The sequence below is a fragment of the Bartonella sp. MM73XJBT genome (assembly GCF_028618465.1).
GTDB lineage: Bacteria > Pseudomonadota > Alphaproteobacteria > Rhizobiales > Rhizobiaceae > Bartonella.
Map to the genome: position 1 here is coordinate 1 of NZ_JAQISY010000009.1, position 82715 is coordinate 82715.

Annotated in this window: 76 protein-coding genes and 3 pseudogenes; 60 read left to right on the top strand and 19 right to left on the bottom strand. The window is 38.8% G+C overall.

The window, feature by feature from the left end; genetic code table 11:
• The 4 genes from PVV69_RS04475 to PVV69_RS04490 form a co-directional block, all read left to right on the top strand.
• Positions 1-278 (top strand): autotransporter outer membrane beta-barrel domain-containing protein (locus PVV69_RS04475; protein ID WP_273756615.1); only part of this gene is annotated, 278 nt, incomplete at its 5' end.
• Between the two features lie 136 nt (positions 279-414).
• Positions 415-2694, top strand: coding sequence for an autotransporter outer membrane beta-barrel domain-containing protein (locus tag PVV69_RS04480; protein ID WP_273756616.1), 2280 nt, complete (start codon positions 415-417; stop codon positions 2692-2694).
• Positions 2695-2830: 136 nt separating this feature from the next.
• Positions 2831-5839: an autotransporter outer membrane beta-barrel domain-containing protein gene (locus PVV69_RS04485; RefSeq protein WP_273756617.1), complete on the top strand. Its 3009-nt coding sequence runs from the start codon at positions 2831-2833 to the stop codon at positions 5837-5839.
• Between the two features lie 305 nt (positions 5840-6144).
• Positions 6145-6336: a hypothetical protein gene (locus tag PVV69_RS04490; protein WP_273721484.1), complete on the top strand. Its 192-nt coding sequence runs from the start codon at positions 6145-6147 to the stop codon at positions 6334-6336.
• A gap of 82 nt (positions 6337-6418) precedes the next feature.
• Here the strand turns inward: PVV69_RS04490 and PVV69_RS04495 are convergent, their stop codons facing one another.
• Complete coding sequence (locus tag PVV69_RS04495; protein ID WP_273721482.1) at positions 6419-6862, bottom strand: flagellar protein FlgN; 444 nt, start codon at positions 6860-6862, stop codon at positions 6419-6421.
• Positions 6863-8412: 1550 nt separating this feature from the next.
• Between PVV69_RS04495 and PVV69_RS04500 the strand changes: the two are divergent.
• Positions 8413-8591 (top strand): annotated as a pseudogene (locus tag PVV69_RS04500) (integrase); the annotation flags it as partial.
• A 1386-nt stretch (positions 8592-9977) separates the two neighbouring features.
• On the opposite strand, the gene PVV69_RS04505 reads toward PVV69_RS04500, so the two are convergent.
• From PVV69_RS04505 to PVV69_RS04530, 6 genes are all read right to left on the bottom strand, one after another.
• The gene (locus PVV69_RS04505; protein WP_273756618.1) at positions 9978-10190 is read right to left on the bottom strand and encodes an EexN family lipoprotein; all 213 of its coding nucleotides are present in this window, start codon (positions 10188-10190) and stop codon (positions 9978-9980) included.
• A gap of 3 nt (positions 10191-10193) precedes the next feature.
• A complete protein-coding gene (locus PVV69_RS04510; protein ID WP_273756619.1) occupies positions 10194-10460 on the bottom strand; it encodes an EexN family lipoprotein in 267 nt (88 codons plus the stop codon).
• A 183-nt stretch (positions 10461-10643) separates the two neighbouring features.
• Positions 10644-10931 (bottom strand): EexN family lipoprotein, encoded by a 288-nt coding sequence (locus tag PVV69_RS04515; protein ID WP_273721473.1) that lies wholly within the window; start codon positions 10929-10931, stop codon positions 10644-10646.
• 1480 nt (positions 10932-12411) lie between these two features.
• Positions 12412-12642, bottom strand: coding sequence for a hypothetical protein (locus PVV69_RS04520; RefSeq protein WP_273756620.1), 231 nt, complete (start codon positions 12640-12642; stop codon positions 12412-12414).
• Positions 12639-13268 (bottom strand): ParA family partition ATPase, encoded by a 630-nt coding sequence (parA, locus tag PVV69_RS04525; RefSeq protein WP_273721470.1) that lies wholly within the window; start codon positions 13266-13268, stop codon positions 12639-12641. Before parA ends, PVV69_RS04520 begins: the two co-directional genes overlap by 4 nt.
• 278 nt (positions 13269-13546) lie before the next feature.
• The gene (locus PVV69_RS04530; RefSeq protein ID WP_273756621.1) at positions 13547-13711 is read right to left on the bottom strand and encodes a hypothetical protein; all 165 of its coding nucleotides are present in this window, start codon (positions 13709-13711) and stop codon (positions 13547-13549) included.
• A 610-nt stretch (positions 13712-14321) separates the two neighbouring features.
• On the opposite strand from PVV69_RS04530, the gene PVV69_RS04535 reads away from it, so the two are divergent.
• Positions 14322-14651: a TIGR01244 family sulfur transferase gene (locus tag PVV69_RS04535; RefSeq protein WP_273756622.1), complete on the top strand. Its 330-nt coding sequence runs from the start codon at positions 14322-14324 to the stop codon at positions 14649-14651.
• A 404-nt stretch (positions 14652-15055) separates the two neighbouring features.
• On the opposite strand, the gene PVV69_RS04540 is transcribed toward PVV69_RS04535, so the two are convergent.
• Both PVV69_RS04540 and PVV69_RS04545 read right to left on the bottom strand, forming a co-directional pair.
• Complete coding sequence (locus PVV69_RS04540; RefSeq protein ID WP_273756623.1) at positions 15056-16057, bottom strand: bifunctional riboflavin kinase/FAD synthetase; 1002 nt, start codon at positions 16055-16057, stop codon at positions 15056-15058.
• Positions 16057-16902, bottom strand: a complete 846-nt coding sequence (locus tag PVV69_RS04545; protein ID WP_273756624.1) for a TIGR01459 family HAD-type hydrolase — start codon at positions 16900-16902, stop codon at positions 16057-16059. The genes PVV69_RS04540 and PVV69_RS04545 overlap by 1 nt, the downstream gene beginning before the upstream one ends.
• 1267 nt (positions 16903-18169) lie before the next feature.
• Between PVV69_RS04545 and PVV69_RS04550 the strand changes: the two genes are divergently transcribed.
• On the top strand, positions 18170-18559 hold the full coding sequence (locus PVV69_RS04550) for a hypothetical protein (protein WP_273756625.1): 390 nt from the start codon (positions 18170-18172) through the stop codon (positions 18557-18559).
• 105 nt (positions 18560-18664) lie between these two features.
• Here PVV69_RS04550 and PVV69_RS04555 read toward each other — a convergent pair whose 3' ends face one another.
• A complete protein-coding gene (locus PVV69_RS04555) occupies positions 18665-19393 on the bottom strand; it encodes a nuclease (protein ID WP_273756626.1) in 729 nt (242 codons plus the stop codon).
• Positions 19394-19543: 150 nt separating this feature from the next.
• Between PVV69_RS04555 and PVV69_RS04560 the strand changes: the two genes are divergently transcribed.
• The 18 genes and pseudogenes from PVV69_RS04560 to PVV69_RS04645 form a co-directional block, all read left to right on the top strand.
• Entirely contained in the window at positions 19544-19891 is a 348-nt protein-coding gene (locus PVV69_RS04560; RefSeq protein WP_273756627.1) for a TrbC/VirB2 family protein, read from the top strand.
• Between the two features lie 28 nt (positions 19892-19919).
• Entirely contained in the window at positions 19920-20246 is a 327-nt protein-coding gene (locus PVV69_RS04565; protein ID WP_208441784.1) for a type IV secretion system protein VirB3, read from the top strand.
• The gene (locus PVV69_RS04570) at positions 20243-22603 is read left to right on the top strand and encodes a VirB4 family type IV secretion/conjugal transfer ATPase (protein ID WP_273756628.1); all 2361 of its coding nucleotides are present in this window, start codon (positions 20243-20245) and stop codon (positions 22601-22603) included. Before PVV69_RS04565 ends, PVV69_RS04570 begins: the two co-directional genes overlap by 4 nt.
• A complete protein-coding gene (locus tag PVV69_RS04575; RefSeq protein WP_273756629.1) occupies positions 22600-23316 on the top strand; it encodes a type IV secretion system protein in 717 nt (238 codons plus the stop codon). The genes PVV69_RS04570 and PVV69_RS04575 overlap by 4 nt, the downstream gene beginning before the upstream one ends.
• Positions 23317-23339: 23 nt before the next feature.
• Entirely contained in the window at positions 23340-23606 is a 267-nt protein-coding gene (locus tag PVV69_RS04580; protein WP_273756630.1) for an EexN family lipoprotein, read from the top strand.
• Positions 23607-23608: 2 nt separating this feature from the next.
• Positions 23609-23980, top strand: coding sequence for an EexN family lipoprotein (locus PVV69_RS04585; RefSeq protein WP_273756631.1), 372 nt, complete (start codon positions 23609-23611; stop codon positions 23978-23980).
• Positions 23981-24119: 139 nt separating this feature from the next.
• Positions 24120-24521 (top strand): EexN family lipoprotein, encoded by a 402-nt coding sequence (locus PVV69_RS04590; protein WP_273756632.1) that lies wholly within the window; start codon positions 24120-24122, stop codon positions 24519-24521.
• 26 nt (positions 24522-24547) lie between these two features.
• The gene (locus PVV69_RS04595) at positions 24548-25492 is read left to right on the top strand and encodes a type IV secretion system protein (RefSeq protein WP_273756633.1); all 945 of its coding nucleotides are present in this window, start codon (positions 24548-24550) and stop codon (positions 25490-25492) included.
• A 55-nt stretch (positions 25493-25547) separates the two neighbouring features.
• Positions 25548-25784: a type IV secretion protein VblB7 gene (locus tag PVV69_RS04600; RefSeq protein WP_273756679.1), complete on the top strand. Its 237-nt coding sequence runs from the start codon at positions 25548-25550 to the stop codon at positions 25782-25784.
• Positions 25781-26452: a virB8 family protein gene (locus PVV69_RS04605; RefSeq protein WP_273756634.1), complete on the top strand. Its 672-nt coding sequence runs from the start codon at positions 25781-25783 to the stop codon at positions 26450-26452. Before PVV69_RS04600 ends, PVV69_RS04605 begins: the two co-directional genes overlap by 4 nt.
• A 3-nt stretch (positions 26453-26455) precedes the next feature.
• Complete coding sequence (gene virB9 / locus PVV69_RS04610; RefSeq protein WP_273756635.1) at positions 26456-27307, top strand: P-type conjugative transfer protein VirB9; 852 nt, start codon at positions 26456-26458, stop codon at positions 27305-27307.
• 28 nt (positions 27308-27335) lie between these two features.
• On the top strand, positions 27336-28559 hold the full coding sequence (gene virB10, locus PVV69_RS04615; protein ID WP_273756636.1) for a type IV secretion system protein VirB10: 1224 nt from the start codon (positions 27336-27338) through the stop codon (positions 28557-28559).
• Between the two features lie 12 nt (positions 28560-28571).
• Positions 28572-29624, top strand: a complete 1053-nt coding sequence (gene virB11 / locus PVV69_RS04620) for a P-type DNA transfer ATPase VirB11 (protein WP_273756637.1) — start codon at positions 28572-28574, stop codon at positions 29622-29624.
• Positions 29614-29982: an EexN family lipoprotein gene (locus PVV69_RS04625; RefSeq protein WP_404978369.1), complete on the top strand. Its 369-nt coding sequence runs from the start codon at positions 29614-29616 to the stop codon at positions 29980-29982. The genes virB11 (PVV69_RS04620) and PVV69_RS04625 overlap by 11 nt, the downstream gene beginning before the upstream one ends.
• Positions 29983-30114: 132 nt before the next feature.
• Positions 30115-30489, top strand: coding sequence for an EexN family lipoprotein (locus tag PVV69_RS04630; protein WP_273756638.1), 375 nt, complete (start codon positions 30115-30117; stop codon positions 30487-30489).
• Between the two features lie 46 nt (positions 30490-30535).
• The gene (locus PVV69_RS04635; RefSeq protein ID WP_273756639.1) at positions 30536-30769 is read left to right on the top strand and encodes a hypothetical protein; all 234 of its coding nucleotides are present in this window, start codon (positions 30536-30538) and stop codon (positions 30767-30769) included.
• A gap of 4 nt (positions 30770-30773) precedes the next feature.
• Positions 30774-31013: a hypothetical protein gene (locus tag PVV69_RS04640; protein ID WP_404978370.1), complete on the top strand. Its 240-nt coding sequence runs from the start codon at positions 30774-30776 to the stop codon at positions 31011-31013.
• A gap of 26 nt (positions 31014-31039) precedes the next feature.
• Positions 31040-31240 (top strand): annotated as a pseudogene (locus PVV69_RS04645) (type IV secretion protein VblB6); the annotation flags it as partial.
• Positions 31241-32162: 922 nt separating this feature from the next.
• Here PVV69_RS04645 and PVV69_RS04650 read toward each other — a convergent pair.
• From PVV69_RS04650 to PVV69_RS04660, 3 genes are read right to left on the bottom strand one after another with little or no spacing between them, the layout of a single operon-like run.
• Positions 32163-32765, bottom strand: coding sequence for a Fic family protein (locus PVV69_RS04650; RefSeq protein ID WP_273756640.1), 603 nt, complete (start codon positions 32763-32765; stop codon positions 32163-32165).
• Positions 32752-32940, bottom strand: a complete 189-nt coding sequence (locus PVV69_RS04655; protein WP_273756641.1) for an antitoxin VbhA family protein — start codon at positions 32938-32940, stop codon at positions 32752-32754. Before PVV69_RS04655 ends, PVV69_RS04650 begins: the two co-directional genes overlap by 14 nt.
• Positions 32941-32990: 50 nt before the next feature.
• The gene (locus PVV69_RS04660) at positions 32991-33179 is read right to left on the bottom strand and encodes an antitoxin VbhA family protein (RefSeq protein ID WP_273756642.1); all 189 of its coding nucleotides are present in this window, start codon (positions 33177-33179) and stop codon (positions 32991-32993) included.
• Positions 33180-33779: 600 nt separating this feature from the next.
• Between PVV69_RS04660 and PVV69_RS04665 the strand changes: the two genes are divergently transcribed.
• From PVV69_RS04665 to PVV69_RS04680, 4 genes are all read left to right on the top strand, one after another.
• Complete coding sequence (locus PVV69_RS04665; RefSeq protein WP_273756643.1) at positions 33780-34799, top strand: ATP-binding cassette domain-containing protein; 1020 nt, start codon at positions 33780-33782, stop codon at positions 34797-34799.
• Positions 34774-35598: an ABC-2 family transporter protein gene (locus tag PVV69_RS04670; RefSeq protein WP_273756644.1), complete on the top strand. Its 825-nt coding sequence runs from the start codon at positions 34774-34776 to the stop codon at positions 35596-35598. Before PVV69_RS04665 ends, PVV69_RS04670 begins: the two co-directional genes overlap by 26 nt.
• Entirely contained in the window at positions 35582-36370 is a 789-nt protein-coding gene (locus PVV69_RS04675; RefSeq protein ID WP_273756681.1) for an ABC-2 family transporter protein, read from the top strand. The genes PVV69_RS04670 and PVV69_RS04675 overlap by 17 nt, the downstream gene beginning before the upstream one ends.
• 327 nt (positions 36371-36697) lie before the next feature.
• The gene (locus PVV69_RS04680; protein ID WP_273756645.1) at positions 36698-37216 is read left to right on the top strand and encodes a hypothetical protein; all 519 of its coding nucleotides are present in this window, start codon (positions 36698-36700) and stop codon (positions 37214-37216) included.
• Positions 37217-37548: 332 nt separating this feature from the next.
• Here PVV69_RS04680 and PVV69_RS04685 read toward each other — a convergent pair whose 3' ends face one another.
• Entirely contained in the window at positions 37549-38292 is a 744-nt protein-coding gene (locus PVV69_RS04685) for a hypothetical protein (protein WP_273756646.1), read from the bottom strand.
• Between the two features lie 366 nt (positions 38293-38658).
• Here PVV69_RS04685 and PVV69_RS04690 point away from each other — a divergent pair, with 366 nt between their 5' ends.
• The 21 genes from PVV69_RS04690 to trpS all read left to right on the top strand — a co-directional run bounded on the left by PVV69_RS04690 (position 38659) and on the right by trpS (position 64103).
• Entirely contained in the window at positions 38659-38967 is a 309-nt protein-coding gene (locus PVV69_RS04690; protein ID WP_273756647.1) for a TrbC/VirB2 family protein, read from the top strand.
• A 22-nt stretch (positions 38968-38989) separates the two neighbouring features.
• Positions 38990-39301, top strand: coding sequence for a type IV secretion system protein VirB3 (locus PVV69_RS04695; RefSeq protein WP_273721029.1), 312 nt, complete (start codon positions 38990-38992; stop codon positions 39299-39301).
• Positions 39298-41661, top strand: coding sequence for a VirB4 family type IV secretion/conjugal transfer ATPase (locus PVV69_RS04700; protein WP_273756648.1), 2364 nt, complete (start codon positions 39298-39300; stop codon positions 41659-41661). Before PVV69_RS04695 ends, PVV69_RS04700 begins: the two co-directional genes overlap by 4 nt.
• Complete coding sequence (locus tag PVV69_RS04705) at positions 41658-42134, top strand: type IV secretion system protein VirB5 (RefSeq protein ID WP_273756649.1); 477 nt, start codon at positions 41658-41660, stop codon at positions 42132-42134. Before PVV69_RS04700 ends, PVV69_RS04705 begins: the two co-directional genes overlap by 4 nt.
• Position 42135: 1 nt before the next feature.
• Positions 42136-43104: a type IV secretion system protein gene (locus tag PVV69_RS04710; protein ID WP_273756650.1), complete on the top strand. Its 969-nt coding sequence runs from the start codon at positions 42136-42138 to the stop codon at positions 43102-43104.
• Positions 43105-43114: 10 nt separating this feature from the next.
• The gene (locus PVV69_RS04715) at positions 43115-43249 is read left to right on the top strand and encodes a hypothetical protein (protein ID WP_273756651.1); all 135 of its coding nucleotides are present in this window, start codon (positions 43115-43117) and stop codon (positions 43247-43249) included.
• Positions 43250-43308: 59 nt separating this feature from the next.
• Positions 43309-43623 carry a type IV secretion system protein VirB7 gene (locus tag PVV69_RS04720; protein WP_273756652.1) on the top strand — a complete coding sequence of 105 codons (315 nt, stop codon included), beginning with the start codon at positions 43309-43311 and terminating at the stop codon, positions 43621-43623.
• Positions 43613-44281 carry a VirB8/TrbF family protein gene (locus PVV69_RS04725; RefSeq protein ID WP_273756653.1) on the top strand — a complete coding sequence of 223 codons (669 nt, stop codon included), beginning with the start codon at positions 43613-43615 and terminating at the stop codon, positions 44279-44281. Before PVV69_RS04720 ends, PVV69_RS04725 begins: the two co-directional genes overlap by 11 nt.
• The gene (gene virB9, locus PVV69_RS04730) at positions 44278-45141 is read left to right on the top strand and encodes a P-type conjugative transfer protein VirB9 (RefSeq protein WP_273721023.1); all 864 of its coding nucleotides are present in this window, start codon (positions 44278-44280) and stop codon (positions 45139-45141) included. Before PVV69_RS04725 ends, virB9 (PVV69_RS04730) begins: the two co-directional genes overlap by 4 nt.
• On the top strand, positions 45134-46339 hold the full coding sequence (gene virB10, locus PVV69_RS04735) for a type IV secretion system protein VirB10 (RefSeq protein WP_273756654.1): 1206 nt from the start codon (positions 45134-45136) through the stop codon (positions 46337-46339). The genes virB9 (PVV69_RS04730) and virB10 (PVV69_RS04735) overlap by 8 nt, the downstream gene beginning before the upstream one ends.
• Before the next feature lie 7 nt (positions 46340-46346).
• Positions 46347-47417, top strand: a complete 1071-nt coding sequence (virB11, locus tag PVV69_RS04740) for a P-type DNA transfer ATPase VirB11 (protein ID WP_273756655.1) — start codon at positions 46347-46349, stop codon at positions 47415-47417.
• Between the two features lie 86 nt (positions 47418-47503).
• Positions 47504-47650, top strand: a complete 147-nt coding sequence (locus PVV69_RS04745; protein ID WP_273756656.1) for an antitoxin VbhA family protein — start codon at positions 47504-47506, stop codon at positions 47648-47650.
• Between the two features lie 49 nt (positions 47651-47699).
• Positions 47700-49334, top strand: coding sequence for a BID domain-containing T4SS effector (locus PVV69_RS04750; protein WP_273756657.1), 1635 nt, complete (start codon positions 47700-47702; stop codon positions 49332-49334).
• Positions 49335-49485: 151 nt separating this feature from the next.
• Positions 49486-51402, top strand: coding sequence for a Ti-type conjugative transfer system protein TraG (gene traG, locus PVV69_RS04755; protein ID WP_273756658.1), 1917 nt, complete (start codon positions 49486-49488; stop codon positions 51400-51402).
• Positions 51403-51507: 105 nt separating this feature from the next.
• Entirely contained in the window at positions 51508-51930 is a 423-nt protein-coding gene (locus tag PVV69_RS04760) for a hypothetical protein (protein WP_273756659.1), read from the top strand.
• Positions 51931-51981: 51 nt separating this feature from the next.
• Positions 51982-53580 carry a BID domain-containing T4SS effector gene (locus PVV69_RS04765; protein ID WP_273756660.1) on the top strand — a complete coding sequence of 533 codons (1599 nt, stop codon included), beginning with the start codon at positions 51982-51984 and terminating at the stop codon, positions 53578-53580.
• 313 nt (positions 53581-53893) lie between these two features.
• Positions 53894-55135 (top strand): BID domain-containing T4SS effector, encoded by a 1242-nt coding sequence (locus PVV69_RS04770; RefSeq protein WP_273756661.1) that lies wholly within the window; start codon positions 53894-53896, stop codon positions 55133-55135.
• A 322-nt stretch (positions 55136-55457) separates the two neighbouring features.
• Positions 55458-56864, top strand: a complete 1407-nt coding sequence (locus PVV69_RS04775) for a BID domain-containing T4SS effector (RefSeq protein WP_273756662.1) — start codon at positions 55458-55460, stop codon at positions 56862-56864.
• Positions 56865-57114: 250 nt separating this feature from the next.
• Positions 57115-59781: a BID domain-containing T4SS effector gene (locus PVV69_RS04780; protein ID WP_273756663.1), complete on the top strand. Its 2667-nt coding sequence runs from the start codon at positions 57115-57117 to the stop codon at positions 59779-59781.
• A 1600-nt stretch (positions 59782-61381) separates the two neighbouring features.
• Complete coding sequence (gene murJ / locus PVV69_RS04785; RefSeq protein ID WP_273756664.1) at positions 61382-62953, top strand: murein biosynthesis integral membrane protein MurJ; 1572 nt, start codon at positions 61382-61384, stop codon at positions 62951-62953.
• A gap of 79 nt (positions 62954-63032) precedes the next feature.
• Positions 63033-64103, top strand: a complete 1071-nt coding sequence (gene trpS / locus PVV69_RS04790) for a tryptophan--tRNA ligase (RefSeq protein ID WP_273756665.1) — start codon at positions 63033-63035, stop codon at positions 64101-64103.
• 173 nt (positions 64104-64276) lie between these two features.
• Here trpS and PVV69_RS04795 read toward each other — a convergent pair whose 3' ends face one another.
• Positions 64277-65263, bottom strand: a complete 987-nt coding sequence (locus PVV69_RS04795; protein ID WP_273756666.1) for a phage DNA encapsidation protein — start codon at positions 65261-65263, stop codon at positions 64277-64279.
• A gap of 194 nt (positions 65264-65457) precedes the next feature.
• Between PVV69_RS04795 and PVV69_RS04800 the strand changes: the two genes are divergently transcribed.
• A complete protein-coding gene (locus tag PVV69_RS04800) occupies positions 65458-65949 on the top strand; it encodes a universal stress protein (protein ID WP_273756667.1) in 492 nt (163 codons plus the stop codon).
• Positions 65950-66000: 51 nt separating this feature from the next.
• The gene (locus PVV69_RS04805; protein WP_273721007.1) at positions 66001-66579 is read left to right on the top strand and encodes a NifU family protein; all 579 of its coding nucleotides are present in this window, start codon (positions 66001-66003) and stop codon (positions 66577-66579) included.
• A 618-nt stretch (positions 66580-67197) separates the two neighbouring features.
• On the opposite strand, the gene PVV69_RS04810 is transcribed toward PVV69_RS04805, so the two are convergent.
• The 3 genes from PVV69_RS04810 to PVV69_RS04820 all read right to left on the bottom strand — a co-directional run bounded on the left by PVV69_RS04810 (position 67198) and on the right by PVV69_RS04820 (position 69585).
• On the bottom strand, positions 67198-67530 hold the full coding sequence (locus tag PVV69_RS04810; RefSeq protein WP_273721006.1) for a zinc ribbon domain-containing protein YjdM: 333 nt from the start codon (positions 67528-67530) through the stop codon (positions 67198-67200).
• Positions 67531-68185: 655 nt separating this feature from the next.
• The gene (locus PVV69_RS04815) at positions 68186-68377 is read right to left on the bottom strand and encodes a hypothetical protein (protein ID WP_273756668.1); all 192 of its coding nucleotides are present in this window, start codon (positions 68375-68377) and stop codon (positions 68186-68188) included.
• 1052 nt (positions 68378-69429) lie between these two features.
• Entirely contained in the window at positions 69430-69585 is a 156-nt protein-coding gene (locus tag PVV69_RS04820; protein ID WP_273756669.1) for a hypothetical protein, read from the bottom strand.
• Between the two features lie 379 nt (positions 69586-69964).
• Here PVV69_RS04820 and PVV69_RS04825 point away from each other — a divergent pair.
• The 8 genes and pseudogenes from PVV69_RS04825 to PVV69_RS04865 form a co-directional block, all read left to right on the top strand.
• A pseudogene (locus PVV69_RS04825) lies at positions 69965-71111 on the top strand (MFS transporter); the annotation flags it as partial.
• Positions 71112-71558: 447 nt separating this feature from the next.
• Positions 71559-73406, top strand: a complete 1848-nt coding sequence (locus PVV69_RS04835) for a site-specific DNA-methyltransferase (RefSeq protein ID WP_273756672.1) — start codon at positions 71559-71561, stop codon at positions 73404-73406.
• 11 nt (positions 73407-73417) lie between these two features.
• Positions 73418-76381, top strand: a complete 2964-nt coding sequence (locus tag PVV69_RS04840; protein ID WP_273756673.1) for a type III restriction-modification system endonuclease — start codon at positions 73418-73420, stop codon at positions 76379-76381.
• 252 nt (positions 76382-76633) lie between these two features.
• The gene (locus PVV69_RS04845) at positions 76634-77098 is read left to right on the top strand and encodes a hypothetical protein (RefSeq protein WP_273756674.1); all 465 of its coding nucleotides are present in this window, start codon (positions 76634-76636) and stop codon (positions 77096-77098) included.
• A complete protein-coding gene (locus tag PVV69_RS04850) occupies positions 77077-77715 on the top strand; it encodes an aminotransferase class I/II-fold pyridoxal phosphate-dependent enzyme (protein WP_273756675.1) in 639 nt (212 codons plus the stop codon). Before PVV69_RS04845 ends, PVV69_RS04850 begins: the two co-directional genes overlap by 22 nt.
• A 273-nt stretch (positions 77716-77988) precedes the next feature.
• Positions 77989-78954 (top strand): RimK family alpha-L-glutamate ligase, encoded by a 966-nt coding sequence (locus tag PVV69_RS04855; RefSeq protein ID WP_273756676.1) that lies wholly within the window; start codon positions 77989-77991, stop codon positions 78952-78954.
• Positions 78941-80119 carry an MFS transporter gene (locus PVV69_RS04860; protein WP_273756677.1) on the top strand — a complete coding sequence of 393 codons (1179 nt, stop codon included), beginning with the start codon at positions 78941-78943 and terminating at the stop codon, positions 80117-80119. Before PVV69_RS04855 ends, PVV69_RS04860 begins: the two co-directional genes overlap by 14 nt.
• Entirely contained in the window at positions 80107-81174 is a 1068-nt protein-coding gene (locus PVV69_RS04865) for a hypothetical protein (RefSeq protein ID WP_273756678.1), read from the top strand. The genes PVV69_RS04860 and PVV69_RS04865 overlap by 13 nt, the downstream gene beginning before the upstream one ends.
• 107 nt (positions 81175-81281) lie before the next feature.
• Here the strand turns inward: PVV69_RS04865 and PVV69_RS04870 are convergent, their stop codons facing one another.
• The gene (locus tag PVV69_RS04870; RefSeq protein WP_273755452.1) at positions 81282-81416 is read right to left on the bottom strand and encodes a hypothetical protein; all 135 of its coding nucleotides are present in this window, start codon (positions 81414-81416) and stop codon (positions 81282-81284) included.
• Positions 81417-82715: the final 1299 nt, after the last annotated feature.

Sequence of the window (82715 nt, forward strand, 5' to 3'; positions counted from 1 at the left end):
GTTTAACACAAACCACAATTCCTGCTGAAAACGATTGTGCCGTTTCTTTCTATGGTAAAGTAAATGTTATTAAAACTTTTGCTGACAATAGTACAATACAGATTGGTGATACGTTCCATCTTGATCCTATGGAAGCGTCCCTTGAAGGTGGGCTTGGCGTGAATGCACAACTTTCACAGAACATCGCACTTCATGCTGATGTGAATTACCAACATAAACTGCAAAAAGCCGGTATATCAGGAATAAATCTTTCTGCTGGAATGCGGTACCGCTTTTAAAATCTTTGATCTTTATTTTTAAAATATAAGCAGCGCTGCAATGTCAACAGTGCTGCTTAATTTTGTGCATTACAAAAAATAATCAAACCTTGAATTTTTTAAGTCTTTAATCAAAAAATATATCAGGAGCATTTCTATGCATAAAAAGCATTTATTATTATGTACAGCCGCTTGTACTTTATTTTTTACTGATTTTAATGCAACTTATATAAGTAATGCCTCTGGTTTAAGCTCACAAACACGCCATGCACTTGAAGAAATTACCAAATTACCTGAACAACATCTCCATCTTACTTCTTTAATCAACACGCCAACGCAGGCAGAAAAAAATCTTGAGATGATAGCTTCTGGTGGCATGATGAGAGAAAACTCCCATCTTGGTCAAGCAGTTCAAAGTTCTATGGATCGTGTGAGAGATACCATTAACAGCTCTTTTTCTGCTGCTGGTCGCTATGGATCTGGAATGCATAACGAGATATTGGAGCGTGAACTTAGTGCTTTATCTGCAAATGCCATGGCTAACCAATACAATAAAGATTTACAGCATATGATAAATGCCCATGCAATAATTAACCAATCTAATCAAAACAAGCGATACAAAATGCTTCAAGAGAGATTGGATGAGGTAGAAAATAGAATTAACAGATATTTTTCAGGTATTGGTCGTTATGGAACTCCAGATCACAAAGATGAGCTGCAAAAGGCAAGAGATTCTGTTTATGCGCGCGCAATGGCTGATCAGTATAATAAGGATTGGCAATACATAATACAAACCAATGCCATACTTAGTGATCTCAACAAATCCCGCTTAAACATGACAGAAAACTTATTAAAAGGCTACGAGAAAGCCCTTTCTGATGCGTCACAGACAGCAGCAATACTTGATGCTGATAACCAACAGCGTGTTAATGCCGCGCACAAACAATGGATAAGAGAAGACAATCAAGAGTGGTATGAATTGCAAAATAAAGCGGAACTACTGCATAAAGCGGTAGCGATAGATAACGCTTTACAAGGACAAAACAAAAAACTTTCCGATACCATACGCACAGCAGTCATAGATGCTTGGAATGCCGATGCGATAAAAAATGTAAAGAGAAAAGGAGAACCTCCAGTATCCCCTCTTCCATCCAGAGAAAATAAATCCTCTCTTATCGAGCAAAATGCAAATAAAGGAAATTCTATCAGTAAGCTCTCTCCTGTTCATGCTACTCTAAAAGGTAAAGACAATACATCAGCAATAACAGATCCTCAAATTATCCCACAGCCTAAAACCAATAAAGATTTGCAAAAGGATGTGAATTCCAAAACAAACAGCTCATCATCAAAAACAACTCTTCCCCCATCACCAGATCATGTGAATTTGCCCACAAAAACTGAAGCTGCCACTCAAACTCCCGCTGATACTGAGAGAGCATCTAAAGAAGGGAAAGAAACCACAGCTTTATCTCATGACTTGTCTCATCCTGAAGAACAAAGCGAAATTCTCACCCCGCAAATAGCAAGCTATTTGGTCATGCCTCATGCACTGTTTTCCGTTGGATCTGCTGATGTAAAAAATCAAAATACATTATTAGACAATATACGAATAACAATGTTTGAAGCAAAAGATCATGAAGAAAAGGGATTTTTCTTTTCTACTTATGGGAAGAGGAGCATCTTCTCTTCCAGCTCTCATACACCACAAAATAGTGCTGATACCGATATCCGCTATGCGGCATTACAAGCAGGTCTGACATTAATAGTCTTAGAAGAACAAAATACCAGCACAGATTTTGGTTTTTTGGGGACATATGGAAAACTCGCTTTCACCCCAAAGAAGAAAGAAAGCGCGCAAAAGAATATGCTGAATAAATGGTCCCTTACCGCATATGGCAATATTCAACATGATAGTGGCGTCTATGCAAGTGTATTTCTTTCCTATGGACTCTTCAAGGGAGAGAGCCCAACTGCTCTCATGAAAAACACAAAAACATTGGCGGCTTCTGCTACCATTGGTCAAAAATTGCCAACCATTGTGGAGGAAATAATACTTGAACCACAAGCACAATTTGTTTACCAGCGTCTTATGCTTGGCATTCTTTCAAATGCAGAGAACTTTAAAATAAACATGGGCAATCCTGATCAGTGGTTACTGCGTATTGGTGGACGTTTAACACAAAACAAAGGCGATGCCGTTTCCTTTTATGGTAAAGTAAATATTATCAACACTTTCGGTAACAATAATACTATACAGATTGATAAAAAGAGTTTTCAGACTTCTCCTATAGGAACAAGCCTTGAAGGCGGTTTAGGTATTAATGCCCATTTATCACAAAATGTAGCGCTTCATGGTGATGTCAGTTATCAACATAAACTCAAAAAAGCTGGTGAATCTGCTATAAATGTATCTGCTGGAATGCGCTATCGCTTTTAAAAATACTTTTCTTCATATCTTGAAATATAAAGACCGTCCCATATGTTTTATTTTGTATTTTATAAAAAAACATAATGGGAGGAATCCCATTTTTTTCTGAGAGAGGGGGAGAGAAAATATTTAGGGATATATTTATATGAAGAAAAGCTTCTTATTATACACAGTTTCTGGAGTTCTCTTTTGCTCCTCTTCCAGCCTATCGTATGCCTACAATGAAATACTTACTCGACAACCCGCTATAAATTCTTTCTCTGTACAAACTACAGGCGACAGGACAAAAGCTACGAAGCAGAAGAGGAGTACATCTACAAGCTCCACAACTCCAGAAACGGTATCTACAACAAGACAAAGCATACCAGCGGGCGTCTCTTCATCTGGAAATACAATTCCTACAACTGCACACTCCAGCTCTAAAGCATTTGAAAAGCCTGCAGAAAATACTCCACCGCAAAATCCTTACCCCACAGAAGATAATGTTACGAGATCTATAACAACAGAAGGTGCTAAATCTAGAAGACGTCCATCCCCCTCCCATTCTTCTACAAGTCCAACTACAGAAGAGGCGTTATCGAGTTCCTCTGCTCCTACACAATCAATGCCTCCAAAACCAACATCAGAAGCACCACCAATGCCTACAAAATCTGAGGATTCAGAAACAGCAGCATCACCAGCTCTTGCAAACCTTAAAGCTGTAAGACCAACAGTGGGAGCACCTACAGACCCTAAGGGCACCAAACCAGAAATAAAAGAATTATCAGCCCATGCAAACCCTGAAGCTGTAAGACCAGCAGTGGGAGCACCACCAGCACCTGTGAAACCAATGCCTAAACAGCCAGTGCCCGAACAGCCTGTACAGCCTAAACAAGGTGAGAATAAACAAGCTAAAGTTGAAGCAAAGGAGGGGAAAACTTTAGAACTGCATGATACTGAAATTCAAGACAAATATTTTGCTGTATCCGCAGAGGGTGAAAATTCACTTGTCAAAATACACAGGGGAACAGTTGATGCAAATTTTGTTGCACTCAGTGCATCAGATGGGGGAGCAATTGAAGCTACAGGAATTACTGTAACAGCAGGATTAACTGGTTTGTTCAACATCAATGGTACAATTAATCTTAAAGATTCAACCATAACTGTTACAAGTGATTATGGGGCAAATGGTATTGTTTTCCGAAATGATCCATATTTTTCTTCCAGACAACGCCATGCACACAGTGCTGAAACAAAATCAGATATCAACAAAGAACAAAATCTTACCAATCAAGTAACCTTGGAAAACACAAAGCTTTTCGTTGAAAAAGGCGTTGCTATAAACATCTATGGATTAGATACGGATGCTCAAGTTTTCCTCAAAAATTCAGAAATCCATGCCGATCTTTTAGTAAAAAATACAAAACAGCTGGGAGGCGATATATATAGCCTCATCTTAATGGCAGATCATTCTGATTTAGAAGGGCGCGTAAGAACATTGGGTGAAAACCAAACCATTTTTGATCTTAAAAATGGTACGAAATGGCTTTTAAAAGCAAATAAAAATAGAGAACATAATGATAAAGATTCATCTGACTATGAACCGTTTGGTGCTCATGAAAGGACCTATTCTAACCTTTCTGCACTCAAGCTTACAGACAGCACGATTATGTTTGAAACGCCAATGGACGGACAGTACCAAACTTTGTTTGTAGGCCCTACCCCACGACAAGAGGAAAAAGAATCCGAAGATGGCAACGGATCTAATGCAGCAGTAGTTTATAGTGCAAAAGGGAGAGCAGAAGTTCATCTGAACTCTCGGTGGAGAAGCCATTCTCCAGTGACCGAACAAGCAACTGACCGCCTTGTAATTCATGGTGATGTATCGGGAGTTACTACAATTCACGTCAATCTCTTGGAAAGCAATCAAAAAATGACCGATAGCCGATTGGTTTGGGGAGAGCAGATGCTGTCACATCCCGTCGAGTCCCATGGAATTTCACTCATTCAGGTTTCTGGTAAAGCCAATGAAAATTCCTTCAAATTAGCAGGAGATTATCTGACAATCGCTGGACTGCCTTATAAATATGTCCTAACCGGCTATGCACCAGGGGCATCCCATGAGAGCCAAAATCTCTTTGGTCAAAATAATCGTGATTTCTGGGATTTCCGCTTGCAAAATGATTACCTTGATAGGGACAAGAAAATCAGGGCTGTTTTACCACAGGTAGCAAATTATGTGGTAATGCCTAGTACTTTATTTTCCGCTGGATATGTTGATGTAAATAACCAAAACACATTGCTAGACAATATATATACAACAATATTTGCAGAAAAGCATAAGAAGAAGAATGCCATCTTTTTATCCTCCTATGGTGAAAAAGTTACCTTATCTTCTAACCGTGACCCACTCCATTATGGCTATGGCGCTGATATAAACTATAATGCCCTACAAGGTGGTGTCATATTAGCTGCGTTGGAAGGCAAAGATATCAGTACACATTTTGGTCTTTTAGGAACATACGGAAAGCTTTCCTTTACACCAAAGAGTATGGAAGATTCTGAAAAGACGACTCTTGATAAATGGTCTCTCACAGCCTATAGCGGCGTCAAACATAGCAATGGTTTATACGTAAACGCACTTCTTTCCTACGGAGCCTTGAGGGGGAATATTACCACACCTCTCATTGGAAATGCTGCAAAATTAGATGGTACTGAAATATTAAATGTATCTACGACAGTTGGTCAAAAATTAGCAACCGGTATGCAAGGGCTGATGTTTGAACCACAAGCACAATTTATTTATCAAAGTCTCATGTTTGATGTACTCTCCGATGCCAATAATTTTGAAGTTGATATGAATAATCCACATCAATGGTTGGTACGAATTGGTGGACGTTTAACGCAAACTCTCACCACCCTAGAAGAAGACAACACTGTTTCCTTCTATAGTAAATTGAATGTCATCAAAACCTTTGGTGATGGTGGAACAATAAAAATTGCTGATACATTTTATCTGGATCCCATGGGTTCCTCAATTGAAGGAGGTATTGGTTTTAATGCTTTCCTCTCTCAAAATATTGCTCTTCATGGTGATGTTAGTTACCGGCAGAAACTGCAAAAAGCCGGTGTATCTGGAACCAATTTCTCGGGCGGAATACGGTATAAATTCTAAAATAACATGAGTATCAATTTTCATAAAAGGCAGCATAAAATGCTGTCTTTTATGTATAAATCTCTGTTTTGCAAAAAAATATAAGAAAGTGCTAAAAAACTCTCCAATACCCAGGAAAAAACTTTTTTACGCAAAAGAATTTCTTACCTAAAACATATCGATTTATCATAATCATCTAGCGTTGTTCATATTCAAGAAAAGTCTCGAGTATCCTAGAATTCTCTTACGGAAAATCTCTCCCATGTTAAATCAAGTGGAACTATTCGTTTATACATTACAAGCGGAATAAGCATGGAGATAAAAACATGAAAGAAAGAACTAAAAATACTTCTCATGAACCGTTTTTAATTCAAGGGTTGCAGCAACTCTTGGAGGCTCGCAAATCTCTTGGCTCATACAATGTACAACGGCTTATTACAACTTCATCCTCTTACGAGCTAAAGAGCATTATAGCTTTAAGAAACAGCTCTTCTCCTGTAAGCATCAAAACCGCATAAATTATGATGCGCATATAAAATCTCCGCAAGAGATTAAATGATACACAACCGCGAGAGGGTGCCACAAGTTATATCATTCTCTTTATCCTTGAGAGCGTCCTGTATTAACGGAAGGTTCCCCAACACCCTCTATTTCTTTTGTACGAGCAGCAATTTGCATATCTTGTGAAAGATCGTTGATCGCATCTAAGTGTGTTTGCAACAATTTGCTATTACGATGTAATTTTTCCTGTAAATCTGATAATAAACTTTCGACCTCATTCTCAATATCTTCATTCATATAGCGTTTCACATCGCTTATAGATTTATTAAGGTCACGTAAGCCACGTATTTTACAGAGATTGATTTCTTCATAATCTGGAATACCACTGCTCTCTAGCATATTGCTTTCATAATCAACCACTTGTGCTAACCCTTTAACAGCAGCAACAAATTTTGTCATAGCCCAATCACGATCAATAAGATTGTTATCAAGGACTTTTGCTTTTGCTGCAAAACTCTCATCACCATATTGCACAACAGACATTTTTATTTCCCCTTCAACAGTATTGTTCAATCTTACTCTCAAATATCTAATAAGGGAGATTAAACAGCTTTCTTTTCAATGCTGATACACTCAATTGCGTTCATTGTGCGAATATTGCCCCGACAACAGCACGATAATCCTAAAAGCGTATACCTACTCGACTTTCAACACATTACTTTTACGACATGATATAAATTTCTTTGCTTTCAAATCATCCCTGACGCAATATCAATTCAATAAAACGCCATAAATCATTACACCAACAGGTGAGAGATATCGGAAAGTTCAAAATTTATTTTGCCTCTTTTATTCCGCCTATCTGAGACAAGAAACAATAATGCGTTACTCCCTATGCCAACAAAAATTTGTTGCATATAAAGGCTTAAACCTTTTAAGGTTTTAATATTTTAAAGATTGCAGCATTTTACCCTCCATAGCCTTTGGCATTCTATGCACCACTGTCCTCTGCCTTTTAGCATTCAGAAAACCAGTAAGCACACATTCAGAAAGATTCACTCTCCCATGCTGTTTTTTGTACACATACCATTTTATATGAGATACAAAAACAGCATTCCTTTTTGAACAAATCAATCACATACCAATATCAAAAGAGGCATTTTAAAATAGCTAAACAGCTATAAATCCCCCTTTTTCAATGATCATTCGCTTTTCTTTGCAATGATCGACTATATAAGATTTTTAAACTTCTTTCAAGAGTTCATGAAAAACACAGTCTGATAATCTTTCCATACTATAAGCTCTTAAAATGATTCTTCACGAACATTTTCAGTATTTTTATTGACAACCAAGCTCCTCGCAAACCACTCTACTCTAAACAGAGAGTTGGTTATTCATGCTGCCATCTCGTTACACTCACGCATACATAAAGAAAAAAATCATAAATTTCCTAACAAACAAAGCCCCTACTGCGAAGTGTTATTCCCAACACTCAAGATAAAGCTATACTGTTGCTCTTTTCCTTCACTGATCATCTTTGCTCTTTCTTCATAAAACAGCTTGAACGGATCTTGTTTTCTGTAAAATAAAACAGAAAACGTGTTTAAAAAGACTTTTTATCAGACGAGGCTTACACATAAAAAATAAAGCAACACCATCAGTTTTAACTGTTTCTATGTTCCACAGTGCTCAGTTCCTCACATCGTCACATGAAAAAAGAACAATTTTAAACCTGCCGCAAATATTGTATCACCATATATTACAGACTGTAATAGACTGTTATTCATAAAGCCCTGTACTCCCAAGAACAGAAAGAGGTTCTTATGGCTGATATCATAAAAACTGCTATGCTTTATTCAACATTGATTGTCACCAGCAATGCTTTTGTTGTGTTCGTCCTTATAATAACAATGCATTGATTTATAATCATAAATTGTCATTTTTAAACTTGAACACAATTCCGAATATCGTAAGATTTTCTCATCACAGCCCCTCTCATATTGAATCAATGAAGATCACTTGCTTGCACATCAAAACGGGGTTGGTGTGTGGGTAAAAACTGTACAAGAAAGAAGTAAAAACGTCTCTTATGAATGCTCTCAAATGCAAGGGCTGTCGCAACATTGGAAGCTGCCAAAGTGAATACTGATGCCAGTTTGCTGCTTCATAAGCGTAAAGATGGTGGTATCAATGGCTTTATTGTTATACCATTCACAGACGCTATCGTGAAATGGGACGAGGAGCGTTGAAAAATGTTTCTTTAAAACAAGCCGTGAATTGCAAACCAATAGAAACACTATAGGCATATTCTGTTAAGTCTTTGTTATAACCTGCGCAATTTAGCGCTTTAACCTTAATATCAAAGAGAAGTTTGAAAGCAGCAAGATTATTCATAGACCAAACTATCACTTTTCAGTCTTTTCACGTTACTATGTGCTTTTAGAGGCATTTTGCACAGTTACAACCAATATTTATTCTTCCTGAATGATCCTATGAAATTGATAACCTCCTAAAAACAAGACTCTTATCCTTCCACTCATCTGCACAAAATTGATTTTTTTAAAAAGAGTTCTAATGGATATAATATATTGATTTATAATGATAATTTACGGTTATTCATCTGAAAAAACAACACCAAATATCGGAGGTTTCTCTCATTTCATCCCCCTATATCAAGCAACATCTTTCGCTTGCGCATGGTACACAGAATGAACCTATGGATAAAAACATCAAAAAATAGCTAAAAATGCCTGTCATAAACGCTCTCAGATACCAAAAACTGCACACATTGGCAGCGAACAAAGAGTACGATAGTGCTTGGGGCTATTACTGACCTATCTGGCTGTTACTGACCACACCTTCATAAACGTACCAGCCATCTCCTGAATATTCTTACCTTAGGCTGATATTTTTTATGAAGGAAAAAGAAAACTGAAATCAGAGAGAGATAACATGATCAATATGCATAAATATACTTACCGTACTAAAACAAATCTTTTACAACACGACGAATAATTTTCGCATTCTCCTATAATGAGAAGAGAAGATTCTAAAACCTCATTGGTTATAAAGCACATGAAGGGAGTACTCATTGTGCTGATATGATTTGAGATGCAAATTTGTTTTTCTCACAAAAGCTACTAAAGCTTGCTTTCTAAAAAGAAAAAAACTCGACAATAGAGAAGAGGTTTTTCATTTATTGAAAGTTTTCTCTTTGCAGTTCAAAGCAAAACGATCTCTCACTTACAGCAAAGAAAACAACATTGTCATAATTATTTTTAAGAGCTTCACAGCTGTCCTTTTGTGCTCGGATTAACAAAGTCTGAACACAATATTTAATCTCCCAAAAGACGTTATTTTTCCTCTTGTTCTAAATTCTTACAATTTTGAAATAATTAAAATGATAAGCTTAATCAAATTCACGACTTGCTCGCAAAACATTTTTACAATCTCAGATGCCTGAAAAGCTGGACCTGCAGACTCACATTTCTTATACCATTTGTCGAGTAGTTCTCCATCTTTCTTAAATTCTTAGACGCTGTAAGTTCTTTCTTTACAACCAACAATGGCAAATCCAGTGCAAAGCAGCAATGCTACAATAATGGCTTTATTCATCAGTAAATTCCCCTTTTTCAAATTTACAAAATTTGGGCACAATTTAGTGTCCCATAAAAAGCTCCATATACGCTTGGCGAAGGTTTTTACAATTTTGAGATGACTTTAGCGGTGAATCGTCCTTCTCACATTTTTTTGCCCATTCCTCATACAATTTTTCATTTGTTTTAAACTCTTCGACGCTGTAGGTTTTTTCACAACCAACAACGGCAATCCCAGTACAAAGCAGCAATGCTATTATAATGACTTTATTCATGATTTAATTGCTCTCCTTTTTCTCTTTCATTTTTTTCTCGTCGTCCTTTCCAGAGCCAAAGCTCCCCCATTTTTTACGAGTTTCAAATTCAGCCTGTTCTGCGTTTTTACAATTTTTTGAATCGAAATTCCCCTCAATAAAACATTTCTCTAACCATTGATTGAGTAATTTGGGATCTTTTTTAAATTCCTCCACACTGTAGGTTTTCTCGCAACCAGCAACGGCAAACCCAGTACAAAGCAGCAATGCTGTGATAATGATTTTATTCATCAGTAAATTCCCCTTTTTTCAAATTTACAAAATTTAGGCATAACCCAGCGGCCTATAAAAAGTTGCAAATTCATCCCATCGTGTGTTTTCATCATTTAAACCCGTCTATGCACGCAATTTTTATAACCAATAAAAGCTGGTCCAGTGCCAAAAAGCATGCTCCCATCCAAGATTTCTTATCATTTAATGATTATCTTGTTGTTTCTCAGTTTCATTTTTCTTGAGACCTTCACGAAGCTCCTTGGCAAGATTTTTATAATGTTCTTGAAAAAGCTCCATATCGGCTTGGATAACATTTTGACAATTTTTGGATGTCATGGCAGAAGAGAAGCCCATCTTTTCACATTTCTTTCCCCATTCTTCCATCAATTTTTTATCTTTTTTAAAATCTGCTACGCTATAGTCTTTTTCGCAACCAGCAACAGAAAATCCAGTGCAAAGCAGCAATGCTGCAATAACGACTTTATTCATCAGTAAATTCCCCTTTTTCCTTCTCACTTAACAAAATAATGTGTTTCACATACTCTCTGTATCGCCCTTAAAACAGATTTCTTTTATGAATGCGCAAAACGGCAAGGTAAATATATTGAACCATCATAGCCGCTTGTCTTTTAAACTTGCATTTTAAAGATGTGTATTTGTTATATGCCCTGCACAGCACTCTATTGTGAAGTTCTTGAACTTTCATACAATTTTAAAACCTTCGCACTGTTCAAGAAGCTTTACACTTCTTTTCTGTCGTACCACGTCATTATGAGACATAAAATAATATGAATATCTTCATTGACCACTTGGTGTGCTTATAATCATGACGATAAATCAGCCAACAAAAACAACATCTTCTCCAATTCACTGATTGCACTCTCATCATTCTGAAATCACCGGAAAAGTAAAGCAAGCTTTGATACAATTCCCCCCTGCATTGACAACAATACCAATAGAAATACTCAACAAGCAACCTGATATGTTCAAAAAGAACAGAGAAATTGGACTCTATCCCTCAAAAAGCATAACAACTCATAATATCACTCCCTTAAACAGTACAGATGTAAAAAACAATATCAAGAAAACGATAAATAAGTTCTTTTATGTATTGAGAAAGAATAGATCTTACCAAGCACCAATATCAGTGAACGAATGAATTCTTTTTCTCCCCTCTAAAGTCTAATAAAATAAGTGCTGAAAAAATAATCAGCACTCCCACTTAGATTACGGTCTTAGCTTTTTTATCATAAAATAAACAAGAAATAACTTCGCATTTAAAAACATTATCAACACAATTCTCTAGAAAGTTGTCCTCAGTTATAGATGATAACAAGCAATATGACTTTACAAATGATCACCATCACAGATGAAAGACAAAAAGAGTTGTTCGCCATATTTGATCATATAATATTGAAATCTGTGAAATACAGCCCTTTACCTCGCTTGGTGGAATGACGTGGCAGAGTGGAAAAAAATCTTTTTTGTTATCAGATTGTGCCTTTGTCATCAGAGCGTTTTGTTTGAACAAGCCAAGAAGGCTTTTAGAAAAATACCATCATTCGCAAAAATCACGATGCGCAAGTGTTTTATTCATGAAGCTGAATTTGCAGGACCCAAAAAAACATCACGCTCAAATTTCACAGATAGATGATATGCTTTCCTTTCTCCATTTGCATATCGCCCTATCTTTTATGACTGCGAGAATAAATCTCACATCAAAAGTGCTCACTTTCATTCGCACCACCCAACATCTATTCTCTTAAATATCATTTATGTTCCATACATACAAAATAACGCGCCAAGTGCAGATTTATTCAACCCAGCTCTTTGAAAGGATGCGGAAGAATAGAGTCGTCAGCTATAATGCACAATTACAACATAGCTCCCCCTAAACGGTATCTTTATAATATCTCTTTGTGAGAAAGATAAAAGAAGCCCGTAAAAACGTATTATCGTGTATCATTTTTTACACTTTTCCGTATTTTTGTGCAAGCAATTCGCGCACCTCATCAGCCATTTTCGTTCCACGACTTGCACAACTCACCTTAATCAAACGATGTAAACTTTCCGGTATATCAATTGTGAGACGTTTCATCCCTCCATCCATGCTGCCTTTATTATTTCCAACCCATGCATCCGCCGTTAAAGGAATGGTTTTATTGGTTGGCTTCGTGCCAATCTTAATTTTTTTATTCATCGTGCTAACTCCTTGATTTCCGCTGCAACAGCTTCAATCTCTGCTGCGGCTGGACCTTGCTTATCAACTTCATAAACGGCTTTCCCCTGTGCCACAGCTTCTGCAAAAATCACGCGCTGGGCAATGCTGGCAGAAAGAACATCTACAGGATACACTCCAAGAGCTTCACTCACATCACGCCCTATCGCTGTATTGACTATTTTACGATTAATAACAAAAGCAGATTGCAAGTTTTCTTTATAGACTCGAGCTTCATCAAGGAGCTTTACAATTCCATCTGCTGCCCAAATATCATAGGGACTAGGCTGCACAGGAATGAGGACAAAATCCGAAGCCATAAGAGCACTACGCGCAAGATCCGTTACGCGTGGAGGACCATCAATAATAATATGATCGTAATGATGACCAATCTGGGTAATCTCTTTATGAATCGTTGCGCGCGGCAAACCAACAACCGAAAACAAGGGTTCGCCTTCACGAGCCGCCGCCCAATCCAATGCACTTCCCTGCGGATCACCATCAATGAGCAACACACGTGCTCCAGCCCGTGCAAAACTAGCAGCAAGGTTTACGCTCAAGGTAGTTTTTCCTACCCCTCCCTTTTGATTCAAGAGTCCAATAATCATGAATTACGTCTTTCCGCTTTATCGTTTTTACGATTATACAGAAAAACACAAGAGAAGCAAGCATCGAACCCACACAAACCATCAGTTCCCTTCTTTATAAGAAAAGCAATGGCTCCCAATTTTCCTTTATAACGTTGTAGAAAACATCATAAAAACAGTAATTGAGAGACAAACAAGAATAAACGAACAACAAATTCTTCCTGATATTTTTAACCAGTGCCAAAATCCGTATAGAAAGCATCAAATCTCAGCACAAACAAACTTTAAAACGATTATCTCTAACCGCTCTCATCAAGAAGAGTCGCATCAACCTGATTTCCCGTTATAAAAGCAACAACACACCCAACAAGCACCATTGCCTCCATTGAATGCTTAAAGCATACTCCCCCTTCTGTAAGTTGATATAAACCACTCAACGAAAAAGAGCATATTTTTAAAAACACAGGTATTCGCTAGCGAATTTATGAATACAACTCCGCATTGCCCACCTCGCACAAAGCATCTTTGCTAAAACAACAACGAACCACACAATATCGTATAAAAATTGAGAAAAAACATTCAGAATTGAACCATTTTTTGAGTATCCCTCCCAAAACAATCCTTCTAGAAAAGGCTCCCACACATTCACAGAGCAAATAATAGCAAAAGCCATCATACTCCCCTTCCCTGTTACAGCTATCTTGCCTGAAAACACCTTGAAAAAGCATATGAAATTGAAACGCTTTTATCCACTTGCACCTTTTTTTTACAACGTGCAAGCAAACAACTTTTAAAATTGATACGAGAGAAATAAACGCAAAAAAGAGGGCTCTCTTTAGCGTTCTCACTTTACAGAAGAAGGGCAATAAACTATCCAATATCAATCAGACAGTTCATCAATATAAGAGAGAACATGTTGGAAATAAAACGCCTCATACAGCACAATGTATTTTTTCAAAACTACATCTATTTTTCTGGATGAAGGAACGTTTTTCAAAGAGAGAGAACAACACACCCTTAAGATGTTCTCTGCTATCAAAGAACATCTTAAATTGTTATGAGGAATAAACAAATATGCACTTGCAACAAATTGACCCAGATATTTTTATCAGCGCCCAAATTAGCGTTGAAAATATCAAAACATTAGCACAAGCAGGCTTTAAAACGATTATCTGTAACCGCCCCGACCAAGAAGAGCCCCATCAACCTGATTTTTCCATCATTAAAGCAGCAGCATGTGAGTATGGCATAACAGCACATCATATCCCTATCGTACCACCAATCATAAACCGGTCAGAGATTGAAACTATGAAAACAATTTTAAAAACAGCATCTTTGCCTCTTCTCGCCTATTGCCACCACGGAACACGCTCTATGCATCTTTATCGCTTAGCCCGTCTTTAATCCCTTGCCTTATAGATAAAAAACAAACCATCATTTAAAACTCTAAAAAATAAGTTTTTATAAAATTCTGCAATCAAATACCACGCGGACAATCTTAAAACAGCAGGTTGTCTTCAGCGATTGCCACTACGAAATATGCTCCCTCCATCTTGATCAATGAGCCTGCTTTTCATCGCTTGTCTTAACAGATCATAAAGAAACAAGCTGTAAAGTTTTAAAGCCATAGAATCTCATAAAGTTATGCAAAAGATCAAAAACAATGCCAAAATCAGATCTCCAGATATTCGATACCCCTTCCCAACAGCGCAAAAAGCACATATTTCATGATATTTTAGAATATATTTTCGTGATTATAGTCAGCTTAACGGCTATTTTTGCTGCTCTTCTTTCTTTTTCAACTCAATTTAAGGCATATTTTTAAAAGTAAGCAGCCTATCCAAAGGTGATAATGGTTGTGCTTTTGCTAAAATTGCTTTTGCTGCTTTTTCATCACGTTGCATTTGCGCAATCAAAGGCTCTAGCCCATCAAATTTTTCTTGTCCTCGCAAAAATTGAAAGAAAGAAACGGTGCAACTTTCTCCATAAAGATTATCGTTAAAATCAAACAGATAGGTTTCTAACAAGGGAGCACCATCTTCTACAACCGTTGGACGACAGCCAAAACTTGCAACGCCATCATGTAAGACACCGTTAGCACGACGCAATCGCACGGCATAAACACCATGCGCTAAATTGGCTTGAGAAGGAAGTACTTGATTAGCGGTTGGAAATCCCAACAGGCGACCAAGTTGCTCACCTTGGATAACATTTGAGCGCACCCGATAATGATAGCCCAACAAATGAGCTGCTTTTTTCACCTCACCTTGGGAGAGAAGCTTACGAATAGAACTAGAGGAAATGATCAACGGTTGCTGATCCTGTTTGCTCGATAGGCAAGGAATTTGCACAACCTCAAAACCACATTCTTTTCCCCTTTGAGAAAGCAGCTGTGCATTTCCACTTTTTTTGTGACCAAATTGAAAATTTTCACCCGTTACCACCACACAAACATCAAAAGCTTCCTTTAAAATCGCATAAATAAATTGCTCTGCTGAAAGAGTAGCAAAATGCGCATCAAAGGGCTGTTCAATGACACCATTAAACCCGAGGATTTTAAAAATTTCGGCTTTTTCAGCCGCTTCTGTCAAGCGATCCACAGGAGCTGCGGGCTGGAAAAAACTTCTTGGATGCGGTTCAAAGGTTAAGACAACAGCGGGCTTATTTTTGAGACGCGCTAAATCAAGCGCTTTTTGCAGCACCATCTGATGTCCACAATGAACACCATCAAAATTTCCAAGTGCCAACACGGCTCCCCGCCAAGCCATAGGAAGCTTATGAACCCCCTGAAGACGCAAAAAATCAGACATTACTGAAGTGCCCACATAATTGCTTGAGGCTTATAGCCATGACGTTCAAGAAAAGATTGCAATGCTTGCTTATCCACCACACCATTTTGCATATAGTCATAACGATGAATACCACCCATGATATAGAGAACATCAAGACCAAAATGCGCTGCACCTTTAACATCGGTCAAAAGCCCATCACCAATAGCCAAAACCTGACTTTTTTCTACTGTTCCGCGTATTTTTTCCAATTTTTCAAAGGCACATTCATAAATAGGCGCATGGGGTTTTCCAGCAATACGCACCTCACCTCCTAATTGTTGGTAAAGACGCGCCAATGCACCAGCACACCAAAATTCCTGATTGCCATAATGAACAATCACATCGGGATTGGCGCAAATAAAGGGCAAATTCCGCGCACGCATACGCAAAAACATTTCCTTATAAGCGGCTGGTTCTTCATCAAAATCGTCCAGAAAACCACTACACACCACCACAGAAGCTTCCCATTCTTCCACCAATTCGCAATCCAATCCTTCAAACAACATCAAATCACGTTGTTGACCAATGAAAAACACTTTACGCGATGCAGCACGAATAAGATCGCGGGTGACATCCCCTGAAGTGATAATAGCATCATAATAATCGCTATGAACGTTCATATTATGCAACTGAGCAATAACATCTTTCCGTGGTCGAGGTGAATTGGTCAAAAAAATGACATTTTTTCCCATTTGCCGAATTTTGTACAACACCTTCAATGCCGGTTCAAATGCATGCACACCGTTGTGCACGACACCCCACACATCACAAAAAACAGCATCGTAATGCGCTATAACAGTCTCAATATGGGTAAGTTCATTCATGTTGACCTCTTTATCTCCCTGCCATTTATCAAACTGTCTTTTGCTTTAAAACTCCTTATCGAAAGAGTATTGTTCTGTCATCTACTTTCCCACTGTTTTTTCGCCTGTATTAAACGCCTCATTCCCTATAGGGAGTCATGAGAAATAATAAAACCCATAAAGTTATCGTTGCACGGTGCGAATTCATGCCCCATATCAAAAGCGGAGCATTCTGCAAAAGTACTTTTCTCATAAAAACTTCAATTCTTAAGAATCGCTGTCTTGATACAGTTTTTGATCTTAAATATTCAAGTTATTCTTTTGCAAAAAACCACGAAAACTTTGAAGAAGAAAACCTTTTAAAAGAAAAAGTTCCCCTACTCTAAAGCACATAGACAAGTACAAAGAGAACAGACAGCAGAGAAATGATGGGCTATTGTATACAATACAATGACAATACAGCTGAAAAGAATACCATAGATTGGAGTAAGAGAGCTTAATATTTGGGATTTATTTTTTCCAAGATTCTTTTATGATAGAGCAATATGATGCGATCACAAAAACTTTGCGAGAAGAGTTTTTGATGTTTCTGAAAAAAATCTTTCTCCACACAAGAAGGCATTGATTTATAGGGATAATCCACATGCCTATTGAATAAGAGAGCCGTATATTCTAAAACTTTTTCATTGCAAATTTCTCCCATGGAACATCAATAAAAACCATCCCCCTGCACGCCATAAGCGCGATAAACCTATGGATAAAATTGTACAACAAAGCAGTAAAAATGCCTCTTATGAATTGTTTTAAACACCAAGGGCTATAGCACGACATGGGGGGTGAGCAAAGTGAGTGATGATACCGATCTATGACTGCAAAGAATGATCGGTTTTCTTGGTTTTTTCTGTATATTTCTAGAATGAGAAATCAATGAAATAAATTGAAATGATCAGTACCCTCCTCTGTTCTTTACTCAAACTCTTCCATTCTTTGGGCTCTTTAAAGGAAGCAAAATCAGCATACTATACTTTTTGCACGGCAAATGAGAAGTCATCTACTGATGAGAAAAAGCAAAAAACACGAGGAGTATCCATCATTCACTTTTATGATAACCAACAGCATCTCTCTCCATCCCCCCTCACCCCTGACATAACCTCTCACACATCCAGTTTTGGCTTTTACATCTGTGATAAAGTAACAGTTGCATATTTTATTTCTGCCATGTAATGAAAAATGCAGTGAAAGATAAACAAAGTTGTGCCTATTAAATGGAGAAATCAAAGGGGGGATAATGGAAGATTTGATCACGCGTCAAGAAATCGAAGAAGAAGTAGAAGAAATAAATTCAGAACCAGAACGAGAGATCTTACGCCGCATCCACTGGAAAAGACATAAGATACGGATCTACTCCATTTTCCTTTTTCTCTATACTATTCGTGGATGGGTTAAACGCATATTAGGAATCATAGCAGGAATAAGCTTTGTTATGCTCATTGCGGATATTCTCGTTTACTGGTTATTATCATTTGACGCTGAAGTAGTACAATTTAGAGCACCTTTCATAATCACAACAATTATATTGATAATCCTCACTTGTAGTGCTGTAGCTCTCAGTTGGTTTTATGACATGCTTTTATTTCGTTTTGCACCACCCGATATTCGTCTGATGCTCTTTGATTAAATTTACGCGACACACTCTCAACAGCACTCACACACAGCACGGTTAACAAAAAACGACTTAACCGTGCTGGTCTTTGTTCTTATCTTTCAGTTTGTTTTAAAATCTTTAAGGATCAATGGGATTATAGCTGCCATGGTCTCTTCTCCACTCTTCTGGCTGGTCAAATTCACTAGACCATAATCCCACTTGTGCTTTTTGCGCAGCAGATTGTAAGTTTTTATAATCTGCTGGTGAGGGAAAATGCTGCTGATCTTTCGTCAATACCATCATGCCTTCTGCAAGCCCCAAGCGCGCCAAATCAACCCCATCAACAAAACATTGTGCATAATGAACTTGTTGAAGAACACGCGTTTGCCGACAAGTAATATTTTTATCGATTGTTTTTGCCACAAGCCATGCTGTGACAAAAGCCCCACAGGGCCACTTAATTCCATGGCGTGAGGCAAATTGCCGCGTTTCACATGTTTCAACACCATATAATCGGATATTGCGCACGATTCTTTTTCTCCACCCCTCATCCATAGGCGTGATCATTTTAAAAGTAACACCGCTTGTCACCTGTATAGCACCAGAATAAACGGGGACATTTTCTTCATAAAATTCTGTTGATAATGATTCTAAAGATAAAGGCATTTCTTGTTTATGATCATGATCCCGTACTGTTAAATCTGGTTCTTGAAACTGTTTTTCCACGGTCTTTTTTATTTTTTGCACAACAGGATTTTCCATAACATCTTCAGAATTTTCACGAAAATAAAAAACAGCCGCAAGAATAATATAGATAAAAATCAGATATTTAAATGCTGATCGAAAAGTTTTTTTTAAAAATATCATTTTGAATATTATAAAGAATTTTGTTTAGTTTACTCTAAATAAAGAAAATACTATAAATGAAACAGTAGCATTTTTAATTTGTTTCTATTATACATTACATATTAATTAATATTGGGCAATTTTATTCTATTAACACGCGGGGACATTTCCATGCTGAAAACAAATAATCATTCTACGAATAGCCATGCTTTATCCAAATTAGCCTTTTCAAACACCCAAAAGAAATGGTTAACAACAATACTGATGTTATTCATTGCCTTTATAGCACTAAGCGAGCCAGCATTTGCAGAGGGCTTTGGAAAAATCGACGATGCTCTTAAAAAAATAGTTGAAGCTTTAACAGGAGCCATTGCAAGATCGATAGCCACCATTGCCGTTGCTGGTGTTGGGCTTGCTTGGATTGCTGGTTATGTTGAAATGCGCAAAGCATTTTTTGTTTGTGTTGGTATTGGCATTGTTATGGGTGCGTCGCAAATCGTATCGATGCTTTCCAATTAAGTGACTGACTTTAGCATTTTCAAAAATCATGAAAGAGCGCGATAAGCTAACGGAAGATACGTTGTTTCTCGCTTGCACCCGTCCTGCAATGATTGCAGGTGTAACGGTGGAAGCTATGGGGTTAAATGCTATGGGAACAATGATATTGTTTATTATGACAAGCAATTTTTTCCTTATAACCTTTGGTGTTACGACACACTTTATATTTAAGGAAATTCTCAAACACGACCATAATAAATTTCGTATCCTCCTAACATGGCAAAAGACACACCTCTTTGCTAGAAATTCTAGTCTATGGGGTGGGGGAAGTCTTTCTCCATTACGATTAATTCGTAATTATGAGGAATTGAAATGAAAACACTAGAGCGCAAGCGTGAAAAACAACCGGAATCCATTATTCCTTATGTGCGTCATGTCAACAAGCATGTGATCGCACTGGATTCACGCGCGCTCATGATGGTTGTGAAACTTGAAGGAATTAACTTTGAGACAGCCGATATTATTGATCTCAATGTACTTCATGAACAGTTAAACAACTTGTTTAAGAATATCGCTGATGAACGTATTGCCATTTATAGCCATATTATCAGAAAGCGTGAGACGGTTTATCCGGATGGTACTTTTAGATCAGCATTTGCCAAACAGTTAGATGACAAATACCGTGAACGGATGGTTTCTCAAGAACTTTATCGGAATGATCTTTATCTTTCCATTTTGTGGAATCCCCATGTCGATAAAGCAGATAAATTAGCGGAATTTTTCAAACGTTTAGGCAAAGCAAAAGCGGAAAAAACGGAAGTTGATGAAGAATCCATTCGCAAGCTTGAAGATGTTACCACGGATATTGTTCAAAATTTAGAGCGCTATGGTGCAAAAAGGCTGAGCCTTTATGAACATGAAGGCAATATTTATTCACAGCAAAGTGAATTTATTCACCAATTGGTAGGAGGTCGTCGTGAACGTGTGCCTCTGACATGGGGAACGATAGCCTCCTCTGTTTATTCAGACCGTCTGATTTTCGGTAAAGAAGTGATAGAAATACGCTATGAGGCAGGGCAAAGATTTGCCGGTATGTTTGGTTGGAAAGAATATCCAGCAAAGACCAGAGCAGGCATGACAGATGGTCTTCTCACCCTACCCTTTGAATTTATTTTTACCCAATCCTTTGTCTTTAAAAGCAAAAACATTGCCAAACAGATTATGGGACGCAAGCAAAATCAAATGGTCAATGCAGGAGATCGCGCCGGCTCACAAATTATGGAATTGGATGATGCACTAGATGATCTTGAATCCAACCGTTTTGTTTTAGGCGAGCATCATTTATCCTTAGCTGTTTTTGCTGATAGCACCCAAGAATTAGCAGATAATCTTGCCAAAGCTCGCTCTCGTCTCACCGATGGCGGCGCTGTGATTGCACGGGAAGATCTTGGTCTTGCGGCAGCGTGGTGGGCACAATTGCCTGGAAATTATGCCTATCGCATCCGCTCTGGTGCCATTACCAGCCGCAATTATGCTGCTCTTTCTCCTTTTCATTCCTTTCCAGTTGGCAAAATAGATGGCAATGTATGGGGACCAGCGGTAGCATTGATGAAAACCTCTGCTGGCTCACCCTTTTATTTTAATTTTCACTTTGGCGATTTAGGCAACACCTTTGTCTGTGGTCCCTCTGGTTCTGGGAAAACCGTCATTGTTAACTTTCTTCTTGCGCAACTGCAAAAACATGATCCCCATATGGTCTTTTTTGATAAAGACCGTGGAGCAGAACTTTTTGTCAGAGCGGGCGGCGGCACCTATATGCCCTTGAAAAATGGTAAACCAACAGGGATAGCGCCGTTAAAAGGCTTAGACTATAACAATCCAGCAGACAGAGTCTTTTTGCGGCAATGGATTACCAAACTTGTTTCTGCAGAGGGGCAAAAGATTAGTGAATCCGAAAGACAAGACATTGCTGCAGCCGTTGACCAACTCGCCCTCTTGCCAAGAGAACAACGCACAATTTCTGCTCTGCAAATGTTTTTTGACACCACGCACAGAGAAGGCATAGCAGGGCGTTTAGAGCGATGGTGCAAGGGCAATGCCTTGGGCTGGGTTTTTGACAATCCTGATGACGACATAGGGATTAATGCAAAATTTATTGGTTATGATATGACCGATTTTTTGGACAATGACGAAATTCGTCCCCCGTTAATGATGTATCTCTTTCATAGAATTCTGTCTCTGATTGACGGGCGTCGTATTATCATTGTCATTGATGAGTTTTGGAAAGCCCTAGAGGATGATTCCTTTAAAGCCTTTGCGCAAGATAGGCTGAAGACCATTCGCAAACAGAATGGCTTGATGTTATTTGCCACGCAATCGCCCAAAGATGCGCTCAATTCAACAATTGCCCACACCATTATAGAGCAATGCCCAACCCAGATTTATTTTCCCAACCAAAAGGGAAATCACGCTGATTATGTAGAGGGTTTTAAATTATCCGAAAGAGAATTCAACCTGATACAAACAGAATTAAGCCGTGAGTCACGGCGTTTTCTCATCAAACAGGGGCAAAGTTCTGTTGTAGCAGAGCTGAATTTACGTGGCTTTGATGATGAAATAGCCATCCTAAGCGGCACCACCAAAAACATTGAACTTTTAGAAACCATCATGGATGAAGTTGGTGAATCTCCAGAAAAATGGCTTCCTCTTTTTCAAGAAAGGTCGAAACAATGAAAAAACTTTTATGGGCAACAGCCTTCTGCACAATTTCTTTTGGACCTCAAGCAAATGCATTTGGCGGTGGTCCCTTTGATTATGAAATACTGCAGCAAAACATAGGACAATTTAATCAATTAAAAGAACAGTTTAAAAAATTACAGGATCAACTTGATCAAATGAAACAATTATATAGCTCCTTAAATGTCAAGCCTGATATCTCGGCATTGAAAGACCTGTTCAACAAGCAGGGGAGCAATGGCGCCCTGCCTTCTGATTTTAACCATTTTCAACAATCGATGGGCAGCGGTGGTGGTGGCGGCAGCAAAAACGCGCAAAAATGGCAAGAAGAACTCTTATACAAAGAGCCCGCGGGGGGCGCAGGGTCAAAAGAGGCAGTGGATGCTTTTTACGCAGAGGAAGTGAAAAAAGCACAACAGCGCATGGTAGGGCAAGCGGCAAAAGGCCAAGATGTTTATGAAGAAGCCAGTGAAACACAAAAAAACATTAACAAACTTCTTGATAAACTTGGCAGTACAAAAGACGCTGGGGAAATTCAAGGCATTCAAGCACAACTAGAAGCGATACAAGCGAAACTGCAAACGCAAGTCCTCCAAATGCAAGCCACAGCAATGATTCAACAAGCAGAAGACAAAGCTGCAGAAAAACGTGAAATGGAAGAATTTAAAGCACGATACAAAGCTTTTGCCAAAAAACTCCGTGGTCAATAAAAGTAAAAAAGAGGAGCTTGAATATGAACAAAATCATCATCACCACATTGCTACTTTGCACAGGTCTTATCACTGCTGGATGCGAAAAAACCTACAGTGTAGAAGAGTTTAAAAAAGACAAAAAACTGATGGAAGAAGTATTAGTGAAATGTTTGACATCAGGGGATCTCAAATCAAAAAATTGTAAAAACGCAGAGCAAGCTGAACTAGAAACTCGTAAAAAATGGGGCAGTTTTGGCTCTACAAATGACAATCAGCAAAAATCTGAAAAACAAGAGGACAATCATTGATCATGAACAAAGTCATTCTCACCGCACTATTGCTTTGCACGGGAATTGTCACCGCTGGATGTGAAAAAACTTATAGCGTAGCAGAATTTAAAAAAGATCGAAAATTGATGGAAGAATGGGGCGCAAGATGTGGCTTCACAGGAACTTCGAAAAATTGTGAAAACCTAAGATTAGCAGCACTTGAACTTGACAAAGAACGTCGGGAAAAAGCTGCAGAGAGAATTAGTAAACACAACGAAGAGCTTCGTGATGCTATGGAAAAATTTAAAGCCGAAATGCGTGCTCAAAGTGAAAAAAGTGAAGCTGAATATCAAAAAAGAAAAGCCGAACAAAAAGCAAAAGAACAAGCTGAACAAAAACAGGACAGTAATTGAATGATAGACCGAAATATTTATGGCAACATTCTGTCTGTGCCCTAGATTTGTCATCACGGGTTACAAAAACCTAAAGCACAGAGCATAATTTAAAAATTGTGCTCAAACCAAAAACTGAAAGAAAGAAGGGGAAATATTCATGAATAAAGTTCTCATAACAACATTACTACTTTGCACTGGAATTATCACTGCTGGTTGCGAAAAAACCTATAGCGTCGCAGAATTTAAAAAAGATGAAAATTTACGCTTAGAGTGGGACGCTAAATGTGGATTTGCAGGAACTTCAAAAAATTGTGAAAACATGCGGTTAGCATTTTTAGAACTTGATAAGGAACGTCAGGCAAAAGCAGCAGAAAGAAGACGTAAAGCGGCAGAAGAAAACCGCAAAAGAGACGAAAAAGATGAAGCTGAAATGAGAGCCAGAATTGAAAAAATGAGAGCAGAGACTCAAAAAATACTAGCTGAACAAGAAGCAAAGCGACGTGCTGAGGAAGAACGAAGAGCAAAAGAGCGCGCGGCAAAAGAACAAAATAACCATTAATACACGATAAATAGCGGAGCATCTAAATGGCTGTAGAAACAAAAGGCGTCTTTACTAAGATAGACAATATGTTGATGGAGCCCCTTACAGATACAATGAGTAAAACCATTGTTAATCTTTCATCAAGCTTAGGTGCTCCGCTTAAGCTATCTTGTACACTCTACATTATATTTATGGGCTATAATATCATCTATGGGCGTTCTTCCATGCCACTGTGGGAATTTATAGTGACAACTTTCAAACTCGGCATCATTGTTGCACTTGCCACAAACGCTGCTTTTTATAATGAGTGGGTCAGTGGTATATTTTTCCATGATCTACCGAATGCCATTGCAAATGTCACACAAGGTGCAGCACACTCGGATCGAAATGTATGGGATAATATGATGGGCCAAGCTGGAGCACAGGTTTTGGACGCAGCAAACCAGTACACAGGGCTGTCTCAAATGGGGAAGTTTATTGCGACATGGTTTATTGGTATTATCTGCTTCATTATTGCTGGTTTTTTTTGTACAGTCGGTTTTGTCGTCTCATTAATGGCTAAATTGGGTTTGTTTCTTGTCATATCAATCGGACCGCTCTTTATAGGGTTGTATATGTTTTCCTCAACCAGAAGATTTACAGAAGCATGGTTAAATCAAACAGCTAATTTTATCATTTTATATGTGTTAGTCGTGCTGCTTGGTAGTTTATATGTCAAGATTTCGATGAGCATTTTTTCAGCAAATGTTGACGATATCATCTCTACTTTAATTCAATTCTTGGTTGTTGGCATTGGTGGAATTTACCTTTTCTCCCATTTGCCTGCTATTGCCTCTGCTTTAGCCTCTGGGGGAGCCTCCCTTACCGGAGCAACAAAATTAGGAGCAGACACAGCAAAAACGGCTGGGAAAGCTGCTCAAAAGTTAGAAAAATTTATAGAAAAAATGGCAAAAGGCATTCTGAACCACATGTTTAAGAAAGGAAAATAGGAAAGTGTTTAAAAAAATTGGGGTCATTTTATCGCTTATCCTCTTAAATGGTTGTATGTCTTCATCAAATACTCTGAAGTCACTTCCAAAATGCGATGGATATTCTAAGCGGCCATTAAACAAATCGATGTGGAATTGGGAAGGGAAAAATCCCTCCTCCACCCCCATCATCATCAGCAACAATACCGACCTCCCATCATCTGTGAAAGAGGGCAAGCTCGAAACGCTTCTCAGCCCAAAACTCACCGATGAAGAAATGGAATCCTACAAAGACTGCGGGCAAAAAGCATGAAAGAACAAGACATAGAACAATATATTGCTGATGCGCGCTCCTTTGATCAAGACCGCATCCTCACCTCACGCCGCATCACCCGCACCTCCCTCGCTATCGCTGCCATAGCTGTGATTGTCGCGGTCATCTCTTCGCTGGCGGTCATCACCCTCACCCCGCTTAAAACCGTTGAGCCCTTTGTCATCCGTGTCGACAATTCAACCGGTATCACAGAGGTTGTGGAAGCCTTAAAAGAAGCCCCCACCAACGTTGATGAAGCGATCACTCGCTACTTTGCAGCAAAATATGTCCGCTCTCGTGAAGGTTTTGAGTCTGAGGAGGTACAACACAACTTCCAAACCGTCTCCTTGCTTTCTTCTCCAGAAGAGCAAGAAAGATTTGCCAGCTGGTATGGAGCAAAAAACCCCCAAAGTCCACAAATCCTCTACAAACACGCAAGTGTCACAATAACGATAAAATCAATCTCCTTCATCAATCAAGACGTCGCACAGGTCCGTTATTACAGAACAATACGAGACGATGAAACCAATAAAGAATTCATCAGCCACTGGGTTGCAACACTCACCTTTGAATATATCAACGCCCCCATCTCTGTACAAAACCGTTTGATAAATCCTCTCGGCTTTATTGTTAGTGAATATAGAACAGATCCAGAAGTGGTCAACTAATCCATGAAAAAAAAATTCCTTTTTCTTTTTCTAAGCGCCATCGCTCTTTCTCCTACACCTTGGGGCAATGCCAGTGTTTTTCCCACCCGTGCACCAAATGACAGCCGCATTCGCTTTATCAATTATGATGCCTATAATGTCACAAAAATTATTGGCACCATACGCTCGTCTGTACAGGTAGAATTTTCTGCTGATGAAGAAATTGCCCATGTCGCTATCGGCAACAGCGTTGCCTGGGAAGTAGCACCTGCTGGCAATATTCTGTTCCTCAAAGCACGAGAAGTCCAGCCCATTACCAATCTGCAAGTGGTCACCACCCGCCGTGATGGCTCAAAACGCTCCTATCAATTTGAACTCATGGTCAAAGATGGCGAAATTTCCACCGCACAAGAAACCTATTTTCTCGTCAAATTCCGCTATCCACAAGACGAAGCCGAACGCAGAAGGCTTGCTGCACTTTTACGACAAGAAAAAAAACAAGCCAGACAAATTGATGGTCTTTTTGATGCCTCTGAAACCTATGGACCACGCAATTGGGCTTATAGTGCACAAGGATCGAGCAATCTTGAACCCTCCGCCGTTTATGACAACGGCAAAACCACAACTTTTACCTTTCCAGACAATCAAGAAATCCCTGCCATTTATATTGTTGGCAGTGATGGAACAGAATCCCTCGTTCCCAAAACCACCAAAGGCAATATGGTCATTGTCCATGCCATCAGTGCTAGATTTACCTTAAGAAATGGCAGAAATGTTTTATGCATCTTCAATGAAGCCTATCAACAAAAAGGCATAAATCCAGGAACCGGAACAACCTCACCATCTGTTGAACGCAAAGTCGCATCAGATCTTTAAAGAAGCGGGAATAAAGGGGGGCACACCTATGAGTGATAAAACAACTATCGAAGATCGTGGTGCAATTGGCGATAAACGCAACAATACCTCACAAAGCCTTGGCAAAAAAATTGTCATCGCTCTAGCCTGTATAGGGTTTTGTGGCTATGCGCTCTGGAATATCTTATCCACCCCCGAAGAAAAAAAAGACACGGCAAAGTCTCATAAAAAACAAGCACAAAACTTTCACAATACACTAGCGCCTTTAGACTTAGCCCCCGCTGATCCACGCGCAAAACTTGGTCCCATCACCCTTCCCCCCCCACAACCACTAGCACCAGAACCCAAAAAAGACGATCCTTTGCTTGATGCCGCAAGACGCGCCCCCGTTCTCGCTTTTGCTAAGGGCACAAAATCTGAATTAAAAAACATCGTCAACAATGGTTTTACCAACGCCTTTGACAAATTGAACCCCCTTGAAAATCTCGGGCATATGCAAAATTCTCCTGCTCTTCAAGACACCAAAAATTTTTCAACCCTGCTAAAACCAACCAAAACAGAAGAGACAAAAGCAAGCTTCATCGGCAACAGAAACTTTATCATCGCCATGGGAACCTCTATCCCCTGTATCTTAGAAACGGCATTAAACAGTGACCAACCAGGCTTTGCAAGCTGCATCATTAACCGCGATATCCTCTCTGACAATGGGCGCGTTGTCTTGCTAGACAAAGGAACCCAAGTAATTGGCGAATACCGCGGAGGAATAAAACAAGGACAATCCCGCCTCTTCGTCCTCTGGACCAGAGCAAAAACCCCAACCGGTGTCATCATTCCCCTTGCCTCACCCGCAACCGATAGTTTAGGACGAGCAGGCTTTGATGGCAACATCAACACCCATTGGTGGGAGCGCTTTGGCTCTTCCCTGTTGCTTACCGTTATTGATGGCGCCACAACAACCCTCACCAATAAAATGACAAACAATTCCAACAAAGCAGGCGCCAACAACTCTGGAGGAGGAGGTTTTGGAGGTGCAGGCGGAGGGGGAGATTTTGGAGGCGCAAGCAACACTGGCAAAGATGCAGCAAGTATAGCTCTTGAAAACCAAATCAACATCCCCCCTACCTTAGAAAAATACCAAGGTGAACTCGTCAACATTTTTGTGGCACGAGATTTGGATTTTTCATCCGTTTATAAACTCTCCATTACAACAAGAAGAAACAAAATCTTCCCACGCTCTATTCCAAGAAACTTCTTCTACCATTCTCAAATGTAGTAAAAATAAATTATGCCCACAGCAAAAAATTCAGAACGCGCTTCTATCGTCTTAACCAAGTTAAAGATCTTAAGCGACTATCTCAATGACGATAATTTATTTGAAATTGTCATCAATCGCCCTGGTGAAGTAATCGTTGAAGGTCCCAATGGTTGGCAAACCCATACTATCAAAGAATTGACCTATAGTGAATTAGAGGGCATTGCAAAAGTTGTTGCTGCCTATACAACACAAAAGATCAGTGTAGAAAACCCTGTTCTCTCTGCCACACTCCCCAATAATGAACGCATACAAATCGTCATGCCTCCCGCCGTTGCCCCCAATACCATCAGCATGACAATTCGTAAACCTTCATCCCGTACTTTTTCTCTCGAAAGTTTACACGAAAACCAACTGTTTTCTGTAACAAGAAACGTCAGTTTTACCCCCCTTGAACAAATGAAAAAACGAGCAGGTGAACTTTCTGATACGGAAAAAGAATTAACCGATCTCTTTATAGCCAAAGATTTTTGTAAGTTTTTAGAAAGAGCGGTTATTACCCAACAAAATATTTTGATATCGGGCAAAACCGGTTCGGGAAAAACCACCCTCTCTAAAGCTTTAATTGCCAAAATTCCTGACTATGAACGCATTCTCACCATTGAAGATACTCCAGAACTCGTCGTTCCCCATTCAAACAAAGTGCAACTTTTCTACTCAAAAGACAATCAAGGTCTAGCAAAAGCGGGTGCAAAAGAGCTCCTTGAATCGGGATTGCGCATGCGCCCCGACCGGATACTTTTGCAAGAATTGCGTGATGGCACAGCTTTTTATTACATCCGCAATGTCAATTCCGGTCACCCAGGCTCCATCACCACGGTTCACGCCTCAACAGCGCTCTCAGCCTTTGAACAAATGACTCTGCTTGTCAAAGAAAGTGATGGGGGTGGAAATTTAGCACGAGAAGATATTCGCGGCTTATTAATTTCTATGATTGATGTCATCATCCAATGCAAACGCCTGGAAGGAAAATTTCGTGTCACAGAAATCTATTACGATCCTTTCAAACGCCGAGATGCTTTTTAAAAAAACGCAAAGTCAATTAAATAAACATCAAAAAATGAAGCTGAATATCAAAAAAGGCAAACTGAGCGACAAGAGAGAGAAAGAAGGGGAAATATTCATGAATAAAGTTCTCATAACAACATTGCTACTTTGCACAGGGTTCATCACCGCTGGATGTGAAAAAACCTATAGCGTCGCAGAATTTAAAAAAGATAAAAATTTGATGGAAGAATGGATAGAGAGATGTGGCTTCTCAGGAACTTCAAAAAATTGTGAAAATGTACGAGTAGCGGCAGCTGAACTTTTTAAAGAATATTACCATAACTTTGCAAATCAACTCCTTGGAAACGATAGCGAACCAAAAAAATCTAAAAAATAAAGGAGCAATCATTAATCATGACCTCTGCGCCAGAGATTTATCATCACGGGTTATAAAAACTGAAAACACAAAGCAGAATTTAAAAATTGTACTCAGACCGCAAAAAACTGAAAGAAAGAAGGGGAAGTATTCATGAATAAAGTCATCATTACCACATTGCTACTTTGCACAGGACTCATCGCTGCTGGATGTGAAAAAACCTATAGCGTCGCAGAATTTAAAAAAGATAAAAATTTACGCTTAGAGTGGGATGCTAAATGTGGATTTGCAGGAACTTCAAAAAATTGTGAAAATCTAAGATTAGCAGTAGCTGAACTTGATAAGGAACATCGGGAAAAAGCTCAAGAGAGACAGCGTAAAGCCGCAGAAGATTTGAATAAAAGTATAGAAGAACTTATGGCTAAAGAACACGCTGAGCGGGTAAAATGGAAAGCTGAATTTGAAGCAAAACAACGAGCTAAAGCTGAAGAAAAAGAACAATCTGAAAAGAAACAGGGTAATGATTAAATCATAAGCGTTCATACTTAGAAAAATTAGATAGAATGGACAAGCAATGGCATTTGAAAATTTACAGGTTTTTACCACTATAGATACATATTTAGTTAAGTCCATTACAGAAATAATGGATAATACCATTTCCAGTCTTGCATCGTCTTTAGCTACTCCGGTAAAGGCGTCTTGTACAATCTATATTGCATTTATGGAGTACAATATTATCTATGGGCGTTCTTCCATGCCCTTATGGGACTTTATAGCAACAGTTTTCAAAAACTTCAAAAAATTGTGAAAACATGCGGTTAGCATTTTTAGAACTTGAGAAGGAACGTCAGGCAAAAGCAGCAGAAAGAAGTCGTAAAGCGGCAGAAGAAAACCGCAAAAGAGACGAAAAAGATGAAGCTGAAATGAGAGCCAGAATTGAAAAAATGAGAGAAAAGAATCAAAAATTCCTCGCTGAACAAAAAGCAAAGCTACGTGCTGAGGAAGAACGAAGAGCAAAAGAGCGCGCGGCAGAAGAACAAAATAACCATTAATACACGATAAATAGCGGAGCATCTAAATGGCAATAGTAACCAAAGGTGTATTTACTGATATAGATGATATGTTGATGGAACCTCTTACAAAGACAATGAATGAAATCATTCACAATCTTTCATCAAGCTTAGGTGCTCCGCTTAAGCTATCTTGTACACTCTACATTATATTTATGGGCTACAATATCATCTATGGGCGCTCTTCTATACCCTTATGGAACTTTATCTTGATACACCGTATAATAGCATCGTTTAGAGCAATGATATAAGGCATGTAAACTTTATATATAAAGCGTTTTTGAGTATGTAATGAATATTCAGGACAGGTTTTCTCTGAAGAACTTATGACTGCCCTAAAAGGCAGCGACATGAGGTGAGCTAAATAGAGCTTCCCCAAAAAACGAATGATTGACAGACCAGAACTGGCAGGAGTTTTCGTTCTTTAGAGTGAGGAAAAAAAGATATCAATTGCCCTATTTTTGTAATCCCCCTCTTTTGAGGGGGCAATAATGAAGAGATTCCATAAAATCAAGCGCGACTATTTTAATTCGAGACATAAACAAGAGCCGCTAGCAATTTTTACTGTATTTGCATAAGTCAAATGCCATATGATGTTCGAGCATTATATGAAATATTGAAATTTGGATTTTTTCTTAAAATTTCCTTTAAGGAATATCCTTCTTCAATGCGTTTTAAAATGAAATTTTTGTTGGTAAGAAAAACTATGTACATTTCCCCACTTTGTTCTCTGTTGCATGAACTCACAAAATCTTCATAGGATTTTGTGAGATTTATCGAATCTTTCTAAAACACCAGTATTTTTGTTAATCAAAAAAATATTTTGATAAGTTTTGTAAAAATTTTCTTTTCAAAAAATGGAAAAATGGCAAGATGTGTAATGTAGTGCTACGCAATAAATATTCCTTTACTTATTCGCATAAACTGCAAGGTAGAGAGTTCATTCTGTGACTTTTGCAGCGGACATTCAAATCTTTTTGCGATTGCGCAACCTCGAGTTCTTCTTTTTAAAGGTTGTCAGAAGCTGTCTTTATTCTATCCAAAAGTGGTGCAATTTTTTCTTTTTGTTTTTCCAATAATTCTTTATTGTTCTTAATATAAGAGGAGTTTTTAAAGACCTTGAGAAACCTTTTATTTTCTGTAAATTGGGGTAAGGTTTCTACGAATAAGTGCAGATAAGTATTCAGAATTCCCATGATACGCCGCAACTGATGCATGTATCATTTCTTGTTGCTCAAGAGAGCTCCAATCAATATAATAACCAGCTTCACGAGCCAGTTGCCCCATAAATTCACGCAATGTGCGTCCATTCCCCTCTCGAAACGGATGCAACACATTCAACTCACCCATATAATATCCAGCCCTTATACTAAATTCACCCATATCAAGACTACGCAGATAGTGGTCTTTTACCAGCTGCCGGGTAATATTGGATGCATAACTTTCAATCTGAGTATAATAAGCAAATATGCTATTGCCTTTGGCAATATTCAGCAAACGGATCTCTCCTGCCCATTCATAAACGTCACCAAATAGCTTTCTATGGATCTCTTTCATGTGAGCGAGATCAAACTTACCACGAAGAGGAGTCTGCATAAGTTCAAGAGATCTTACATAAGCGAAAGTAGATTCCACACGCTCCAATGTGGCTTTATCCTTCATCCCAAGCCGATTATACAACACACCAGTTTCAGGATCAGTATAAGGATCACCGCCGCCTTTATACTTCTCCACGTTTTATCCGTTCCATAAGATCCTTGATGACATCACTTGTTTCAAGTTCTCCAATAATAACCCTCTCCATCTGAGAAACGACCTGTGGATCTGGCGCCAACCCCTCTAAAAGTTGACTTGCTAATGCATTTTTAGCAGCAAAGCGACGTCGCTTAATTTCGTCTTCACTCAACATATCAAACCTCCTCCCCTTGACTATTATACCATTAAACTATCTTTTCATTCTCATACTTCACCACGTTTTACACGCTCTATATAATCTTTGATGATATCACCGATTTCAAGTTCACCAATAATAACCCGCTCCATTTGCGCAACAACCTGTGGATCTGGTTCCAACCCCTCTAAACGTTGGCTCGCCAATGCATTTTTAGCATCAAAGCGACGCAGCTTAATTTCATCTTCGCTCAACATATAAAAACCTCCCTTGCTTGCCTTTTACTATAACGCAACCACCTCCAAAAACAAAATACTTTACGTTTATTGACCATATGACATCCTTTGACTTTAGATACGCTATGGCATGATTTTTGATCTTGCACTTAATCGCTGCTATAAAATTTTTACAGCATTTATCAAAAGAATAAAAACAGCTATTCCTTTTTCTAATGCGTTTCCTCTTGAAGCACGGTACCATCACACGAAAGAAACAGAATAACTCACCATTACTTATCACCTACGATACTGTCCTAATGCAAGTCTAGCATACTGATAGCATGAATTTACAGTTCATACTTTTGGCTGCACAATAATAAAGGACTTCAGCTCCCTGCCCATCAGGCTTCATCTCTGCCAAATATCATCTTGAAAAAACAAGAGCTTAGCATATCAATGCCTCATACAAACGAGCACATCTTACTGAAAAAACATACTGTCTCTCAATGAGATAAACTATTCAAGTGCGTTTTATTACGACAAAGGTCTAGGAATATGTCTCCTTTTCCGATAAATGAGAGCAGAGTTTAAGAGATTACGAGACCCTTAAACAAGATCAATTGAAATGGGGGGAGACGAATGCGTTCATTATTGATTGACCTTAACAAGGTCTCAAAAATATACCGCAGCATAGACAGTGCACCTGGTTTTACAAACAAGGTGGTTTCTCTTTTCAAGCCAACCTATAGAAACCATCACGTGCTAAAAGATATTAGTTTCACCCTTTTTTCAGGGCAATCACTCGCCATCGTTGGACCTAATGGAGCCGGAAAATCAACACTGATTAAAATACTTTCTGGTATACAAACAGCTGATAAGGGATATGTTAAAGTCTTAGGAGTTGATCCTTATAAAACAAAAAAAGATTTGTTTAAGTCTCTGGGGGTCGTCTTTGGTCACAAAAATTGCTTATGGTGGGATTTTCCCCTCCGCTATAGTTTAGAAATGGTCCAACCTTTATATGACCTTGAACGGAGCTCTTTTATCCGTGATCTTAAAGAAATCACTGCGTTATTGGACATTGAGCATATCATGGATAAGCCCGTGCGCATGCTAAGCCTTGGTGAAAGAGTAAAAAGTGAATTGGCGTTTAATTTGTCTTTTAGACCTAAGCTGTTGTTTTTAGATGAACCAACGATTGGTCTTGATATTAGCTCCAAACATGAAATCAGGGAACTGCTTAAAAAACTAAAAAGAGAGCAAGGCTTAGGATATATCATCACAAGTCATGATATGGGAGATATTGATGGGTATGTCGATGATATTCTTCTTTTGCATAAGGGAAAGAAGCAGTTTCATGGCGCTATGGATATACTCAAAGAGATGATCCCTTCATGGGTGAGAATAACAGTTTTTTGTGAACACCTGCCAACACCTTCAACCCTTATAAAAAACATTGATGAACTCGCCATAAAATTGTCCGCTCCTTTAAAAGAGAAACACTTTAATGATGAAAAATGTACACTAGAGATTTCACTGTTGCGTGAAGATGTTCCACGTTTCCTAAGAGAAATCGCAACAGAACTTAACTGTCCGTTTTCTGTCTCCACTCCCTCACTTGAAGAGATGCTCCGTGTTAAATTTAAAGAATTTATCTAACCATTGCTTTGCTCTGTTTTTCTTTGCCAAAAACGGCTTGCTCACCATCCTCAGTGACAGGGCAATGTTTTTTACCGATTTTGTCATGGGAACACTCTCGCCCTTCATGATTCAACTTCTGTTGTGGAATGCCCTTTTTTCTGATACGGGCGACAACATAAACGGTTTTGGTTTTCATGATATGATGTATTATTATGCCTTTGCCTTAGTTTTCTCACGCTTAAACAATGGTTACGGCATCATTCAATCTTTCTCTAAGCATGTGAAAGAAGGGCAATTAGAAGTCTATCTCACCAAACCATTCAGTTACATGACACAAATGTTGTTGCCCTTTTTGGGTGAAAGTGTGCTCTATGCCATTCCCTTAATAGCTCTTTTTACTGTAAAGCTTATTTTATCATACGAAAATATTTTAGGATTGATCATCGCTTTTCTGTTATTTTTTCTCATTTTTGTTCTCTCCCAATTGCTGTGTTTTTTTCTCTCCTTTGCCATTGCCTTATTGAGTTTCTGGGTGATTGAATACAATATCTTGCTCTCTTTTAGTATTCTTAGTTCAGCACTTCTTGGCGGTACCCTTTTACCTCCCTCTTTTTGGCCAACATGGCTTATTCCATTGATGCAGTATAATCCCTATCGTTTCATCATATCAGCCCCTGCTGAATTCCTCTCCACAAAAAACCTAGCGGTGTTTCAACAATTGATGTTGGGAAGTGTTTTTTATATTTTGTGTCTTTTATTCTTTATTCATCTTGTCTGGAAAAAAGGAATGAAAGCGTATCATAGAGCGGGAGGATGAGATGAAAATAATTCTTCATTTTATCGGTATGAATATGCGCCGACAACTTGTTTACGGTAAAAACTTCATTGGAGAATTTCTTCTTTCTCTTTGCTATTATTTTATTCAATTCACCTTTATTGACAGAATTTCTTGCTTTTCAGGAAATATTGGGAGCTATAGCAGAGATGAAATTCATTTTATCTTTGTTGTCTTCATTTTACTTGGGATATTTTTGAATATTTTTACCAGCTCTATTGAAACATTTTTTGAAAAAGTAGCAGAAGGTAAAATTGAGGGATATTTGACAAAGCCTGTTTCAATTTGGCTGTTAATCTTGCTTGGCTGGTGCAGACCTCTTTATCTGATTAAATTTTTGCTTGTTGGTGTGAGTGCTTATTCCTTTGTCTCATTACCCGATATGTCAGAGATAAAACTGCAATGGCTTTCTTTTATTCTGTCCATAATTTGTGTCTTTATCATAAACTTGTGTTTTTTCATGATGTTTAACTTTATAACATTCATGACCAACCGTAAGATGCCGGTTGCCTATTTTCATGCCATGCTTTACCAACTTTCCTTTATCCCCATAGCAATTTATCCCTTAAATCTTATGAAAGGACTGCTTTTTTTTCTGCCCATGGCTTTTTCGGCGTCCCTCCCCATCTCACTCCTGCTTGGTAAAAATGAATGGCCTATCGGTTCTCTTGTGTTAAGCACTGTCTTTACCATGGTCATGACTTTGATCGTCTATAAAAAAACAATCCGTAAATTCAACGGATTGGGTGGATGAGACGAAAATGAGCAGAATGCCAGCAACATCTCACTTCCCTGCGTGCTTAAACCGATAAGCGCTTCCGGTTCAAAAGGAATATATTACGCAGAAAACGAAAAACAAATGAAAGATGCATCTTGACTTATCAACCTTGGTAAAGAAGGGCATGATCAATGGAGTTATAACCGTTATGGTCTTCATGTTTTATGTGAATCTTATCTTTCCTGTCAGGAATTTTCTGTCGAAGGTGTTGTTGTAAATGAAGAATGCTATATTACAGGTATTGGGGATAAAAAAGTCACGGAACCTTGGTTTACAGAATAGCAGTATATTTTCCCAACAAAATTGAATGATGAAGTAAAAATCGAAATTGAAAAAGCTACATCTCATATTGTTAATGTCCTTGGGCTAAAAAATACTCCATTCCATCTCGAAGGAAAATGGACAAAAGAGGGTTTTAAGCTCATTGAAATTGCCGCCCGTATTGGAGGTGGATTCATTACCACCCATCTTGTCAGCAATGCTTTAGGAATAAACTGGATTAAAACTGTCGTTTCTGCATTGATCAAGAATGAAGTTGTTGGGATTCCGAAAGTAAAAACGTATACAGGCATTCATTACAGTATAGCCACTCAGGCTGCTAGATTGAAACGCTATGAGTATCCTGAAGATTTACGCCATTCAAAAGCATTTCTTCACGCAAAACATTTGATAAAAAATGGAGATATCATCTTGCTTCCTCCTGAAGATTCTTCCTCTTTAATTTTAGGATATATCCTTGCCAAGGAAAAAAATTATCGTGAAATAGCGCATTTTTTCAAAAAAGTATCTGAAGAAACCATTATTGATGTAAAAGAATTATAAAGATAAGAAATGGCTAAAAAATTGAATTTTATGACTAAACACTACACGTAATGTTCCACTATAGAAAATTTTAGCATTTTTAGATGCTCTCTTTCTCCTATAAACATAAACAATAAAAGATTTCTTGCCACTAACAATAGCAGCTCTTTGTTGTGTACAGCACATCCATAAAACAGAGGGCGGATATAAAAAACAGACTTTGAAAATGAATATAGGATATATCCACCACTATGAAAAACAGTGGCAAAGATTTTCATAGCTTCTTTCAATTTTTCTCCACGCTCTGTTTCTATTCGCATTGTAAATTTCTCGATAGTAACTATATGAGCCAATTAAAAGTCTGCAAAGGGATTATACGATCCATTATCCCGCCGCCATTGGAAAGGTTCCGTAAACTCACTAGACCAAAGACCGATTTTGTTGTTGCGTGCGATCTCTTCAGCGTAGCGATACTGCGTTGGAACAGGATTTTTACTTTCTTTTGAAAGCACCAACATCCCTTCTGCAAGACCTGCTTCAGCTAAATCAACGCCATCAACGAAACATTGTGCATAAGAAATACCATTATGCATAAGAGCCTGCTTACAGGATAAACTCCGCCCCAGTGTTTTGGTCACCAGCCAAGCCGTTGTAACCGCACCACAGGGCCATTCTTGATCATTTAATTTTGCCTTTTGACGCGGCGCACAACTATCCACACCATAGAGATGAATATTGCGCGTCATGTGTTTACGCCAAGATTGTGCAACAGGGGTAAGCAATTTAAATGTAACACCACTGGTAACTGATACCTTCCCCTGAAAAACAGTTGTATTACCCCGTAAAACACTGTTCTGCAAATTCACAGCTGGTTCGTTTTTTGCTAACTTCTGTTTGATGATGGGTTCCATTGTTTTTTTCTCTGCCAAATAGATATTAACAATATCTTGGGCATCCTGCGTCGTAAAAGTCTTGAAACTACTCAAATCTATTTTATCTTTATATTGGCTTATTCCCCACAACATAGAGCCCACAATATAAATAATAACGACCCATTTAAATCGTATTCGTTTGATACATTCGTTTAAAAAGTGCATTATTTCTTTGCCTTTTCACATTTTTATCAACAACTTACCTACTCTTTAAGGGAAAAACTCTAAGTAAGATATGTTGAGTGTTAACGACATTTTGTAAATAAAGAATATTATTCTCACACGATTGGCTATTACCATTTTCAGATAAGATACAACTTAAAATTGCCATTTTTGTGTAACACAATCATAAAAAGAAAAAATATTTTGTCTCTTTAAAAGATTAAAGAAGAAGATTTTTGGAGTGCGTAAGGACCACTATCAAAGCCTTTTAAAAATAATCGAGGGGCATTGAGGCTGTAAATCGGAGGGGAGAGAAAATTTTCAGCCATAAAGAGACAAGAGATCAATAAACAGTCAAAGAGAGGTAAAATGACAAACACTTTATCCAAAAACGGCATATTTATCGTTTTCATGCTGCTTTTAACAGCACTGATTTTAATAGAACCTTCTTATGCCGCTGATACTTCACAGGGATTTGGAAAGCTTGATAGTGTTTTAAAAAGTATCGTTGATACGATGACAGGAACTACTGCAAAGCTTATTGCGGTTATATGTGTTATTGGCGTGGGGATTGCTTGGATGTACGGCTTTTTTGATTTACGCAAAGCAGCCTTTGTTATTATCGGCATTGGCATTGTTTTTGGTGCCCCTGCTCTCGTTGGTAAGTTCATTGGGTAATTAATTGAATAAGTTGGCTTAAATGAATGAAGATACTCTTTTCCTTGCCTGTACAAGGCCTGCCATGATTGCGGGTGTCACAATAGAAGCGATGGCGCTTAATGGTATGGCAACAACCATCCTTTTTATTCTAACCAGCGGTTTTACCATGATTGGCCTTGGCGTTGGTATGCACTTTGTTTTGCGTGAAGTCACAAAATACGACCACAATCAATTTCGCGTACTCTTTGCTTGGCTCAATACAAGGGGAAAACAAAAAAACATCACAAGATGGGGAGGAGGTTCTACATCTCCTCTACGTCTTATCCGTACTTATAAGGAACTAGGCAGATGAAGCAGACGGCCATCATGAAACGGGAAATTTTGCCTGAAGAATATATTCCCTATATACGCCACGTCAATCAGCACGTCATTGCTTTGAACTCGCGTTGCTTGATGATTGTGATGGCCGTTGATGGTGTGAATTTTGACACGGTAGATATCGATCAAATAAATTCCTTACACAACCAATTAAACACACTGTTAAAAAATATTGCCGATGAACGTGTTGCTTTATATTCTCACATTATCCGCCGACGTGAAACGATTTATCCAGACAGTCAATTTTCTTCATCTTTTGCCGCAACCTTAGATGCAAAATACAAAAAGAAAATGGTTTCACAAGAGCTTTATAGGAATGATTTGTTTGTTTCCCTGTTGTGGAATCCAGCATCCGATAAAACAGAACAGCTCGCTTCTTTTTTCCAGCGTTTAACAAAAGCCAAAAAAACACAATCTGAACCAGATCAGGAAGCCATCCGAAAACTTGAAGAGTTAAGCCAAGACTTTATGGAAGGTTTGGAAGCCTATAATCCACGTCTCTTATCCATTTATGAGCATGACGGTATTTTATTTTCTGAACAAAGCGAATTTCTCCACCAGTTGGTGGGAGGAAGACGTGAACGTATTCCCCTGACATTTGGCACCATTGCCTCAACGATTTATTCCGATCGTGTCATTTTTGGCAAAGAAATTATTGAAATTCGCCATGAAAGCAATGAACGCTTTGTTGGTATGTTTGGCTGGAAAGAATATCCCTCAAGAACACGCCCAGGTATGACCGATGGTTTACTCACCGTCCCCTTTGAATTCATTTTAACACAATCTTTTGTCTTTAAGAGTAAAACGGCTGCCAGTACCATTATGGGACGCAAACAAAATCAAATGATTAGTGCGGCCGATCGTGCCAGTTCACAAATTGTAGCGCTCGATGAAGCCCTTGATGATTTAGAGTCCAACCGTTTTGTTTTGGGCGAACATCATATTTCTCTAGCCGTTTTTGCTGATCATCCCAAAATGTTGTCTGAGAATCTCTCAAAAGCACGTTCACATTTAACCAATGGTGGAGCCGTTATTTCACGAGAAGATTTAGGATTGGAAGCGACTTGGTGGGCACAATTGCCAGGAAATTTTAGCTATCGTGCACGCTCTGGAGCGATTACCAGCAGAAATTTTGCAGCGTTATCACCCTTTCACTCCTTTCCCATTGGTAAACTGGAAGGTAATGTTTGGGGAACTGCTGTAGCATTGTTGAAAACACAAGCAGGTTCCCCTTATTATTTTAATTTTCATTATGGTGATCTTGGCAATACCTTTGTTTGCGGTCCATCGGGATCTGGTAAAACGGTTATTGTTAATTTTCTTCTCGCCCAATTACAAAAACACAATCCGACCATGGTCTTTTTCGATAAAGATCAAGGGGCCGAGATTTTTGTGCGAGCAGGAGGTGGCAAATACAAACCTTTAAAGAACGGACAGCCCACTGGTATTGCCCCCTTAAAAGGCATGGAATACACCGAAAAAAATAAAATCTTTCTTCGTAATTGGATCTTAAAGCTCGTCACAACTGAAGGACAAACAGTCACAGAAGAAGAGCGACAAGATATCGCCAAAGCCATTGATTCCTTAGCAAGTTTACCCCGTGCACAACGCTCTTTAAGCGCTCTTCAACTGTTTTTTGATAACACATCAAAAGAAGGAATTGCCATACGCTTACAACCTTGGATAAGAGGAGATGCTTTAGGCTGGGTGTTTGATAACGATCAAGATGATCTCAATTTAAATGCTCAATTTATTGGTTATGACATGACCGATTTCTTAGACAATGAAGAAATTCGGCGTCCCTTGATGATGTACCTCTTTCACCGCATTCTTGATCTTATTGATGGACGACGCATTATTATTGTTATTGATGAATTTTGGAAAGCACTTGAAGATGATTCATTTAAAGCTTTTGCCCAAGACCGTCTCAAGACAATCCGTAAACAAAACGGGATGATGTTGTTTGCAACGCAAAGCCCCAAAGACGCTTTAAACTCAACAATTGCCCATACAATTATTGAGCAATGCCCCACACAAATATTTTTTCCAAATCAAAAAGCAAATTATCAAGATTACGTTGAAGATTTCAAACTGACTGAGCGTGAATTTGAACTGATACAGTCAGAATTGAGCAGAGAATCCCGTCGTTTCCTTATCAAACAAGGACAAAATTCCGTTGTTGCAGAACTTAACTTACGTGGAATGAACGATGAGATCGCCGTCTTAAGCGGCACAACCAAAAATATTGAACTCGTGAACCAAATTATCAACGAATATGGAGAAGACCCCGATCAATGGCTCCCCATATTTCATCAAAGGAGAGAACGTCAATGAAAAAATATAGCTTAATCACACTGTTATCTTTATCTTTCATCCCATATGCAAATGCACAATCCCACTCCGAAGCAGATGAATATTATAAAAGTGCATTAGAAAGTACACAGAAAGGAGAAGCTTCCACATCACAAACAGCTGAATCGATTTACGCATCGACAACTGAAACTACCCAAAAAATTGAGGAAATAAAGGAAAAAATTGAAAAGTTAAAATTAAAAACAGAGACAAAACCTGAAGAACTGCAAGCGCATCGACAAGAGCTTCAAGCAGAACTCTCCCTTCTTCAAGCAAAGCTTCAAACAGATAGTATAAAACTTCAATATCTCTCTATGGTTCAAGCAAAAAATAGCAAAACCAAAGAAGAGATTCAGGAAGAAACAGCGCAAGGAGAGCGTCAAAAGCTTCAAGAGAAAATCGCAGAAAAAGAAAAACAATTAGAAGCAAAAGTAAAAATAAAAGTTGAGAGATAGAATGTCCGACTTTAAGTTTTCCCCGTTTGGGACTGTTTCTGAATATATTGTAGCACCACTCGACAAGGTGATAAACACCACGGTGAGTGGGCTATCTTCTGCAATTTCAGCGCCACTTAATCTTGCTGCAATTATTTTTACCTTTTTATATGGCTATAATGTTATGACAGGTCGTGTAGCTCTTTCTACGCATAGTCTCCTCAATAATGTGGTTAAAATCGTTGTTGTCACAACAATGGCAACCAATGCAGATACATTTAACATCTATGTCAAAGATATTTTCTTTAAGGATTTAGTGAACGCTATTGGAAATGCACTCAACAGCAATCCTGCAAGCTCCAATGTCTTTGACTATATTTTGTTAAAGGCAAGTTATCGCTTTCAAGAAGTCTTATACAATGCTTGGTTTTTTGAAAAGATTGTTGTTGGTCTTCTTGGTGGTATAATGCTTGTGACCGTTATTTTCTTTTGTATCGGTGGTTTTATTGTGCAAATGTTTGCACAAGTTGCGCTGGTAATGATTATAGGTCTTGGTCCCCTCTTTATCAGTTTATACTTGTTCAATGTAACACGAAAATACACCGAAGCATGGATTTCAACTTTGATCAATTTTACCATTTTACAAGTTCTTGTGATCATGCTTGGAACGATTATATGTGAAATTATCCTGCAGGTTCTTAAAGTTTCCTATGAGTCAATCTATATTCTTTTCCCACCTGTCATCGTTATTTCGATCATAGGGGTTATTATCTTCCGTGCACTTCCAGGTCTTGCTTCAGCCTTAGCTGCTGGTGGACCATACTTTAATGCTGGTATCTCTTCAGGAGGTCAGATTGCTTCAATGCTTTATAGTAGCGCTAAATCGGGTGGAAATAGTATCGCTTCACACCTTACAAGTACAGCAAGTGCTGCAAGTAGAGCAGCAAGTACAGCATCAAAATTAGGAGGGCGAGGCCGTGGTCGCTTTTAAGAGACATCTCTTGAAAAAAACCAGAGCTCTTTTCCAAGCATTGCGTGCGCGCTCTCGCGCACGCCCCATACTCATACCCCATGAAACACTTGATATCCTTGGTTTTACACAACCCATCAAACTCTTTCATCACATGCTTTTGTAAGATCGTTGAGAACAAAAGCTTCTATATGTTGTATTCCAAAGTATTTGTGAGTTCAAAAAATGAAACGAAAAATAACTTTTTTTGTAATCCTAGCGATTGCCCTTACGGGTTGCGCCTCTCTAAGTGGCCCTAAAAAGCCACCACGATGTAATGGCAAAGTTACCCGTGCTTTAAATAAAGACAAATGGGATTGGGACAATAAAGGCATCATCCTACAAGAAAAAGGTGCAAAGCCTGTCACAACGCCCATCATTCTCAATACCCTAGAAAGTGAAAAAGCAACAGCAAGCGTGACACTTAAGGAAGCTACATTAAATCCCATAACCCAAGAAACGCTTTCTCATAGAACTGTGGAGGTCATGCGTGAAAAGTAATGAATTTGATGAATATATAAAAGAAGCACGCTCATTCGATATTGACCGCATGCACAGCATGCGGGTGCGAATGAAAATTGCTATGGCTTTTACAGTCCTTTTTGGCTTAATGACAATTGCTTTAGCTTTGGCTATTGCAGCATTAACCCCCTTAAAAACTGTAGAGCCTTTTGTGATCCGCGTTGATAATTCAACAGGCATTGTTGAAACGGTGAGCGCACTAAAGGAAACGCCAAACAACTATGATGAAGCGATAACACGCTATTTTGCTGGCCAATATGTCCGTGCCAGAGAAAGCTTTCAAGCCTCGGAGGCGGAACATAATTTTCGCTTGATCTCTCTTTTCTCTTCACCAGAAGAGCAAAACCGTTTTGCCAAATGGTATTCAGGCAACAATCCAGAAAGTCCGCAAAATATTTATCAAAATATAACTGTTACGGTAGCCATTAAATCAATCTCCTTTTTAAACGACGAACTTATTCAAGTGCGTTACTACAAAACACTCAGAGAACTAAATGGCGTTGAAAATATTTCCCATTGGGTTTCGATTTTAAAGTTTTCCTACATCAATGCAAAAATTTCAACCAAGGACCGCTTAGTCAACCCACTTGGCTTTCAAGTATCCGAATATAGATCTGATCCAGAGGTGATACAATGATTAGATTTTCTCAGATAATTTTAGCCTTCATTGTCGCAATGAGCTGTCATACAACCTCCTCATTTGCAGAAACAGCCCCCGTAAGTGCCCGCAAAGACAATCGCATCAGATTTGTCAATTATGACCCATACAATGTCACGCAAATCATTGGCTCTATTCGTTCTTCAGTCCAACTTGAATTTGCCGATGATGAAGAAGTGACCTATGTAGGCATTGGCAATTCCGTTGCTTGGCAAGTTGCACCGGCTGGCCACTTTGTTTTTCTCAAACCGCGCGAAGTTCAGCCCGTCACCAATTTACAAATTGTCACAAGCCGTCAAGATGGAACAAAGCGTTCTTATCAGTTTGAATTACAAGTGCGTGAAGGCGATGTTTCAGCAGGCAATGAAACATATTTCTTAGTCAAGTTTCGTTATCCAGAAGATGAAGCCTTACGGAAAAAATTAGCCGAAGCCGCCAAAGCTGAGCAGCGCGAAGCAAACTTTGTCAATGATGTTTTAAATATCCATGAAGATTTTGGACCACGCAATTGGGCTTATGAAGCACAAGGCTCAAGCCTTATTGAACCTTCCTCTGTCTATGACAATGGTAAAACAACAACATTCACATTTTCAGGCAATAGAGAAATTCCTGCCATTTACCTTGTCTCGCGTGATGGACAAGAAGCACTTGTTCCAAAATCAATTAAAGGCAACAAAGTTATTGTTCATGCCACAGCTGCGCAATTTACTTTGCGCCGTGGCAATGACGTACTGTGTATCTTCAATAAAAGGTTTGTGCCTGAAGGAATTAATCCCGAAACCGGTACCACATCACCATCCGTACAACGTAAAGTGAACATAGGAAGCAGCCATGAATGACAAAATGGATGAAAAAGACATCAATGATCGCGATACGATAAAAGATGCTCAAGGAAAAAAACAACAAAGCAATGCAGGGAAAGCAATAGCTCTTGTTATTCTTTTTGCTGTTTGTATTTATTTAGCATATTCAACGCTTACCACAGACACAAAACAACCTGTTGAACCTCCAAAAGAAGGAATTATTAAGCAAACAGAACGTTTCCGCCCTGCAGAACCAAAGCCCGTGGTTTTTGAACAACCTCGACAAAATGGTACTTTACAACAAAAGAGCCCTTTACAACGCAACGCTCTATTACCAAAGGTTGAACTCCCCACACCCACAGTAGACCAACCAAAAACCGCTGATGATGAACTACTCCAAGCAGCGCAACGCGCTCCTGTATTAGCCTATACAAACCCCCAACAGAATACAGGAAACACCACAAAAGATAATAGTGTTTTGCTGAACAAACTGGACAACACACCTGATGAAACAGCACAGCAATTTAATCACCTTCTCAAGCCAACAACCCTTGAAGGCATTCGCGCTTCAGCGCTTCCCAATCGTAACTTCATCATCACAATGGGTACGCCCATTCCCTGTATTTTAGAAACAGCCATCAACAGTGACCAGCAAGGATTTACCAGTTGTATCGTTTCCAGAGATATTTTGTCAGACAATGGTCGCGTTGTTCTCCTTGATAAAGGAACTCAAATTGTTGGCGAATATCGTGGCGGATTAAAAAAAGGACAAAATCGTCTCTTTGTGCTCTGGACAAGAGCAAAAACACCACAAGGTGTTATTATCGCATTAGCTTCACCAGCAACGGATACTTTAGGACGTTCTGGTATGGATGGAGATGTTGATAATCATTGGTTAGAGAGGATTGGCTCCGCACTTCTTGTGTCGATTGTCAGAGATGCCACAAACTATGCAAGGGAGCGTTTATCAAAAAGTCGAAAAAAGAAGGATAAGGAAGCAGCTGCTTCGGAAGAAAACGTTGAAACAGTTTCTGCGGGACAAAATATTGCGAACATTCTCACAGAAAATTACGCCAATCTTCCTCCAACATTGACCAAAAACCAAGGGGAAATGGTGAACGTTTTTGTTGCCCGTGATTTAGATTTTTCCAATATTTACAAATTGAAAGTCATCGAAAACAAAAAACAAATCACCAATCGAACCCTTTCAAAAAACTTTTATAAAAAGCAGTGACTTTGAAATGAACCAAGACCTACAGCATTTAAACGATGAAACCATCGCTATTGTTTTAACAAAACTTGAACCAATTAACGCTTTTTTGCAAGATGATAGTCTTTTTGAAATTGTCATCAATCGTCCCTATCAAGTGATGACGGAAGGAATTGAAGGCTGGAAAACCATAGAGGTCCCAGCTCTCTCGTTTCACGAGCTTATAGGAATTGCTAAAGTTATCGCGTCCTATTCTAAGCAAAATATATCTGACAAAAATCCCGTCTTATCTGCAACCCTGCCTGGTAATGAGCGTATTCAAATTGTCATTCCTCCAGCGGTCGAAAAAGACACCATCAGTATGACAATTCGCAAACCCTCATCACGGAATTTTTCCCTTGAAGATCTTGCAGATAAAGGTCTCTTTTCGCAGTGTGAGCAAATATCATTTACGCCCTTAAGTGATTATCGATCACGCTTTAATGAACTCAAAAGCGTTGAGCATGACTTAGCAGACGCTTACTGTAACAAGGACTTTGTTTTCTTTTTAAATCAGGCAGTAGCGTGCCAAAAAAATATTCTGATTGCTGGTAAAACCGGATCGGGTAAAACAACATTGTCCAAAGCATTAATTGCTAAAATTCCTGATGACGAGCGTATTATTACCATTGAAGACACACAAGAATTGGTTGTTCCTCAACAAAATCATGTTTCTATGATCTATTCAAAAGATGGACAAGGTTTATCCTCTGTTGGTCCCAAAGAACTGCTTGAATCTGCATTACGCATGCGTCCTGATCGCATTCTTTTACAAGAACTTCGAGATGGTACAGCTTTTTACTATATCCGCAATGTCAATTCAGGACATCCCGGTTCGATTACCACGGTTCATGCCTCAACAGCACTTGCTGCCTTTGAACAAATGACCCTTTTGGTCAAAGAAAGTGAGGGAGGAAGTGATTTAGAGCGTGATGATATCCGTGGTCTGTTAATTTCAATGATTGACATCATCATTCAATGCAAACGAATTGAAGGAAAATTTAAAGTCACAGAAATCTATTACGACCCGTTCAAACAGCGAAATATCTTTGGGGGAAACTGAAAAAACACACCTTCTAAAAAAGATTTTTAAAGGCAATTCTTGAAAAGCTGGAAAGGAAGAATAAATGCCAATAAAGGCGCTAGAAAATGCTTGTATCAATGACACCAGAAGAACTGAAAAAGCGCCGTGAAGCAGTTGATGCAGCCATCAGCAGCCACGCCGTTGAAGGGATAACGCTTCATTGCAAAACACTTACAATTTTAGAAGCATATGCGAGGGGAAATATTTCATGAGAGGAGTTTAACACCCTTATGGACAACTCTACATTATAAGGAAGTAACGATGCCAAAAGCCAAAGCAAAGACAAAAAATAGAGACCAGACCTCGCCCCATCATTATGTCTATCCTAAAACGACAACACTCAAAAATAAATATGGAATAAAAGACTTAAAATCCTTTCTGGACAAATGCTCACATGATACAGCACGAGCAATGGGTGATCTGCGTAAGGAACCCCTCCCAGAACATTTTGATATCGCCTATCTATGCCATATTCATAAACAGTTGTTTCAAAAGACTTTTGAATGGGCTGGTCATCCCCGCCATATCCCTTTCACATTTGCAGATGGCACCACAGCCGCCATGCCAGAAATGAAAAGAACGGGGTGGGAAAATCCTTTTGCAATCGGTGATGAGGTTCAACAAGGCTTACAAAGATTAGAGCAAACACTTGTAGAAAAAGATAATTTGCAAGGCTTAACGCGTGAAGAATTTAACACTGAAGCAATAAGCTTATTTAACGCTCTCAACCAACTTCACCCATTCAGAGAAGGTAATGGACGCACACAACGAGTATTTTTTGAAAATCTCGCTCTCGCAGCAGGACATCAGCTTGACTTTTCGCTTGTCACCAAAGAACGCATGATGCTCGCCAGTGTTTCAGTAGCAGAAAAAGGCGATCTAGAGCCTATGCAACATCTGTTTGAGGATATCTCCAATCCAGAAAAAATAAGCCTTTTAAAAGAATTTATGGGCAGCATGAAAGATCTGGGACGCAATGTGAATGATCGTCCTGTTATGGTTGTAAAAGAAGGTGAAACTTACACAGGCACCTATAGAGGTGCTGGTCTCAACAGCTTCGCCTTCAACGTAAAAGGTGCTTACATCATCGGCAATAAAGAGGATCTCACCCCAGAACAATTAAAAACATTAAAACCTGGCGACAAATTTACCTTTACCGCTCCCAAAAGCAGAGATCTTGAGAACACTCTTATCCCCAAAGAGACATTAGCCCCTCTGACAAAAGCCGAAATAGCGGAATTAATTGCCGAAGATGCCTGTGTCCAGACAAGTCGCAAACAACTCCAACAGTTGTCGAAGACTGTTTATGGCAGCTCGAAAAAATGTGATGATAAAATGATTGCGATTATTAAAAATCCAAGTTGTGGTCAATATATCGCCAATCAGATTGAACAAGTACCGCATTCTGTTGCTCCGCTTGCAGGTTTCAGTTTATGTGGTCTACAAAATCGTACACGCGCAAATGCTAAAAATCATGTTGAGACGCTCTGTGCTGGAGTGATGAATTTTACACACGCGGTACAACATGCTGAAAAAGAAATCTTGCAAGAACATCAAAGAGAACAAAAACGCCGTGCAACAGAAGTAGAGACACCAAGTCAAAACTTGCAAAACGTTCTCGCCTTGCCAAAAGAATTGCAGCAAGAGGCTTTAGCGAGAAATCCTGTTCTTCAAAAAGAGCTCAGTAATCTTGTAAAAAACGTCAATGCTCGTCTTTCTGCACAAGAACATAAAGCGATCAAAAATGGTGATCATGAAGCACTCGCGCAAGCTCTTGGCACATCTGTAAATAAAGCACAAGAAATTACACAAACCGTTCAAAAAAGCAAAGAACTATACCAGCACAGCCAAACACGTACGCTCCATTGTTCAAAAGTACTCGCTATGGCTAGCTAAAGGCAATGAAATCTCGTTGCTTTATTTTGAAACCATACTGAGAGATGTTTTGACATTCTCTAAAACCATGAAAGAAGCAAACCGTTTAGTAGCCTGTCACCGTAAAATATGAACAACAACAAATCTGGAGAAAACTGAGAGTCAGACAAAAATGAAATATACAAAAACACAGATGGCGCTTATTTTAGCGCCAATCGCTTTAGGGATTTTCACAATATTCCTTATTCCTTATTTATTGTCTTTTGTCACAAATGGGCTGGATAGCGAGCAACTTTATTGGTATCTGCGTTCAGAACCTTTATTAATACTGGTCATGGTTGCCAGTATATCGTTACTTTATAGTCTCTCACAAAAACTGTACCTACGCAAAGCAATCACATTTGTCTCAACTGTCTTTTTTGGCATCACAGCCCTCTATCATATTGGCAGTGAGATACAACGCTTAAGCCCTTATGTTGGTCAACAAGGGATAACTTGGAGTTATGCGCTCAAGTTCATGGACCCCATGGTTGTCTTTGGCATCATCATCAGCTTCGCTCTTTTATCAATCCAACTTATTACAGCCTCTCCACGCAAAAACAAGGTCAAGCGTGCCAAAAAAGGGATTTTTGGTGATGCTTCATGGATGAATTTGAGAGAGGCAGCTAAAATTTTTCCTGCCAACGGCCAAATTGTTGTTGGCGAGAGATACCGTGTTGACCAAGATAGTGTGTGTAATATTCCCTTTGCACCTGGCAATAAGACGACATGGGGGAAAGGTGGAAAAGTACCCCTCCTCACCTTCAATCTTGATTTTGGTTCAACCCATATGATTTTTTTTGCTGGTTCTGGTGGCTACAAAACAACCAGCACAGTGGTTCCAACATGTTTGACCTATCCCGGCTCTATCGTTTGCCTTGACCCTTCCACAGAAGTTGCACCAATGGTCAGATTTGCACGGAAAAAAATGGGCAATAGAAATGTTATTGTTCTTGATCCCAATTCTATTTTAACAAAAAACTTTAATGTCCTTGATTGGCTTTTAGACGACAGTGTCCCACGCCCACAACGTGAAGCCAATATTGTGGGTTTTTCCAAATTGCTTATCTCGGACAAAAAATCAGATAATTCTTCGGCAGAATATTTCTCGACACAAGCGCATAATCTTTTAACAGCTCTTCTTGCACATGTCATATTTTCCGATGAATATGAGGACCATGAGCGCACTTTAAAAACATTGCGTGAGATATTGTCTCAATCAGAAACAGCTATTGTCAATCAATTACGCATGATTCAAGAAACGACACCTTCTCCTTTTATTCGTGAAATGGTTGGTATTTTCACGGAAATGGCAGAGCAAACCTTTTCAGGTGTCTACACAACAGCTTCAAAAGACACCCAATGGCTTTCTTTGTCCAATTATGCTGATCTTGTCTGTGGTAATGATTTTGCCTCCTCAGATATTACAAATGGCAATACAGATGTTTTTCTCAATCTCCCTGCCAGCATTTTGAACAGCTATCCAGCAATTGGACGAGTCATTATCGGTGCTTTTTTAAATGCCATGATTACAGCTGATGGAAACTATAAAAAGCGTGTTTTATTTGTCTTAGACGAAGTCGATCTTCTTGGTTATATGAATATTTTAGAAGAGGCACGCGATCGTGGTCGTAAATATGGCACTTCACTCATGCTCTTTTATCAATCCTCCGGTCAGTTGGTCAATCACTTTGGAGAATCAGGCGCACGCTCATGGTTTGAAAGCTGTTCCTTTGTGAGCTATGCTGCTATTAAAGACCTCCAAACAGCCAAAGATATTTCAGAGCGCTGTGGTCAAATGACCGTTGAGGTTGCAGGAACAAACAAATCGAGAGGCTTGTCTTTAGGACAGAGCTCTTACAACATCAATTATCAGCAAAGAGCGCTGATTTTACCCCACGAAGTTATTCAAGAAATGCGTCAAGATGAACAAATTATTCTTATGCAAGGGCAACCCCCTTTACGATGTGGTCGTGCGATCTATTTTAGAAGAAAAGAAATGTTAGCAGCTGCTGAAAAAAACCGTTTTGCTCCAAAAGCAAAGAAATAATGAAAAATGCCTCTTTATGAGAAATGATCATCAAAACAAGAGCAACACTCTCAAAGGATAAAGACATCTATTTTATTTAAAAAGCCAGTTTAAAAGGAATCTCATATGCTCCAACAAGAAAAATATGGGGGAGAAAAATCTTTGAACATGGCTTTTATGCGCGTACTTCCCAACGCTATTCGTCTTTATAAAAAATGCCCCCAATACCAAAACAACGCTGGCAATCATGACCAGCAATCTCACGCTCTAAAGCCCCATCAAGGAGCTTTGGCAAAAAAACACCTCGAAAAACTCCCCCTTGTCAGCCTGACCAACCGAAAAGAACAAAGACTCTCCAAAAACATTTCCCCAAATACACAAAAGCAACCTGCATTAACAACAACGCGAACAGACTCTTCTCTCCCTCTCACAGAAAAAGAATTACAAAAGCACCAAGACAGGGAAGCAAACAACAGATCTATAGGCAAGAAAATGAAGCCAACTGCCCAACATTTCAAAAGAATACACGCAGGGGGGCTTTTTACATAAAAAGTTTAACACACCCTCATCAACACCCTCTATCCTATAAGGAGAAAATAGATGCTAGAGCAGAATTATCTGTATAAAAACACCAAAACCCTGAAAAATAAATATGGCATTAAAAACTGCCAAAAACTGTATGACCGCGTTGCCCGTGATGCAGCCAAAGAAGCAGTAAATCTTCGCTATGAACCAGCTCCCCAAAAACTTGATGCCGCTTATCTCAAAACACTTCATTGGAGCCTTTTCCATCAAAGTTTTGAATGGGCAGGCCAAACACGAGAAAAATCTTTTACCTTTTCAGATGGCTCTATAGCCCGTATGCCAGCCATGCGCCCTAAAGGACATGAAGTTCCTTTTGCCGTGGGGGGGCAGATTCAAAAAGAATTGAGACAATTAGAGAAAATGCTGCATACAAAGAACAATTTACGAGGTTTATCGCGCCAAGAATTTGCTGCAAATGCCGCTCACGTTTATATGCTTCTCGACCACGCCCATCCTTTTAGAAAAGGCAATGGGCGTGTACAACGAATGTTTATGGAAAAACTTGGACAAGTCGCAGGTCATAACATTGATTTTTCTGCTATAACACATGAGCGCTTAACCCAAGCCAGTATTCAAGCCATGCAGCGTAGTAATCCAGAACCGATGCACCATCTCTTTGAAGATATGACCCATCCCCAAAAAGCACAGCTTTTAAAAGAGTTCATCTCCAATATGAGAAACGCTGGACTTGGAGAAATCAACAATCGTCTTGTTGTAGCAGCAAAAGAAGGTGAAATCTATAATGGCATCTATAGAGGTGCAGGAGCAGAAGGTTTTGTCATAGAGGTGGGTGATGCTTTCGTTGTCGCGCCCAAAGATGATCTCACCCCGGAACAAGTAAAAACATTACAAAATGGCGCATCCATCTGCTTTGCAAAATCAAACGTACAAAATTTAACAGAAACACTCATTCCACAAGAAACACTACCACCTCTCAGCAATGAAGAAGTGTTCACAAGAGTTGCACACGACCCCTTCGTTGAAGCACATCAAAAAGAGGTCCAACGCTTATCAAAGCTCGTCTATGGCAACGCGAAAATCCTCAATGCAAAAATGGAGCTGATAACTGCCGATCCAAGCTTTGGTCAAGGATTTGCCGATCAAATTTCCCAAGATCCTCAATCGATCTCTAAGCTTGCAGGGGTAAAAATACTTGGCATGAAAAGTCCAGAGCGCAGACAAGCGCAACAGCATATTCCACAACTGAGTGAAGCACTAAAAAATTATGCCACAGCCGCACAACAAACAAAGGAAGGAGTTCTAGAACACCATGCAAGGCAACAAAATCGCTTGAGCCAATCTGTTGCAAAACCAAGTAAAGACTTACAAGACCTTTTTGCTTTACCATCAGAACAACAAAAAAATGCTTTGTCTCGTTCTCCTATTCTACAACAACAACTCCACAGTTTTTCGCGCCAATTAAACAATCGTTTATCACCAGAAGATCGTCAAGCCATAGAGTTAAAAGAGCACACAAGACTTTCTTGCCTCCTTGGTGTATCGGAAAGCAAAGCCAAAGAAATTGCCAAAACTCTCACTCTCACCAAAGAAACACAATGTCAGATGCGCAGTCTTAAAGTGAGCCGCTCCTCATCCCTAGCTCTCACAGGCTAAACAAAAAACAGAGAGATTTCCCTTTTTCTCTCATCCCTTTATGCGTAACATTCCCTCTTGAGAGTCTTCAGAGTTGTTATAAAATGTTACAAAAAAAAATTATCCAATAAGAGCAAGCAATTTTATATAACTTATTGATAAAATTTCACAAAAAAACTGTATTAAAGACATAAATGTCGATTATCCTTATCCCTGAATAGCGCAAGTCTTTGGAGGTCATTTAAATGGATATTTTGCTTTGTATAAAGAAGTCAAAATATAAAGGCGGAGAGTGCACCAAAGAGGTTTTCTCAAATATTGAAAGGAAACATGCATGAAAAAAAATCAACCGTCCCCTTCTAACCGTGTAGATCAACTAAGACAACAGTTTGAACGACAAAATCTAGAAGAACAAAACCTAGGAGCTGCTGGTGGAGAACCCCTTTACGCACAAGTAAAAAAATCACCAAAACAGCAGCGCCCCCAAGGACCAGCAGAATCTGCCTATGCATCCCCAAGAGCACCAGAAGCTGCCCCCCCATTCTCGCAAGATACGATCTATGCACCCCAAAAGCCACTAGGCAATCCCTATGACAGACTGCCTGGGAACCCAAGTAATGGGCAACGCGCCAAAAAACTAGTAGACCCCTATGCAATAGGAGATCTGAATAATCTAGGAAGAGATCCTGAGTCTCAACAACGAGTCAATCCCCTCTATGAGAGCGTTGGCGGGGGTGCAGGGGGTAGGCCACGTCCTGAAGAACATCTCTATGCAGAGCTTAACTGGGATCAAGATGGGCGCTCCCCCACAAAACCCGTAGAGTCTGTTTATGCAACCGTTGGCGGAGGTGCAGGGGGTGGGCGAAATCCTCAATCACCAGAACATCTCTATGCAACCGTTGGCATGGGTGCTGATGGTGGGCGCTCTCCCACAAAGCCTGTAGAGTCTGTCTATGCAACCGTTGGCATGGGCACAGGAGGTGGACAAGACTCTCAACGCCTAGACAATCCTCTCTATGAGGGCGTTGGCTCAGGCAGGACCACCCCCCCTCCAAGAACGCCGCAAGATGAGATTAGAACAAAGATGATGCAAACCCCAGAATTCCAATATACTGTATTGGAACTCCAAGAACGATGCCAAGTTGTTTATGGTAATCGGCATGCTTTAAATGAAGGACTCTCTAAGATTCTTGAAAATCCTGGAGCAGGAGACAAGGTTCTGTGGGAACTTGCAGCAAATCCTGAAGGACCTGGTAAACTTGCGGGTCAAAAACTCCTTGGCGTAAAAAGCCCAGCCCGCAAAGAGGCTGAAGAGGAATTTGGCTCCCTTTGTTCTACTCTTGAAAGACATATAGCTCAGGCACAAAAACTACACAGTCGTTTGACCCGTGAGCAGGAAAGAGGGCGTGGACATTCGAGAGAGGCAAGTCCAGAAGGGCAAGAACACGGTCGTCATCATCATCACCGTCGTCATCATCATGATCACTCACAAGAGAGAGGACAAAATTCTCCAGAGCAGCAGACGCGGGGCAGACAGAGTCCTGAACATGGTAAAGGAATGGCTTTTGCTATGTAAGTCTGCATGATATAGCAACACATAAATTTTTGCCTTTTAATGAATCTTTTTGGCGCAGTTGCAATTAAGCGATTGCGCCAAAAATTGTTATGAAATGTAACAAAAAAACGTTAAAAAAGAGCGCGTCATTTTATATAACTTATTGATAAAATTTCACAAAAAAACTGCATTAAAGACATAAATGTCGATTACAAGGAGGGCGAATAGCGCAAATCTTTGGAGGCTATTCCCATTAATATCTTCCTTTCTATAAAACTATAAAAACATGAAAGGGGAAGAGTGCACCAAAGAGGTTTTCTCGAAATATTAAAAGGAAACATGCATGAAGAAACATCAATCCCCCCTCTCTCCCTCAGTACATGAACTCATAGAACTCTATGAAAAAGCTGCCGCAGAAGTAGCTAACCAACCCCCACCCTCCACACCATCTTCTCAACAGCGCCAAGAACCATCTCCTCTCTCGAGAGCAAAAGGGCAAAAACAATCAAGCCTAAAAACTCCAGATGATGTGATATACGCAACGGTGACTTCGAAACCCGCAGAGTCTCTGAGCAGATATGCCGAAAGAATACCAAGTCCTCAAACCGTATACACGGAAGTTGCTCCACAAAGTAGACGACTTTCTCCTATACCAGAAGAAAGCGAGCAAACACCGTCTCTTTCAAGAGAAGAACAAACACCCTCCGCAACAGCATCTTTACCAAGAACAAGACTGGTTCTCTCTGAAGCGCAAATTATGGTATTACTACAACACAGCCGATTGATAAACGAATATCAAGAGCAAATCCGACGTATGTGTCAAACTGTTTATGGCAATGCAGATGTTTTGCAAGAAAAAATGGCGCAGATTCAAAAAGATCCTTCTACCGGAGATGGCTTCTCCACACAAATGAAAGTTGCCCCTGAAGGGCTTCATGACTTTGCCGGCAAAAAAAGGCTTGGCATAAAAAATAGCACACGCAAACAAGCAGAAGAAAGCTTCCCCACCCTTTGTGGCCTTGTTGACTCTTACGTAGAAGCTGTAAAATCTGTACGAGAAAACTTGCTTATGACCCCAAAAGCAGTGCTTCCATACTATGAAGATTCGCTAGGCAAGGAAGCGTTAGATAGAATCTTGCAAAATCCGCATTCTTCTGAAACAGAATCCGCCTCCCTATCAAATGAGGACATTTCTGAGAAAACAAGACAACATCCCATGGTCAAAAGGCACCATGCACAAATCAAATATTGGTGTAGAGTGGTTTTTGGCAACTCTGAGCTTTTACAACAACAAACTGAAGCAATTTTTAAAAATCCCGCTCTAGTAGAAGAGCTCACATGGCAACTTGCGGAATCTCCCCAGTCTGTTGGTAACTATACCGGTGTCGGTGTTGGTGGCTTAAAAAACAAGGCACGAAGACATGCTGAAGCAGGTCTTTCACACTTAATGAGCGCCATGGGCAATTATGCACATACTGTGCAAAGCGTAAGAGAGGAGCTTGCACAAACGCAGCAACAGCAAACAGCACAACAACATCCTGGATCATCTACTGAAACATCTCAAACCTTGCAGAAACAACAAGATTTCTCACAGTCTCCTCAATTATCACAGGCTGCTAAACCGTCTGAAAACTTAGTGGCAAGATCACATCCTGAAACCGCTGGACCTTCTAGGCATACACAAGAACCAGCCCAAGATGTGCGACCGCGTAGAACAACATCATCCAAAGCGATGGCTCTTGCCAGTTAACGGTGCATCCCTGTGGGCTTTTCATTTTGTTTCTTGGTGCAATCTCCACAAAAGAGTTTGTACCAAGAGGGTGTACGGTTTCATCAAAACACTCCCAATAACCACCCTAAATGATTGAAACTACAATATCAATCATCACCTCATAAACAACGCAAAGCTAAAATCATTCAATTGGGCACCAAAACGAAAGGTGAAGAATGCACCAACAAGATTTTCAAAACAATTTAAAACAGCTTGAAAGGAAGCTTGTATGAAAAAAAAACACCTCTCCCCTTCTGTAGCGCGCTTAGTAGAAACATTTGAACGAAATAATGAACAATCTACAGCAACACCAACGCCTCCTACCCAAAATACGCAAAAACCACCCCTTGCCAAACATCCAGAACACCTCTCTCATACAAAAGTGATACCACCCCAAACCCCTCACACAAGCGAGGATCTGCAAAGCAACACGACACCACAAGAAAGCCAAACACCACAGAGAAGAACTGCACCACAAAGACCACCCCGTGCAAGGGAACGACAGCAAAATAACACACCAACACAAGAAACCTTAACCGCACAGGTAAGAGTTGCACCGCAAAGACCACCCCGTGCAAGAGACAAAGAGCTAAATCCCAAACAGGCACAACAGGAAGAAGGCATATATGCAACACCTACCTCTCAAGCAGCACCACGGGGAAGAGGCAGGGGGCAAAATCCCACACCAACACAAGAAGATGAAGGAATATACGCAACACCCGCACCACAAAAACCACCACGCACGAGAGGCGGCTCTGTCAAGCAACAACCACAAGAGCCCTCTACACCGCCCCCCCAAGCAGCACCACGGGGAAGAGGCAGGGGGCAAAATCCCAAACCAACACAAGAAGATGAAGGAATATACGCAACACCCGCACCACAAAAACCACCACGCACGAGAGGCGGCTCTGTCAAGCAACAACCACAAGAGCCCTCTACACCGCTCCCCCAAGCAGCACCACGGGGAAGAGGCAGCACGCAAAATCCCACACCAAAACAAGACAGTGAACCCATATACACAGAGCTTGAAATAAAAACACCACCTCCCACAAGCAATAGACAAAGACGGGGTGCAATTACTGAACAAGAGCAAACCATATATACACAAGTTGCGTCATCAGGAATGACCGCTTCTCTCTCGAAAGAGGAAATGACCACAAAAATTAGAAGCAATGCGTTTGTTCAAGGCTGTAAAGACGAAATCCAAGCTTTATCTCAAACGGTTTATGGCAACCCCAATATCTTTCAGAAAAAGCTTGAAGAAATTGAACAAAATCCTATCCTTGGGGAAAGCCTTTCATGGCAAGTTGCAGCCAATCCTAAACTGGTTGGAGATCTTGCTGGAAAAAAAGTTCTTGGTGTAAAAAATCAAGCACGCAGAGAAGCTGAAGAGAATATTACCCCCTTATGTTTTGCCCTTGAAAATTATGCTGAGACTGTAAAGAAGGTAAGAGAGAGCATTGTACAGGGACATAGAGCAGGACAAACACTCCGCAGATCGTCAATGGATCTCAAGCAAATGGCTGAAGATCTACAAAAGCCGCGTAAAGCTGAACAAGAAATGGGTCCCCTTTCGCAGAAAGAAATGGCACGCAGAGTTCAAAGCAGTTCAATGGTCCAATATTGTCACGCAGAAATCATCTATTGGTGCACCGTTGCTTATGGCAACCCGCGTATTTTACAGTATAGACTTGAAGAAATTCAAAAAGTTCCCGACATGGCAGAAAATCTTGCATGGCAAGTGACAAACCACCCTGATACATTCGGTAAACTTGCTGGTCACAGTCTCTATAGCCTAAAGAATGAAGCACGCAAACAGGCTGAAATTGCTCTTCCACGTCTGGGTGAAGCCATCGAAGGTTATGCAGAGGCGATAAAACAAGCAAAAGAAAACATTTTACAAAGCCAAGAAGCAAAACAACAACGCCATGCACCGCCTCCCCCACAAGAGCAAAGCAAGCAAAGGCAGCAAAGCCTTTCAGAATCTCCTCAATCACCTGAACGCTCATCAACGCATCAGCATCAAGCAGCTGCTCAAGCCCCCACGCAAACCCATTGGGAACAGCTAGGTGCTAAGCCACGCACAACGCTAGCACCCGAACAACAAAGACAAGAGAGGACACCGTCTCCTTCTCCAACGCGAACAAAACGCCATGCACCGCCTCCCCCACAAGAGCAAAACATGCAAAGGCAGCAGCGCCTCTCAGAATTCCCTCAACCACCTGAACACCCATCAACACACCGGAATCAAGCAGTTTCTGGAACCTCTATGCAAACAGAACAGAGCCCACAAACTGTTCGACCACGCATGGTAACAACATCTCAAATGAAAAAAACTCCATCTCTCTCGCATAAAGAAATCGCAGCAAGAGTTCAAAGTGATCTCTCTGTTCAACGTGCTCTCATAGAAGTCTACAATCATTCTAACATTGTTTATGGTGACCCATTTGTTTTTAAATATCAGACTGAAGATATTCAAAAAATGCCTCTTCTGGGAGAAGGACTCTCATGGCAAGTGGCAAACTATCCTAAAATATTTGCCTCCCTTTCCGGAAGGCAAATGCTTGGTATAAAAGATAATGCACGCAAAAATGCTGAAGAAGCTGTTCCTTCTCTATGCTCTGCTATTGATCGTTATACAGCAACTGTAAAACAAGCAAGAAAAGACATTTTAAAGGCGCATGAAGAGCAACAAAAACTCCAAGAACAATCTCCACAACAAGAGGAAAACAGGCAAAGACAGCAAAGCCTCTCAGAATCTCCTGAACTGCCTGAACGCTCAGCAAGAGGCAGGCATCAAGAGGCTTCTGAAACCTCTATGCAAGCAGAAAAAAATTCACAAACCGTTCGATCACGGAAAGCAGAATCCTCAAAAGCCATGGCTTTAAGCGGCTAAACTTCATAATCTTTTATTTTGAATCCCATTTCTTGGTGCAATTCTTTCACAAAGATTGCACCAAGAAATATTGTAGAATATCACAGCAAAGAGCACACAGAATATCTCCCTCATTTACTCTCACGAACTGAGAAAACTTCCAAATAATATTGCATAACACAAACATTGCACCGGAAACTCTAGGCATAAAGCAAAATCTTTTGCATCAAAAAAAAGCCTGTTCTTTTTGATAAAAAACATGAACGATAAAGTGGAGTGTGCGCAAAACAAGCTTTCAAAATGGATATTTGTCTTGCAAAAGCGTAAAAGGAAACATCTATGAGAAGCAACAAACCCCTGCTATACTTTTCGCGCTAGAAGAAATACAAAAACACCGCAAAACAATCAATGCAGCCGTCTATCAGCAAATAAATAAAGCATCGCAGAATTTCTTTTACCAAAGCGAGCAAGGTACTCAAAAATCAATATAGCATGACCAACCCAGAAATATAAAAAAACAATGTTCTCATGATGAAGAACAAGAAACGATCAAACAAGAAAAACAGAGACAGTAAAATGTTCCACCGTGTAAAACCAATGGCGTAAAAGCAATGGCGGTGCATACATAAGATTGGATGTTTTCGCTCTATCTCAAGCGAGATCACAGTCATGCCCCTTTCCTCCATCAATTGCCTGTTTTAGAGAAGAGAAAATGTAAGTGAATACCGATTTATAGAAGGATGAAAAATACTCAACAAATAAGAGGCAGTCTGTTTATGCACAGACAAAAACCGTAGTTTTAAGTATCTTAAAGCAGTAATATAAAACACCATTGGATTGCATATTCATGCACTTGCTTTAATTCTTAAGATCCCCAAGCCCATTTCGTGAGCGTCATCCGTGAATGGTATAACGATAAAACCATTAAGAACCATTCTCTTTACGCTTGTAAAAAAGCAAGCCAGCACCATCATTTATCTTTGCCAGCTCCCAATATTACACGATAAAGCTTGCCTTAAAACAGTTCATAAGAGGTATTTTTACCCCTTGTACAGTTTTTACTCACACGCCACCCCCACTTGTAACGTGCAAGCAAATAGTCTTAATTGATTCAACATATGGGAAATGTACAATGACCATATTCAGTGCTCTCATTCAATATACAAAACAACAAATGATCGTTATAAATCAATATAATAGAAACGTCACTGTTCAATTATTCAACAGTCTACGAAGCATTCTCTTTTATAAAAACATTGAATGATCATAATGATATGCAAATCAATATGATCGCATAACGTACAATAAAGAAACCACATACTGCTCAAGTAAAAAATTCCATTGGTTTCCCATTCTTTCACGCTCTTTTCCACGTATTATATGACTCATATTTTTTACATTAAGGAAAAAGAAACTTTGTTTTTTTATCTAGAGAATGGAAATGTCACCATGACAAAGACAGCCCAAAGAATATCAATGCACTCTTATTGACAGAAGGATAAATACCGCCGTAAAACGTCTTAAGAAATGTATTATTTTATTAACATACTGATCAGATTTTTATGATCTAACAGAGTTTTTATGTAACGCCTCTTTTTCATGACAGTCCTAATGTGTTTTTATGATCCTATTTAAAAAATTTGCCACTGTTGCTTCTGGAACCCTGATGAGCCGTATTTTTGGCTTTATACGTGAAATGCTGATGGCTGCGGCGTTAGGAACGGGTCCTGTTTCCGATGCATTCAATGCGGCTTTTCGTTTTCCCAATACATTTCGTCGTTTTTTTGCTGAAGGTGCTTTTAATGCAGCTTTTGTTCCTCTTTTTGCAAAAAAAATTACTGAAGATGGTCAAGAGAGCGCATGCAAATTTGCCGAAGAAGTCTTTGGTGTTCTCTTTTCACTGCTGTTACTTTTAACCATTGCCATGGAATTAAGCATGCCATTTTTGGTAAGAACAATTATTGCACCAGGTTTTGCAGAGGATAGCACGAAATTTAACGCCACCATTCATTTTACCGCCATCATGTTTCCCTATCTCACATGCATGTCTTTGGCAGCCATGATGGGCGGCATGCTCAATGCCTTGCGACGCTATTTTATTGCAGCCATAGCCCCTCTTTTTCTCAATCTTATTTTAATAAGCGTGCTTGCCTATGCTTGGATTTATCAGCTTGACGCTTGGCATATTGGCTTAAATCTTTCTTGGGGTGTTTTAGCAGCAGGTATTCTCCAGCTCGCCTTAATTGCTATTGCTTTACGTCAAAGTGGCATGAAAATTTTTCTCCGCCGCCCTCATTTTAGTCCCAATGTGCGAAAACTTTTAACTCTAGCACTCCCTGCTGCCATCACGGGAGGCATTACACAGATCAATCTGCTCATCAATACCAATATTGCTTCCAGTCAATCGGGTGCAGTATCCTCTTTAATGTATGCCGATCGTCTTTATCAATTGCCCTTAGGTGTGATAGCAATTGCCATTGCCACTGTTCTTTTACCAGAATTAACCAAGGCTCTACGCAGCAAAAAACACCAAGAAACACACGATTTACAAAATCGCTCTATTGAATTAACTCTCCTGTTAACGCTCCCCGCAACCATTGCCTTTCTCCTGCTCTCCACTCCCATTGTCAGTTTGCTTTTTGAACGTGGACAATTTACCAGTGAATCTACCCAGCGTGTTGCACAATTACTAGAACTTTACGGACTAGGACTCCCAGCTTTTGTCCTCATTAAAGTGTTTATCCCTAATTTCTTTGCCCATGAAGATACCAAAACACCAATGATTTTCACCGGCATTAGTGTTTTCATCAATATCAATCTTGCCTTAATATTATTCCCTTTCCTTTCCGCACGCGGCATTGTTATTGCCGAAATTACCTCTGGATGGGTCAATACCCTTTTGCTTTGTTGCGTGCTTATCGAACGCGGTTATTGGAAATATGATGCACAACTGATAAAACGCATTGTTTGTCTGATGATTATCACTCTTTTGAGTGCTGGAGTTCTTTATTATCTTATCGATATACTTGGTTTTTTATCTTACCCTTTATCCTCACAAGCGTCTTTTTTCTTGCGTGCCAGCACTTTGAGCGGGATCATGCTTGTCCTATTCGTGGTCTATGTGAGTGCCTATTTTTTACTGGACACACGTTCCTTTTTTCTCACCCTCAAAAATTTCAAAAAACGTCTATGATCTTTTATCTTGCTTTCAGAAAAATGCTTTGTCACAAACCATAAAACGAATAACTTTACTGAAGAGAAAGAACTCTCCTATGGATACTTTCACACCGCTTGTCTTTTCCGGCGTACAACCGAGTGGTCACTTACATCTTGGCAATTATCTTGGTGCCATCAAACATTGGGTTGAACTACAGAGGTCCTACCATTGCCTGTATTGCGTTGTTGATATGCATGCTCTCACCGTAAATCCAGATCCACAGAACCTGATTGAATCAACCAGAGCAGTCACAGCCGCCTTTTTAGCTGCCGGGATTGATCCTCAAAAGCACATTATTTTCAACCAATCTCGGGTTTTTCAACATGCTGAGCTTGCCTGGATTTTCAATTGCGTTGCCCGCATTGGTTGGATGCAGCGCATGACACAATTTAAAGATAAAGCAGGAAAAGATCGTGAAAAAGCATCTCTTGGGCTTTTTGCTTATCCAAGTCTCATGGCAGCCGATATTTTACTCTACCGTGCTACGCATGTTCCGGTGGGAGAGGATCAAAAACAGCATGTTGAACTCACACGCGATATTGCACAAAAATTCAATAACGACTATGCTCAACGCATTGCAGAGTTGAATTTTGCTGTTTCAATACAAATAGATGATGAAAAAAAACAAGTTTTCTTCCCAATACCAGAAGCCCTCATAGGGGAAACAGCCATGCGCGTTATGTCGTTGCGCGATGGAACAAAGAAGATGTCAAAATCAGATCCTTCAGACTTTTCGCGCATTAATTTGACCGATGATGCTGATCTTATTGCCAAAAAAATACGCAAAGCAAAAACGGATTCTGCCCCTCTTCCTGACAGCCTTGCCGAGCTAGAAGGACGACCAGAAATTGATAATTTGCTTGGTATTTATGCAGCCTTTGCACAAGTCAGCAAAGAAAAGGCTCTTAAAGAGTTTTCAGGACAACAATTTTCGCTTTTTAAAACAGCCTTAGCTGATCTTGCTGTTGATAAGCTTTCCCCCATAACAGGGGAACTGCGTCGTTTGCATCAAGATAGCACTTATATTGACTCTGTTTTGCAAGATGGTGCACAACGTGCCAGTGTTTTAGCAGAAAAAAATATGAAAAAAGTCCGTGAAATTGTTGGATTTTTGCACAAGACATGAGACAAGAAAAATAGCTGTAAAAAATAAATTATACTCGAATTTTGAGAAAATATTTTTCTCATCTTACAGAAGATAATTTCTCACATGAGAAATCATCATTATTTTTGCTGTGCCTTATCTCATCGCTTAAACAACCATTTTTACAGCATAGTAGAGATAATTAATTCTCCTATTTAAACCTTTTTGATGAATGGTTCCATAGCTCTTTTAACATCCATTGTCTCAAAACAAATATCACCAAACCTTATAAATTTAGCTAATTGTTTAAGCTCGTAATCTTTTGAAAGACTTCCTTTAATTGCACCTTCGTGTAAAGTATCATCCATACTGTAGGTAATATAATCTTTATTAAAACCTTTTTTAATGAACAATTTATCAGATGCTAAAAAGACAGCTAATTTTTGGTTTTGAATGATAAGGTTAAAATAAGGTCTTTTGGGTATTGATTTCATTTTATTAACGAATGAATAATCATCATTAATACCAATAGCATTAACATTGTCATGGCCAATTAATATTGATTTCTTTTTAAAGAATCTAAATTCATTGATGTGGTAATTTTTTAAATTGAAGAAATCAAAATAAGGATTAAATCGGGAGACACTATTACTTAAACAAATTATACGCCCCTCATCACGGTGTCTAAAAACAGTTTCACATAAACTAATTAATTTCTCCGGTTCATTTTCTAAATATTTTTCCTGTTCACAAACATATTCATCAAAAATGATTGTTTTAACTTTAGGAAAAGGGGACTGTTTGTATTCAATAGCTGAAGATAGAGGGATTAAATACCCACAAAGCATATCATTTTTTGCTTTAAAGAGAGGTGGTTGTCTATATGGTATTTTTGATCCAGTTTCTCCTCCACCTTGAAACTCATCTAAGTAAATTTCTGAATTATAAAGGATATGTTGACCTTTGCATCTAAATTCAGATGGTTTAAGAATGCCTTTATCTTCTAAAGGAATAAACATAGCGTCTTTTACACGTTGAATTTCTTCTTGTGTACGACGTACATATATGAATTGTTCATCTCTTTTTTTGTAAGCATTACAAACAAAACGTAATGCGCTAAACGTTTTTCCTAATTCTTTATTACCATCTAAAAAACTCCATAGTGCATTATAGGAAAGAACTTTATCTAAATCATAACACATTGATTTCTCCCCGCAAAAAAATATTTTTATAATATAATTTCACAGAACCTTCTTTTAAAGACCTCCTTATTCAATTTTTTTCTAAAACGACAATATTTAAAAAATTCTATTGAAAATCTTTCAAAGTTACCTTTACTTAGATATTTGAATAAAGTTTATTTGAAATATTTTTGCCGAAAAAGAGAGAGAAAAGCATGGTTTCTAAGCAAAAAGATCGTAAAAGAGATCATAAGAAGAAAATTCTGGTCATTATCGATGAAACTCCAGAATGTCGACGTGCCGTTTCTTTTGCCGCACACCATGCCAAAAACACCAAGAGAACATTGGTATTACTCTGTGTTGTTGACACTATCGAATTTCAACATTTTCTAGGTGTCAATGATGTTATGCGAACGGAATCGACAGAAACTGCCCAAAAAATGTTGGGTGAAATTGCCAATGATATACACACGACCCATGCCCTTGAAACAGAAATCATGATGCGTGAAGGTAAAACAATCGATGAAATTGCCAAATTGATCGATGAGGATAAAGAAATCGCCCTTATTGTTTTAGCAGCCAGTGGACACACAGAAGGACCAGGACCACTTATCCAATTAATTGGCAACCGAGGAACAGCATTTTCCATTCCCGTCACTGTCATTCCCAGCAATCTTGCTGACGAAGATATTGAAGCGATTGCCTAAAAAGACTATTTGGATAGAGTGATTTCATCCCTCATAACAAAAGGAGCGTATATGTTTATACAAACTGAAGCCACCCCCAATCCTGCAACATTGAAATTTTTGCCAGGTCGTGTGGTTCTTTCTGAGGGCGTATTAGAATTCCGTGATCGTGAAGAAGCCGCTAAAAATTCGCCTTTAGCTGCAAAACTGTTTAACATTCCCAATGTTAATGGTGTTTTTTTAGGCTATGATTTTATCACTGTGAGCAAAAAAGAGGGTGAATGGCAACATCTCAAACCGGTTATTTTAGGCACCATTATGGAGCATTTTCTCTCTGGTGACCCCGTTATCGCCAGCAACGCTGTAATAGGGGCAAAAGCCCACGCCCTTAACGAAGAATTTTATGATGAAAAAGACGCTGATATCGTCTTAACAATTAAAGAGCTCCTTGAAACGCGTGTTCGCCCAGCCGTTGCCAATGATGGTGGAGATATTACTTTTCGTGGCTTTGAAAACGGTATTGTTTACCTCAATATGCGCGGTGCCTGTGCTGGATGCCCCTCTTCAACTGCAACACTCAAACATGGTATTGAAAATCTTTTACGCCATTTTATTCCAGAGGTTTTAGGAGTTGAAGCCATGCCGCAATAAAAACCAGCTTTGATAAAGCACTGATAAAAACAAACAGGATAATAAAAACATTACTTCTTAGAACTCTCTTACAAAAACCAACTTGGCAAGCAAGAACATTACGCCCTCTCTCACCCTAAACACCATAGGTGCACTTTCTCGATAAGAGTTCTATCATGCAAATGATATCTCTACAGTAGCTTGATTTATAAAGATAATTCTTTCACATGGTATCGTATTTAATTTTCTTCCCGCATATCGCAAGTTTCTTACATTTCAAATCCTCTTGAAAGGGAAGCAATAAACCATGTATATGTCCATAAACTGGCTTAATGTATGAGTAAAAACTTCAAGAAAACAAGTAAAATATCCTATAGATTGTCTCAGATGCTAAGAGCTTTTACAATCATTTTGAGTAGGTAGGCATTTTGAGTAGATCGGCATTTTAAACTGGTAGCAAGAATGCAAATACCAGCATGATGCTCTGACAAAGAAAACCACCACAAAACATTGGAGTCTATTTTCTTAAAGTACGCCTTTTCTTTAAAAGATTTAAAAAGAATTGAAACAGTTTTTGTTTTAAATCTCTAAATTCTGGTATACGCTTTAACAAAGGGAAAATATTTTACAAATTCTATATTAAATTTTTTTCACGAATTCAGATTTTAAGCCAATCTGACCAATTCCAGGAATCTTACAATCGATATTATGATCTCCCTCCACGAGACGGATATTTTTCACCTTCGTACCACTTTTGAGAACAGATGCAGCACCTTTAACTTTAAGATCTTTCACCACCATAACGCTATCCCCATTTGTCAAAATCTGACCATGAGCATCGTAAACGGCATCAGTAACAAGCTCTTCACTCTTTTGTGGCCACTCATGGGCACATTCAGGACAGACAAAATTGTCACCCTCTTCATAAGTATAAAGACCACTACAATGCGGACATTGAGGATATTGGTTCATAGTTGCCCTCTTTTCTTCAAGAAAAATCATTTCTTTGAGTGCTCATAGAGCAATCCGTATTCCTTGTCTATTGTCTCATAAAAAACAGCTCTCTTTTTCAATGCTATCTCCTCCTCTCGTAATAAGTAAACACTTCATAGCACCGCTCTAAAGGGCGATATTTCATAGGCTCCATAAACAAGCTTTCCCCTTATCGCTCACCCTATGCTTTAACAAAACACTCTATGCATAAACTTTATATGCCCTGCCTAAAGAATGGAGTTTCACGACATAACTGGATAACAGACTAGTGTTCATAACAGGCATTGTACAGCTTATCATAAAGAATTTTGATGTAATATACCACTCCCACTGAGCATGCATAAGGGAATGGTTGCTTGCTTCTCTCTCAAAAGAGCTTGAAATGAGAGGAGCTTAAGATATGTGGGAAGAAAATTCAAATTGAAATCATAATTTATCTTTATGAATCAATACACTTTAGTGATGTCATTTGCATGATAGAACTCTCATCGAGAAAGAGCACCTATGGAGCTTTATAAGAGAGAGAGAGGGAGTAGTGTTCTCGCTTATTGATTTGGTTTTTAGGAAAGATTTGAAGAAACTGATATTTTTGTTTCTCCGTTTGTTTGTATCAGTGTTTGATCAAAGCTAGTTTTTATTGCCACATAGCTTTAACACCTGAAACCTCTAGAATAAAATGGCGTAAAAATTTTCCAATACCATATTTTAGCGCCATAAGAGGCTTTCTCTTATAACCATGATTTTGGAGCGGCGTGAGAAGGACAAAACAATCCGTTTGATTGTTGGTCAAGAACTCTGTTAAGCGCCCCGTAAGCGGCTTGACCATTAAACCCAAGAATTATGAGTCCTCTCAACAAACGCGACTGTGACAGCATGATTTCTGTGAGCGAAGAGAACAACTTGAACAGCACACTGCTTGATTGCATGCAAAACACGCCATCACAAGGCTGTGTTCATTTTTATTGCCAATCCTCTCAAATTACTTTATGAATTAAAAGATGTTTTGGTCGTATACGCAACGACCAATAGGGATTCAAAAACCCGAAACCTCGATCCTAAAATGAAGCTACTGATGTGGGTGTCCCGGGATTCCGGGATTTTTTGTCATGTCCAGGTGCTGTTACAGCACTAAAAGCAAAAAAGCTGATTCGAGGTCAGTGTTTTTGACTCCCGGAATACCAATGCGAGGGCGCTCGCAGCCGGTGGGAGGGGAAATGCAAGGTAAAAATCTTCATAACGACAAATTCATTGATCAATTCGTTGGCAAAAAAATTCGCTTCAGACGAAACATGCTGAAAATGTCTCAAAAACAATTAGAACAGTCTTTAGGAGTAAGCTTCCAGCTCCCAATGTTACGACAGATCTTGCATTAAGACGATTTATAAGGACCATTTTTACTCCTTTCTTATACAAATTTGATTCACACACTCATCCCATTTGTTATATGCAAATGAGTGGTTTTGATTGATTCAAGATAAAGAGATTTGAAATGAAAGAATCTTACGTTATTCGAGGGGCTAATTCAATATGTATAACGCTAGATTAGCATTATAAATCAATACGTTGTACAATACATACCAAACTGCATATTCTTCAAATTCTATTCTTTGAGATAAAAATTTTAAAACTTATTTTGAGTCTGATATGAAAATATCAGCGTAATTTTGAAAAATGCCCACTTTACCATAGCGCCCTTAGCCATTCATTCGAACAGAACCAGTAACATGCAATCACATATTGGCGCAAATGGAAGAGGAACCATAGCAAACAGGATTCCATATTTTCAAAACTTACTGGAAAAAATGTTCCGCACTCGCTATAGTAAAATTATTGAAAAAACCCGGTTTCTCAAGCTTCATCTTGTCGAGAAGATATCTCTCAACGCCCCCACGCCCATTTCATAACAGCGCTCGTGAATAATATGACAGTAAATCCATGGAACATGCCCATCTTTACGCTTATGAAGGAACAAGCCGGCATCATCATACTCTCAGCTCCAAATGTTGCAACAACCTTTGCCTTGAGACGGTTCATGAGCAGCATTTTCATCCTTACTAAATCATGTTTATCTACACACTCATCCCACTTGTAAAATACAAGCAAATAGTTTTGGTCTTTTCAACGTGAGAGAAATTTACACTATTTGGGACTCTCATCCAACATGCAAAACAATGAATTATCTTTATAAATCAATTTACTGCCAAGAAGGAGAAGAGAGATTGTTTGGGTAAAGTTTATAGCATAAGTATTACATGAATGGTTTGAGATTTTCTGATAGAGCGCTATAAGGATATATCTCATGTGGCATAAGGGGGCCGCGTCTTTTATCACCCTCCTTAACTCATAAAAAGAGGAAAAAGAACTGAGCGTATTATGCAGCAAAGATATCATTTCTTATCTAACCACTGATAGAAGAATAGGAATCAAAAAGACTTGGCTCCTTGCAAACTTCATTTTTATGCTTGGATCGCTGGGGGTAGGATTAAGCTATGACTTTCAAACCATTATATCTGCTCGTATTATTCAAGGTTTTGGAACCGGTCTTTTGTTGCCCCTAAGCCAAACCATTATTGCCTTACAATTTGGACAAGAACGGGTGCGCCAAGCCATGGGCACCATAGCCGTACCAACAGTTTTTGCTCCTGCCTTTGGTCCACTGGTAGGTGTATCACTTGCTCAGTATGTATCTTGGCGCTTGTTATTTTTTATCAATATTCCGCTTATTTTCTTGGCAGTCGCCATTGGGGCAAAATATTTAACAACCAACGAAACAGAAAAAACAAAATTTAACCTACTTGCATTTTTAGCGTTTTCCATATCCCTTATTTCATTTTTTTATCTCACAGAAGCCGCAAATAGAAACAACAACAACACCGTATATATCCTAGCACTTATAGCGGTGCTCTCTCTCATATGCTTTATTGTTTTTAATCAGAACGCAAAAAACAAATTAATCGTCTTTAGCGGATTTACAAATGCACGCTACACATTGCTTATGATCATGGGGCTTATTGCTTCATTTCTTTTTTACAGCTTTCTGGTTTATTTCCCATTAGCCCTTGCCACAGAAGAGCCCCATGAAAAGAGCCTCCTTATCATCGGCGCGGTCCTTTGCGCTGCAAGGGATAGGAGCATGGATTGGAAGAAAATTTATTTACCAGCAATGGAAAGAAAAATCTCCCTTTTTCATGATCGGCATTGGTTTGGTGATATCAAGCTTTGAATTATTATGCTTTGGCTATCATATAAGCATAGATGGACTAGGATTCTTGCTAAGAGGCGTAGGACTTGGCATTACCACCATTGTATGCCTATCCGCGCCCATCCAATATGTCAATCGTTTATACGTCAAAGATACGGCTGTTATCACACGTATATTACAGCAAATAGGAGGAGCCTTAGGGGGAGTATTTGCTGGCTTTTTGCTTCATTTGTTGCAAGAGGAATATCTTTCCTTAAGCCAAACATATCTTATATTTTTTCTCTTCTCTATCTCTGCATTTTTACTGTTTTGCCTCGCATTTTTCTTATCACCCAAAGAGAAGAACTCTGATTTGTGATATAGTTTTTTGAAAAATTCATAACACTTGCAATGGTGATAAAATTATACAGTATTTACCACTGTTGAAAAAACAACGTGACTAATTCTCATATCTCAGGCAAAATATAAAAAATTCTATAGTCACAAGCCATTTAAAAAAATATTTTTTATAAATCTTTTGCGCTTATTATACAGACATAAAAAAAATCGTATCATTACTTGCAATACAAGTAACTGACATAAGGAATTCCACATGGAATTACCAAAATAGTCTTTTACAAATTGTAATATTAGAGCAAAAACTTCACTTGCTAAATTATACAAAAATAAAATAAGAAATGCATTTTAACAAATGTCAAAGAAAATTATTTTATAAAAAAGTGCAAAAGACCACAAAACACCCAACACAAGCTTAAAAGACAATAAAAAACACGTGAGCAATATGGAAAAGCTAGACGGCAAAAGCATGGATATCGTGGAACAAAATATTAAACAGTTTAAACAACTGTTTCCTGAAGTATTTTCAGAAGGAAAAATTAAATTCGACCAGCTGCAAGAACTTTTAGGAAATTATGTCATTAAGGATGAAGAGCATTATAATTTCACATGGCATGGGAAACGTGCAGCAAGTCGTCTTGCTCAAACACCAAGTACAGGAACACTACGCCCTTGCAAACAAGAAAGTATAGATTGGGACACTACACAAAATCTGTTTATTGAAGGTGACAATCTCGAAGTTTTAAAACTTTTGCAAAAAACCTATCACCGTCAAATAAAAATGATTTATATCGACCCTCCCTATAATACAGGTAATGATTTTGTTTATAAAGACGACTTCAAAGACGGCATAAAAAATTATCTTGAAATGACAGGGCAATTGGATAATGAAGGCAAAAAAATAGGGACGAATTCAAGCAGTGCAGGACGTTATCATACCAACTGGCTCAATATGATGTACCCACGCTTAAAATTAGCACGCAACCTGCTTCGTGATGATGGTGTTATTTTTATCTCTATTGATGATAAAGAACAAGTTAATCTCAAAAAACTTTGCGATGAAGTATTCGGAGAAGAAAACTTTATAGAATCGTTCGTGTGGCATAAAAAAACCCCTCCTAATAATGTGATAGTTGGCTCCGTACATGAATATATTTGTATGTACGCAAAAAACAAAGAGTGTTCTGAATTGTTTTTATTGCCGCGAGATATAGAAAAAGATCAAGATTACAAAAATCCTGATAATGATCCAAGAGGACGTTGGAAACCAGATAATTTAACTGCAGCAGCTAAAGGTGGTCGTTCTACAAAAAGTCTACTGTATACAATCACCAACCCCATAACAAAGCAAAAACACAAACCTCCCAAAGGAAGAATGTGGGCAGTTCCATACAATGTTATGCAACAAAAAATAAACAATGGAACTGTTTATTGGGGAAAAAACAATAGGGGGCGCCCTATGGATAAACGTTTTTTAAAAGAAACACGCAATGGGCGAGTAGCATCAACTTTATTAAATGATGTAGGCACAAATAGTTCAGCATCAAAATATCTAAATAAACTGTTTTCTGGACTAGTTTTATTTGAAACTCCAAAACCAGTTAATCTTTTACAAAGATTGCTGCAAATATCAACCACCCAAAATGATCTCATCCTTGATTTTTTTGCAGGTTCTGGCACCACAGCGCATGCGGTGATGCAGTTAAATGCCGAAGATGGTGGAAAGCGACGTTGCATTTCAGTGCAACTCCCCGAACCCACAGAAGAAAAATCCGAAGCTTTCAAAGCTGGCTATAAAAATATTGCGGAAATATCCAAAGAACGCCTGCGCCGTGCTGGAAAAAAAATCAAAGAAGAGCAAAGTAAAAAACTGGATTTAAATAACAGTAAATGGCTTGATCTAGGCTTTAAAGTTTTCAAGCTTGATAGTTCGAATATCAAACGCTGGGAAGCAGATTTCGACACACTAGGAACAGACCTGATTAATGCCGTAGACTATCTCAAACAGGACCGTTCCAATGAAGACCTACTTTATGAAATTCTTCTCAAATACGGGCTTGATCTAACTGTTTCCATAGAAATGCGTCTCATTGCCAAAAAAAATATCTACATTATTGGACATGGCACTTTGATTGTCTGTTTAGATACAGATATCGATATGGATGTTATCAAGAGCATTGGCACCCTTAAAGAAGAGCTAAAGCCGGATATGATGCGCGTTGTGTTCAAAGATGACAGTTTTAAGGATGATGTTGTTAAAACCAATGCTCTCATGTGCCTAAAACGCTATGGCATTTCTGATGTTAAAAGCCTGTAGAGAAAATAGCTATGAAAATTAAATTTGATCCCAATCAACATCATCAACGTCGTGCATGGGAAGCTGCTGCAGGAGTTTTTGAAGGCCAAGAACTTGATAAAGCTCTGTTCTCTATGCCTTCATTAAGCAAAAATGAATTTGAAACTCACTTAATACAGCAAAGTGATATAGGCTTTGGCAACCGCTTATGTCTTTTACCTGAAGAAATATTAGAAAACGTTCAAAATATTCAACTCCGTAATGGTTTAAAGCAAACTAAAGAGTTAAAAAGCTTTGATTTTACCATTGAAATGGAAACAGGTACGGGAAAAACCTACGTATATCTACGATCTATTTTTGAAATGAATAAACGTTATGGTTTTTCGAAATTTATTATTGTGGTTCCTAGCATCGCGATTAAAGAAGGCGTTTTTAAAACTCTAGAAATGGCAAGAACGCATTTTAAAGAGCAATATGATAATATTCCCTTTGACTATTTTGTTTATGACTCTAGCCGATTGGAGAAAGTGCGTAGTTTTGCCAGCAATGATTATATCCAAATTATGGTGATCAATATTGATGCTTTCCGCAAAAGCTTTACTGATCCATCAAAAGAAACCAGCGCAAATATTATCCACCGCTGGAATGATAAAATGCAAGGCGTACCAATTGATTTCATAAAATCTACTCACCCCATTGTGATTATTGATGAACCCCAAAGTGTGGACACTACTGCCAAATCAGGAGAAGCAATCAAAGCTCTTAATCCACTTTGCACCTTCAGATACTCTGCGACACATATTGATAAACACAATATGCTCTATAAGCTGGATTCCATTGATGCTTATGATCAAAAACTAGTAAAGCAGATTGAAGTCGCTTCTATTCAAGTAAAGGATGGGCACAACAAAGCGTATATTAAGCTATTGGCTGTTGATAATAAGAAAGGTCACCGCGCCAAGATTGAACTAGATATCCAGAAAAAAAACACGATTAAACGTATTGAAAAATGGGTAAGACAAGGAGATGATTTGCTTCGTATATCTGGCGGTCGCTCTCTTTATGATGGTTACGTTGTAAATGATATTTATTGCGAAGAAGGCAATGAATATATCGACTTCACCAGTAAGCCAGATATTATTCGCCTGCACCATGCGATTGGTGATGTAAATGAGGATGAGTACAAAAGACTACAAATCCGCAAAACTATTGAAGAGCATTTAGATAAAGAGCTAAAGCTCACACCAATGGGAATTAAGGTCCTTAGTCTTTTTTTCATTGATAAAGTGGCGAATTATCGAGACTACACTGCTTTTGAGCAAAAAGGCAAATACGCTCTCATTTTTGAAGAAGAATATGCAAAGGCAATTAAAAAGCCGAAATACCATAGCCTTTTTTCTGAAATGGATACGGATAGTCTACCCTCACAGGTTCACAATGGTTATTTTTCTAGTGATAAGAATGGTGTTAAAGACACTAACGGTTTTACAAAAGCGGATGAGGATACCTATAGCCTTATTATGAAAGATAAGGAAAAACTTCTTAGTTTTGCTTCTAAGTTAAAGTTTATTTTCTCTCATTCCGCTCTAAAAGAAGGATGGGACAATCCCAACGTCTTCCAGATCTGTACACTCAATGAAACAAAATCCACCATAAAAAAACGCCAAGAAATTGGGCGCGGGCTTCGTATTGCTGTGAATCAGGATGGAGAACGTGTCTACGGTTTTGAGGTTAACACACTAACGGTTATGGCTAACGAGTCCTACGAAACTTTTGTTGATGATCTGCAAAAGGAAATAGAAAAAGAAGAGGGAATATGTTTTGGTCTTATTGAAGAACATGCCTTTGCCAATATTGTCATTGAGAAAGAGACCGGAGAGCAAGCGTTTCTTGGTGCCAAAGCCTCAGAAATCCTTTGGAATAATTTCTTGGAAAGACAATATATTGACCAGCACGGCAAAGTAACAGACAAACTAAAAAAAGCTCTGAAAGAAGAAGCTATTGCGCTCCCTGAACAATTTGAAATGCAAAGACACATTATTACAGCTACTCTTAAAAAGGTTGCTGGCGGATTAAATATTAAAAACAATGAGGATAAACGCACAATACACTTAAACAAAGCTGTTTTTGAAAGTTCTGAATTCAAAGAACTATGGGATCGTATTAAATATAAAACCCTCTATAATGTAGAATTTAATCCAAAGAAGCTTATTGAAAAGTGTGCCACGAGCATTCAAAACAACCTCATTGTTAGCAAAACAAAGTTCAATTATACTCGAGCAAAGACTGAAATCAGTAAAGCCGGTGTAAATATCACTGAAAGTAAGGAAAGCACTCATATATATGATGTGCGTGATTATCAAATTCCAGATATTTTAAGTTACCTCCAGAATGAAACTAATCTTAAGAGACGCTCCATTCTTGATATCTTACTCAAAAGTGGGCGCTTAAATGACTTCAAAAACAATCCCCAAAAATTCATTGACGAAATAAAAAAGCTTATCAAGCGCGAGATGCAGCGTTTTATAATTGATGGTATCAAATACTACAAAATTGGTGATCAGCATTTTTATGCACAAGAGCTTTTTGAAAGTGAAGAGTTGATTGGATATTTGAATAAAAATATGATTGAATCCGACAAATCGGCCTATGATCATATTATCTATGATTCAGATATTGAATCTGATCTTGCACAATCATTTGAAAAAAATGAAGAGGTAAAGGTTTATGCCAAACTGCCTATGTGGTTTAAAATTGATACCCCACTTGGATCATATAGTCCCGATTGGGCTGTTTTATTCGAACGAGACGGGCAAGAAAGGCTATATTTTGTGGTGGAGAGCAAAGGAACTGTTTTCGAAGACATGTTGCGCGATACAGAAAAAGCAAAAATTCATTGTGGCCGCGAACATTTCAAAGCTCTAGGAGGAAACACCCAATATATCGTTACTGATAATTATGAAACTTTTCTCAATCAAGTAATTCAAAAAAAATAAAATAACTCTTAGAGTAACCATTTTGGCTATTTATTCATATGTTGACATATCTATAAAGTTAGTACACCCTCTTCGTAAAGGATACAATGGAGGAGCAAGAATGCGGGACGTCAATCGATTATCAAATAGAACGGGAAACAATCAAAACCATCACAAGAGGATATAGTCAAAGTTCCCAATGACCTGACGATTGTTGCACGAACATCAGGGCGCAGTGTTGTTACTAAGTCAGGGGAGACTTATGTTGATTTTATGTCGTGTTCGTATCTAGGGTTAGAATGTCATCCAGCATTAAGTGATGCCGTAAAATCTTCTATAGAGAAGTTTGGTGTGCAATATGCAGCCGCGCGAACGCGTGCAAAATGTATATTATTTGATGAACTTGAGTTAAAATTAAATACCATTTTTCTCGATTCCCATTCTGTCATATTTAATTCCGTAGGTGCAACCCATCTTGCGGTTATGCCTATCTTAGGTTCAGGAGAGCTTCCAGGATATCCTATAAAAATGAATGGAATTTTATGGATTGTTGATAAAGAAACGCACGCGTCAGTGCAAATCTTACGTGGTATACTCGAACAATTTGGCAATTATATAAGAATTTCATTTAAAGATATTACAGCACTAGAGAAAAGGCTACAGGAAAGTAAATTCAAAATAGAACACCTGTTTTGGTATCTGACTCTCTCGGTTCTATGGGAGGAGCAAACGATATAAGAAAGTTAACAGAATTAGCGAAGCTGTACAACGGATACTATTATGCAGATGATGCACATGGTACCTCAATTATCGGAAAAAATGGCTGTGGTTATACACTGCATTTACTAGAAGAATACAAAGAAAATCTTATTTTAATTTCTTCCCTGTCAAAAGCATTTGGTTCCCATGGTGGTTCAGCTTCATTTAGCAACAAAGAAGCTGCATCTTTTATTAAGAAATATGCTCTTAACTATATTTTCAGTGGTCCACCTTCTCTCCCAGGAATAGCAGCTTGCCTTGCTTCTGCAGATATTCATCTTTCACAAGAAATTAACCAACTTCAATGTAAACTGCACGAAAATATCTCTTATTTTGATCAAAGAGTCTCCAACGTTGCGGTACAGGAAAGGCTGAGCCCCATTAGATCCATCTTTATGGGAGCCGAAGACAAAGCAATAAGAGCCTCATATAATTTAAGAAAGCGCGGTTTTTTGGTTACAGCGGCAATGTACCCAACAGTGGCTAAAAAGAAAAGCATTATTCGTGTGGCAATATCAGCAGCGCATACTCAACATGATCTCGAAATATTCGCGGCAAATATGAATGAATTGATAGAGCTCTCCTCTGCTCACTGAAACGATCACGATTTATTAAAAAGCAGAGGTATTGCATAAATGGATTACCAGTAAAGCCCCTACCTTTAAACCAGCATATTGAAAAGATTTCTTCTAAATCATGCAAACGCAAGCAAAACAAAAAGGCCGTTTTAATCCGCTCATGACTAAAATAATAAAGAAATGCTACCCGCCATCAATATCAATCGTTAGAGGCTTCATACATTCTCAAAATTGATGAAAAAATTAAAATATTTTTTCTCTATCAAATGTCATCATGAAAAGGATTTAACGATGAAACTTTATTGGATTGTTGCGCAAGAAGAACATGCAAACGCACAGAATATAGAATATTCCTATTCAGAATATACAGAAGAGTTTAATAAAAGAGGCATCGAATTTCAGTTTTTAAAGTTAGAAGACTGCCTCATCAAAGCAAATCATACAGGTGAATTTATTTTTTTATATCAAGGTGTCCCGCTAAATCCAGATTATTCAGCATATATTTTATCCAAAGCAGATCTCAACCCACAAGCAAGAGCCATCAGTTTCACATTAAGAAATTATTTTAGGGTAAGTGGTATTCACCTTCTTAATGAATGCATTTATGGAGTAGAAAATCTTGAATGGGATAAAATTGCGCAAATGGCATTAGCACGTAAGCTAGGAGCTCCAGTCCTTCCATTCACGATATGTGGCTATCACAAGCAAACAGTACCTACAATCATATCTTTTATTTCATCAGAATATGAATCCTTTATTTTCAAACCCATAGGCTCAGGAATGGGATTTGGTGTCATTAAATCAGATGGATTGCAACATGCCATGAGTATAGGAAATCTGATCTCAACTTCTTCTTCTGGGTATTTCTTAATGCCTTTTGTAAAGAATGCACAGGATGTAAGATTTTTCTTTATATCAAGAAAACTCTGTTTTGTAGAATTCCGCAAACCTCAAGAGAACAACTATATTGGAAATGTAGCACGCGGAGGCACAAAAACGATTCTTACAGAAGCGGCTTTTATAACCGCATATGGCAAGAAAAAATTCTATCCTGAAATGCTCGGTATTTCTAAAAACATCGTAGAAAAAACAAAAAACAATATTCTTGCAGTGGACTGGCTGGTGAATCAAGAAGGATACTATTTCAACGAAATGTGCACAGCGGAAACAGGGCTGACAAAACTTCCTCAAGAGATACAACAAAATGTATTTGACCATTTAACAGCACTTCTATGGAAATTCCATGTGCAAAAATAAAATTACTTTTTTCATCTATAGCGCAGTTTTTCTTTCTGAATTTTCCTTTTTCTTTGTACTCCCTCTGCTTGGAAACTCTTCTCTCATAACTGCTGCAAATGTTGCTTTTTATCTGGCTGGATCGGTAATCCTTGAAAGCATTCTCATGGTAACCACAACGGGTTTATTAGAAAGATTTTCGCGTAAACTTTTAATGGCTACCGCCTTTATTTTAAGGAGTACCGCTTTTGTATGCGTTATCCTATCGCTCATGCCTTCTGCATGGTTTATCTTTTTTACCTTAATGGCTTTTTCGAAAGCAATTTCAAAGCCATTTTTGAGAGAAATTTTATCAGAACATCTCAATGGAAGTGCTCTTAAACGTGCATTAACTCTCTATTCTTTTTTTCAAAACGCTGCGGTTGTTATCGCCCCTCTTGTTGCAACAAGTGCCATAAAATATAACGCATCAGCTTTTCTAATGGTTTTTTTTGCACTCATTGGTCTGTATCTTTGTGTTCTATCTCTCAAAATTGTTTATCACTACCCCCATAAAACATCATTTCTTGAAAAGGATAAAAAAACAAAGAAACCTTTTCTTTCTTTTTTTAAAACAATAATACATAATCGTTCTATTGCTTATTTGCTGATCACGGCTTTGCTTTGTGCATTACTCATGGGAATTTTCATCACCACTACAACACTTCTCAGTAAATTTGATAGCAATCTCGCTCCTTATAGTGGGATTTTCTTTTCAATTGTTGGTATTAGCATTTGTATCTGGCAGGGGGTAATCAATAAACATCTTACCCTTTCCGATAAAGCAACTTTTTATCTGCTCTGCTTTATGGGAGGTTTCTCCTCATTTTTCCTCATGGGTGGTATCTTTACCGCTGTGACTGCTTTAATTGCATACAGTATCTATGAATCTGTCATGGTTCCAGAGATATACTATCAAGCAGGGAAAACAACCACATCCCTCTCTTCTAGTGTTCTTTTTAGTTATATTCTTGTTGTTTCAAATATTGGCCAAGCTATAGGCTCATGGACAAGTGGATGGATCATCAGCCATTTCAACAATCATATCGCTGTGCTTTTTGGCATGATTGTTGGTATCTGCGCCTTTGCCTCTTGCCTGTGCCTCATGCAGACTAAAAAAAATAGGGACCTTCAATGTCACATATAATTTTTGCTACTGGGGGCACAACAAGAGTGCCTAAAACACTTCGCCATAAATGGCTCAATTATGAGTTTGTAACACACTCTGCAGCAAAAAAGCTCGAAACTGTTTTTAAAAATTGCTCTGTAAGCTCCGTGGCAAATTGCCTCACAGCTGGAGGATTATGGGGTGGATTTTTATTTGCACATGAAGTTTGTAGACTACTCAAAATAACATATTATCCATTTGCCTCTATGGTTGATCTTGAGACTTTGAGTTCCGCTATCGAAGAATTTTCTATCGATACCATCATTTGCCTGCCAAGTTTTGCGGATAAACTTATTACGATATCTCGGAAGCAAAAATTAAAATCTTTAAAAAACCTATTCTATCTTGGAGAAGCCTTTCAACCTGAATCTGTGATAAAAATAAAAGACGTAATACCTGAATTAAATATTAAACCTCTTAGCTTTACCACCCAAGAAACTGGTCCAATAGGATTCCAGTGTTCTGAGATTGACGGTGACGTTTATCATCTTTATGATCACATTCAAGTAAAATCAAATCCTGAAAATGATGAATTAATAGTATCTGTTTTTTATCCTGATGATGCACCATTACTTGAACACGCCACAGGTGATGTTGTCCATATTGTATATCATCAATCATGTGACTGTGGTTACTGTGGACATAACTTACACCTGAAAGGAAGAACACCAGCTTTCTATAATATTATGGGCACTTCGATTTCTATTCACGATTTCACAAATGTCTTGAATCTTCAAGGTTGCGCTCTTTCGGCTACAGATATTCAACTCATTATCGTAAACCAATTTGAACACGGCGTTGGAGTTTTATTGTTCATTGATTCACGTTACACTCGTGAAAGAAGCGCTCTTTTATCATCGCTCTTATCATCTTATTTAATAAAAGATATTATCAATAAATCACAATTTTTCCATGTTTACTTTATGCAAAAATCTCAATTTATTCGCTCCTCAAGCTCTAAAAAAATAAAATCCTTTTTTCAAACGACTGAATATCCTATAGTGCTTGATGGTGATTTAGTAGAAATTAAATAAGCTAAGATTGCGATTTCCCACAAACGTTCTTGTGCTTCCTTGTTTTTTCCTTCATACGCGCTTAATTTTTAATGTGGTATATTCTCTTTCATTTATATCTTAGAGCTTCATGGATCAGCCATAATAGAAAATTTTCGAAAAAACGTACCACGACGACCAGCATCTGAGTGTGTTCCTTCTTGAATTCTGATAAAAAATAGTTCTATTCTTACATGACATTGCCCTTTTCTTTTTTCAGGCATTCTGCCATCACCATAATATTTCACCTCTTCTATTTTCTTCTAGGATAAATTATGTGATCGTTTTACCCACTACAGTGTACAGAGTTTTTCTTTGTATTACGGATAAATATGGCAATGATCCCCTTGCCATAACATCTCTCTCATCATGGAGGTTTAGTTTTTTACCTATTGATAACACGCAATAATTCTATGGCATAACATTTGCAATTGAGTTGTTACACGCGTTTCTCCCTTCCGCGCTGCCATCTCCTTCTTCGGACCTCAGTGGGCAATTTCTGCAAAAGCAACTAGTCCCCTCTAAGGGCGTAGGATGGTCAAAAAAGGATGGGGATTGTGGTCAAGGGATGGTGCGAAGATAAGGATATATATGCGGATTGTACATAGGATAATGCAAGAGATATTGTAAAAGAAGAGGAGCTGAGCTTAGGTTTAATTTTTGAGAGCCCTTTCCGCGCATAATGACGTATCTATACGCTTTTCACCTACTCACCTTGCGTCAGAAAGAATAATGTTTGCCTACCCTATTACGCTCGATTTCGTTTCTTTCACGGCGGAGGGAAGATATACTGAGCCATCTCAGAGTGCTCACCATAAGGTCTGGTTCAAGGTAGTCCACGCCCTTAGAGCCTCAGTAAACCATACAAATGATCAGCAGATGGTGTCCACCAAAAGAAGCTTTATTATTCACAAACCAGCATGAGTAGGAATCTTCATCATTTGATGATATGGGGAGCAAACCAACTTTGTAAATCAATCTCTTGACTTATAATGGAGTAAACTCTGTCTTGGTATTTTTGCACACATTCACAAACACTATTGAGAAATCAGAGGCGCATATCCTCTCAACCTCTTGTTTTGTTAGCAGCTCTTGCGCTTAAAGAATGATAGTTTCTGTTCAATCTCCCTTTGAGAGATATTACACTCTTTTTTATTCATACATCCTATTGATTTTATGTGATTTTTAAGGTTCTGGGTTCATAAATAAAGGTTAGGGAATAGGATTTTCCAACATGGCTCTATAAAATAGATCTTATTCTGCAAACTTCCTCCACTAATTTTTTTAATTTTGCTATGTCCTCTTGCTAAAAATTCTCTAAAGTTTTAACAAACATACTAGGAATTTCAGAGAAAACCGCATAACATTTGCAATACTCTATAAGAGATCATATAATATTTGCACTGTTAGAGACCATCAACGACTATGAAAGCGCACTGAACGGGCAAATTTCTTAAGCTATTTTTTCTATTTAGCCCTTTCAGCAGGGATTTCTTTCCCCCAATGACATGGCAATGAGCGTT

Coding starts and splice junctions, on each gene's coding strand:
- PVV69_RS04480 (WP_273756616.1), top strand. CDS start 415: ATGCATAAAAAGCATTTATTATTATGTACAGCCGCTTGTACTTTATTT.
- PVV69_RS04485 (WP_273756617.1), top strand. CDS start 2,831: ATGAAGAAAAGCTTCTTATTATACACAGTTTCTGGAGTTCTCTTTTGC.
- PVV69_RS04490 (WP_273721484.1), top strand. CDS start 6,145: ATGAAAGAAAGAACTAAAAATACTTCTCATGAACCGTTTTTAATTCAA.
- PVV69_RS04495 (WP_273721482.1), bottom strand. CDS start 6,862: ATGTCTGTTGTGCAATATGGTGATGAGAGTTTTGCAGCAAAAGCAAAA.
- PVV69_RS04505 (WP_273756618.1), bottom strand. CDS start 10,190: ATGAATAAAGTCATTATAATAGCATTGCTGCTTTGTACTGGGATTGCC.
- PVV69_RS04510 (WP_273756619.1), bottom strand. CDS start 10,460: ATGAATAAAATCATTATCACAGCATTGCTGCTTTGTACTGGGTTTGCC.
- PVV69_RS04515 (WP_273721473.1), bottom strand. CDS start 10,931: ATGAATAAAGTCGTTATTGCAGCATTGCTGCTTTGCACTGGATTTTCT.
- PVV69_RS04520 (WP_273756620.1), bottom strand. CDS start 12,642: ATGAATAAAAAAATTAAGATTGGCACGAAGCCAACCAATAAAACCATT.
- parA (WP_273721470.1), bottom strand. CDS start 13,268: ATGATTATTGGACTCTTGAATCAAAAGGGAGGGGTAGGAAAAACTACC.
- PVV69_RS04535 (WP_273756622.1), top strand. CDS start 14,322: ATGCACTTGCAACAAATTGACCCAGATATTTTTATCAGCGCCCAAATT.
- PVV69_RS04540 (WP_273756623.1), bottom strand. CDS start 16,057: ATGTCTGATTTTTTGCGTCTTCAGGGGGTTCATAAGCTTCCTATGGCT.
- PVV69_RS04545 (WP_273756624.1), bottom strand. CDS start 16,902: ATGAATGAACTTACCCATATTGAGACTGTTATAGCGCATTACGATGCT.
- PVV69_RS04550 (WP_273756625.1), top strand. CDS start 18,170: ATGGAAGATTTGATCACGCGTCAAGAAATCGAAGAAGAAGTAGAAGAA.
- PVV69_RS04555 (WP_273756626.1), bottom strand. CDS start 19,393: ATGATATTTTTAAAAAAAACTTTTCGATCAGCATTTAAATATCTGATT.
- PVV69_RS04560 (WP_273756627.1), top strand. CDS start 19,544: ATGCTGAAAACAAATAATCATTCTACGAATAGCCATGCTTTATCCAAA.
- PVV69_RS04565 (WP_208441784.1), top strand. CDS start 19,920: ATGAAAGAGCGCGATAAGCTAACGGAAGATACGTTGTTTCTCGCTTGC.
- PVV69_RS04570 (WP_273756628.1), top strand. CDS start 20,243: ATGAAAACACTAGAGCGCAAGCGTGAAAAACAACCGGAATCCATTATT.
- PVV69_RS04575 (WP_273756629.1), top strand. CDS start 22,600: ATGAAAAAACTTTTATGGGCAACAGCCTTCTGCACAATTTCTTTTGGA.
- PVV69_RS04580 (WP_273756630.1), top strand. CDS start 23,340: ATGAACAAAATCATCATCACCACATTGCTACTTTGCACAGGTCTTATC.
- PVV69_RS04585 (WP_273756631.1), top strand. CDS start 23,609: ATGAACAAAGTCATTCTCACCGCACTATTGCTTTGCACGGGAATTGTC.
- PVV69_RS04590 (WP_273756632.1), top strand. CDS start 24,120: ATGAATAAAGTTCTCATAACAACATTACTACTTTGCACTGGAATTATC.
- PVV69_RS04595 (WP_273756633.1), top strand. CDS start 24,548: ATGGCTGTAGAAACAAAAGGCGTCTTTACTAAGATAGACAATATGTTG.
- PVV69_RS04600 (WP_273756679.1), top strand. CDS start 25,548: ATGTCTTCATCAAATACTCTGAAGTCACTTCCAAAATGCGATGGATAT.
- PVV69_RS04605 (WP_273756634.1), top strand. CDS start 25,781: ATGAAAGAACAAGACATAGAACAATATATTGCTGATGCGCGCTCCTTT.
- virB9 (WP_273756635.1), top strand. CDS start 26,456: ATGAAAAAAAAATTCCTTTTTCTTTTTCTAAGCGCCATCGCTCTTTCT.
- virB10 (WP_273756636.1), top strand. CDS start 27,336: ATGAGTGATAAAACAACTATCGAAGATCGTGGTGCAATTGGCGATAAA.
- virB11 (WP_273756637.1), top strand. CDS start 28,572: ATGCCCACAGCAAAAAATTCAGAACGCGCTTCTATCGTCTTAACCAAG.
- PVV69_RS04625 (WP_404978369.1), top strand. CDS start 29,614: ATGCTTTTTAAAAAAACGCAAAGTCAATTAAATAAACATCAAAAAATG.
- PVV69_RS04630 (WP_273756638.1), top strand. CDS start 30,115: ATGAATAAAGTCATCATTACCACATTGCTACTTTGCACAGGACTCATC.
- PVV69_RS04635 (WP_273756639.1), top strand. CDS start 30,536: ATGGCATTTGAAAATTTACAGGTTTTTACCACTATAGATACATATTTA.
- PVV69_RS04640 (WP_404978370.1), top strand. CDS start 30,774: ATGCGGTTAGCATTTTTAGAACTTGAGAAGGAACGTCAGGCAAAAGCA.
- PVV69_RS04655 (WP_273756641.1), bottom strand. CDS start 32,940: ATGTTGAGTGAAGACGAAATTAAGCGACGTCGCTTTGCTGCTAAAAAT.
- PVV69_RS04660 (WP_273756642.1), bottom strand. CDS start 33,179: ATGTTGAGCGAAGATGAAATTAAGCTGCGTCGCTTTGATGCTAAAAAT.
- PVV69_RS04665 (WP_273756643.1), top strand. CDS start 33,780: ATGCGTTCATTATTGATTGACCTTAACAAGGTCTCAAAAATATACCGC.
- PVV69_RS04685 (WP_273756646.1), bottom strand. CDS start 38,292: ATGCACTTTTTAAACGAATGTATCAAACGAATACGATTTAAATGGGTC.
- PVV69_RS04690 (WP_273756647.1), top strand. CDS start 38,659: ATGACAAACACTTTATCCAAAAACGGCATATTTATCGTTTTCATGCTG.
- PVV69_RS04695 (WP_273721029.1), top strand. CDS start 38,990: ATGAATGAAGATACTCTTTTCCTTGCCTGTACAAGGCCTGCCATGATT.
- PVV69_RS04700 (WP_273756648.1), top strand. CDS start 39,298: ATGAAGCAGACGGCCATCATGAAACGGGAAATTTTGCCTGAAGAATAT.
- PVV69_RS04705 (WP_273756649.1), top strand. CDS start 41,658: ATGAAAAAATATAGCTTAATCACACTGTTATCTTTATCTTTCATCCCA.
- PVV69_RS04710 (WP_273756650.1), top strand. CDS start 42,136: ATGTCCGACTTTAAGTTTTCCCCGTTTGGGACTGTTTCTGAATATATT.
- PVV69_RS04720 (WP_273756652.1), top strand. CDS start 43,309: ATGAAACGAAAAATAACTTTTTTTGTAATCCTAGCGATTGCCCTTACG.
- virB9 (WP_273721023.1), top strand. CDS start 44,278: ATGATTAGATTTTCTCAGATAATTTTAGCCTTCATTGTCGCAATGAGC.
- virB10 (WP_273756654.1), top strand. CDS start 45,134: ATGAATGACAAAATGGATGAAAAAGACATCAATGATCGCGATACGATA.
- virB11 (WP_273756655.1), top strand. CDS start 46,347: ATGAACCAAGACCTACAGCATTTAAACGATGAAACCATCGCTATTGTT.
- PVV69_RS04745 (WP_273756656.1), top strand. CDS start 47,504: ATGCTTGTATCAATGACACCAGAAGAACTGAAAAAGCGCCGTGAAGCA.
- PVV69_RS04750 (WP_273756657.1), top strand. CDS start 47,700: ATGCCAAAAGCCAAAGCAAAGACAAAAAATAGAGACCAGACCTCGCCC.
- traG (WP_273756658.1), top strand. CDS start 49,486: ATGAAATATACAAAAACACAGATGGCGCTTATTTTAGCGCCAATCGCT.
- PVV69_RS04760 (WP_273756659.1), top strand. CDS start 51,508: ATGCTCCAACAAGAAAAATATGGGGGAGAAAAATCTTTGAACATGGCT.
- PVV69_RS04765 (WP_273756660.1), top strand. CDS start 51,982: ATGCTAGAGCAGAATTATCTGTATAAAAACACCAAAACCCTGAAAAAT.
- PVV69_RS04770 (WP_273756661.1), top strand. CDS start 53,894: ATGAAAAAAAATCAACCGTCCCCTTCTAACCGTGTAGATCAACTAAGA.
- PVV69_RS04775 (WP_273756662.1), top strand. CDS start 55,458: ATGAAGAAACATCAATCCCCCCTCTCTCCCTCAGTACATGAACTCATA.
- PVV69_RS04780 (WP_273756663.1), top strand. CDS start 57,115: ATGAAAAAAAAACACCTCTCCCCTTCTGTAGCGCGCTTAGTAGAAACA.
- murJ (WP_273756664.1), top strand. CDS start 61,382: ATGATCCTATTTAAAAAATTTGCCACTGTTGCTTCTGGAACCCTGATG.
- trpS (WP_273756665.1), top strand. CDS start 63,033: ATGGATACTTTCACACCGCTTGTCTTTTCCGGCGTACAACCGAGTGGT.
- PVV69_RS04795 (WP_273756666.1), bottom strand. CDS start 65,263: ATGTGTTATGATTTAGATAAAGTTCTTTCCTATAATGCACTATGGAGT.
- PVV69_RS04800 (WP_273756667.1), top strand. CDS start 65,458: ATGGTTTCTAAGCAAAAAGATCGTAAAAGAGATCATAAGAAGAAAATT.
- PVV69_RS04805 (WP_273721007.1), top strand. CDS start 66,001: ATGTTTATACAAACTGAAGCCACCCCCAATCCTGCAACATTGAAATTT.
- PVV69_RS04810 (WP_273721006.1), bottom strand. CDS start 67,530: ATGAACCAATATCCTCAATGTCCGCATTGTAGTGGTCTTTATACTTAT.
- PVV69_RS04815 (WP_273756668.1), bottom strand. CDS start 68,377: ATGGTCAAGCCGCTTACGGGGCGCTTAACAGAGTTCTTGACCAACAAT.
- PVV69_RS04820 (WP_273756669.1), bottom strand. CDS start 69,585: ATGAACCGTCTCAAGGCAAAGGTTGTTGCAACATTTGGAGCTGAGAGT.
- PVV69_RS04835 (WP_273756672.1), top strand. CDS start 71,559: ATGGATATCGTGGAACAAAATATTAAACAGTTTAAACAACTGTTTCCT.
- PVV69_RS04840 (WP_273756673.1), top strand. CDS start 73,418: ATGAAAATTAAATTTGATCCCAATCAACATCATCAACGTCGTGCATGG.
- PVV69_RS04845 (WP_273756674.1), top strand. CDS start 76,634: ATGTCGTGTTCGTATCTAGGGTTAGAATGTCATCCAGCATTAAGTGAT.
- PVV69_RS04850 (WP_273756675.1), top strand. CDS start 77,077: ATGGGAGGAGCAAACGATATAAGAAAGTTAACAGAATTAGCGAAGCTG.
- PVV69_RS04855 (WP_273756676.1), top strand. CDS start 77,989: ATGAAACTTTATTGGATTGTTGCGCAAGAAGAACATGCAAACGCACAG.
- PVV69_RS04860 (WP_273756677.1), top strand. CDS start 78,941: ATGTGCAAAAATAAAATTACTTTTTTCATCTATAGCGCAGTTTTTCTT.
- PVV69_RS04865 (WP_273756678.1), top strand. CDS start 80,107: ATGTCACATATAATTTTTGCTACTGGGGGCACAACAAGAGTGCCTAAA.
- PVV69_RS04870 (WP_273755452.1), bottom strand. CDS start 81,416: ATGCCTGAAAAAAGAAAAGGGCAATGTCATGTAAGAATAGAACTATTT.